This is a genomic window from Paraburkholderia sp. BR14320, assembly GCF_040948665.1.
Taxonomy (GTDB): Bacteria; Pseudomonadota; Gammaproteobacteria; order Burkholderiales; family Burkholderiaceae; genus Paraburkholderia; species Paraburkholderia youngii.
This window is the reverse complement of sequence record NZ_JBFPKG010000006.1, coordinates 57672-173014: the sequence shown is the minus strand read 5'-3', so window position 1 is coordinate 173014 and position 115343 is coordinate 57672. Positions and strand designations below refer to the sequence as shown.

The window sequence follows — 115343 nt, the reverse complement described above, 5'->3', positions numbered from 1 at the left end:
ATCGCGATCGGCGCGAGCCACGGCACCAGATGCGCGCCGAAACGGCGCAACGCGGCAGCGCGGGCGTTGGACGCGGGCTGCGGGGTTGCCCCCGTGGCCGCGCTCAAAGCAGTGTCACTCATGTTGGCTTTTCTCCTTGCCGGTCGATCAGCTCGCGCTCGCCGCCTTCGGCAGATCGCTGGTCCCGACGATTTCGCCGAACGGTCCCGACAGCGGCCCGTTGGCGACCTTGCTCAAGCGTTGCGGCAGCAGCGGAAACACGAGTTCGGCGAAGCGGTAGGTTTCCTCGAGATGCGGATAGCCGGACAGGATGAACGTCTCGATGCCGAGCGCCGCGTACTCCTTCATACGCGCGGCCACCTGCTCCGGACTACCGACCAGCGCGGTGCCCGCGCCGCCGCGCACGAGCCCGACGCCCGCCCACAGATTCGGATAGACCTCGAGCTGCTCGCGCCCGCCGCGCTTGCCGCCGTGCAGCGCGGCCATGCGGCGCTGCCCTTCGGAATCCATCTTCGCGAACGACGCCTGCGCACGCGCAACCGTGTCGTCGTCGAGCTTGCTGATCAGCTTGTCAGCGGCGGCCCACGCTTCTTCCTCGGTCTCGCGCACGATCACGTGCAGACGGATGCCGAAGCGGATCTGCCGGCCGCGTGCCGCGGCGCGTGCGCGAATGTCCGCGATCTTCTTCGCGACCGCTTCGGGCGGCTCGCCCCACGTCAGATAGGTATCGATGTGCTCGGCCGCGATCTCGTGCGCGGCCGCCGACGAGCCGCCGAACCACAGCGGCGGATGCGGGTTCTGCACCGGCGGATACAGCGCCTTGCCGCCCTTCGACTGCAGATGCTCGCCGTCGAAATCGATCGCTTCGTTGCTGTGCGAGGCCGTAAGCAGCTTGCGCCAGATATGCAGGAATTCGTCGGTGATTTCGTAGCGCGTGTCGTGATCGACGAACACGCCGTCGCCGGCCAGTTCGGCCGCGTCGCCGCCCGTCACCACGTTGATCAGCAGCCGCCCGTTCGACAGCCTGTCGAACGTCGCCGCCATGCGTGCGGCGAGTCCCGGCGACGACAGTCCCGGGCGAATCGCGACGAGGAACTTGAGCCGCTGCGTCGCGGGAATCAGGCTCGACGCGACGACCCAGGCGTCCTCGCACGAGCGGCCGGTCGGCAGCAGCACGCCCTCGTAGCCGAGCGTATCGGCGGCGACGGCGATCTGCCGGAAGTAGTCGTAATCGGCTGCGCGTGCGCCTTGGGACGTACCGAGATAGCGGCTGTCGCCGTGAGTCGGAATGAACCAGAACACATTCATGTTGTTGCTCCTGCCTGCTCTTGAAAGAAAACGGTGGGCGCGAGCGCCGGCCGCACGCATCGAGCCGGCAATCGGCAAGGCGCTGCGACGTGTTGAAGGATTGCGAAACGGACGGTGGACTCAGGCCACCGGCAAAAGCGCTGAAAGCCTATGCGCCGGGCGGACGACACCGCGGACACGACCACGCGCGGGCCCTGCTGCAACGAAGATTCGGCATGAGGCTCGACATGGCGACGGTTTTCCTCGACCAACGTGCGCGTGGTGCGCTCGATTCAACGGATGACGGCGACACCGGCGCCGTCTGCATGAGGAAACAGTCTATGGAGCGGTCCGCGGCTTTTGAACGATTTTTTTTAGCTTAGGAATTCCGCTTTCGTGATTAGCCCGGCGCTACCGCATACGGTTGTTGCGCTTTACACACGCGGCCCCGGCCGCCGCACCCCGATCGATATAATGGCGCTCGTTTCCAATCACCCGGTACAGGCCTTGCGATTCGCGTCGCCAGTACGTTGCCGGTGCAATGCATGCACAAAATAATTCTGCCGTTCGTCGCCGGTTTTCTGGCTTCCTTGTTCTTCCGCGAATCGACGCTGGCGCTGATGCACGCCGCCGGCATGATCGACCCCACAGGTTTTTCGACCGCGCCGTTTTTGCCGCTCGGCCTGCCTGAATTCATCGCGAACGCAATCTGGAGCTCGTTCTGGGCCGTGCTGATGGCGTGGCTGCTGCGCGTCGCGCCGCATCGGCACGCGCCGTGGGTACCGGCGTTCGTGTTCGGTGGCATCGTGCTGACGGCCGCGAGCGTGTTCGTCGTCGATCCGCTGCGCGGCATCTGGCCGAGCGGCAACATGCTGCCGCGCCTCGCAGTGGGCTTCGCGGCCAATGCGATGTGGGGCTGGGGCGCGCTCGTGTTCATGCGCGCGTTCATGGCGAGCGAGGCTGAGGAATAAGCGCGTAGCGCGTCAGTTCGCGCAACGCGTAGATTCGCGCGGGCGGGTTCGGGAGACGGCGCGCTCAGTGCACGTTCACCCGCGCAGCGCGGCTAGCGGGTGTCCGTCCGCCGGCCACGGACTGTCGAACATCTTCTCCACATCGGCCTGGTCGACGTCCTCGATGCGCGCGAAACGCCAGCGCGGCGCGTTGTCCTTGTCGATGATGCGCGCGCGAATGCCTTCCACCGTATCGCCGAGCAGGAAGCTCGAGCGAGTCAGATCGAGATCGACACGCAGCACATCGGCCATCGACCCTTCCGCGCGCGTGACCACTTCGAGCGAGACCGCCATCGACAGCGGCGAGCGCTCGCGCAGCACCGCGATCGTCCGCTCGGCCCACTCGGCCGAGTCGCCGCCGCGCTCGCGTTCCTGTTCGAGCGACGCGAGTATCCGCGCGACGTCGGGCAGCGCGAAATGCCGGTCGATCAACGGGCGCGCCTTCGCGAGCGCACTCTCCTCGGGCTGCGGCGAGACTTGATACGCGAGCGTCTCGCGCTCGACGCATGCAACCACATCCGCGCCGCGCTCGAACTCATCGCGGCTCAACATAGCGACGAGCGCGGGCAACGCCGCGTCGTCAATATAGACATCGGCGAGGCCCGCGTACAACGCGTCGGCCGCGCCGATCGTCTCGCCCGTCACCGCAAGATAGCGACCGATCGCGCCGGGCGTGCGCGCGAGAAACCAGCTCGCACCGACGTCCGGAAAAAGGCCGATACGCGTTTCGGGCATCGCCATCTTCGTCGATTGCGTGACGACGCGCAGGCCGCCGGTGCGATGCGCGCCCTGCGAAATGCCCATGCCGCCGCCCATCACGATGCCGTTCATCAACGCGATATACGGTTTCGGGTACACGAAGATCGCGTGATTGAGGCGGTATTCCTCGCTGAAGAACGTGTCGCGTGCCTGCTGGTCGCCGCGTTGCGCCGCCTCGTACATGAAGCGGATGTCGCCGCCCGCGCAGAACGCGCGCTCATGCCGGCTGCGCACGACGACGGCCAGCACCTCGGGGTCGTCGCGCCACTGGTCGAGCGCCGCATGGATCGCGCGGATCATGCCGGTCGACAGCGCGTTCAGCGCTTTCGGCCGCTCCAGTTCGATGAAACCGATGCGGTTGGTTACGTGGGTCGCGATTTCGTCGCTAGTGGCGGGCGAGGCGGACGTGGACATGGAGAACTGGGCGCGGCGGCGCGGGTTGACGTGGAACTGAACGTTATCACGTGCCTGCCGCTTTGCGTTTGGTGACGGGCTTCGGGGCCGTGTCCGGGGATTCGGCAGGTTCGGAGTGGCGCCGCGCGACGGTTTTCTTGCCGCGCACTGCGGCGCTCTTCGATGCGCCCGCTGCCACGGGCTGCGGCGCGCCGAGCCATGCGTCGAGCGTGACGCCGACGAGCGTCTCGAGCGGCGCACTCGGAAACACCGGACACGTGAGATTCAACGCGACGATGCCATGCAGACTCGCCCACAACGCTTCGGCCCACACGGCCGACTCCATCGATGCAACCGACGCCGACAGACGCCCCGCTGCTTGCAATTCGTCGAGCGCGTCGATCATGATGCGCAGCGCAGCGTCGCCGGGGTCGTCGTCGGCGTTGCCTCGGGACGCGGTTGAACCACCGGTCCCGCCGTTCGCGCTTGCATCTTCCGCGTTGCCGCCGTCTTTGCCAGCAGCCGCCGCGCCACCGAGCGCCGCGCCCGTATAGCTCGGATCCTCCATGAAAATCAGCCGGTACGTTTCCGGATGCTCGACGCCGAACGCGACGTACGCGCGCCCGAGCGCCTTCAGCCGTTCGGCGGGATCTGCGATGTGCACGAGCGGCACGAAGCTCGCGAGCAACTGCGCGTAGCCCTCCTCGCACAAGGCCCGCGCGATGTCGTCGCGACTCGCGAAATGCAGATACAACGTGGCGGGCGAATATTCGATTGCGTCGGCGATCTTGCGCATCGACAGCGCGGCAAAGCCTTCGCGCACGACGATGCGCCGCGCGGCATCGAGGATGCGTTCGCGCAGCGCCTGTTTCTGGCGGTGTTTTCGTTCAGCGATTCCCATGACCCGAATTTTCAGGTTGACAAACTGAAAAGTCAATTTAAACTGAACACCGTTTACTGAACGTCGTTTAGTAAATTTTCGTCAGTCAACGGAATAGCCACGAGCGCACGCGACGAGGTCGCGCCGCCATCTGAAGGAGTCGTCATGCAAGCCACGGGAAAGGTCGGTTTATTCGGTGCCGCGGGCGCGGCGGGTCAAAGCATTGCCGCGGCGCTTGGTGCGGCGGGCCGCGATTATCGGGTGGTCGGCCGCTCACGCGAGGCATTGCAACGGACCTTCGGTGACGACCCGCACGCGGAGATCGTCACCTGGAACCCCGACGACCCCGCCTCGATCCGCGCCGCTGCCGCCGGTCTGCAGACCGTGATCTACCTCGTCGGCGTGCCTTACGACCAGTTCGCGCAGCACCCGCCGTTGATGGAGAAAACGCTGGCTGGCGTGACGGCCGCCGGCGTCGAGCGCTTCATTCTGATCGGCACCGTCTATCCGTATGGCCGCGCGCGCGGCAATCCGATCCACGAAGATCATCCGCGCGAGCCGCATACGTTCAAGGGCCGCATGCGGCTCGAACAGGAAAAGCTCGTGCTGGCCGCGCATGGCCAGAAAGGTCTCGAAACGCTGGTATTGCGGCTGCCCGATTTCTACGGACCGGGGGTTGAGCGCAGCCTGTTGCACGGTGTCTTCGTTGGCGCCGCTACCGGTAAGCGCGCGCAGGTGCTCGGTCCCATCGACGTACCGCACGAATTCATCTTTCTGCCGGATGTCGGTCCCGTGGTCGAACGACTCACGCGCACGCCCGAGGCTTACGGCCGCTGGTGGCATCTCGGGGGCGCCGGCACGATCACGCAGCGGGAAGTGGCACGCGAGGCGTACGCGCTCGCGGGCCGCGAGCCGAAGCTGATGGTGGCCGGCAAGGGCATGCTGCGCGTGCTCGGGTTATTCAATCCGCTGATGCGCGAACTGGTCGAGATGAACTATCTGTTGACCGAGCCTGTCGTGCTCGATGATTCGGCGCTGGCCACGTTGATCGGGCCGCTCAACAAAACTTCGTATCAGGAAGGGATCAGGCGGTGCTTCGAAGCGGCGCGCGAGGCAGTGCCGGTGCACGGCGTGAATTAGCGGCAACGCGTTGGCGATGCGTTGGCGGAAGGACAGTTCCGCTCAGCCTGCCATCTGCCCGGGCGGAAAATGACCACTCTTGAGTAGCACGGGTGTGCCGTTGCTGATCTGCAAATGCTCGCGCGCAACGGCCTCGATGCGCGGCCGGCCCGCATCGAACGCACGCAGCCAGCCGTCGAGGTCCTCGCTGTAAGCGCCGAAATGATCCTCGAGCGCTTCCACCGAGATCGCGCACGGCACCGGCTGACCGTCCACCAGCGCGGAAAACACGACGGTCAGGTTGGAGTCGCGGTAAGCAGGCGCGTCTTCGGGAAAACGGATTTCCATGGTCGCCTCGTCAAAAGGTGGCGGCGGGAACGTAGCACGCGAGGAAGGCCGCTATGCGCCGCCGATCCTCGCGGGTCCCGCTATGGTACTCGCGCCGCCGGATCACGGTCCAGCGTGCGCGGGCGCCTGATTCAGGGCATCGCGCGCTACGGTGGCGAGTGCTTCGGCCGGCCCTTCGCGCGGCAATCGCCGACACGCTCACTGCCCATCCAGCAAGCGGTCGACGTACTCGCGGGCCGCCCGTTCGACGAACGCGAGCGCCTCTTCTTCGCTGCTGAAGCGTTGCCGGTCGCCGAGTTCGAGCAACGTTTCCATCCGATGCGGATCGTCCGGGCCGGCTTCGGCGAGGCTCACCGAGCCGACGTAAGTACCATCCGCTTTGGCGTGCGCTTCGCCCGACGCGTCCGACGTGCTGCCCCCTGGCACGAGGCGCGCGGCGGCGCTGATGTAATAGCCGCGATAAGGGCCACTGACCCGTTCAGCCATCTTCGTCCTCCTGTTGCGGTTGCGGAGCTGGCGCCAGTCGCGACGGCGCCGCCTTGATGCTTCAGCATGCGGCGCGCCGCTGCACTGGAGGTGTGCGGGCGGCCCGCCCCATTACGATAAGGCGCGTTGCAGCGCGATAAGTTCTGCCCGCGAGCCGCACTCGCCCCGTACCGGAGTCGCGCTGCACGTCAGCCACGCGCGCCGGTCGAACGGTGCAGATCGGCATGCTCCATGCTGTCGAAAAGTACCTATGACGACGCCATTTCGAGGCCAGCGAGCGCAATATGGGAAAATATTTTCTGCAGAATCACGAACTGCCCGAGCCGGATGCGGCGAACCGCTGGTTTGAGTACGCCGAAAGTCATGGCATCGACATCCCCAAAGCGATCAGCATCTGGGAAGACGCGGCCACCGAAGAAGGCGCGGAAGCCCGGCGGCTTGTCAGCGCGGCGGGCATCACCGTCGAAACGACCTGAGCCTCGGCGCGCGCCCCCGCGTTGCACACCGACCGCCTCCAGCCCGGCAGCAACCTCTATCTGAATGAAAGGACACAACACGATGCAATTCACGACGCAACCGCGGCGCGCCGGCCGATTCCACCGCCTCCGATCCAGCGCCGCGCTTGCCCTCGTGCGTCGCGCGTCGCTGTCGGCCGCATTGCCCGCCGCGCTGCTGCTCGCCGCGGGACTGGGCGGCTGCGCGTCGTCGAACACGACCACGCTGATCAATCTGCCGAACGGCCAGACCGGCTTCGCGGTCAACTGCAGCGGCGCCAACGCCGGCTCGAGCTGGGCCTCGTGCTACGTGCAAGCGGGTAAGGCCTGCGGCGCGACCGGCTACGACATCGTGTCGAAAGATAACGACGAAGGCGGCACCGCTGGAGGCAGCGTCACGAACGTGGCGTCGGCGAATGTGAAAGGCCGCTCGATGATCGTGCGCTGCAAATAGGCCGATTAAGTTCCGTGCGGCGAGCGAGCCGACTTGCGCGGGCGCTCAATGCGCCTGCATCTTCGAGAAGAGATTCAACACCGCGACGCCAGCGACGATCAATCCCAGCCCGATGATCGCCGGCACGTCGGGGACCTGCCGGTACAGCACCAGCGCGACCAGCGTGATCAGCACGATCCCGGCACCGGACCAGATCGCATAGACGATGCCGACCGGAATGCTCCTGAGCGTCAGCGACAGGCAATAAAACGCGATGCCGTAGCCGAGCACGACGACTATCGACGGCAGCAGGCGCGAGAAACCGTCAGAGGCCCGCATCGCGGAGGTCGCGATGACTTCGGCGACGATCGCGATCGCGAGCAGCGCATACGGGGGTACGCGCATCGCGTCAGCTTTTCGCGAGCGCGAGCTTGCCGTAATCGTGACCCAGATGCGCGCACAGCGCTTCGACCACCAGTTCATGATCGGCGCGCTGCGGCAGACCGGACACCGTGATCGAACCGATCACGCCCGCGCCTTCCACCGTCAGCGGGAACGCGCCGCCGTGCGACGCGTACTCGGTGGCCGGCAGACCGTGCTTGTCGGCGAGCGTCGCGCCCGCGAGCTGCATTTTCAGACCGATCGCATACGAGCTACGGCGAAATTGCGCGACGGTGTTGCCCTTGCGGCGCACCCAGTCGACGTTGTCGGGTGTCGCGCCGTCGAGCAGGCTGAAGAACAGCGGCTGGCCGAACGTGCGCACGTCGATCGCGGCGCCAATGCCGCGCGCTTTCGCGACCTCGTGCAGATACGCGCCGACTTGCCACGCACGATCGGCATCGAAACGGGGAAACACAAGGGTCTTTTCCTGAAGGGCGATGACCTGCAGATCGTGAGCGATATCCATGGAGTTCAGAACGGGTCGGAGAATCGGAGTCGATGAGGTCGCCGTCGTGAAGATCCGGCGAGCCTCGTGAAGAATCTGAATTCTAGCGCAGCGTCTGCGCGCGGCTTTCCAGAGCCTTTCCGATAGGTGCCGTAGCGGTGGCGGCGCGAAGCTCAATGAAGCCAATCCTTACATGGCTATTGCGCTGGCTGTCTGGCTGGTCTATAATCTTTTCTTCGACGGACGCGGGGTGGAGCAGTCTGGCAGCTCGTCGGGCTCATAACCCGAAGGTCGTAGGTTCAAATCCTACCCCCGCAACCAGAACGAAATCATTGAAGGGTTACAACGCATTGGCGTGTAACCCTTTTTTGTTTTTGTAGCCATGAGCTGACGATTCTCTTGACCGTCAAACCTCAGTCCAACCTCAGGCGAAAAAAAAAGCGCGTCAACTGAATGGCGCGCCAAACTACGAGGCAATGTACAAGAGAGAAAGATGACTGTGACGGACGCGGGAGCCTCCATCGCAACCATCACGACCGATGCTATCAGCGCATCCGAAAATCGACTGTCAAGCAACGTCAGACGCGGCGGCGCTCGCCGCATCGAACCTCCCATCGCGCAGTCCCTGCCGGCGCCTCAGTAATCGCCCGGCCGGGTGATAAACTCCTATCACCCTTTCTCGTTCCCTTTCCAATGAAATTCTGTTCTGTCTGCGGCCACGGCGTCAGCCTGAGCATTCCGCCGGGCGACAATCGCGAGCGCTTCGTATGCGGCAGTTGCGGCACCGTGCATTATCAGAATCCGCGTAACGTGGTCGGCACCGTTCCCGTGTGGGACGACAAGGTGCTGCTGTGCCGCCGCGCGATCGAGCCGCGCTACGGTTACTGGACGCTGCCCGCCGGCTTCATGGAAATGGGAGAAACGACGGCCGAAGCCGCCTCGCGCGAAACGCTCGAGGAAGCCGGCGCGCGCGTCGAGGTGCAGAACCTGTTTTCGCTGCTGAACGTGCCGCACGTGCATCAGGTGCATCTGTTCTACATGGCACGGCTGCTCGATCTCGACATCGCCGCCGGCGAGGAAAGCCTCGAAGTGAAGCTGTTCGAGGAGCACGAGATTCCGTGGGACGAGATCGCTTTTCCAACCGTCGGCCAGACGCTGCGCTTTTTTTTCGCCGACCGCGCGGCCGGCAGTTTCGGCCTGCATACCGGCGACATCTTCCGCTCCCTGCGCGAAGGTTGAGCGGCGCGCATGGTTCCCTGGCTCGGAGCTGACGATCCGTTTCCGCCCGTCGAGCGCGCACTCGGCGCCGCGAGCGGCGCGCCCGGTCTGCTCGCGGCAAGCGGCGATCTGCTGCCGTCGCGCCTGATCGACGCTTATCGGCGCGGCATTTTCCCGTGGTATTCGGACGGTCAGCCGGTGTTGTGGTGGAGCCCCGATCCGCGCATGATCCTGCGCCCCGTCGAATTCAAGCTGTCGCCGTCGCTGCGTAAGACGCTCAAGCGGATGTTGCGCGACGACGCGTGGGAAATCCGCGTCGATCAGGATTTCGCCGCCGTGATGCGCGCCTGCGCGCAGGCGCCGCGCCGCGGCCAGCGTGGCACGTGGATCACCGCCGACGTCGTCGAAGCCTATTCGTCGCTGCATCGCCTCGGCGACGCGCACAGCATCGAAACCTGGTTCGAGGGTAAGCGTGTAGCGGGCTTGTACGGCGTGTCGCTCGGCCGGATGTTCTTCGGCGAATCGATGTATACGGACGTCACCGACGGCTCGAAAATGGCGCTGGCCGCGCTGGTCGGCCACTTGCGACGTCACGAAATAGAAATGATAGACTGCCAGCAGAACACGTCGCATCTGGCGTCGCTCGGCGGCCGCGAGATAGCGCGCAAGGCGTTCGTCGCGCATGTTCGCGCGTCTGTCGGCGCACCGGCCATCCCTTGGCGCTTCGACAAGACCGCCCTGCTCGAAATCCTCGCGCGCGCGGCGTAGGAAAAATCAGGCCGAATCCGGGTCCGCCGCCCATCGAATCGCGGCATCAACCGCCAGGCGCGCCGGGTTTGCATTACCAGAGACGCTTCGAGAGCTGCCAACGTGACTCATCCCAACGAGCTGCCTCTTTCGCCGCTTTCCGCGCTGCAATTTTATGCAACGGCGCCCTATCCCTGCAGTTACCTGGACGGCCGCATCGCGCGCTCGCAGGTCGCCACACCCAGTCACCTGATCAATTCGGACGTCTACACGGATCTCGTCAAGGCCGGCTTCCGGCGCTCGGGCGTGTTCACCTACCGTCCGTATTGCGACGGCTGCCGCGCGTGCGTGCCGGTGCGCGTGCCGGTCGAGCGTTTTCAGCCGAACCGCACTCAGCGGCGGGTATGGAGAAAGCACGGCGACCTGATCGCGACCGTCGCACCGCTGCATTACGACGAGGAGCATTACGCGCTGTATATGCGCTACCAGTCGGCGCGCCACGCGGGCGGCGGCATGGATCGCGACAGCCGCGACCAGTACGAGCAGTTCCTGCTGCAAAGCCGGATCAACTCGCGGCTCGTCGAGTTTCGCGAGCCGGCGCCGCTGCGGCCCGATGGACGGCCTGATCCGCGCCCCGATGCCCAAGGCGCGCTGCGCATGATCAGCATGATCGATATCCTCGGCGACGGCTTGTCGTCGGTATACACGTTCTTCGAGCCGAGCCAGCCGCATGCGAGCTTCGGCACCTACAACATCTTCTGGCAGATCGAGCAGGCGCGCAGCCTGAACCTGCCGTATGTGTATCTCGGCTACTGGATTCGCGAGAGCCCGAAGATGGCGTACAAGGCGAATTTCCGCCCGCTCGAAGGCTTGATCGACGGCGAGTGGCGCGTGCTCGATCCGGCCAGCATCGACCTTCCGCCGGTCGATCTGCCGATGCATGGGCGACGCGGACCGCTCAGGCCGTAGCCGAAGCGCCGTCCGTCGAGTCGTCGCCAGGTCCTGCTCGCCGCCAGCAACGCCCTGCCAGTCTCATCGAAGCCCAAAGCCGGTAAAATAGCGGGTTCCCATTTTCCGGCCGTCCGGCTTCATCCCGTGTTCAGTTCCCTTTATCCGCTCGTTCGCGCCCAACTCTTTCGCATGGACGCGGAAGACGCTCACCATCTGACTTTGCGCATGCTCGGCGCCGCCGGCCGCACCGGCCTCGCGGGCGCGCTCGCCTCGCGCGTACCGGATTCGCCGCGCACCGTGATGGGCCTCACGTTCCGCAATCCGGTCGGACTCGCGGCGGGCCTCGACAAGGACGGCGCGTGCATCGACGGTCTGGCGGCGCTCGGCTTCGGCTTCATCGAAGTGGGCACCGTGACGCCGCGCGCGCAGCCGGGCAATCCGCGCCCGCGCATGTTCCGGCTGCCGCAGGCGAACGCGGTGATCAACCGGATGGGCTTCAACAACGCCGGCGTCGACCAGTTCGTGAAGAACGTCCAGGCCGCGCGCTATCGCGGCATCCTCGGTCTGAACATCGGCAAGAACGCCGACACGCCGATCGAGCGCGCCGCTGAAGACTACCTGTACTGCCTCGAGCGCGTGTACCCGTTCGCGAGCTACGTGACGGTCAACATCTCGTCGCCGAATACGAAGAACCTGCGCCAGCTGCAAGGCGCCGACGAGCTCGACGCGCTGCTCGCCGCGCTGAAGGACAAGCAGCAACGGCTCGCCGACATGCACGGCAAGCTCGTGCCGCTCGCGCTCAAGATCGCCCCGGACCTCGACGACGAGCAGATCAAGTCGATCGCCGACACCCTGCTGCGCCACCAATTCGAAGGCGTAATCGCGACCAACACGACGCTGTCGCGCGCTGCCGTCACCGGCATGCCCCATGCTGACGAAGCCGGCGGCCTGTCGGGCAAGCCGGTGTTCGATGCGTCGAACGAGGTGATCCGCAAGCTGCGCGCCGAAGTCGGCGAGGCGGTGCCGATCATCGGCGTCGGCGGGATCTTCTCGGGGGAAGACGCACGCGCGAAGCTCGCGGCCGGCGCGTCACTGGTGCAGCTTTATACCGGTTTCATCTACCGCGGTCCGGCGCTCGTCGCCGAATGCGCGCAGGCGCTGCGCTAAGTATCCGCACCGGCGGCGCATATAGACATAAACAAACGGTATTTAGATGGCGATAGTCTCGTTTGCTATGCTCTCGACCGTCAAAACGTCAGACGTACAAAGGAACACGATGAAATTTGGCCTGCTCAAGAAACTCCTCGCCACCGCGCTGATCGGCGCGTCGTTGACCGCCGTCGCCGCGCACGCGGAAGACCTGCTCGACCAGGTCAAGCAGCGCGGCACGCTGCGCGTCGGTCTCGAAGGCACCTTCCCGCCGTTCAATTCGAAAGCGCCGTCGGGCGAGCTGGTCGGCTATGACGTCGACATCGCCAAAGCCGTCGCGGCCAAGCTCGGCGTGAAGCCGGTGTTCGTCACGACCGAATGGAGCGGCATCATCGCCGGTCTGCAGGCGGGCAAGTTCGATGTGATCGTCAACCAGGTCGGCATCACCGACGCGCGCAAGCAGACCCTCGACTTCTCGCCGGCCTACACGTACTCGGCCGCGCAGCTGATCCAGCGCAAGGACGACACGCGCCAGTTCACGTCGCTCGAAGACCTGAAGGGCAAGAAGCTCGGCGTCGGTCTCGGCACCAACTACATGGACATGGCGAAGTCGGTGCCCGGCATCGACGTGAAGACCTATCCGGGCGCGCCCGAATACCTGCGCGATCTGGCCGCCGGCCGGCTCGACGCGGCGTTGAACGACCGGCTGATGCTCGCATACCTGCTGAAGAACTCGAACCTGCCGCTGCGCACCGGCGCGAACGTCGGCGCCGGCAACCCGTCGGGCATTCCGTTCAAAAAGGGCAACCCGAAGTTCGCGCAGGCGATCGACGAAGCGATGACCCAGCTCGAAGCGGACGGCACCTTCACGAAGATCTCGGACAAGTGGTTCGGCATCGACGTCAGCAAGCCGATCAAGTAACAACCGCGTAGTCAAACGAAGGGCGGCATCGATCACGATGCCGCCCTTCGCGTTTTTGCGGCCCGTGTGGGGCCTTGGACCCGAACCGCGCGTCGCGTATACCCCAAGCCGCATTGCGCGATCCGCGCCTGAACGCGCGCCAAAGTTTATGATGTGCGCTTTGTGCGTCAATAAGAACACTACCCATGTCCATCACATCCCTGCTGCTCCAATCGCTGCCGGTACTCGCACAAGGCGCCTTGCTGACGATCAAGTTCGCGCTCCTGTCGATGATCTTTGGCCTGATCGGCGGCGCCGTGCTCGCACTGATGGGAATCAGCCACAGCCGGCCGCTGAACTGGATCGCACGCGTCTATGTGAGCGTGATGCGCGGCACGCCGCTACTGGTGCAGATCTTCGTGATTTACTACGGCCTGCCGAGCTTCGGCATTTCGCTCGAACCGACGCCGGCCGGCGTGATCGCGCTGTCGGCGAACGTCGCCGCCTATCTGTCCGAGAGCATGCGCGGCGCGATTCTGGGCATCCACCAGGGCCAGTGGCTCGCGTCGTATAGCCTTGGGCTGTCGCGGCGCCAGACGCTGCGCTACGTGATCGCGCCGCAGGCGCTGCGCATCGCGGTGCCGAGTCTGTCGAACAGCCTGATCAGCCTGGTCAAGGACACCTCGCTCGTGTCCGTGATCACGGTGACCGAGTTGCTGCGCAGCGCGCAGGAAATGATCGCGTCGACCTATCAGCCGCTGCCGCTTTATCTGGCCGCTGCGGCCGTGTACTGGGTGCTGTGCCAGGTGCTCGAGTGGGCGCAGCGCTGGTACGAGCGGCGGCTGTCGCTGCCGACGCGGCACTGACCGAGCGCCGCGCACACCCTTTCTTCGCCCTGGCGGCTCATTCGCCAGCGAACTTGAGCCCCAACGCCGCGCGCGCCGCGTCGGCCATCGCGATCATCTGTCACGACTTGTCGTGCGGCATCAGCGGACTCTCCAGCACACCCGTGCGGATCAGCTCGCAAAAGTGCGCGGTCTCGTAATTCAAACCACCGCCTTCGAACAGCTCGTCGAGTTCGACGACGCGGCCGTCCGCGTAACGGATGGTCGCGCGCGACGGGTTCCACCACGGCTCGTGCAGCGTCACGTGACCGCCTTTGGCCATCAGCAGCGCATCGCCCTTGCCATGCAGATCGAGCCCGCAGAAGAGCTGCGCGATGCCGCCGCCCTCGTGCTGGCTGTTCAGACTCGCGAACGTATCGACGCCGGTCGTGCCGAGCCGGCCGAAGGTCTGCACGTCGCGCGGCGCGCCGAGCCAGTCCACTGCGAGAAACATCTCGTAGATGCCGATATCGAGCAGCGCGCCGCCCGCGTGCTCGAACGACAGCGACGGATGATCGGCCGGCACGCCAGGCACCGAGCAGCCCGCGCGCACAAGGCCGACCTCGCCGATCGGATCGGCCGCGAGGTGCTCGCGCAACCTTCTGTAGAGCGGATAGAACGGCGGCTTCATCGCTTCCATGAAGAGCCGTTGCGAAGCGCGCGCGGTCTCGAGCACGCGCTCGAGCTGGGCACGATTGATACACGCGGGTTTCTCGCACAGCACGTGCAGCCCGGCTTGCAACGCGGCGATCGCATAGTCGGCGTGGCTGTCCTGCAGCGTCGCGATATAGAGCGCGTCGATGCCGCTCGCGAGCAGCGTATCGAAACTGTCGTAGACGGTACCGCCGAATTCAACGGCGAACGCCTGGGCCGGTTCCGCGCGACGCGACCACAGCGCGGCGAGCCGCGCCCGCGGCACGAAGGCGAGACCTTGCGCGAAGCGGCGCGCAATCCGGCCGGTGCCGACGATCCCCCAACGGATCTCAGGTGATGAAGTGGTGTCCTGCGCTGCCCGATCGGTCGGTTGGGCGGTGGCTGCCTGCGGTGCCGCTGTCGTGTCTGTCATCGTGTGTGCAAGGGTCCATGCGGTTCAGAACAGCCGCTATTGTCGCCGATGCCGTTTGAGAATGCGGCGCCCGCGACCAATACGAACCATGCGGCATCACCGCCGCGCACCGACCTTCCACACCCGCGCCGCCGCTGTCACGGCCAGGCACTCACGCATCCAGGCTCACACCGAGGCTCAAACCCGCGCCGGCGGCTCCGCGGAAAACCGGCCGCCGACTTCCTCGGCCGAGTAATCGATCATCGCGAGCGAGGCGAGCTCGGCCTCCTTCGGATCGCGCCGCTCGATCGCTTCGACGACACGCTGATGCGACGCGATCGCGCCCTCCCACTCCCCGCTCCGGTCGTGCACGATCGGGGTAACGGTCGACAGCGCGCCGCGAATGATCGCCGCCATCTGCTTGAAGAACTGGTTGCCGCTCGCGATCACGATACGCGTATGGAACAGTTCGTCGGCTTCCTGATAGCCGGGCTCGCCCGGACGGATCACGCGAAACGCCTCGAAGGCCTCGCGAATCGCCGCGACGTCCGCGGCACTGCCGCGCGCGGCCGCCTGCGCCGAAGCGCGCGGTTCGATCAGGATGCGAAACTCGATCACGTCACGCAGAAACATCGGATCGGGCTTCGCGCGAAAACGCCAGTTGACGACGTCCTCGTCGATCATGCGCCAGTCGCTCATCGGCCGGATGCGCGTGCCGATCTTCGGGCGCACGTCGAGCATGTCGCGCGCGAGCAGCATCGATAGCGCCTCGCGCATCACGGTGCGGCTCACGTCGAATTCCTTCGACAGCACATCCTGCGGCGGCAAAATCGCGCCGTACTTTTCCTCGACGATGCCGCTGACGAGCCCGTCCATTACTTTGCTCACCAGCGAGCGATCCTTGTTTGCGTGTTCCATGACATATCCCCGAAGCGGTGTTGACCCCGCGTGGCCTGTTAATGAAGGGCCCGTACGTATCTGTTATGCAAATAGGATCGTTTTCCGATACGTTGCTAGCTTCGAAACGGTTGCGCCAGTTGGGACACTTCCTGACAGGGTTATCCCTCTGAAGATTTGTTTCGTTCGTGTAACGCAATCTGTTCCGCCAGGCTCAAAGCTCGCTCGTCAAAGCGTGCCTGCGTTACTGGGTTTAATTAGTGCGCATTCGCACGTTGGCGCGATGAAATTGTCTGATTTGCACGGACGTGGTCCGGCGATTGCGTGTTACGGCGAACAAACATGCGGTGGCAAGCCGATCAGGCCGAGTCTTCGTTCGACGCGCTCGCCGCCACCGACGCATAGCGGCCGCCAAAGAACAGCAGCGGCGCGTGCTCGTCGAGCGAGAACACCAGCACCTCGCCGACGAACAGCGTATGGTCGCCGCACGGATGGCGGTCCACCACGCGCGCCGCGAAGCGCGCGGCCGCGTGCTCGAGCAGCACGACGCCGGCAAGGCCGTCGACCGCCGCGAAGCGCGGTGCACAAGTGGGCGCGAAGCGGCTTTGCGCCTCGCCCGCGAAATGGCGGCTGTGCGACTCCTGCGCCTCCGACAGCACGCTGACGCCGAACAGCTCGGCATCCATCAGCCGTGCATGCATGCGCGCACGATGCCCGACCGACACGACGATCAGCGGCGGCTTCAGCGACCCCGACATGAACGCGTTGGCGGTCATCGCGTGAAGGCTGTCGCCGCTGCCGGTCGAGATCACCACCACGCCGGTTGCGAAGCGCCCGAGCGCGTGACGAAAGCGCCGCTCGTCGAATGACGGCGACCGCGCTTCATCGGCTGGCTTATCGGTTTGAGCTGCATTGACGCGCATGGGCGCTCCCCTGCTCGCGGCCGTGCCGCTCGTCGAAGCGCACGATGTCGTCTTCGCCGAGATAGCCGCCCGAATGCACTTCGATGAGTTCCAGCGGCGTCTTGCCGGGATTTTCGAGCCCATGCGTGACACCGAGCGGAATGAACGTCGACTGATTCTCCGACAGCGCGAAGCGCTCGATGCCGCGCGTGACGAGCGCGGTACCGCGCACCACGACCCAGTGCTCGGCGTGATCATGATGCCTCTGCAGCGGCAGCCGCCCGCCCGGCTTCACGACGAAGCGCTTCACCTGAAAGCGCTCTCCGTGTTCGAGCGAATCGTAAAAACCCCACGGCCGCGCGACCTTGCGATACCCGTCGGTCTCGCCGGCTTGCTGCGTCTTCAGCTGTGCGACGATCGCCTTCACGTCCTCTACGTGATCCTTCGCGGCGAGCAGCACGGCGTCGGCGGTCTCGACCACCACCACGCCGCTCACGCCGACACACGCGATTAGCCGGCCGTCCGAATGCGCGAAGCGGTCGCGCGAACCGTCGAACATCACGCGGCCGTGCGCAACGTTGCCATCGCTGTCCTTGTTCGACGCATCCCACACCGGATCCGCCGCGCCGACGTCCGGCCAGCCCGCGCCGAGCGGTACCGTCACGCCGACAAGACGCGCGTCGGTACCGATGCGCTCCATCACCGCATGGTCGACCGAGTCGGACGGACACGCGGCGAACGCGTCGTGCGCGAGATGGAGCGCACCGGCATCGTCGATGCTCGCGCCCGCGAATGCGTCCTTGCAGGCCGCCGCGATCAGCGGACGGCACAAGCCGATCGCGTCGAGCCACACCGACGCGCGCACCACGAACATGCCGCTGTTCCACCAGTACTCGCCCGCTGCGAAGTAGCGCTCGGCCAGCTCGGCATCGGGCTTCTCGACGAAGCGCTCGATCGTCCGCGCGCCCCGGTTGCCCAGGGGCGCGTCGGTGCGGATATAGCTATAGCCGATCGCCGCGCGCTGCGGCGGCACCCCGAACGCGACGATCGCGCCGCGCGAAGCATGCGCGAGCGCCTCGTTGAGCGCCGCGCCGAATGCAGCATGATCGGCGCTCGGATGATCGGCGGGCAGCGCGACCAGGATCGGATCGTCGCCAGCCACGGCCGACGCGCGCGCGGCGAGCGCCGCGACGGTCAGCGCCGGCGCAGTGTTGCGCGCCATCGGTTCGAGCAGTAAGCGCGCAGGCTTGCGGTACGGCTCGACTCGCTCTAGCGTCGGCAGCCGCAGATCCTCGCGGCAGACCACCAGCGGCGCGGCGCACGGCGTGGTACGGGCCGCGTCGTGCGCGGCCGAGTCGAATGCATTGCCGAGCCAACGCAGCGTCGCTTCGAGCCGCGAGCGGTCGTCCATCGGACCGGCCAGCTGCCTCGAATTGCGTTCGCGCGACGGCGGCCACGGCCTCCTACCGGAGCCGCCCACGAGAATCACCGGCTGCGCGGTCAGCTCGTGAAGCGCGGCGGCGGATCGGGCCCGCGGCGCGAGCGGATTACCTGGCTCTACTATTCGGTTCATTTGCGATCCTCTCGAATCCAACTCCTGTTCACCGGCCGTTATCACGCCAGCAAGTGCCTCGTGGTCGCAATCGTTTCTGGTCGTACGCGCGTGCCCCCTCTGTGCGCGCGTGCTCCCTATGCTTCTCCGAACGGACGCAACGCCCCCGCGCCGCGATGCTCATCGTGTTCCGGCTGCTGCCTGTGCAGCTCGCCGTCGAGCGCGGCGCTGTCGGGCTGACGCAGCTTCGTGAAACCGCCGCGATAGACGTTCTCGACGTAGGACATGATGTTTTCCTGCGCCACCGACGACAGGATCGCGTGATCGGTGTGCTTGCAGAACGCCACGTAAATGCGATTGAAGCGCGCGAGCCGCGTGCCGCGAGCACCGAAGTAGCGCTCGAGTTCCTCGACGCCTTCGTCGAGCACACCGAACACCAGGTGCGTGTCGACGCCCCGCGCATCGAGGTTGGCGAACATATGCCGCTCGTCCCGAGCGCCGAGTTCGAGGCCGCATAGCCGCTCGATCCGGTCGGCCAGCGTTTCGCCGGTCTTCGCGAGCTGGCGTACCACCAGCTCGCGCACGAGGCCCCAGCCGCCCGTCTCGCCCTTGAGCACGCGCAGCCATTTGCCCGGCTGCTTCATCGAGCGCATGTAGTTGCGCGTCGATCCGAACGCGGAGACGGGAATCATCGGCTTGCCGTGTTCATCGCAGACGTTATGCCATCTGAACTTCTGCACGTTGACGATCACCGCGCCCACCACCGCGGGTTCGCGCGTCGCTGCATGCAGGCCGGTGTAGGCGCCCGAGCAGATACCGACCGGCACCGCGCCCGCATGACCGCGCGCGACGAGCCAGCGCGATGCGCACGCAGCGTCGGCGGCGCCCGCTTGCGAGTACAGCGCGTCGAGGCTCAGCGTGTCGCACGACGGCATGCTGTCGCCGACACCGCCGACGTCGATGCGCAGCGAAGCGATCCCCTGGCGGGCAAGCCGCCGCGCGAAATGTACGCCGAAACGCCCGTTGCCGATTCGCGACACCGCGCCGGTATTGAGCAGCAGCACCGCCGGCGCGTGCGCCGCCGCGGCGCCGTCGGGCCGGCAGTAGATGCCGAACACCTTGCCGTCGTTCAGCCATACCGGCGTCTCGTGCAGCGTCGGCGCGACATAATGGCCGCCCGCCGGCTCTTCGCCTCGCTCGGGCACGCGCGCCACCGCCTGGCTTGTTCGCGTGCTGCCCGCGAGCAGCCAGTTCTCGATGGTCTCGAACGCGGCGTGCGGTATTTCGCTTTCGAGCGGCTCCATCATGAAGCGGCTGTATTCGTCGAACGGGTGACGTTCGAGCTCCACGCCATGTTCGCTGTAATGCGCGGCGAGCGCACCGGTGCGCACGGGGTTCAGTGAATCGAGCAGCAGCACGCGCGCGGCCGGCCGGCTCGTCGCGCGATACAGATCCGCCGTGTGCAGGCTTTCCAGCGTATCGCGGTACATGCGAAAGCCATACGCTTCAATGAACTCGTCGGTATCGGGTTCGACCACGCAATCCATCGCCGCCGGATCGTTCAGCCACTGCCGGTAATGCGCGCGCAATTCACGCTGGTAATTCTTGCCCGACAGCACCGGCGACATCAGCACGAGACCGTGCACGTCGCCGAGTTCCTGCGCGGCAAGCGCGGCCAGCATGCCGCCAAGACGCAGACCGCACAAGCTGACCCGCTCGACGCCGGTCGCCGCGCGCAGCTGCGCGACCGCCTGTTTGACGCTGTCGATCCACGCGCGCCACAGGCCGGCGTCGGTCGGATCGCCGGCCGAATCGCCGGTCGCCGGGTAATCGAAGCGCAGCACCGGCATGCCGCGGGCGGCGAGGCGCTCGGCGAGCCGGCGCATGCCGCGATAAGTGCACAGCGTGTCATAGCCAAACGGGGAACACATCACAACGCCATCCGGGCCGTGGGCTGAATGCAACCAGCCGAAGTTGCCGTCGAAGACGATGGGTCTCACAGTCCGCTCCTTACGTTTTCTTTCTTTTGATGTGATTACTACAAAGGTGCTGTCGCCCATATGTGCGTCCTGCCACATTGGTTTGGGCTCTGAATCGAGCAGGGCTCGCGTGTGTCGATGAGCAGGCTGTGCAGTGCAGCATGCCCCGCGCATGGACCGAAGTGCGGCTGATCGCGTCGTTCATGCGCTGTATTGAATGCCGGCGGCCAGGTTGCGCGTGCCGCGAGCATCAGGTGATGGAGAAGGTGCGCCGCGCTCGGACACGCGACACCAAGGCTCGTGGCCAATCACCACGCTACCCTATGACCATTGCCATTTAACTCCCCCCGATCGCGGCCATCTGTACGGCCACCCACACAGTTACGCGGCGCGTGGGGGCAAGATGCAAGACCTGCGACGGCGCCGACCGGGAAAGTCATACGATTGGCTCGCCCGTCACCCGCCGGACAAGGGACCATGGAACGAAGCATCGTCAGGAACATCTTCATCAACTTTGCCGGAGCCGTCGCGCCGACCTTCGTGTCCCTCGTGACCGTGCCGGCCTACATTCATCTGCTGGGCGCCGAGCGCTATGGGGTGATCAATCTGGTGTGGGCGCTGATCGGCTACTTCAGCGTCCTCGATCTGGGCACCAGCCTCGCGACGGAAAACCAGATCGCCAAGGCGCGCGCAACCAACGACGATTCGATCGAACCGATTTTCTGGAGTGCGTGGTTCATGAATCTCGGCACCGGCATCATCGGCGGGGCGCTGATTTATGGCGGCACCATCGTCTACATCACCTACGGCGTAAAAATCGAGCCGGCGTTCCAGCATGAAGTGATGGCGAGCCTGCCGTGGATCGCGGTCGCGGTGCCGATCACGAACGTCACGTGGGTCTTCGCGGGCGCGATTACCGGCGTCGAATGCTTCGCGAGCTACAACATCAACCAGATGCTCGGCACCGCGCTGTTCCAGCTGCTGCCGATCGCGGCGATCTTCTGCTTTTCGCCGTCGCTGGCGTTCGTGATTCCGGCCGCGGTGATCGCGCGCTTCATCGCCGGCCTGATGCTCGGCGTGGCCGCGATTCGCGCGCTCGGCATTCGCCGCATGCGGCTGCCGCAATGGCGCCTGATGATCGGGCTGTTCCGCTACGGCCGCTGGCTGCTGATGTTTTCCGGCGCCAACATGATTGCCTCGACGCTCGACCGCGTGTTCGTCGGCGGACTGCTCGGCGCGCGCTTCGTCACCTACTACGCGACCCCGCAAAATCTGATCAATCGTTTGAACATGCTGCCGCTCGCGATGGTGCGCACGCTGTTTCCGCGCCTGTCGGCGGCGTCGCGCGAGGATGCCGATGCGCTCGCGCACCACGCGCTCGCGTTTCTCAATGGCGCTTTTACGCCGTGCGTGATCGTCGCGCTGTTCGCCTTGAAGCCGTTTCTGCTGCTGTGGCTCGGCCCGCAGCTCGCCGCCTCGGCGCCGGTCGCGAGCGTGCTGATCGTCGGCGTGTGGCTGAGCGGCCAGTCGAGCATCCTCGGCAGCCTGTTGCAGGCGCAGACCCATCCCGCGGCGGTAGCGAGCGTCAGCTGGCTTCAGTTGCCGTTTTTCACCGGCGCGTTGTGGTGCGGCATCCACTGGTTCGGCATCATGGGCGCGGCGCTCGTCGTCGTGCTGAAGGCGCTCTTCGATTACGCGGTGCTGCTCGCGTTTTCACGGCTGCATGCGTGGACGATCGTGCGCAACATGCTCGCGCATCTGGCGTTTCTGCTCGTCGCGCTGGCGCTCGCGGATTCGATCAACGCTCTGCTGCTGGCGATCATCGCTGCGCTCGCGTTGAGCGCAGCGAACTTCGGCATGTCGCTGCGCGGGTCCAGCGAGTTGCGCGCCGCGCTTTACCGGCTCTGGCTGCGTTTGGTGCCGTCCTCCGGTCGAGCACAAGGCTGAAACCCCCATCACAACAGTTCGAACGTGTTGACGAACGATGCGCCGTCGCGCTCGCGCCGCCGCTGCCCGAAGCGTGCCTGAGCGCCGCGCACCTGACGCGTGAGCCCGATGTACGGCACACCGTGTTCGAGGTACGGGCCCTCGGTTTTGCGAAAGCCGAACTGCTCGTAGAACCCGCGCAAGCCAAGCGGCGCACTCACGCGCGTGGCGCGGCCCGGCCAGCGTTCGGCGACCGCTTCGAGCACACGCTCGATCAGCATCTCGGCGGTGCCGTCGCCGCGCCGCAGCGGACTCGTCAGCACCTTGTCGATCGTGACTTCCGGATCTTCCGAATCGCCGGGCTGCACCCGCGCATAGGCGAGCACCGGCATAGGACGTGCCATGTCGTCGACCGCGAACACATGCAAAGCGTGCTCGTCGCGACCGTCCGCGTCGAGGCACACATGCGACTGCTCGACGACGAATACCGCACTGCGCGCACGCAGCAGGACATACAACTCACGTGCAGATAGCTGATCGAACTCCAGCGTTTTCCAGTTCATCACGCCCCCGGCGGTCAAAATATTTGGCGAGACCGGCGATGGCTGCCGTGCGCGACGGCAGGCCGATCCATGACGGTCCCTCATCATCGACTACCCGGTAGCCTGCGCGAAAGACGTGCTTCCGTGCGCCATCGCACTGACGCTCGGGGTTGCCGATTCTTAAATACGAGCCAACGAAGCGCAGTCTCACCACGTGCCCCGGTATCGCAGATGGCTTCACACAGCCCGCCTGCATCACCGCACTGCACCATCGCGCACACACACTGCGGTCTTCGCACCGCAGGAACCTACCTACGAAAATCAGGCGCCCACGATCATTCGATCGCGGCACCCATCGGCAGACCTTTGACCATAAGGGGGAGCACTGCATGAAAACTGCATTGAGACGCATCCTTTCAGAATCCGCACGCCTGGATGTCCCGGTGGAAAACCTCGCCGACGACGCCGATCTCTATGCTGCCGGACTCTCATCGCTCGCGACCGTGCATCTGATGCTCGCCATGGAAGACGAATTCAACGTCGAAATTCCTGACCGAATGCTGACGCGCCGCCTGTTCTCGAGCATCGACTCGATGGCCGCCGCGATGACGGAGTTGCAGCAGGCCAAGGCGGCAGCATGAGTGCGCCGCTGCTGGATCAGGCCGCCGCAGCGGCCTGCGGGGCGGCCGCGAACTCGACTACCGATGCACAGACCGGCGCTGGCGAGAGCCCTGCCGCCGGGGCGCTGACCGCGCTCGACAGCGGTCCCGAATGGCGTGCTGCAGCGCATCGGTGCGCGGCGATCGCCGCGCAGTACGCGGACGCCGTCGACCGTGACGCGCGCTTTCCGGTCGAGGCGTTCGACGCGCTGAAGGCCGAGCGTTTGTTATCAGCGATGGTGCCGACCGCTTACGGTGGCGCGGGTCTGTCGCTTGCCGATATCGGCGCGATCTGCGAAACGCTTGCCCAGGGTTGCGCATCGACGGCGATGATCTATGCGATGCATCAGATCCAGGTCGCGTGCATCGACTCTCATCGCGGCAACTCGGCCTGGCAAGCGAGCCTGCTCTCGCAACTGGCCGAGCAGCAATGGCTGCTCGCGTCGGCGACCTCGGAAGAAACGATCGGCGGCAACATGCGCACGAGCGCGTGCTCGGTCGAGCTCGATGGCGCGCGTTTCCGGATCGAAAAGCTCGCACCGACGATCTCGTATGGCGCGCACGCCGACGGCATTCTCGTGACCGCGCGGCGCACCGCCGAAGCGGCCGCGTCCGACCAGGTGCTGATCGTCGCGCTGCGCGCCGAAACGCAGCTCGAGCGACGCGGCGGCTGGGACGCGATGGGCATGCGCGGCACCTGCAGCGAGGGCTTCCGGCTCATCGCGACGGGACTCGCAGAACAGATCCTCGCGACGCCGTTCGCCGACATCGCAGATCAGACCATGCTGCCCGTGTCGCACACGCTGTGGGCGTCGGTGTGGACCGGCATCGCGATCGACGCGGTCAATCGCGCGAAAGCGTTCTTCCGCGCACAGGCGCGCGCGAAGTCCGGCACCATGCCGCCGGGCGGTCTGCGGCTTGCCGAAGCGGTCGGGCTGCTGCAGATGATGCAGGCGCGTCTGTCGGTCGCGCTGGAAGCCGCGCGCGCCGCGCATCAGGCGCGCGAGGGCGCAATCCCGGCGGACGCCCCGCTCGCGGCGATGCTCGGGTTCGCGTCGGACATGAACACGCTGAAGACCAGCATCTCGACCACCGCGCTGCAGGTCGTACAGGAAGTGCTGATGATCTGCGGCATGGCGGGTTACAAAAACGGCACCCCGTATAGCGTCGGCCGCCATCTGCGCGACCTGCACTCGGCGCCCCTGATGATCAATAACGACCGTATCGCGCAGAACACCGCGAGTCTGCTGCTCGCGCAACGTCCTGCCGCGCCGGGGAGACCCTGAATGAAGCTGATGACCGATACCGCCGCTGCTGCCACTGCAGCGGCGGCCTGCGCCGCCGAAGTGGGGCCTTCGCTCACGCTGCGCGACGAGATGCTGGCCGCCGGCCTGCTGATCGACACCGGCGAGAACGGACTGTATGGCCGCAGCCAGATTTTCGAGGACGTGATCGATCGATTGAACGTGGCGATCACGCATCTCGGCAAAGATCAGCAACCCGAAGTGCTGCGCTTTCCGCCCGCGATGCGCCGCACCGACTTCGAGGACAGCGAGTATCTGAAGAGCTTTCCGAATCTCGCGGGCACCATCCATTCGTTCTGCGGCGACGACATGGGCCACCACCGTCTGCTGCGCGCGCTCGACGATGCGATGGCCGACAGCGACGACGACCGCGGCAACGCGTGGCTCGCGCAACAGAAACCGACGCGCGTCGTGCTGACGCCGGCCGCCTGCTATCCGATCTATCCGGTGATGGCGCGGCGCGGCCCCCTGCCCGCCGGCGGCCGCACTATCGACGTGCTGTCGTACTGCTTCCGCCATGAGCCGTCGCTCGATCCGGGCCGGATGCAAATGTTCCGTCAACGCGAATACGTGCGTCTCGGCAGCCCCGAGCAGGTGATGGCGTTCCGGCAGATGTGGATCGAGCGCGGCTCGTTGCTCGTGAAGCTGTTGGGCCTGCCCGTCGAAGTCGATCTCGCGAACGATCCGTTCTTCGGCCGCGGCGGCAAGATCGTCGCCGATAGCCAGCGCGCGCAGGCGCTCAAGTTCGAGTTGCTGATCGCGGTCGCCGATCCGCGCGGCAAGACGGCCTGCCTGTCGTTCAACTATCACATGGACCACTTCGGCGCGATCTGGAAGATTGCGTGCGACGACGGCACGACCGCGCATACCGGTTGCGTCGGCTTCGGCATGGAACGCATCACGCTCGCGCTGTTCCGTCATCATGGGCTCGACGTCGACGCGTGGCCCGACGACGTGCGCGCGCTCCTGTGGGGCGATACCGGGACCCGCGTCGCGGATGCGCTGCAGGCGGCGCAGTCTACGCAAACCGCAGCCGTCGCCGGGGAGCACGCATGAATCCATCGCCGACTTCCGCGCTTGCCGGCTCGCTCGCCGACTCGTCGCTGCCACAACGCGCAGGTGATCCGCCGACGCATCGGGAGACCCACGCGGCGCCCCGTGCCGGCAGGCAGCCGCGCGAGCATGTAGCGCACGCGCTGCATCAGGGCGAACGCGTGTGGCAGGAGACCAACTGCTACGTCGATCTGTGGATCGAGCTGCTGCACGGCTTCGGGCTCGATCCGCGCGCGGCGCTCGCGTTCACGGTCACGCAGGATTTCGAAGGCGATCAGTTCACTTTCTTCAAGTTTCCGCTCGACGATCTCGAACGGCTGTATGGCACCCAGGTGCAGGAGCTCGCGATCTACGACTCGCTCGAAGAACGCGTGCTCGCGCAAACATTGCGCGGCCACACCGTGCTCGTCGAAGTCGACGGCTACTACCTGCCCGATACGCGCGCGACCTCGTATCGCAGCGAGCATCCGAAGACCACGATCGGCATCGACTTCGTCGACACCGCCGCGCGCCGCCTCGGCTATTTTCACAATACCGGCTACCACCAGCTCGAAGGCGACGATTACGACGGCGTGTTTCGCAAGCTTCCGCATTTCACCGGCCAGCCCGATCTGCTGTTTCCGTACGTCGAGTTCGCCAAGCAGGCGCGGCCCGCGCTCGAAGGCACCGCGCTCGCGGAGGCGTCGGCGGAACTGCTGTGCGCGCATCTGGAGCGGCGTCCGTTGAGCAATCCGATTTCGCAATGGCGTGCGGCGTTTCCCGCGCATCTCGATACGCTGTTCGAGCGCGACGAGGCGTACTTCCATCTGTACTCGTTCAATCTGATGCGGCAACTCGGTGCGAATTTCGAGTTTCTGTCGAAGTATCTGCAATGGCTGTCCGCGCAAGGCTTCGAGACGCCGCCGACGATCCCGGCCGCCGCGCAACGCATTGCGTCGGAATCGATGGTGATGCAGTTCCGGCTGATTCGCGCGCTCGCGCGCGGTCGTCGCGAAAGCTGTGAAGACTGCTTCGATGTGCTTGAAAGGGCCTATGAACAAACGCTGCCGCCGCTAGCCGCTCTGGTGCGCTAATGCGTTGATCCGTTGATGCGCGTGCTTCGTGCCGCGCGGCTTTTCCGGGAATTGACCGTGGCTGTATCGACACTCGATCCGGCGGCTGACGCGAGCGGCGCCGGCCGTCCGCGCGCGGCCGGCGCGCTCTCTCTATGGCCGCAACGGCTCGACACCGGCTGGGCTTGTCTGAGCACCCCACCCAACGCCTATGCGTCACCAGTCGATCTGCCCGCGCAAGGTTGGCTCGCCGCGCCCGTACCCGGCACCATCGCGAGCGCGCGGCGCGCCGCCGGACTGCTCGATGTCGATCACCCGCCACCGCTCGCGTTCGACGATCACTGGTATCGCGTTACGCTGATCGGCACCGGTCGGCGCCGCTTGCGCTTTCATGGACTCGCGACGCTCGCGCAAGTGTGGCTCGACGATGTGAAGCGGCTCGATTGCGCATCGATGTTCATCGCCCATGATCTGGATATCGAACTGAATGGCCGTGCGACGCTCGTGCTGTGCTTTCGCTCGCTGACGCCGGCGCTGGCGGCCAAACGCTCGCGTGCGCGTTGGCGGCCACGGCTCGTCTCGCCGCCGACGCTTCGCAACGTGCGCACCACGCTGCTCGGCCATATGCCCGGCTGGTGTCCGTCCATCCAGGCGGTCGGGCCGTGGCGTCCGATCGAGATGCTCGGCGACGCGCCGCACGCATTCGACACCATTGATCTGACCAGCCGGCTCGAGCACGAGGATGGGGTTGTTTCGTTGACGTTACGTTTCGTACACCCCCACGACGTCGTCGCCTGCCGCGCGTCACTTGCGTGCGGCAACCATGTTTCGTCTTTGCAATGGCACGATGCATATACACTCACCGGCGACGTGCGGGTGCCTGACGCGAAACGCTGGTGGCCGCATACGCACGGAGAGCCCGCTTTATATCCTCTGACGTTGCAACTCGCCGATGGCGACGTGATCAGTGAGTCGCTGGGCTCGATCGGCTTTCGTCGTATCGAAGTGGATCACGGCGCCGATGCTGCGGGCTTTACCTTGCGCGTGAATGACGTGCCAGTGTTCTGTCGCGGTGCGTGCTGGACCAGCGCCGATCTCGTCACGCTGGCAGGCACCGAAACGCAGTTGCGCCATACGTTCGAGCTCGCGCGCGCCGCCGGCATGAACATGCTGCGCGTCGGCGGCACGATGCTCTATGAATCAGATCTGTTTTATGTCCTCGCCGATGAGTACGGCATGCTGATATGGCAGGACTTCGCGCTGGCGAATTTCGATTACCCGAACGATGCCGCATTCAGCGCACTGATCGAGCGCGAAGCGAGCCAGTTCCTGACCCGCACGCGTCGCTTCGCGTCGCTCGCGGTGCTGTGCGGCGGCAGCGAGGTCGACCAGCAGGCGGCGATGTTCGGACTGCCCGCGGCGCGACGCGCGCAACCGTTGTTTACCGAGCTGCTGCCCGCGCTCGTCGCGCGCGAACGCGCGGACGTGCCCTATGTCAGCAATTCGCCATCGGGCGGCGCGTGGCCGTTTTCGACTAACGAGGGCGTCACGCACTACTACGGCGTCGGCGCGTATCAACGGCCGCTCGCCGACGTGCGACGCGCGCAGGTGCGCTTCGCGGCCGAATGCCTGGCATTCGCCAACGTCCCCGACGACGCGACACTGCACGACTCGCTCGGCACGATCCACACGCACGATCCGCGCTGGAAAGCCGCCGTGCCGCGCGATGCCGGCGCAGGCTGGGATTTCGACGACGTGCGCGATCATTATCTGCAGGCGCTTTACGGCGTCGAGCCGGCGCGCTTGCGCTATGAAGACCCGGCGCGCTATCTGGATCTGTCGCGCGCGGTGGTTGCCGATCTGATCAGCGACGTGTTCGCCGAGTGGCGGCGCGCGGGCTCACCGTGCGGCGGCGGCCTCGTGTGGCAGTTGCAGGATCTGCGCGCGGGCGCGGGCTGGGGCTTGATCGACGCGACGGGACGGCCGAAAAGCGTGCTGCACGGCTTCGCGCAGACGCTTCAGCCATTGCAGGTCACGCTGACCGACGAAGGCCTCAACGGCCTCGATATCCATCTGATCAACGAGCGGGCGCAAACGTTTAGCGGCGAACTCGAACTGGTCTGTCTGCGCGACGGCAGCGTGAAGGTCACGTCCGCACGCAGCGCGCTGACGCTTGCCCCGCGCAGCCTGCAGCGCCTCAGCGCGGCCGCGCTGCTCGGCCAGTTCTTCGATCTGACGCACGCGTACCGCTTCGGCCCGCGCGCGCACGATGTCACGATTGCAACGCTATACGATGCCGCGAGCGGCGAGATCGTCTCCGAGGCGTTTCACCTGCCCGAGCGTAGCGTGCACGCGCATGATGACCTCGGTATGACCGTTGAGATCGAACGTCGTGGCAACGGCAACGGCTGGCAACTCGCGATCGAAACGAAGCGCTTCGCGCGCTTCGTTCATATCATTGACCGGCACTATCGCGCGGCGCGCGACTGGTTCCATCTCGCGCCGAACCGGCGCTGTATCGTGCCGCTTCATCCGCTCGAACCGCTGCTGCCGAGCGCGTTCGCCGCATCGCCGCAAGAAGTCGTTGCACCTGCATCGAACGCGGCCTTTAAAGTGGATGAAACAAGCGCGGCGCCCCAAGGGGAAGTCCGCGCGATCAATGCGCTTTCCGCCATCTTTTACGGCTAGTGGTGATTCCGAACTAGTCGCAGGCCCGCGAGGCGCGCCAGAGCCCGCTTCGCATCTCTCGAACTGTCTGCTCCGCGCACTCACTGTTGGCTCGAACGCGACTGTTAGCGGCTCTGAGAGGCTTTGCGTGCGACAGCGTACGCACTCCATTTAACACTTCTGAATCATTTCCGACACTTCAGGTCGAGCGCTTCAAAACGTGCATGCGGCGCCAGGTTCAAATCTGAGACAGCTTCGACAGCCCCCCTGTTTTTGGCCGTGAAGCCTTTGATATCAAGGGGTTCCCCGAAACCCGAAGCTTTCATCGGATGCATTGCCCATCCGGAGGGGGTGTGCAGAACTGAAACAAAAAGCCGCTTTTCCCCTCCCGACGCACTGCGGGTTTGTTCGCTGCGCCGCATCAGCACGCGTTTTCCCTAACGTTGGCACGGTCCTCGCTATTACCTTCACGCAACAGAGTGCCACCGCACACGAGCGCAACAACAGAGGCGGCGGCAGACAGGCCTAAAACGGGGCCGGTGCTGTTCATCCTAGCTGCTCGCCGGGCAGCCCTGTCCCGAGGATGCGGGCATCGGATCAAATAAACGGAGAGAGTCGCGCGAGGCGCGGCTGTCATGCGAGGACCGATCATGTTGACACTTCAATCCGATTTGCACGGTAACCATCTGCTGGGCGCATTGCCGTCGCACGAATGGCAAGCACTGGCCCCCCACCTCGAACTGGTTCATCTGCGCACCGAGCAACTGCTATGCGACTCGGGTCAACGGATCCATCATGTTTACTTCCCCACCACCGCGATCATCTCGATGCTCTCGACGATGGAAGACGGCAGCTCCGTCGAGATCGCCGCGGTCGGCCGCGAAGGCATGACCGGCGTACCGGTCCTGACGGGCGGCGAAACCATGCCCAACCGCGTGCAGGTGCAATGCGCGGGCTTCGCCTACCGGATGAGCGCACAGGCGCTCAAGCAGCAGTTCGCGCGGTCCGACTTTCTGCGCCGCCTGATGCTGCTGTACATGCACGCTCTTCTGACCCAGGTCGCGCAGACTGCCGCGTGCAATCGCCATCACGCGCTCAACAAGCAACTGTGCCGCTGGCTGCTGATCGAGGTGGATCGCGTCGCGTCGAACGACCTGACCGTCACGCAGCAGCTGATCGCCGACATGCTCGGCGTGCGCCGCGAAGGCATCACCGAAGCGGCCGGCAAGCTGCACGACGAAGGCCTGATCCATCATAGCCGCGGTCACATCAAGGTGCTCGACCGCAAGGGCCTCGAAGCCCGCGCGTGCGAATGCTACGGCCTCGTGAAACGCGAATTCGATCGTCTGCTGCCGCGCCTGCGCCAGGCGGAGACCGTCGAATAAGCGGGACGCCGCTCGATGACCGCGGTCGATTTGCCTATGTTTAGGGCTACTTCTCGATGTCTCGACGTTCTCTTCGTGATTGCAGGCGGTCTGCTAGCGCACTGGATGCGCTTTCCCGCGGCAATCGCGCTAGCCGATACCCAGCGCCTTCTGATTGCGTTCAACTGTGTGCTGGTTCTGCTGCTGTTTCCGGGCTTCGGTGCCTATGAGACGTGGCGCGGCAAGGCGCTCGCGCCAGTGCTCGCGAGAATCGCCGCCGCGTGGGTCGTGGTGGTCGCAACCTCGCTCGTGCTCGCGTTTACGCTGCATCGGACGGATGCGGTGTCGCGCCTATGGTTCGGATATTCGACGCTGATCTCCGGCGCGCTGATCATCGCGACCCGCTGCTTCATGCACGTGGTGCTGCGCTTCGTGCGCCGCCGCGGCATGAACGCGCGCACCGTCGCGATCGTCGGCGCACCTGGCTTTGCGCGCACGCTGCTCGCGCATCTCGAGCATGCGCCGCAAGCGGGCTTCAGACCGGTGTGCGTGTTCGACACCAGCGTGGAAGGCCCCGACGCGTATGGCGCGCGTCTGGCCCGCCTACCCGTGATGACCGATCTGGAAGCGTTCGCGACGAAGGTGCGCGAGGAACGCGTCAACGAAGTGTGGCTCGCGTTACCACTTTCAGAGGAACACACGATCTACCGCTTCACGCGCATCTTCAGACACGACTTCGTCAATCTGCGCTTCATTCCCGACGTGCGCGGTCTGTCGCTGTTCAATCATGCGATCGCCGATGTTGTCGGTTTGCCGACGCTCAATCTGAGCGGGACGCCGATCTCGCCGCCGCAGATGTGGCCCAAGCTGATATTCGACCGCCTGTTGGCCGCGCTCGCGCTGCTCGCGCTCGCGCCGGTGTTCGTCGTGCTCGCGATCGGCATCAAGCTCACGTCGCCGGGACCCGTGTTTTTCCGGCAGATCCGCAAGGGCGTCGATGGTCAGCCGTTCTGGATCTACAAGTTCCGCTCGATGAGCGTGCACCGGGAAGAGCACGGTCAGATCACGCAAGCGACCCGCAACGACTCGCGCGTGACGAAGCTCGGCAGCTTCATGCGCCGCACGAGTCTCGACGAACTGCCGCAGTTTCTGAACGTGCTGCTCGGTCAGATGTCGGTGGTGGGTCCGCGTCCGCATGCGATCGAACACGATGATCTGTACAAAGACCAGGTGTATGGCTACATGCACCGCTACCGCATCAAGCCCGGCATCACCGGCTGGGCCCAGGTCAACGGCTATCGCGGCGCGACCACCAAGGTCGAGAAGATGGAAGCGCGCGTCAAATTCGATCTCTTCTATATCCAGAACTGGTCGTTCTGGTTCGACATGAAGATCGTCTTCATCACGATTTTCAAGGGCTTCGTCGGCCGCAACGCGTTCTGATCAAGCCGTCGAGCGGATCGCATCCAGGAGTGCCGGTCATCGTGACGGCGCCGCGGCGCGCTGCAAATAGAAGCGCCAACTCCGGCGGCTCGATCGACAGCCGCCATCGTTGACGCAAGACAAAGAGCCGCGGCGGACCCCGTCATCGACGGGCCCGCCGCGCGACACCGCCGCTACAGGAACTGGCTGACGTCGGTCTGGAACCGTACCGCGAGCGCCTTGGCGACTTTCTTGCTGATCGCGCGGCGCCCCGCGAGAATATCGCTGACCACGGTCGGCGACGCGATGCCGGCCAGATCCTTCTGCTTGAGACCATGCGTGATCAGCAAATGGCGCAGCACCTCGCGCGGCTCCGCTTTTGGAATCGTCAGGTTGCGTGCTTGCCAGTGACCGACCAGCTCCTTCACGATCGCGTGCAGATCCGCGAGCGGATCGTTGTCCTCGCCACTTAGATGATCGGACAGCGAGTTTGCGATGCGCACCATCTGGTGATAATCCTCTTCGGTGCGAATCGGCGTGATCGGCAACTGGCTCTTCAGCGCAGCCCAGGTTGCGGCAATGTCGGGAAAGGGTCCCGGAAGGCGATCGGCATTCATGAGTTTAAATTCGTCCTCGTCCAAAAGCCGTCGGCGCGTTAATCGGTGACGCGCGATTGACGACTGCCTGTTGTAGTGAATCGCCGTGGCACGCCGAATTGCCAGCACTGCGAACTTCGCAGTGAGGTCATTCAGCGGTCACGATAGCGAACGTCTGCTTCAGGTCGTTATGGCCACGCGAGGCATGCTGCGCCAGCGAATATCTCGCCCGTAGCGCGTGGCGCGCACCCCGATGTCGTTTTTTTGAAGTCCAGTCCTGCCTGCTTGAGAATGGCCCGCCGCGGCTCGCCTTGCACGCGCGGTGCGTTTCGCGCGATACGCGATACGCACTGCCGACACAAAGCGCGAAGCGAACGCGCCCACACCAATAGCCGCCCGGACGCGTTGGTCAGAACGGCTCGTTACTGCCTGTTGCGAAATCACTGCATGACGACGAAAACCCTTTCCTCTCCTATCGAAAACTCCACGAGGCGAGTACAGCGAAAGACCCTCGCCTCATTGCCTCCACCTGCTTTTCGGCGCCGTGTCGCTGGCGATGCCGAGTTCGCGCGTCGCGAGATCGGACTCCGCCCACGTCACCTGATCTCCCAGTTCCGCCGCCGGCAGACCCTGAGCGACTGCCGCAATCGTGCGCGTAACCTCGGCCATGAACGCGCGCCGGAACACCTGAGCCGAAAACCGTTCGGCATTCGCGCGACAGGCCGCTGGCGTGATGTACGCGCTCAGCCGCTCGAAGCGGTTGATCGCGTCGAGCAGCGATACCGCCGTCTGACGCGCGAAGAAAACGCCGGTCGGATGCGGATCGCCGACCGGTACGACCGTTTCGAGCGCTCCGCCCTTGGCGAACGCAATGACCGGCGTGCCGCAGGCCTGCGCTTCGAGCGGCACGATGCCGAAATCTTCCTCGGCGGCGAACACGAAGGCTCGCGCACGCGCCAGATAATCCTTCAGTACGCCCAATGGCTGATCACCGAGGACCGTCACGTTCGGTCCGGCTTTCGCGCGAATCGACGCCATCTGCGGCCCATCGCCGATCACGATCAGCTTGCGCTGCGGCATGGCATTGAATGTCTCGACGATCAGATCGATGCGTTGATGCGGCACCATCCGCGACACGCTCAGATAGAAATCGTCTTTCTCGGCGCGCAGTTCGAATTCGTTCACGTCGACGGGCGGCGGAATCACCGCGGCATCGCGCCGATAGGTTTTCAGCATGCGCCGCGCGACCGATTGCGAATTCGCGATCAGACGATCGACGCCATTCGTCGATTGCGCGTCCCAGCCGCGCAGATAATGCAGCAACACCCGCGCGGCCCACGACTTCGGTCCGCGCAGCAGATTCGCGTCGCGCAGATACTGATGCTGCAGATCCCACGCATAGCGCATCAGCGAATGCACGTAGCTGATGTGCGTCTGATGTGGGCCGACCAGTACGCCCTTCGCGACCGCGCAAGAACTGCTAATGATCAGGTCGTAGCTCGACAGATCGAACCGTTCGACGGCAAGCGGCATCAACGGCAAATACGCGCGATACCGGGTGCGCGCAAACGGCAGGCGTTGTATGAACGACGTGGTGACCGGCTTACCGGCTAGCGGCGCGCGATCTTCGAGAAAATCGACGACGCTGAAAACATCGGCGTCGGGAAAGCACTCGATGATCTGCTCGAGCACTTTCTCGGCGCCGCCGGGAGCGACCAGCCAATCGTGCACGATCGCCACTTTCATATTCCGCCCTATCTGTCACGAAACGCCACCTGGCCTCAGAGAAGAGTGTATGTGCCACATTCCTGACTGTGCGTGCGCGTGCACACATTCGACGTGCGACAGTGCGCGAGTAATTCGCAGAGTCCGTTTGCGTCTGCGAAACCACGGCTTTATTGCTGAGCTTTCGTCTGTGCACACGGCTGATGTTTACGTCGTCACGTCTTCTCACTAGTCCAACTCACGCGTTGCGATCGGAGCGCTGCGCGAGCGAGCGGCACGTGACGTGGCGGGCATCGCGCGCGGCTAGCATCGACGGCGAATGGTCTGCGCGCGGAGCCAGGCATTTTCCGCCATGGGTGCGCGATTGCCGCCGCGACGGGCGAGCGCAATAAAAAACGCGTGCGAACCGCTGGAGCGGTTCGCACGCGTCAGAGCGAACAGAAATGCAGCCGCTTAATTCTGGCCGTACGTGATCGTTTGCACGCCGGTGTCGGTGCCGAGCAGGCACACATTCGCGCCGCGGCCCGCGAACAGGCCCACCGTGACGACGCCGGGCCATGCGTTGATATGCGCCTCGAGCGTGCGGGGGTCGCTGATGCTCAAGCCCTTCACGTCGATGATCTCGTTGCCGTTGTCGGTGATGAACGGCGCGCCCTCTTTCGTCACACGCACGACGGGCACGCCGCCGAGCGCCGTCACGCGGCGGCCGATCGCAGTGCGCGCCATCGGCAGGACTTCGATCGGCAGCGGGAACTTGCCGAGCGTCTCGACGACCTTGCTCGCATCCGCGATGCAGACGAATACCTCCGACACCGACGCGACGACCTTCTCGCGCGTCAGCGCGCCGCCGCCGCCCTTGATCATCGCACCGCTGCGATCGATTTCGTCGGCGCCGTCGACGTACACCGGCAGCGAGTCGATCTCGTTCAGGTCGAGCACCTTGAAGCCGTGCGATTGCAGACGCGCGGTGGTGGCGAGCGAACTCGACACGGCGCCGCGATAGCGGGATTTGGTGGCGGCCAGCGCGTCGATGAAACAATTCGCGGTGGAGCCCGTGCCGACGCCGACCACCGAGCCTTGCGGTACGTTGGCGTTCACGTAATCGGCGGCGGCCTGGCCAACCAGTTGCTTGAGTTCGTCTTGAGTCATGGGAGAGGCGGGAAAAGCGTGAAAAACCGACAGTTTACCGGAGTGGCGGGGGGAGGGTTCGGTTTGGGCGCGCGGTGGGGGCGCTTTGTGTCGTGCAGTCCGCTGATTTGCCGGACAGCTTTTCACGGGAATACGTCTTTTCTTGATGAGCCAAGGAGTCTCCTGCGGAGACAGCCTCATCCTCCACATCCAAAACAAAGCGCCCGAAACTACCACCGCGTTCCGGGCGCCAACAATCGTCCAACAACGAGTCCGACGACAGAAAACTACTTCTTCACCGCCCGCTGCCGCACCGCCTCGAACAGGCACACCCCGCTAGCCACGGACACATTCAAGCTCTCCACCGTCCCCGCCATCGGAATGTTCATGACGACATCGCAGGTTTCACGCGTCAGACGCCGCATGCCCTCGCCTTCCGCGCCCATCACGAGCGCCACCGGCCCGTCGAGTTCCGTTTCGTAGACGCTCTTCTGCGCGTCGCCGGCCGTGCCGACCACCCAGACGCCCGCGTCCTTCAGTTCGCGCAGCGCGCGCGCCAGATTGGTGACCGTGATGTACGGCACCGTGTCGGCCGCGCCGCTCGCGACCTTCGCGGCAGTCGCGTTCAGTCCCACCGCGCGATCGCGCGGCGCGATCACCGCATGCGCGCCAGCCGCGTCGGCGACGCGCAGGCAGGCGCCGAGATTGTGCGGATCGGTCACGCCGTCGAGCACGAGGATGAGCGGAGAGCCGCTGATGCCGTCGAGCAGTTCGGCGAGGTTCTGCGCGAGCGGCAGATCGCCCGCGCGCGCGACCACGCCCTGATGACGTTCTGTGCGCGCAAGGCCCCACAGACGCGTTTCGTCGGCGGCGATCAGACGCACGCCCGCGTCCTTCGCGGCCTGCAGGAATTCGGTCATACGACGGTCCTTGCGCGTCGCGTCGTAATAGACATCCTCGACCGTCGACGCATCGTGCCGGATACGCGCGGTCACTGCGTGGAAACCGTATAAAACCTTATGACGTGCCATGACTGAACAACCTTTGATTGGACGCGCATTCAACGCGCGCCACTGTGATGAAGATGAAACCAAAAGGCAGACCGCGCGCAACCGGCACGCGTTCACGTGCCCGCTGCGCGCGGTCCCGGCGCTGTGAAAGCCTCAGCGCTTCTTGCGTGCCTGCTTCGACGCCGCCTTGCTCGCGACGCCATGCTTCCTCGCCGCGCCACGCGCGGCGCGCGCTTCCTTGACCGCCACGCTCTGCGCGGGCGCGGCCTTTTTGCGCCGCTGACCCGGCACCGACGCGCCGCTTTCCGCCGACGGCAACACGCGCACGCGCGGGCCAGCGCCTTCGCCCTTGTCCGCCGCCATACCGCGTGGCGCGGGCGGCTTGATCGGCGTATCGCGCACGAGACGGAAGTCGATCTTGCGTGCGTCGAGATCGACGCGGCTCACCTGCACGCGCACACGATCCGACAGCCGGTAGCGAATGCCGGTGCGCTCGCCGCGCAGCTCGTTCCTGATCTCGTCGTACTGGAAGTAGTCCGAGCCGAGTTCGGTCACATGCACGAGACCTTCGATGAACAGCGAATCGAGCTGCACGAAGATGCCAAACGACGTGACGCCGTTGACCATGCCGCCATACTCTTCGCCGAGCTTGTCGCGCATGAAATAGCACTTGAGCCACGCTTCGACGTCGCGCGATGCTTCGTCCGCGCGGCGCTCGTTGGCCGAGCAGTGCAGCCCGAGCTCTTCCCAGATCGCTACGTTGTTCGTGCGAGCGCGGGCACCGCGCTTTTCCTCGTCGGCCTGCTGCATTGCGCGGGCGCGCGGCGACAGCGCGGTATTGAGCTCGACGCCGTGCGGCGGCTGCGGCTGATACTTGCGGCCCTGCAGGATCGCGTAGATCGCGCGATGCGTGAGCAGGTCCGGATAGCGACGAATCGGGCTCGTGAAGTGCGCGTAGGCCTCGTAGGCGAGACCGAAGTGGCCGATGTTGTCGGGGCTGTAGACCGCCTGCTGCATCGAGCGCAGCAGCATGGTCTGCAGCATCGACGCGTCGGGCCGGTCGCGGATCTGCGCCATCAGTGCGGCGTAGTCGCTCGCGTGCGGCGTGTCGCCGCCGCCGAGCGTCAGGCCCATGCCGCGCAGGAACGTGCGCAGGTTCTCGAGCTTTTCCGCGCTCGGGCCCGCATGCACGCGGAACAGGCCCGGATGCTTGTTGCGCTTCAGGAAATCCGCCGCGCACACGTTCGCGGCCAGCATGCATTCCTCGATCAGCTTGTGCGCGTCGTTGCGCGTGCGCGGCACGATCTGCTCGATCTTGCCCTGCGCGTTGCAGACGATGTACGTCTCCGTCGTATCGAAGTCGATCGCGCCGCGTTTCTGGCGCGCCGCAAACAGCGCCTTGTAGACGCCATACAGATTCTGCAGTTGCGGCAGCAACGCGGCACGGCGGGTTGCCTCGGGACCCTTGGTGTTCGTCAGCACCGCGGCAACTTCGGTGTAGGTGAGCCGCGCGGCCGAATGCATCACGCCCGGATAGAACTGATACGCCTTCACGTCGCCACGCGCGGTGACGATCATGTCGCACACGAGCACGCAGCGGTCAACCTGCGGATTCAGCGAGCACAGTCCGTTCGACAGCTTCTCCGGCAGCATCGGGATCACGCGGCGCGGGAAGTACACCGACGTGCTGCGCTCGATCGCGTCGGTGTCGAGCCCGCTTTGCGGCAGCACGTAATGAGACACGTCCGCGATCGCGACGATCAGGCGGAAGCCGTCGCCGCGGCCCACCTTGACCGGCTCGCAATAGACGGCGTCGTCGAAGTCGCGCGCGTCCTCGCCGTCGATCGTGACGAGCGGCACGTCGCGCAGATCGACGCGATGGCGGATGTCGGCCGGGCGGACTTCATCGGGGAGCTTGGCCGCTTCGCCTAGCGCGGCCTCGCTGAATTCGTGCGGCACGCCGTACTTGCGCACCGCGATTTCGATTTCCATGCCGGGGTCGTCGATATCGCCGAGCACTTCGACCACGCGGCCGAGCGGCTGCGAATGACGGCTCGGAAAATCGGTCAGCTCGACCACCACGACCTGGCCGACCTTCGCCTTGCGGGTGTTCTGCGTGATCAGAATGTCGTGGCCGATGCGCTTGTCTTCGGGCGCGACGATCAGCGCGCCGTTCTCGTTGAGCAGGCGTCCGATCACGCGCTTGTTCGCGCGGTCCGTGACCTCGACGATGTGCCCTTCAGGCCGCCCACGCCGGTCATAGCCGACGATGCGCGCGAGCACGCGGTCGTTATGCATGACCTTCTGCATCTCGCCGTTGGGCAGGAACAAGTCGTCCTGGCCGTCGTCGCGAATCAGGAAACCGTAGCCGTCGCGATGGCCCTGCACGCGGCCCGCGACGAAGTTCGACGGATGAGTCAGTTGATAGAGATTGCGCTGATCGAGCCGGATCTGGCCGTCGCGCTCCATCGCGCCGAGACGCTTGAAAAATCCTTCGCGCTCCTGGCGCTTGATCGACAGGGCTTCGGCGATGTCGTTCGCGGCAAGCGGCGTTTCACTCGTGCGCAGCACGCCGAGGATTTCTTCGCGGCTTGGAATCGGATACGGAAATTTGCTCAAGGGCTTGTCGATGATTTTTTCTCGTTGCATGGACGTCGGTCGGCGATGTGGTCCGGCCTGGAAGGCGTTTGCTTAATGCGCGCAGTTGCGCTCGGCTGGATCTGTCGGGCGGCTGCGCTGCCTCGGTCATTGCACCTGCTGCTTGCTGCTCTTCTGCTCTACTGCGATTGCACAGGAAACTGCCCGGGTTCGGCTCGTTCAACGCAAGGCCGGCGCGCCACTGGCTGATCGCATGTCGACACTCGCGTCGCGACACCGGATGTGCATCGTGCCAACGAACTACTGCGAGGCATTCTAACACCCGTGTCGGGCGCCACGCGGGCCTGCGCCGGTGGTTCGGACGCGTCGTGCGCCGGCTCGCAGCGAGGTTGAAACGCGCTCGGCAAATCGCTTGACAGGTCGAAATCGGTCGCTATAATGGCGGTCTTTGCAGTTCATCACCTGCCCAGGTGGCGAAATTGGTAGACGCACTAGGTTCAGGTCCTAGCGGTGGCAACACTGTGGAGGTTCGAGTCCTCTCTTGGGCACCAGATTCGAAAGTAGAGCCGCCTTCTGGCGGCTCTCTTTTTTGTGTAAGGCCTGGTAGTCGAAATCGCTGTTCGTGTTTCGATTGCCGGATGAGCAGGACGGTGGTTCGGTAGCGGTTGCATCACTTCGCTGCACGTTCAACCAGGCGGATGAGAAAAGCAAGTTTGTTTGAAGCAGAGATTGACAAACTTAATCATCTTGCTAAAATAGCGGTCTAGCTTGAAGACGTGCCCAGGTGGCGGAATTGGTAGACGCACTAGGTTCAGGTCCTAGCGGTGGCAACACCGTGGAGGTTCGAGTCCTCTCCTGGGCACCACAAGTTGTTCCGGCGTAAGCCGATGTAGTTCGAGAAACCCCGTAAGATCAAAGTCTTACGGGGTTTTTTGTTTTTCACGGCTGGTCTGCGCGGAGCGCGAGACCACACTCTCAGCCCTACCTGCGTTGCGGCACTTCTCGCCACGAAAGCCCGTCAACCTCAATCCTTCCGCATGCGAACAACCAACGCGAGCAAGCGGGTGCGCATTTCCTCGGCCGGCAAGTGCGTGGGCCAGCCGTGACCAGGAAGCAACCAGTCGAAGCGATACGCGGCTAGCTTGCCAAGCGATTCGGTGAGCTCAGACCATGAATACCAGCACGCGTCCCTGAACGCGACGAGGTCCCGCGCGCGCGGGCTCCATGCAAGCGAATCACCCGCGAACAACACACTGTCGTCGAGCAGGTACACGACGCTCCCGCGCGTGTGCCCGGGCACAGGAATCGCGCGCACGCCGGCGGCTATATCCGTCGCCGATGCATCGTCGAGCAAGTCCGTTGCGTAAGGCGCAGCCGACATGTCTTCCCGGTGAATCCAGACGCGCGCGCCGAAATGACGGGCGTATTTATCCGCGTCCGCGACGTCGTCACGATGCGACAGAAGGATATGCGCGATACCACCGTTGTCGTCGAACCATTTCACGAGTTCCGCCGCGTAGCGCGGTGAGTCGATCAGCAGATTGCCGTCCGGGCGCCTCGCAAAGTAAGAGTGCGCGCCAAACGACGACCGCGCGTTAAATCCGCAGCGCCACACCGCCGACGTGATCGGCTGTGGAAAGATCACGGCACCCGGACGAGGCTGCTTCGTTTCACTCCGTACCGAGGCCGTAGGACACACGAGCACCGCGCGCCAGGCGTCTACGTGCTCTTCGGGCGTAACCGGCTGCCGCAAGAAGACACTCTTGTCGTTTCGTTCGACAATCAGCCCCGGCGCGACGTGACGCGATGCACCGCAATTGATGCACGCTGTGTCGATGTACCACTCGCCTGGGACGGAATCGGCGTTGCGTGTCGGCTTCATTCGATGCTCCTGTCGTCCGGTCGGCAAATCAGGATCCACATACGTTTTCGCCCTGGCGCCCGCGTACGGGAGAAAGGGCGGCTCCATCACCGGTTGTGAGCAAGTTTGCTCCCACAAGCCTTTCCTTGCACACCGCCATCGCCAAACTCCGCCCTCGATTTTGCATAAGCCAAGGGATAGGCCACACCCGCGCGGTCTGATCCGCGGACGCGGTCACCACCCGCTCGCCATCCGGGCTGAAGGCGGCGGAGCTCACGGGTCCGTGATGCCCGGTGAGTTGCGCGATCACCTGGCCAGTCGCCGCGTCCCACACTCGCGCGGTCTCATCCGCGGACGCGGTCACTACCCGCTGGCCGTCCGGGCTGAAGGCGGCGTAACCCACCGCCCCCTGATGCCCGCTGAACTGGCCGATCTGTTTGCCCGTCGCCGCGTCCCACACCCGCGCGGTCCCATCCGCGGACGCGGTCAGCACGCGCCGGCCGTCCGGGCTGAAGACGGCGGAAAAAACCGTCCCGCGATGCCCGCTGAGCACCAGGATCTGTTTGCCCGTGGCCGCGTCCCACACCCGCGCGGTCCCATCCCAGGACGCAGTCACCACCCGCTGGCCGTCCGGACTATAGGCGACGGAATCTACCGGCTCCTGATGCCCGCTGAGCACCAGGATCTGTTTGCCCGTGGCCGCGTCCCACACCGGCGCGGTCCCATCCGCGGACGCGGTCACCACCCGCCGGCCGTCCGGGCTGAAGACGACGGAAAAAACTGCCCCGTGATGTCCACTGAGCTGGGCGATCTGTTTGCCCGCGGCCGCATCCCACATCCACGCGGTCTGATCCGCGGACGCGGTCACTATTCGCTGGCCGTCAGGGCTGAACGCAGCGGAGTCTACCCAACCCTGATGCCCGCTGAGCAGCGCAATCTGCTTGCCCGTGGCGACGTCCCACACCCGCGCGGTCCTATCACGGGACGCAGTCACCACACGCTGACCGTCCGGACTGAAGGCGGCGAAAACAACCGGCTCCTGATGCCCGCTGAGCAGCAAGATCCCCTTGCCCGCGTCCCACGCGCGCGCGGTCCTGTCACGCGATGCAGTCAACACCCGCTGACCGTCCTGGCTGAACACGGCGACGTTTACCGGCCCCTGGTGTCCGATCAGCTGCACAATCGTCTGTCCGGTCGCCGCATCCCACACCCGCGCGGTCTTGTCATCGGAGGCGGTCACCACGCGCAGGCCGTCCGGGCTGAAGACGGCGGAGCTTATCGGTCCCTGATGTCCGTTGAACTGCGTGATCGCGTGGCCGGTCGCCGCATCCCACACTCGCGCGGTTTTGTCATCGGACGCAGTCGCCACGCGCCGGCCGTCCGGGCTGAAGGCCGCGGAGAAAACCGGTCCCTGATGCCCTGTGAGCTGCGCGATCACGTGACCGGTCGCGGCATCCCATACCCGCGCGGTCTTGTCATCGGACGCGGTCACCACGCGCCGGCCATCCGGGCTGAAGGCCGCTGAGCTCACCAGGTCCCGATGCCCGCTGAGCTGCGCGATCACGTGACCGGTCGCTGCATCCCACACCCGCGCGGTCCTGTCCGCGGACGCGGTCACCACGCGCCGGCCGTCCGGGCTGAAGACCGCGGAGAAAACCGGCCCCTGATGCCCGTTGAGATGCACGATCTGTTTGCCCGTAGCTGCGTCCCAAACCCGCGCGGTCCTGTCCGCGGACGCGGTCACCACGCGCCGGCCGTCCGGGCCGAAGGCGGCGGAATAAACCAGGTCCCGATGCCCGCGGAGCTGCGCGATCTGTTTGCCCGTCGCCGCGTCCCAGACCCGCGCGGTCCTGTCCGCGGACGCGGTCACCACGCGCCGGCCGTCCGGGCCGAAGGCGGCGGAATAAATCAGACCCTGATGTCCGCTGAGTTGCACGATCTGTTTGCCGGTAGCCGCGTCCCACACCCGCGCGGTCCCATCCCAGGACGCGGTCACCACCCGCTTGCCTTCGGGGCTGAACGCGGCGGAATCGACCGCATCCTGATGCGCGCCGAACAACGCAATTTGCATTGACGCCTGCGCGCCGCGCATGAGCTCCAGCTCCGCGTCAACCGATCCCGGCGAAAGCCAACTCTTGCGCATCGCCAGTATCGCGAAGCGCATTGCGCGATCGTAAATTCCCGCGTCGTTCGCCATCGTCGCGGCCGACGCCAGCACAACAGAAGTCTGGCGCGCGACCGTCCGGGTCTGGTGAATGATCCACCCTGCTGTCGCAATCAGAATGAACGCGATTACGCCCATCAGTACCTGGATGACTCGCTGCGTAGACGCTGTCCGTGTGTGAGCGATCCGCTGCAACTGCGACTCGCGCTCCGCGCGTGCGCCCTCCTCGCGCCCGCGACAAGCCCGCAAATAGGAAAGGCCATCCGCGCCCAGCATTCGTTCGAAGTCCGACCGCTGCAGGATGGCTTCCGCGCTCGCCAGCCGCTCGCCGGCGTGGGCTAGCCAGGCCGTCCCCTGCCCGTTCTTTTGCCACTCCTGCGCCGCTCGCTGCACGGTGTCGACTGTCTTGAGCGCATCTGCGTCCGCGTCGAGCCAGGTGGTAAGGACAGGCCACTGCCGTAACAACGCCTCGTGCGCGATTTCAACGATGGTGATTTCCTCATCGCCAGCTTCGGCCTTGCGCCGGTCTTCCAATAGCAATCGATACTGGATGAGACGCTTCAGCACGGCATGGGCGGACTCGGGAAGCTCATCCCAGCGTGCCACACGGCGCTTGCGCTGTTGCGTCAGCGGTTCGACGTGCGCGAGCCATGGGATCAAGCCATCGCGCAGTAGACGCTCGCGCTCAGCCTTATCTGCTGGAACAGCAGGCGCCCGTCCGGGATCGGCAAATGCCGATTCGACCGCGGCCTCGATGGAACCGCGCATACTTCCTATCGCCTGATAGTCGGCCAGGCTGAAGCTTCCTGTGGCGCCATAGTCGGTAAATAGCCGCTCGAGCGAAAAGGCCAGCAAGGGCAATGCGTCTGTCCCTTCAGTATCGTGAAGAAGCCGCTCGATCAGCGCTGGCTGGATCGTCAGCTCACGCCCGGCGGCGGTAGCCCGCGCGGCAGGCCCCTCGATCACCGCCTTGAATTCCGCGCGCTCGAATGGAGGGAGGCTGAAGACGCGCGGCGGTATGCCGCGCAGCGTTGGCGCGCTCTGCAATGGCTCGTAAGCGTCTGTGCGGATCGCCACGACCGCAAGCGCACGCTGCCGTTTGCCGATCGCCTGAATCGCCCCGTTTTCCGCGGTCGCGAGCGTCCTCGCAAGCAAGGACAGGAAGTGCGAAGACTGCTCTTCGCCTTCTGCGCTGAACAATTCCTCGCCCTGGTCGATACAGATCAGAACGGTCGGCGCCACGGCATCTGATCCGAGCCGCGAGCAGTGCAGCGTTTGAAGCTGGCCAAGCAGTTTCTCAAATCCATCAGGAGTCTGAACTGCCTGGCGGATCTCGGCGCGCGTCCTAGGTGCAGCGAGTTCCTGAAAGGCGAGCTCGATACTGACGACTAGTCCCGTGGCACCGGTAAGAACAGCGCACTCTGGCCGGATCACAGGCAGCGGCAAAAAGTTTCGGTCATCGCACTTCAGACGCGGCCACAGGCCCGCCCGCAGGAAGGACGACTTGCCCGCTCCGGACGCGCCGAGGATCACCAACATCCGCTCGCCCCCCTGCTCACGGACGCTGCGTAGCGTATCGAGCCCGCGCAAGACCGCCGTGTCCCGGCCAAAGAACACGGCCGCATCCTCGGCCTCCAGCGCTCTCAGTCCTGGATAAGGGGGCCGCTTGGCATCGTTAGCCGGCGGCCACGGAAAGCCCGACGGGGAGGACCCGGCCTGTCGCAGCCCAAACTCGAGCCGGGCAAGCCCCGCTTTGGCGAAAGAGACTTCAGTTGCCGGAACAAGCGGCTCATGCGAGACCCGGAAGCTCTGGCGTTGAGTCCCAGTGGCGAGATCACAGAGCCGCCATCGCACCGTCAACTCTTTCGGCAAGGCGTCGAGCGGCATCGCCTCGACGAGCACACCGAAGATTGTCTTGCCCAGAAACCTGGCAAGGGTTAACTGGGCCAGGCACGAGCGAGAGTCGCACCACGCGGGCGAAATCAGAAACAGCACGGCCTCGCAGCGGTCGGCCGCAGACTTGAGCGCCTCCTGCCAGCGTTCGTCATGAACCAAATCCTCGACCGGCTCGAGGTCAACGAAGTAGTCATTCCAGCCGTTATCGGCAAGCCAGTGTCCGATCGCGAGCGCGAGCGCGTTATTCGCGCTGGCGTGGCTGATGAAGATCCTGGGCATCGCGCTGCGAACTTCAGTCTCTCAGTTGACTACACTCGGAAGGACACCATCCACCTCATTTGCTTGAGTCTGGCATCCCGCGCGCTGAATTGATTGCCTCAATGCTTTACAGTTCGCGCCTGGCGGACACGATGAGAGCGTCCAGCTTGTCCGCGGTCCTGCATTCATCAAGCGGCGTGTAGACGGTGAGCTTGCGATCGGAGCCGTCCAGCAGCGCGAAACTGGTGTATTCGAAGACCATCAGGCCTTTGCGCGGATGCCTGATGCGCTTGATGTTCGATAACGGATTGAGCACCTCATGCCTGCGCCACCACGCATTGAATTCGTCGCTCCTGTGTTGCAGCGTCGATATCAGCCGTTCAAAATCAGGATCACCCACAAAGCGTGCACTGTCGTTGCGGAACATCGCTAGCGACGCACGCGCCACGTCCTCCCAGTCAACGAGCAAACGGCGATGCCGCGCATTCGCGAATACCATGAACATCAGATTGCGCTCATCCACCGAAAGCTGACCGTAGTCACCGAACACCAAGGTGGCGGCCCGATTCCAGCCCAGGATATCCCAGCGACGGCCAGTGACGTAAGCGGGCTGGCCTGACAGACTGGCGAGCATCCGTTGCACCGGCTCTTCGAGCTTTTCTGGATTCGTCGACTGGAGTTCCGGCGACGGACGATCGCTCAGTACGAACAGATGCCGCCGCTCAACGGCGTCCAGCCGCAACGCATTCGCGATTGCGATCAGCACCTCTTCGGACGCGCGGACGTCGCGCCCCTGTTCGAGCCAGGTGTACCACGTGATGCCGACGTCCGCGAGCATCGCGACTTCTTCGCGGCGCAGCCCCGGCGTGCGTCGTCGAAACCCGTCAGGCAATCCGACCGCGGCTGGACTCAGGTGCTCGCGCCGCGACCTCAGAAATGCACCCAGCTCGCAACGGCGCCGTTCGGCGGCGACGGTTCTGACGTTCATCGTCATCGTGGTAGCTCCCTATACCAGTATCGATCCAGCACTGTTTGTCGCGCGGCAAAGCGCACAGGATGAAGACCAAACCAACTTTCAGTCTATTCAATCATGAACATGACGAACAAGCTTGTGCTGGTTACCGGCTCGACCGACGGACTCGGACGCTGCGTCGCGAAGCGACTCGCAGCCCAGGGCGCGCATGTGCTCATTCACGGGCGAAATATGGAAAGGGGCGAACACGTCGTTCGCGAGATAGCGGATGCGGGAGGCAAAGCTACTTTTTATCCGGCTGATTTGTCTACGTTCGCGGAAGTTAGATCGCTGGCGAGCGCGATCGGACGCGCGCACGATCGACTCGACCTGCTAATCAACAACGCCGGCATCGGCACCGGTCCGCGTGGCTCGACCAGGCAAGTCACGGCGGATGGAATCGAATTGCGGTTTGCCGTGAACTACCTCGCGGGCTTTGCCCTGACCAGGCTTCTGCTGCCTCTTTTGCTGAAGGGCTCGAGATCGCGGATTGTCAATGTCGCTTCCGTGGGACAACGCCCGATCGATTTCGACGACGTGATGTTGAGCCGCGGCTATAGCGGTACCGCGGCCTACTGCCAGAGCAAGCTCGCGCAAATCATGTTCACCTTCGATCTGGCCGACGAACTGGCGCAGACCAGCGTGACGGCAAATTGTCTGCATCCGGCCACATACATGGATACAACCATGGTGAGGAATGGCGGAATCACACCGCTCAGCACGGTCGCGGAAGGCGCCGACGCGGTTCTTCATCTTGCGGCGACAACCGCAATGGAAGGCTGTACCGGCCTCTATTTCGACGGCACGAGGCTCGCCAGAGCTCATCCCGACGCCTACGACCCCACGCTTCGCAAGCGACTGCGTCAGCTCAGCTTTCAGTTGACGGACCCGTCGCTGGCACATTGACACATCGAATTTCGATGTCGGCCCCGCCTGGGTTCCGGATACCCGGCATGTTTCAAAGAGCGGAAACTTCAACCATGTCACAACATGTCTTCATTGTCGGCGGCTCCTCCGGCATTGGCTTCGCGACAGCTAGCCGGCTATTGGATCGGAGATACACGGTTACGATTGCAGGGAGAGATTCCGCGAAACTGGCCAAAGCGAAGGCAGCATTGCACAGCACTGCAAATACGGTGAGATTCGATGCATCCGATGCATCGACCATCGCCGGCACGTTTGCCGAGATTGGCGCAATCGATCACCTGGTTCTCGCGCTCGGCAGTGGCAAGGGTGGCGGCCCGTTTTCAGCCGTCAGTCTCGATGCGGTGCGTATGGGATTCGATGAGAAAGTGTTTCCTCATTTCGCGTGTGCCCAGGCGGCGCTTGCGTCGATTGCGAAAACCGGAAGTATCACTTTTCTCTCTGCCGTGTCGGCACACTCGGCCATGCCCGGAACAGCGGGCCTCGGCGCAGCGAACGCGGCGATTGCCGCGATCGTGCCGATCCTGGCGGCAGAGCTACGCCCGTTGCGGATTAACGCGGTTTCGCCTGGCGTCATTGATACGCCGTGGTGGGACTTCCTGCCGGAGAAAGACAAGCAATCCGCTTTTGCCGGTTATGCGGCGAGAACGCCAGTAGGACGAATTGGCCAGCCAGACGACGTCGCCATGGCGATCGAATTTCTGATTTCGAACTCCTTCATGACTGGGCAAACCATCATATGCGACGGCGGAATTGGTCTGGATGCGACTGGCCAGACCGTACCGCTGACCGATCCTCGCTGACGATCTGCATCAGGCGTCACCGGTGGGAACGATTCCCGCCGCCTCGACCATCAGGATCACCGTTTTCTCAGGCGCTCGAGGGCGATGCAGCAGGCCTTTTTGCACGACAAACGCCTGTCCCTGGCCTAGATCGACGACCCGATCCTCGAGGTCTATCAGGAAACGTCCGCTAACAACATAAAAGAATTCGTCCTCCGCGTCATGTTTGTGCCAATGATATTCGCCCTGCACGACACCCAGCCGAACTACCGACTGGTTCACCTGACACAGCGTCTGGTTGTACCAGGGATGGCCGTTTGCCGCCACGAGGGCAGGCACGTCGATGACTTCGCCGAAGGAGTAGAGAACGTTAAGGCGGGTCAGATATGGAAAGGGATCGGTGCTCACATCAGTCTCCATGAACGTTAGTTCGTGTCGAAGATGCGAGCCACTGTAGGCCTTGCCAGTTCTGTTGGTCTTGTACCGGACCGTCAATCTTTGGTACAGGAGCGATCTTCGAGCAACTGCGCGCGGTACGCGCCCGGTGTCAGCCCCATCCTGCGCCGAAACACGCGCGTAAAGTGGCTTTGATCGGCGAAACCGGCGGCCTGAGCAATCGCTTTGAGCGAATGGCGTCCACTGGTCAATCGAGCGCACGCGAAATCGAGCCGAAGCTGGCGCACGTAGTCTCCGACGGTACGGCCATAGTGCTTGCGGAATTCCCGCGCGAGGTGGTCGGCGGAAACATGGCTATCCGAAGCGATTTCGTCCAACGTCAATGCCTCACGAAAACGATCGTGCAGTAGTGCTTCCACGCGAGCGAGCCATCGACGCGAGCCGCCAACCGTCGCCGTGCGCGGGGCGGCCCGCTCGCACGCTGCAAGAAGTTCGAGTACCAACCCTTCGACTGCTAGCGACGTAGCCGAATCCTGCTCATGGCACTCGCGGACCAGACGGCGCATGAACGACAGCGGAGCTCCGCTGGCAAAGTCATCCGGGCGATCGAGGACTTGGGTCCGACCACCAAGCCGCGCTAGCCACGAGGACGAGAATTCGACATGGAGCGCCTTGCCGCCGGCCCCGTACCAGCAATTTGCGTGCGGTACGCCTGCGGGGAAAAGCGTCAGTGACATCGGCCCATCTTCGCCACGGCGTGACGGCCAGGATCGTGTACCGCAGCCGTCCAGCACGAAACAGAAAAACGGATTCACATGTTCGTGCTGCGGAATGATGAGATCCGTTGCGAATTGGGTCTCCACGACCGAGATACCATCATCCCTGTATTGCAGGGCGGTAGTGCCGAAGTAGTCGCCCGGCTCAAGTACCCGAAGCATGGGACTGCTCCCAAAGAGACGTTCCAGTCCATATTACACACCTGGTGGGCCCTGCGAGTCACCTCTTGCCACGATGTTTACGACGAGCACTTTATTTCAGGAATATTTTTACGTTTAAATTACGATTACATATCGATCGAGAGATAATTTTTGTAAAAATTTATTCGGAATGCACATGGTTCAGACATGTCATTCCACTGACATTCGAAACTGACTAAATGTTGCGGTGCTGAAAGCTCCAGCGCGGCACCGTTTCAATGCTTCCCGCCTGGACGAATCGCTCGCACATATCCTCGACCAGAGGCAACCCACCTGACAAATGATTCCATTCCAATCCAATTTGGCTATTTTGTTTTGATTATCTGGAGAGAAACAAAATGCATCGAAATCTCATTCAATCTGGATTTGCATTAGGACTATTGACAAGCTGCATTGCATTTGCGGCGCCGCAGGGCGACATGGAGCTTCTGCCGACTGGGCAATTCATTTCTCCGCGAGCCATACCAGGTGCCGTGCAGCAGTTGCTCAACCCGCAGCTTTCGGCCAAGCCGACCCAGATCGTCAGCGGTGCGATCAAGTCGCAACTCAGCCCGGACGGCAACACACTGGCCGTGATTACGGCCGGCTATAACACCGTCTACACGGGTGCCAGCAACAGCACGCTGGACAAGACTGACTCGACCCAGTACATCTTCATCTACGACGTGTCGGGCGCCAACAAGGCCACCCCGAAGCTCGTGCAGGCCATCCACCAGAACAATGCGTTCGATGGCCTCGCATGGAATGGCAACCAGACCCTGTACGGTACCGGTGGCGCGGACGACGCGGTTTATGTCTATAGCCGCCCGTCGGCTCTTCCGTCGGCCCAATGGTCACAAACCGCAGCCATCGCCCTGAACCACAGCAAGGGTGTCGGGTCGGGCGTGAAGCCGAACGCCGGGGGTCTCGCTCTCTCCGGCAATGGCAGGATTCTCGTCGTTGCCAACAACTACAACGACTCGATCACCATCATCGACACGACATCGAACACCGTCATGTCGGAATACGATCTGCGCCCGTTCAATACGTCGGGCACGCAGGGCGTTGCCGGCGGCGAATACCCGTGGGCCGTTGCGCTGAAATCCGACGACACGGCGTTCATCTCGTCGGTGCGCGACCGTGAAGTCGTGGTGCTCAACCTGTCGAACCCGGCCGCGCCGCAATTCATCACTCGCATTCCGGTGAAAGGCAATGCGTACGGAATGACCCTCTCGCCGGATCAGTCCAAGCTCTACGTCGCCGTGGCGAATACCGACCAGGTCGCGGTCATCGATACGGCCAGCCACCGGGTCGAGAAGACGATCGACATCGCTAGCCAGTCCGGCGACGGCAATGATGAGGGCAGCGGCAGCAACAGGAAGTACAGCGGCCGCGACACGGTCAACGTAACCGTATCGCGCGACGGGCGAACCCTGTATGCGGTCAACAACGGCGACAACTCGATCGCCGTGATCTCGCTCGATGGCAACGAGGGCTACCACGTCACCGGCCTGATCCCGACCGCGTATGCGCCCAAGGACGTCACGCTGAGCGCCGACGGCTCGCAGATGTACATCATCAACGGCAAGTCGAACACCGGCCCGAACCCGCTCTACACGTCGGGCACAACGGCCCAGTACCAGTTCGGTCTCGAACAGAGCAGCCTCGTGAGCGCACCGGTCCCGAGGGGCGACGTGCTTGCGCGGCTGACCAGCCAGGTCGACGAGAACAACCACTATTCGGTCAGAGAGTCGCAAAGCGATCGCCAGACGATGAATTTCCTGCACGATCACATCAAGCACGTGATCTATGTCGTCAAGGAAAACCGGACGTTCGACCAGATTCTCGGCGACCTCGGCAACGGCTCGAACGGGGATCCGTCGCTGACGATGTATGGCAAGGCCACCACGCCGAACTTCCACAATATCGCTAGCAATTTCGTCACGATCGACAACTTCGCCGATCCGGGCGACGGCTCGATGGATGGCTGGTCGTGGGTGCAGCACGCGCACGTCACGCCGACCGAGGAAGTGTCGCAGCAGGAAAACTACGCTGGCGTGAGCCGCGGCATGTCGTATGAATCCGAAGGCGCCAATCGCGGTCTGCCGGTTGGCCTCGCCACCACCGCGATGCGCGACGGTGCCTCCGGCGGGGCCTACAGCACGGTTACGTCGTCGCTGCCGGGCGGCACTGCCAACGCGCTGCCGGGTATCGCCGATATTTCGGTCCCGGATGCGCCGTTCGGCTACCAGAAGGCGAGCATCTATGACGCGGTGCTGCAAGCGGGCGGTACGGTCCGCAACTACGGCGGCATGGTCAACAACAGCGGCTCGATCGGCACGATCGCGAGCCCCCTCCTCAACCCGTTTGCTGCCGGCAACATTCAGGCGTACCCGCTCAAGCCGTCGCTCGTCACGCTGACGGACCCGTACTACCGCGGCTTCGACCAGGCCTATCCGGACACCTTCCGCGAACTCGAATGGAACCGCGAGTTCCAGCAGTACGTCGCGAACGGCCGTCTGCCGTCGTTTGAGTTCGTCCGCATGGGTTCCGATCACACCGGCAGCTATGCGCAGAACGTCGGTCAGATGGGCACGGCTGAACAGGAGCAAGCGGACAACGATTTCGCGGTGGGCAAGCTGATCGAGACGGTCGCACACAGCCCGTACGCGAAAAGCACACTGATCGTGATGGTCGAGGACGACTCGCAGGCCGGTTCGGATCACGTCGACTCGCACCGCGCGCCGGCCTACGTCGTTGGCGCATACGTGAAGAAGAACGCCGTTGTCAGCACCGCGTACAGCCAGGTGAACGCGATCCGTACCATGGAAGACGTGCTCGGCACCCAGCACATCAATCTGAACACCGCGTATGCGCAACCGATGGCCGACGTCTTCGACACTGGCTCGGACGGTTCGTGGACCTACACTGCCGTCGCGTCGACGATCCTGAGGGGTACGAACGTGGGCAACGTTGCCACCGGCCCGACATCCGCCGGCAATGACGGCAATCAGTACGCGCAGGGTCCGGACATTCATCCGCTGCATGACGCGACTTACTGGGCAAGCGTGACGAAGGGCTTCGATTTCTCCAAGGAGGATCGCGTTCCGCCGGAACTCTTCAACCGCGTGCTGTGGACCGGCGTGATGGGCGACAAGCCGTATCCGGCGCCGCATTCGATCTACACGAAGATGTCTGCTGAAGGGACGAAGACGGTCGCCGCTGCCGACGACGATGACGATTGATCGAGGGTTCGCATCGCCCGTCGCGCTGCTCACGCAGTAGCTGCCATCGCCGGGCGGCTGTCCAGATGGACAGCCGCCCGCTGTCGTCCACGATCAGAAGTCCGCGTGCAGGCGAACGTACGCGGCTAACGGCGAGCCGAGATAGGCACCGACCACATTGGTGGCGATGAAGTAGCGCTGGTTGGTGACGTTGTCGATGTTCAGATCGGCTCCCCAGTGACGCTCCGCGTAACCGAACTGCAGGTTCGCGATCACGGAGGCCGGTGCCCAGTCGTAGCCGTTGGCAAAGCCGTTCGTCACCCGGCTCATGTAGTCGATGCCGGCACCCGCATGAAAACCTGTCTTGCCGAAGAGGCTGAAGCGGTATGTCGTCCACAGGTTCGCCATAAAGGCCGGCACGCCCTGCGGGGCGGTCCCGACCGCACCGGGAGTGTCCGGACTATAGGTGATGTGCGCCTGCTGTCCGGTAAAGTTCGCGTACACGTGCCAGTTCGACGTGAGATCCGCGTCGAACGAAGCCTCGCCGCCGCGCGTGCGCTGCGAATCGAACGCGAGTTGGTCTTCACCGAACGGGGTCGCCACGTGTTCCCGCTTTACGTCGAACAGCGCGGTGTTGAGCACGTAGCGCCCGTCGTAGAACGACCACTTTATGCCCAGCTCGTATTGCAGCGCTGATTCCGGTGGGCCGATGGAAAAAGCCGTGTTTTCGGAGTTGAAGTTCGCGAGATAGCTGCGCGATACGCCGAAGTACGGCGTCATCCACGGCGTCAGCTTGTACAACATCCCGGCGCTCCAACTGGTCGGGGCATCGTTGCGCGTATACGTGTTGCCGGGAACCAGCGCGATGCCGTCGTTGGCCGTACGATTCGGCTCGCCGGGGACCGGGTTCAGGGTCAGCGACGTACCGAACCAGTCCTTGCGCACGCCTGCGCGGATTTTGAACCTGTCCGTCACGTCCACCTGATCGGTCGCATAAAGGCTGTAGAAGTTCGCGCTCACATGATCGTTCTGGCACGAGTGAGACGGCGCGCACTGGAAGTGCAGGCTTGCGATGGATGTTTCCAGCGGCACCGGCGCGAAGATGTCGCTTATGTCCGGAAGGTCTGCTGTCGTCTTCGCGCTGTTGAGATCCTGGTTCAGGTATTCGAAGCCTGTCAGCAGCGTATGGCGGATGCTGCCGGTCGAGAATTTCCAGACTGGTTCGAACTGGTAGTCGACCGTGTTGAGCGAATCGTTCTGATCGCGCAACTGGCGGCCGACGAATGCGTTGCCCTTGACCTTCGCGTGCGTGCTGTCGCCATTGCTGTAGAAGTCCAGTGTGTGGTGCATGTATGACAGGCGATTATTGATCGTCAGGTAATCGCTGATGCGCCACTCGTCCGTCAGCGTGGCACGGACGTAGTTGCCGTGCGCGTTCGCGAAGGGCGTCGAATATTTGGCGTTGAACGGGACATTGCGAATCGGCGCACCCTTGTAGTAGATGATCCCGTATGAGTCGGGCGTTGCCATGTACTCCTGCGCGTCGATCGAGAATTCAACCTTGTGGTCGCCGATTTTCCATTGCAGATCGGGCCGGATTTCCCTGTTCCACGATGCCAGGTCGCGGTAGCCGTCCGAGCGGCCGGCGCTGGCGTCGACACGATAGTTCAGTCCGTCGATGCCGGTTGGACCGGTGACGTAGCCACTCGCGTTGACCGTACCGAAAGAGCCGGCCTGGATATCGCCGCCCCAATGGAACTGCGCGGACGGCGTGTAGTGGATCAGGTTGATCGAGCCGCCCGGAGGACCGCTGCCGAGCAGCGCCGAGCCCGGACCTTTGAGCACCTCGATGCGCTCGACGCCCAGCAGCGAATGCATTGGGCCGTTGACCTGGTCGCCGTCCGAAAAACCGTCGTCATAGGTCTGCGCCTGCAGGCCTCGGATCATGAAGTGGTCGGTGAAGCCCTTCGAATCGGTACCGCCGTAGTTCACTCCGGACACGTTGCCTTTGCGGATCGCATCCTGCAACGACATGGCGCCTTGTTCATCGAGAATGCCGCGCGGAACGACCTCCACGCTCATCGGCAGGTCGCCGAGCGGAGTGCCGGTCTTGCTGACGCCCACGATCTGTTCGGGGTCGTCCACGTTATCGGGAGCGGCCGCTGGTCTCGTCGCATTGACAACGATGGGTCCCAGAGTGACCGGTGCCTCGGTCTGCTGAGTGGCCGCGGGTTCAGTCTGTTGCGCATTCGCCCCGGTGGCGAGCGACAACGTTGCAGCGGAGACGGCGATGGCGATTCGGGATGGCGATGTTCTCATTGACTCCATTCCAATGCAGCGCATTGCATCGGCTTCATGCCGTGGCAAATGAATTCCGAGTGTTCCTGCCCTTCGACCCGCGAAATTTATCGTTTGCGCGTGTCACAGACATGAACGGTCACACGGACAACGAATGCGGAATCGTTGTCGTGTCATCGCGACGCTATCGCTTTCTATCGAGGGGTCACCTACGCGACCTCGCATGGGAAAGCTGCCCATGCAGCTATGCGGATCGCTTATGCAAACAGATCCAGTCCGTTCACCAGTCGTTTGGCCAGACGCGGTTGACGCAATTGCTCCAACCACCATTGAAGCGCTCGGCCTTCGTGGTCGCCGCGCCAGGCAACGTAGAGCACGTTGGGTTCACGGGGATCGGCCGTGCCTTTCTCGACGAGTTCGCCTCGCTTGAGCAGCGCCGCAATCCTGCGTCTCGGCAGCCAGCCGACCCCGAGCCCGTCACGCTGAGCCAGAATCTTCGCGCGCATGCTGGGAACGGCCAGCGAAGCCTGGCCGCCAACCACGCCATAGGCGCGGCCCGGCATCATTCTCGACGAATCGGCCACGACGACGGCACGATGGGCCGCGATATCTTCGCGCCTGAGCGGACCTTTGGCTGCCGCCAGCGGATGACGCGGCGCGACCGCGAACACCCACTCCATCACACCCAGCTCGAACCACCGTAGGCCGGGGATCGCCGGGGGTTCGTTCGTCGCCCCGACAACCAGGTCGCCTCGACCTTCGCGCAGCGCCTCCCAGGTGCCGCCGAGCACTTCATTGGTGACCCGGAGTTTTACCCCCGACTGCAACGCGTCGAATGCGCGGACGACTGGCATCACAAGCTCGAACTCGATGATCTCGTCGGTCACGATCCATAACCGGTCCTCCCAGCCGCTCGCGATCTGCCGAACCCGCTGAGTCATGCGAGCCACGTCCTGCATGAGCCGGCCCGCCTCCTCCGCCAGCGCATGCCCAGCCGGAGTAAGCTGCAACCGATAGCGCCGGCGATCGAACAACAATGCATCGAAGCGGCTCTCGAGCTGGCGCGCGGCATGCGACACAGTTGACGGCGCCTTGCCCAGTTGCGCGGCCGCGCGCGACAGGCTCCCGGTTTCCCGAATCGCTTCCAGCAATGCAAGCTCTTCCGCCGACAACATGTTCCACTCCGTCGAACGTGTTCATCGGGACGATCGTACGGCAATACCATCCTGATGGTCCATCATGCTGTAACCAACCTGAACGTCTCGCGAACAAGGAGCAACGACATGGGCCTGCTGGTCAATGGTGAATGGCAAGACCGCTGGTACGACACGGCGTCGACGGGCGGTCGCTTTGTCCGTAAGGACGCCGCGTTTCGCAACTGGCTGAGCGCCGACGGCTCGCCGGGGCCCAGCGGGCGTGGCGGCTTTCGCGCTGAAGCTGGCAGATACCACCTGTACGTGAGCCTCGCCTGCCCGTGGGCACATCGCGCGCTGATCGTGCGGGCGCTCAAGGGCTTGAACGAGATGGTCAGTGTGTCGGTGGTCCACTGGCTGATGCTCGAGCGCGGATGGACCTTTGCCGAGGGGCCCGGCACCGTGCCCGATACCGTCAACGGCGCAAGCTTGCTGCATCAGGTCTACACCGCCGCCGACCCGCACTACACCGGACGCGTCACCGTGCCCGTGCTGTGGGACAAACAGCAGAAGACGATCGTCAATAACGAATCGTCGGAAATCATTCGTATGTTGAACTCGGCCTTCGACGCTCTGGGCGCCACGCCTGGCGATTACTATCCGGCGCCATTGCGACGCGAGATCGACGAAATCAACGGCCGTGTGTACGACACGTTGAACAACGGCGTCTACAAGTCCGGCTTCGCAACAACGCAAAGCGCGTACGAGGAAGCCGTCAAGCCGCTGTTCGAAACGCTAGCGTGGCTCGAGGAGCGGCTCTCGACACAACGCTTTCTGACTGGCGACACCTTCACCGAAGCGGACATCCGTCTCTTCACGACGTTGATACGCTTCGACGCCGTTTATGTCGGTCACTTCAAATGCAACCTGCATCGGATCGCCGACTACCCCAACCTTTCCGCCTATACGCGCGATATCTATCAGATGCCGGGCGTCGCGGAAACGGTCAATTTCGAGCACATCAAACGGCACTATTACGAAAGCCATCGTGGGATCAACCCCACGGGCATCGTGCCGCTTGGACCGGTGCTCGACTTCTCCACCCCGCACGATCGCGCGCGCTTCGCGCGTGCAAAGTAGGAGACCTAGGTCATGTACAAGGCTCATCTGATGCTGCCTCCGGTTCGCGGTCTGCGACTCAATAACGTCGCGCTCGCCGTGAGCAACCTGAGCGCGATGGTCGCGTGGTACGAATCCCGGCTCGGTTTCGTCGTGAGCGGGCGCGGCCGTTTCGACGCGGAAGGCGCGGACTACGCAATCCTCGAGGCTGCCGGTTTGCGCATTGAACTGGTGGCACGCGCAAGCGCGGTGCAACGTCCGGTGGACCGCACGACCCCGCCGGATCATCTTGCGGTGCTTGGCCTCAAGGCGATGGTGTTCGAAACCGACGACCTGGAGGCGACCACGGCCTTGCTGGAGGAGCATCGGGTGGACATGGTGTGGGCAGACCAGCCGTTGAGCGCCGAGCGGCGCTCAACCATGCTGCGCGATCCGGAGGGAAACCTGATTCACATCTTCGGCCCGCTGTTGGACCGCACTTGAGAGCGCATCAGATTCGATCGCGTCGTTTAAAGCTGACTCATCCCGCCATCAGCGATGATCTCCGTGCCGACGATAAACGCCGATTCGGGTGACGACAGATGCAACACGGTGGCGGCGATTTCCTCAGGCGTGCCGAAGCGTCCCAGCGGAATCTGATTGAGAATTTGAGCGGCAGTCGCTTTCAGGGTCTCGGCATCCAAGCCGAGCTTGCCGTACAGCGGCGTTTGCACTGGCCCGGGGCTCACCACATTCACGCGCACGCCACGCGGCAATAGCTCCGAGGACAAGGTCCTGGCGAGCGAAATCACGGCAGCCTTGCTGGCCGCATAAACGGATGAACCGGGCATGCCGATGTGCGCGTTGATCGAGCCATTGATCACCACCGAAGCACCCTTGTTCAAATGCGGCAGCAGCGACTGGATCTGAAAATAGGCGCCCTTGACGTTGATATTGAAGTTCGCGTCCCAGAGCGCTTCGTCCACGTCAGTGAAGGGCGCGAACTTTGCAGCGCCCGCGTTGATGAAGACCGCATCGAGCTTGATGCCTGCATCGCCGATCGCGATGGCGAGCTCGCGCGCGGCCGCAACCGATCCTGTGTCGTTGCGAACCGCCACCGCGTCGGCGCCAAGCCCTCGTTTCGCCTCTTCGAGCGCCGCGCTGTCACGGCCCGTGATGACGACCCGTGCGCCTTCCGCGGCGAACGCCTTTGCCGCGGCGAGACCGATTCCGCTGCTACCGCCAGTGATCAATACAGATTTGCCATGAAATCGCGTCATAACTTTCTCCAATGAGTCAGGTGAGTTACTGCGATTCAATGATGCGCCGTTTCGATGGACATGCCGTACGATCCGGGCGCTGAAATCGTTCGAGATGATCGAACATCTTTCTCGATCGAATCTGCGTGGGACGCGCACAAGTCCTGGGGCTGGTCAATCCAGCCAGCCGCGCAGCCGCGCATGATCGAGAAAGCGGTAGACGTCGGGCGCAAGTTCGGACGTGCCGAAAAGCCGTTCGAGTTCGCCGATGATGTCGTCGAGCTCGTGTTCTCCGTCGCAACGCGCGAGGATCGCGCCGGCGCTAGCGTTGAGCTTCACCATCCCTTCGGGATAGAGCAGCACGTAGGCGTCCTGCGCCGCTTCCCACTGCAGGCGGAAGACGCTGCTCAGACGGGGGCGCAGCGGCACGCCGCTATTCGAATCACGCTTGTTCATCGCGATCCCAGTGTGTTCATGGTCGTTCGTTGCGTGCGCCGCCCGCGGCGCACTACGTGCAGCGCGGGCGGCACGCCGCGGCCCGCTCAGCGATTGGCGATGTACATCGTGATCTCAAAGCCGAAACGCACTTCGGCATACGACGGGGTGATCCATTGCATGGCATGTCTCCTTGTTTGCGATTGGATGAAAAACCGCACTCGATGCGCGGCCGCTCCCTTCAAAGCAAAGGATATGCCGGTGTCGTCACGCGAGGCGGGGGGCATTCGGGAGGCGGGCAGTGTTGATTTTTGGAGCACCACCGTTGCGGGATGCAACAGCGGTGCGACAGCACGTGAGCGAAACAGAAGTGCCGATGCAAGCGGCGCGATGGGCTCAAAAGTCGTCCACCGCACGACCCGGCTCGACCGCGGGCATCTTCCGGTAGATCATGTTGCGCGACACGCCGAGCTCGCGCGCCGCCGCCGACACATTACCGCCATGCCGCGCGAGCGCCGCGGCAATCACCGACACGGTCACGTCCTGGAGGCGCGCGCACTCCGGCACGGACGCACCGCCCGCGCCTCGCGTATCCGCCGCGCCGCTCGACGCAACGTCACAGCGCAGGTCATCGAAGAAGTCATCGGGCAAATGCTCGCGCCGGATCTCGCCGTCCGCGTCGACCATGGCCGCCGCGGTGCGCAGCAGATTGCCAAGCTGCCTGAAGTTGCCCGGCCATGGACAGCGCTCGAACATCGCCATCACGTCGGGCGCGACGTGAAGCGGGTGCCCGTTCGCGCTGGCGAGCGATTCGCGCAGCAACATCTTCTGGATCACGACCGCGAGATCGGTCCGCTCGCGCAGCCGCGGCAGACGCACCACGAGGCCATTGAGCCGGTAGTAGAGATCCTCGCGGAAGCGGTTTTGCGCGATCATCACGCGCAGGTCCCGGTGCGTCGCGCAGATGATCGCGACGTCCACCGCAATGCTGCGCGTCGAGCCGAGCGGGTTGACGACGCGTTCCTGCAACACGCGCAGCAGCCGCACTTGCAGCGAATACGGCATGTCGCCGATCTCATCGAGAAACAGCGTGCCGCCGTTCGCCTGCAGCAGCTTGCCGATTGCGCCTTTGCGGCGCGCTCCGGTGAATGCGCCTTCCTCGTAGCCGAACAGCTCGGATTCGATCAGCGTCTCGGGAATCGAAGCGCAGTTGACGGCGACGAACGGCCCCGCGTGACGCGGCGAATCGTTGTGAATCGCCTGCGCGAGCAGTTCCTTGCCCGTGCCGGTCTCGCCATTGATCAGGATCGGAATGTCCTTGCCGATCACCCTTTTGACCTTCGCAATGACCGCGGCGACCTGCGGGTCGCCCGTGTCGAGATAGCTCAGACGTGAAAGCCCGGCAGCGGTGGGCGGCGGCTCTTCGCGCGCCGCCGCCCGCGCGCCCTCGTGCACGGCGACCGGGCGGCTGCCTTCGGCCAGCGACGCCCGCCTGAACTGCACGCGCGCGCAGACCACCGCGCCGCTGCTCAGGTTGAGCAGCAGGTGCGGGTCGAGGCTCGCGCGCGCACGATCGATCAGTTGCGCGCTGGTGGTCTGGAACAACGATGACAACGTATGCGCGCGCAGCCCGGCGAGCGGCATGCCGAGCTGGAACTGCGCACTGCGGTTGGCCGACAGAAAGCGCCCGTCGCTCGTGAACGCGACGATGCCTTCCATCAGCGTGCCGAGAAACTCCGGACGACTATGGAAGGACACTTGCAGCGTTTCGTGAAAGGTGGTCGTGAACAGATGATTCTCGATCATCTGCACCGACATTTTGGCGAGCGCCATCGTGTGCTGATGATAGCTGCGGTAATCGCCCGTCACGTCGAGTACGCCGATCGCGTCGCCATACGGATCGAGAATCGGCACGCTCGAGCAGGTCAGGAAGCGGTTGGCCGCGAGGTAGTGCTGGTCGCCGTGCACGACCATCGCGCAGCGCTCGGCCAGCGCCGTACCGATCGCATTGGTGCCCTGGCGGTCCTCGGCCCAGTTCGCGCCGGGCCGCAGCGCGACTTTCTCCGCGCGCGCGAGGAAGTCGTCGTCGCCGATCGAATGCAGGATCAGCCCTTCGGCATTGGTCAGCACGATCATGCTTTGCGTGTTGGCGATCTGCTCGCGCAGCGTCTCCATCACCGGCATCGCGTGCGCGCACAGCACCCGGTTCTGCTCGCGTTTGAGCACGAGTCCCGCGTTCGAAAGAACCTCGTAATCCGGTCGCGCCGACGCGCACAGACCAAACGTCTCGGACCGTTCGTGTGCTTTCTGAATCGCCGGTGCGGGAAAGTCATTGGACCGGACGGCCGTCTGAGTCACGGCCGGATGAACGTCATCGCGCATTGTCTCCCTCCAGCAGAGCCTGGTACCTTGCCAGACTTTTCTCCGTTCCCTTAAGCAAGCTCCAGGCCATTCATTTCATCGACGGTCGCGAAGCGAAGAGGCTGTATTACCGCAAATCCCTACGCGTTGCGATATGCGGAGTCACCCCGAGTGGCGCTTGATCCGCGCTGCTGGCGTCGCCCCCGCCCCGAGCGATGCGCGCGAGCGCCGCGATTGTGCTGTTTCTCAACACTCCATCGTCCGGCGTTGTACCGGGACGCAACAGATGGAGCGCCATGCGGGCGAGATGTCCCGCAGCGCGTTTCAGGCGCGCCGCCCTTTCGGACTCGTTCACAAAAATGGCATGCCACTTGCAGTAACGGCATCGCAACCGGATCGCACGGAACGAAGGGGCGACGCCTCTCCCGGCACTGCATCGACAAACACTCAGGAGACGACCATGAAGAACCGTTCGCCCGCCGCTGGCCGGCTGGCTGTCCTTGGAGCGAGCATCGCGATCGCGATGGCACTGAACGTGGCTCCGGTGGGCGCCGCCCCGGACTATCCCGCGGTGACCTACGAGCGCCTCGCTCAAGCGCAAAGCGACCCGGGCTGGCTGACCTATTACCGCAGCTATAGCGGCCAGTCGCATTCCCCTCTGAAGCAGATCGATGCATCGAACGTCGCCGGACTCAAGCAGGCCTGGAGCTATCGCTTCCCCGCGGAACTCAAGCAGGGCTTCGAAGCAACCCCGATCGTCAACGGCGGATACCTTTTTGTCAGTACGCCAAAGGACAACGTCTATGCGTTCGATGTCAAAACCGGCACGCAGCTGTGGAAATACGAGCCGAAGCTCGGCGCGGAATCGTTCAAGACCGCCTGTTGCGACGTCGTGAATCGCGGCGTCGCGCTGTATGGCAAGAACGTCTACGTGGCGATGCTGAGCGGCGAGGTGGCCGCGATCGACGCGCAGAGCGGCAACCTCGTGTGGAAGAAGCAGATGTTCGAGCCGGGTCTCGGCTACGCGTTCTCGCTTGCGCCGCTCGCGCTCGACGGCGCGATCGTCGTCGGCACGTCGGGCGGCGAATATGGGATTCGCGGCTATATCGCCGCGCTCAATCCCGACGACGGCTCGATCATCTGGAAGCGCTATACGATCCCGAGTGCCGGTGAGAAAGGCAGCGACACATGGCCCGACGGCATGCAGGAACATGGCGGCGGCGCGGCGTGGCTGACCGGCACCTACGACGCAGCCACGCAGACGCTGTACTGGGGTGTCGGCAATCCGGGGCCGTGGCTCGCCGCGCTGCGTCCCGGCGACAACCTGTACTCCGATTCACTGCTCGCGCTCAATCCGAAGAACGGCGAGCTGAAGTGGCACTACCAATACACGAACAACGACACGTGGGACTACGACGGCGTCAACACGCCGGTCCTTGCGAACATCAGCTACAAGGGCAAGCCGTATGACGCGATCATCCATGCCGACCGCAACGGCTTCTTCCACGCGATCGACCGCAAGACCGGCAAGCTGATTTACGCGGAGCCGTTCGTCAAGGCGCTGTCGGTGACCGGCTACACCGCCGACGGCAAACCGGTTCAGGACGCCAGCCGGTTTCCGAAGGCCGGCACGACGATCAACACCTGCCCGAGCTTTCTCGGCGGCAAGAACTGGTGGTCGACCTCCTACGATCCCGAGCGGCACATCGCGGTGGTGCCGTCGCTGCATGCGTGCATGAGCCTGTCCGGCAAGTCGGTCAGCTACATGGAGGGCCTGCCCTACCTCGGCGAAGGCTTCGAGATCCAGCCTGAACCGGGCAGCCAGGGTTATGGCGAGCTTCAGGCCATCGACGTCAATACCGGCAAGAAGCTGTGGGGTCACTGGACCAAAATGCCCTGGAACGGCGGCGTCGCCACGACGGCCAGCGGCCTCGCCTTCAGCGGCTCGCTCGACGGCCATCTGTACGCGTTCGACGTGACCACGGGCAAGGTGCTGTGGGAAAGCCCGCAACTCGCGAGCGGCATCGTCGCGCAACCTTCGGTGTTCGAAGTCGACGGCAAGGAATACGTGGCCGTGCTGGCGGGCTACGGTGGTGCGAATCCGATCTGGGGCGGCCCGATGGCCGACGTCGCGAAGGACGTCCCGCGCGGCGGCACGCTGTATGTGTTCGCGCTCGATCGCAGCTGAACGCAGCCACTGCACCCTCATCGTTCTGCACCTCGTACTCTCGCAGCTGCATCTCTCCGCGCCCGCACGCAGTTCAGGCGGGCGCGGTGTTCCCGCCATCACAGGAACGCACCATCATGAACATTCGACTCACTCAGGTTGCTCTCGCCGGCGCGCTCGTCGCCGGCGCCGCGCAGGTTGCCGTCCACGCGGCCACGCAGACGTCGTCCAGCGTGCGCGTATGCACGATGCCAGGCAGCCCTTCGTCCGAACTGGACAAGTCCGTTGCACGTGCGGTGTTGAACGCCGCGGGCATCGCCGCGACCTTCGCGTCGCGCGGCATCGATGACGACGGCGGCGACGACGGCATCTCCGCTCGCGAGCTGTCCAAATCGCTGCAGCGCGACTGCGATGTGATCGCGGGCTTTCCGCGTTCGAACGTGGCCGACGGCTCCGACTCGCAGCTGCTATTTTCCGAGGGCTATCTGCACTCCGGCTATGTCAGCGTCACGCTGCGCGGCACCCATGCGGCCAACCCCAGCGTCGCGGCGCCGGACGGCAAGATCACGATTGCGGCCACCTGGTCGAGCCCGTCGCAACTGATCGCGGTCCAGCAGAAGAACGCGCGCTTCGATCTGGAAACCACCTCCAGGCTGACCGTCGACGCCGTCGCGAAAGGACGCGCGCAACGCGCGATCGTCTGGTACCCGGCCGTGGTCGCATATCGGCGTGCGCACCCGCAGCAGCACTTCGACGTCGCCGCCGCCGAATCGCCTTATGCCGACTGGAAACTCGTGTTCGCATCGGGACCCGGCACGCAGCAGTTGCAAAAGCGCATCGATGAAGCGCTCGTGCGCTTGCGCAGCGATGGCCGGCTCGCGGCGCTGACGCGCAACTGGGCATTACCAGCCACGATCGCGACCGATTCGGCGACCCCTCACGCGAGCCTCGTGCGCAGTGCCGCGCGCTATCTCGACGGCCCGACGCAGCCGTCGCCGCGTGCGGACGTATGGCGCGCGAGCGGCATGCCGGCCGCCGGCGGCTTCATCAAGGTCGCGGCGACGACCGAGGCACCGTCGTTCGATCACGATCAGGTCGCCCACGGCGAACATCTGTATGCCGATTCGTGCGCGAAATGCCACGGCGAGAAGCTCGAAGGCAACACCGCGCCTTCGTTGAGCGGACCGGCCTTCGCGCCAGCGGCGAACTCGCATCTGACGATCGGCGGCATCTATCAGTACATGTCGACCAACATGCCCGCGGATCATCCCGGCAAGATGAGCGACGAGGAGTACGCCGATCTGATGGCCTTCCTGCTCTATACGAATGGCTACGACACCGGCAACGTGAAGCTGACCGCGCAGGCCGCGCAATCCTCAACCACACCGCTGAATGCGGGACCGCGCCACTGACACGTTGCATCGCACTGCATTGCAACGCCACGCCGCTTCGATCGAATGGAATGCGGCGTGGACGACCCATTTCTTTTCTCAGGACACCATCATGGTCTCTCACAATCGCAGACACTTCATTCTTCAGGCCGCGGGCGTGTGCGCCGCGCTCGCCAGCGCCGACCTCGCGCTCGCCGCGCCGCCGCCCGTCGACGAAAACGACGCCACCGCCAGCTCGCTCGGCTATCGTGCGAAAGCGAGCAGCGTCGACACCGCGAAGTTCCCCAAGTACCACGCGGGCCAGACCTGCGCGAACTGTCGCTTCTATACCGGCGCAGCGGGCGAGGCCGCCGGACCGTGCCCGATGTTCCCCGGCAAATCGGTTGCGGCGGACGGCTGGTGTAATGTCTATGCGCCAAGAACCTGAGCGCTGGTAATCTACCGTCCGCCGCGCGTATTCTTAGGCTCTCCAACCAAACAGTGCAAACAGCGCAAACAGCGAGAGCATTTGAACCGGAGAAGATCGATGTCGAGTCCCTGGACGGGCCGGTGCCTATGCGGCGCGGTGCAATACGAAGCTCACGGTGATTCACTCGCGCAACTGATCTGCCATTGCCGCGATTGTCAGCGCGCTTCCGGTTCCGCAGGGTTGCCGGTCGTCGTAGTGACAGCCGCCGGCTTTTCGTTCAAAGGCGACATCAGGCCTTATACGAAGACCGGCGGCAGCGGCATGCCGACGACGCGCAACTTCTGCGCTCATTGCGGCAGCCTGCTGTTCGGCACGCCGCATCATGCACCGGACATAGTGACCCTCTACGCCGGCACGCTCGATGATCCTGCGCGGTTCGAGCCCGAGTTCACTCAGTTCGTGTGCGAACGCCATCAACTTGACGCTCACCTGCCTGACATTCCCCACCATCCGCGAAGAGCGCCCTGACCCGCGCGATCAAAGATGCCTTGTTTGCTCGGGCGGATTGCCCCAGTCGTTGTGCAAGCCATCGCGATAGGTCACGGGCGCGTTCAACGCTGCATCGAGATCGAGTTCATCGAGACACATGATGTTGACGTTGATATACGGATACCCCGTGCCGTTCGGCATATCGATGCGGTCGAATACGTGAACCCCGCAGCGCTGGCAGAACGGGTGATGCGCGACCGCATTTTTCCCCTGATATTCGCTGAGCGTGGCTTCATCCGAAAGCAGACGAAAGTCCTCCCGACGAATCTGCACGTGCCAGAACCGCAGCCTGCTGCAATAACTGCAATTGCATTTCGACGTGCCCTTGTCGAAATCGATGCGAGCCTCGAACTTCACGGATTGGCAGTGGCAACTTCCGAGGTACGTGCGCAGCATGGGGTTCTCCGAGGTTGAGGGCAGCTGCAATTATGGACGGCACGACTTCGCGCTGCCAACGCACGAGCCGTCGCAACCCTCGCAGTAATGGCGGTCGCGTACCGCGCGATCCACGCGCCAGACGTTAGCGTCGGCCGGCCGCGCCGTTCCCACCGAGCGGCCGTTTTCCCGCGCATGAAAGTTCGGCTCGCCCGCCTTGCCGCGGCGAATCGCTTCATCGATGCCCGCCTCGCCGAACACCGCCTTCAGTTCGGCCACGAACGCCGCGATCTCGGGCATCGGATGCCCGGCCGGCTTGCGCACTCGCATGTCCATTCATCCGCTCCCGAAAAAGTGCCTATTCGCCATATCTTAAAAACGATGTAGGATACTGTATATCCATACAGGTATTTTCGCAAATGACAACCGCCCTGCCAGCACCGGAAGCCATTCACCCGTCCTTGTGGCGGGCGTCCCAGCTTGGCGCTGGCCGCGGCCGCAGCGTCGATACCGGTTATCCGGCCCTGTCGGCGGAATTGCCCGGCGGCGGCTGGCCGCTCGGCGCGCTGGTCGATCTGCTGGTGCAGCAGGCCGGCGTCGGCGAACTGCGGCTGTTGCAGCCGGCGCTCAGCGCCGTCGGCGAGCGTCCGGTCGCCTTCGTGCAGCCGCCGCATACGCCGGACGGCCTCGGGCTGAACTACATCGGCCTGTCGCTGCAGCAGGTGCTGCGCATCAATGCGCCGAAAACCGCCGACGCGCTGTGGTCCGCCGAGCAGATCCTGCGCGCCGGCAGTTGCGGCGCGCTGATCTTCTGGGCGCAGTACGCGCAGGCGTCGTCGCTGCGCCGTCTGCATCTGGCCGCGCAGTCGTCGGAGACGCTGTTCATCATGGTGCGGCCGCTCGCCACCGCGCAGGACGCGTCGCCCGCGCTGCTGCGGCTCGCGCTCAGGCCATCGGCCGAAGGTCTGACCATCGACATCGTGAAACGACGAGGGCCCGCTCGCGCAGAGCCCCTGTCGATTCCCCTTCAACCCACACCCGTTCTGCTTTCCCGACATGCGCGTCTTTCTCGCCGTTCATCTGCCAAAGTTGCCGCTCGAGGTCTTCAGACCGAAGTGGTCGCCTGAGCCCGCGCATGGCTGCGCGGTGCTGGAGAAAGACAAGGTGGTCATGGCCGACCCCGCCGCGCGCTCGGCGGGCGTGCGTGCGGGCATGAAGCGTGGCGGCGTGCTGACGCTGTCGCCGGAAACCGAGATGTACGAGCGCGACAGCGGCCGCGAAGCGGCGGCCCATCGCGAGGTGGGGATCGCGCTGATGCGCTTCTCACCCGAAGTCGCGCTGCTCGATGAGGCGACGGTGATCGTCGAGATCGGCGCGAGTCTGCGGCTCTTCGGCGGCCTGCTCGCGCTGTGCCGCGACGCGAAGGCCATTCTCAATGCGCTCGGCTTCACCGCGCGCATCAGTGCCGCGCCGACCGGCCAGGGCGCGTGGCTGCTCGCGAAGTTCGGCAACCGCCGCGTGCTGAAGCTCGCGTCGCTCGAACAGCGCCTCTGCGCGCTGCCGATGCTCGCCGTGCCCGAAGTCCGCCCGTTCGCCGACTGGTTCACGGGCCTCGGCTGCGAGCGCATCGCCGATCTGCGCCGCCTGCCCCGCGCCGGCTTGCAGCGCCGCTGCGGCGAACATCTGCTCGACTCGCTCGACCGCGCGTTCGGGACCGCGCCCGAACTGTTCGACTGGCTCGAACTGCCGCCCACGTTCTCGGCGCGCATCGAGATGCCGGACCGGCTCGAACACGCGGATGGCGCGGTGTTCGGCGCGCAGCGGCTCGTCGTGCAGCTGTGCGGATGGCTGTGCGCGAAGCAGCTCGCGGTCAGCGGCATCCGCCTGTCGCTCGAACACGAGCGCGGACGCAATGCGATCGAGCCGACCACGATCGACATCGCGCTCGGCGAGCCGACCTGGCGCGAAGAACATCTGATGCGGCTGCTAAAGGAACGGCTGCATCGCATCGAGCTCGCCGCGCCCGTGATTGCGTTGCGGCTCGACGCATCGAACGTCGAATCGGCCGCGCCCGCGTCCGCGACGCTCTTTCCCGAACCGGGCGGCTCGCAGGAAGACCACGAGCGCCTGCTCGAACTGCTGGTCGCGCGGCTCGGCGAAGAGAACGTGCTGAAGCCCGCGCCGAGCGCCGATCATCGCCCGGAGATCGCGAACCGCTGGCTGCCGGTGTCGCAGCCGGTCAAGCTCGGACCGCTGCCGCAGAATCTGCCACGCCCGACGTGGATGCTCGACACGCCCGTTCGTCTGTTGATGCGCCAGCACCGCCCGTTCTATGGCTCGCCGTTGCGCATGGTGTCGCCGGGCGAGCGCATCGAGAGCGGCTGGTTCGACGGCGAACTCGTCACGCGCGACTACTTCGTCGCGCAGGCGGACGACCAGAGCTGCTACTGGATCTACCGCGAGCGCGTGAGCAGCCGCGACGCGGAAGAAGAGCAACGCTGGTTCCTTCATGGCCTGTTCGGCTGACAGGCGCGGCTGATATGCGCGGATGAACGGCCATGGACACCACCTTCACGATGCTGCCGGCATATGCCGAGCTGTTCTGCTTTTCCAACTTCACGTTTTTGCGCGGCGCGTCGCACGCCGAGGAACTGGCCGAGCGTGCAGCGCAACTCGGCTACTCCGCGCTCGCGATCACCGACGAATGCTCGCTCGCGGGAGTCGTGCGCGCGCATGTCGCGGCGAAGGAAGCGAAGCTGCCGTTCATCGTCGGTTCGTATTTCCGGCTCGTCAATGCCGATGGTTCGCCGGCCTTCGGCCTGATCCTGCTCGCCCGCAACCGCAACGGCTACGGCAATCTGTCGGAGCTGATCACGCTCGCGCGCATGCGCGCGCCCAAGGGCGAATACCGGCTCACGCCGCAGGATCTGTCGCGGCCGGAGAAGGAATATCGCCACCTGCTCGGCATGCCCGACTGCCTCGCGATTCTGGTGCCGGATTTCCCGGCCAGCGAAGACGCGCTCGACGCACAGGTCGAATGGCTCGACGAAACCTTCACCGGCCGCGCATGGGTCGGCCTCGTGCTGCATCAACGCGCGATGGACGACATGCATCGCGGCGCGGTCGAATTCGTCGCGAAGAGCCGCGACGTGCCCGTCGTCGCACTCGGCGAAGTCGTGATGCACGTGCGCTCGCGCAAGCCGCTGCAAGACACGATGACCGCGATCCGGGTCGGCAAGCCGGTCCATGAGTGCGGCTACGATCTCGCGCCGAACGCCGAGCAGCATCTGCGCTCGCGGTTGCGGCTCGCCAACCTGTACCCGGAAGACGCGCTCGCCGCGACGGTCGACATCACGAGCCGCTGCACGTTTTCGCTCGACGAGCTGCGCTACGAGTATCCCGACGAGCTGGTGCCGGCCGGCCATACGCCGGCCTCGTATCTTCGCCAGGAGACCTATATCGGCGCGCAGCGGCGTTTTCCGGCGGGGATTCCGCATCCCGTGCAGCAGCAGATCGAGCACGAACTCGAACTGATCGCGGACTTGCAGTACGAGCCGTATTTCCTGACCGTCTACGACATCGTCCGCTTCGCGCGCAGTCAGCACATTCTGTGTCAGGGGCGCGGCTCGGCCGCGAACTCGGCGGTCTGCTACTGCCTCGGCGTGACCGAAGTGGACCCCGCGCGCGGCAACATGCTGTTCGAGCGCTTCATCAGCAAGGAGCGCGGCGAGCCGCCCGATATCGACGTCGACTTCGAGCACCAGCGGCGCGAAGAAGTGATCCAGTACATCTATCGCAAGTACGGCCGCGACCGGGCGGCGATCGCGGCGGCGGTGTCGACCTATCGTCCGCGTGGCGCGCTGCGGGAAACGGGCAAGGCGCTCGGCGTCGATCCGCAGATCGTCGATGCGGTCGCGAAGTCGCATCACTGGTTCGATGGCCGCCAGGATCTGCTCGCGCGCTTCGCGGAATCCGGCCTCGATCCGGACAAGCCGCTGATTCAGGCCTGGGCGAAGCTCGCCTCGCAGCTGCTGAATTTTCCGCGCCATCTGTCGCAGCATTCGGGCGGCTTCGTGATCAGCCGCGGCAAGCTCACGCGGCTCGTGCCGGTGGAAAACGCGGCGATGGCCGAGCGCTCGGTGATCGAGTGGGACAAGGACGACCTCGAATCATTGGGCTTGCTGAAGGTCGACGTGCTCGCGCTCGGCATGCTGTCCGCGATCCGGCGCACGCTCGACCTCGTGTCGGAACAGCGCGGCGAACGCTTCGAAATGCAGGACATTCCGTCTGAAGATCCGGCGACCTACGCGATGATTTCAGCCGCCGATACGGTCGGCGTATTCCAGATCGAATCGCGCGCGCAGATGAGCATGCTGCCGCGCATGCGGCCGAAGACGTTCTACGACCTCGTCATCGAAGTCGCGATCGTGCGGCCGGGTCCGATTCAGGGCGGCGCCGTGCATCCGTACCTGCAGCGCCGCCAGGGCTTCGAGCCCGTCACCTATCCGAGCGACGCGTTGAAAACAGCGCTGGGCCGCACGCTCGGCGTGCCGATCTTCCAGGAGCAGGTGATGCAGGTGGCGATTCTCGCGGCCGGCTTCACCGCCGGCGAAGCCGATCAGCTGCGGCGCGCGATGGCCGCGTGGAAACGCAAAGGCGGGCTCGAAAAATACTATGACCGCATCGTGCTCGGCATGCAGGAGCGCGGCTACGATGAGGCCTTTGCCGAGGCGATCTTCGAGCAGATCAAGGGCTTCGGTGAATATGGCTTCCCCGAAAGTCACGCGGCCAGTTTCGCACTGCTCGTCTATGCGAGCAGCTGGCTCAAGTGTCACGAACCCGAAGCCTTTCTCGCCGCGATGCTGAACAGCCAGCCAATGGGCTTCTATTCGCCATCGCAACTGGTGCAGGATGCGCAGCGGCACGGCGTCACGGTATTGCCGGTCGACGTGACGGTGAGCGGCTGGGATTCGTCGCTCGAACACCGTGCGGGGGCGGCGCGCCCTGCCGTGCGGCTCGGTCTTTCGCTGCTGCGCGGCATGAAGGACGGCGCCGCCGAACGGATCGAGAACGCGCGCGCGGTTCGTCCGTTCGCGAGCGTCAACGATCTCGCGCGCCGCGCGCAGCTCGACCGCAAAGACCTGCATGCGCTCGCGGATGCGAATGCGTTGGCAGCGCTCGCGGGAAACCGCCGCGAAGCGCTGTGGCAGTCGGTCGCCGCGGTGCCGGACAAGGATATGCTCGCGGCCGCCGCGACTCAGGACGAAACGCCCGAACTGGGCACACCGAGCGAAGCGCACGACATCGTCGCCGACTACCGCTCGCTCGGCCTGACGCTGAACCGCCATCCGCTGGAGCTGCTCAGGCCGCAATTGCTCGCGAACCGGCTGATGCCGGCCTCGACGCTGCGGACCTATCGCGACGGCCGCCTCGCGCGCGCCTGTGGACTGGTGACGGTGCGTCAGCGACCTGGCACGGCCAAGGGCGTCGTATTCGTCACGCTCGAAGACGAGACGGGCAACGTCAACGTGATCATCTGGCCGGGCCTGCTCGAAAAACAGCGCAAGGAAGCGTTGGGCGCCACGCTGCTCGCCGTGTACGGCACGTGGCAGTGTCAGGGAGAAGTCCGGCACCTCGTCGCGCAGCGGCTCGTCGATATGTCCCATCTGCTGGGCAAGTTGCAAACGACGAGCAGAAACTTCTGCTGACGCAAGCGCGCGAATGCGTATCATCGGAACAGCAAACGGAGGGCATCCATGTGCTATTCGGCTCAAATTCTGGCGGACTACCGGCGCTACGTCCGCATGTTCGGCGCGCAGATGAGCATCGAGGAATTCGCGCGGCTTTTCTTCGAACGCGCTGAGGACAATCAGGCCAGGATTCCCAAAGCGATGGAAGACGCCTTCTCGGAACCGCAGTCCGACGCGGAACGGGAAGTCTGGGCGCTGATCGAACGCTTCCGGTCGCAGCAGACCGCAAAGCTCGAACAGGAACTGTTCAAACAGCGCACCCGCTTCGCCGATGCCGAGCGCTCCTTGCAGACCAAAGTCACCAAAGCGGCGACCGAGAGCCAACGGATCGCCAAAGACAAGATCGACCGCACGCTCGAACGCCTCGACGACCTCCGCCGGGTCGATCCCAAAGCAGCCGACTCGCGCATCTTTCCAGGCTACTACGCGCCGGTACTGGTGATGGAAAACGGCCAGCGCGTCGTCAAACCGATGCGCTATCAGTGCCGCCTCGCCGGCAAGCCCGCATCGTACGACACCCGCTATCCGGGCACCTACAACGCTCGTCGGGACAGTCTCGAAGGTTTCTGGAAAACACTATTCGGCTACTCGCACGGACTCGTGCTGGCCAGTTCGTTCTATGAGAACGTATCGCGCGCGCGGATGGAAGGCCGTGAACTGGCGCCCGGCGACAAAGATGAAAACGTCCGGCTGGAGTTCAGTCCCAATCCGCCCCACGACATGCTGGTCGCATGCCTATGGTCACGCTGGAGCGGCAAAGGCGAGCCCGATCTATTGTCCTTCGCCGCCATCACCGATGATCCGCCGCCCGAGGTTGCCGCCGCCGGCCATGATCGCTGCATCATTCCGATCAAGCCCGAGCATATCGACGCGTGGTTGAATCCCGATCCGCACGATCTGGCAGCGCTGTACGCGATTCTCGACGATCGGGACCGGCCGTTCTACGAACATCGGATCGCGGCCTGAATACAACATGCGGTTTTCCAGGCCGCGCAATACGGTGCCGGATCATCCTTGCAATCTTCGCGCAGTAACATATTCTGCGTTATGAATCTTCGTCGGCTGGCAAAAAATGCCCGGACGTAGAAGTTCGCTTACAGGTGCGATCCGGACTTCGTCAATCATCGAAGCGCCTGCGCAGCGCGCCCGACACGCCTGCACCATGCGCATCCCACGCCACGGACCGCGCCGGGGTCGCCGACTGGGTCCGGCCCTTCTGAACCTCACGCGCAGCACGCACCGGGGAAAGCTCCATGGACGATGCTCCCACCACGACCACGCCGCAAAGCACGGATGCGGCGCGCACCGGCCTGAGCGCCGCCGCGCTGCAGCGCGGCGTGCTCGACAATCTGCTGTGTCTGCTCGGCCGCTATCCCGCCATCGCTTCGCCGCACGACTGGTACATGGCGCTCGCCTACAGTGTGCGCGACCGCATGCTGGCGCGCTGGGCCGCCTCCGTCCAGACCTACGCCGTCAACGATGCGCGCGTAGCCTGCTACCTTTCCGCCGAATTCCTGATCGGCCCGCAACTCGGCAACAACCTCGCCAACCTCGACATCGAGGCCAACGCGCGTGAAGCGCTGGCCTCGCTCGGCGTCGACCTGGATACGCTGCTCGAGATCGAGGAGGAGCCGGGGCTCGGCAATGGCGGGCTGGGCCGGCTCGCGGCCTGCTATCTGGATTCGCTCGCGACGCTGGAAATCCCGGCCATCGGCTATGGCATCCGCTACGAGTTCGGCATCTTCGACCAGCAGATTCGCGACGGCTGGCAGGTCGAAACCACCGACAAGTGGCTGCAAAGAGGCAATCCGTGGGAGATCGTGCGCGCCGAGGTGGCGTACTACGTCGGTTTCGGCGGCAGCACGCACAACGAGACCGATGCACGCGGGCATCTGCGTGTGCGCTGGACCCCCACGCGGCAAGTCAAAGGCGTAGCGTGCGACATCCCGATGCCCGGCTATCGCGTGAACACCTGCAACACCTTGCGGCTGTGGAAAAGCGAGGCGGTCGAGTCGTTCGACCTGCAGGACTTCAACGCCGGCGACTATTACGAGGCCGTCAACGAAAAGGTGATCTCCGAGACGCTATCGAAGGTGCTGTATCCGAACGACGAGCCCGAGATCGGCAAGCGCCTGCGTCTCGCGCAGCAATATTTCTTCGTGTCGTGCTCGCTGCAGGACATGCTGCGGCTGCTCGAAATCAAGGGCGAACCGCTCGGACACTTCGCGGATCTGTTCAACGTGCAGCTGAACGATACGCATCCGTCGATCGCGGTCGCCGAGCTGATGCGTCTGCTGGTGGACGACAAGGAGCTGCCGTGGGACGAGGCCTGGGACATCACGCGGCGCGCGCTCGCGTACACCAATCACACGCTGCTGCCCGAAGCGCTCGAAACCTGGGGGCTGCCGCTGATGCGCAACCTGCTGCCGCGCCTGCTCGAAATCATCTACGAGATCAACCGGCGTTTCCTCGACGAAGTCCGGCAACGCTTTCCGGGCGATGAAGCGCGCATCGCACGCATGTCGCTGATCGACGAGCGCGGAGACAAGCTCGTGCGCATGGCGCATCTCGCGACGGTCGGCGCCCACGCGATCAACGGCGTGGCCGAACTGCATTCCGGGCTGCTCAAGCAGACCGTGCTGCGGGACTTCGCCGAATTGTGGCCCGAGCGCTTTCACAACGTCACCAACGGCGTCACGCCGCGCCGCTTCCTGCTGCTTTGCAATCCGGGGCTCGCGCGGCTGCTCGACGAGACCATCGGCGCTGGCTGGGTCACGGATCTTTCGCGTTTGCGCAAGCTCGAAGCCTATGCCGACGACGCCGCGTTCCAGCAGCGTTGGCGCAGCGTGAAGCAGTCGAACAAGGAGGTGCTCGCCGAGCATATCCGCCGCGTCACCGGCATCGGCGTCGACACGGCCGCGCTGTTCGACGTGCAGGTCAAGCGCATCCACGAATACAAGCGGCAACATCTGAACGCGTTGCTGATCGTCACACTGTACCGGCGCCTGCTGCGCGATCCGCAACTCGCGCTGACGCCGCGCTGCTTCGTCTTCGGCGGCAAGGCCGCGCCCGGCTATGTGATGGCCAAGCTGATCATCCGTTTGATCAACGGCATCGCCGAAGTCGTGAATAACGACCCGGTCGTGAACGGCCGGCTGAAGGTCGTGTTCTATCCGGACTTCAACGTGAAGAATGCCCACTTCATCTACCCCGCCGCCGATCTGTCCGAGCAGATTTCGACGGCCGGCAAGGAGGCGTCTGGTACCGGCAACATGAAGTTCATGATGAACGGCGCGCTCACGATCGGCACGCTCGACGGCGCCAACGTCGAAATCCGCGAAGAAGTCGGCGACGAAAACTTCTTCCTGTTCGGCCTGACCGCCGACGAAGTGGCAGGCGTGAAGCGCGCGGGTTATCACCCCGCGGACTACGTGAAGGACAACGCGGAACTGGGCGAAGTGCTGCAACTGATCGCCGACGGTCATTTCTCGCGCGGCGACCGCGAGATGTTCCGCCCGCTCGTCGACAATCTGCTGCACTCGGACCCGTTTCTCGTGCTCGCCGATTACGCCGCCTACGTGGCGCGTCAGGACGACGTCAGCGCCGCCTGGCAGGACACGCAGCGCTGGACCCGCATGTCGATCCTGAACACCGCGCGCTCGGGCAAGTTCTCCTCCGACCGGGCCATCGGCGAATACTGCAAGAAGATCTGGAGGATCTGCCCGATAAGGATCACCCTTGACCAATGACCCTGAAACGGCATTGCTGCGTGCTCATGCGGTTCGCCCCGGCTCGCGGTTTCCGACGGGTGTCAGCGTGGTGCCCGGGGGCATCAATTTCTGCATCTTCTGCCGCTACGCGACGCGCGTCGAGCTATTGCTGTACGAGGCCGCCGACAGCCCGGAGCCGTTTCAGATCGTCCCTCTCTGTACCGATGAGAATCGAACCTTCTTCTTCTGGCATGTGATGGTGGAAGGGCTGCCGTTCGGCACGCACTACACGTGGCGAGTGGATGGTCCGCGCGATACGCAGTCCGGCGGCTCCGCGTTCGATCCCGAGCGCGAGCTCCTCGATCCGTATGCCCGCGCGGTCAGCGACGTTCTGTGGACACGGCGTCCGGCCGGCGACCCGAACCCCAACGCGCACGCCACGCACCGCGCGATCGTGACGGAACCGCTGCGCGCGCCCCCCAACCGGATCTCGCGCGGACTCGACAACGCGATCATCTACGAGCTGCACGTGGGCGGCTTCACGCGACATCCGTCGAGCGGCGTCCAGCATCCCGGCACCTTCGCCGGCCTGATCGAGAAGATTCCGTATCTCGCGCAACTCGGCGTGACCCACGTCGAGCTGCTGCCGGTGATGGCCTTCGACGAGCAGGACGTTCCGCCCGGGGCGGCAGCCCTCGGCCTGATCAACTACTGGGGCTACAGCACGCATAGCTTCTACAGCCCGCATCCTCGCTACTGCCTGGACCCCGCGCGCGCGCCGCAGGAATTTCGCGCGCTCACCGACGCGATGCACGCCGCGGGCATCGGGGTGCTGCTCGACGTCGTGTTCAACCATACGGCGGAAGCGGGCGAGACGGGACCCGTCATCAACTTCAAGGGCCTCGTCAACGATATCTTCTACCACCTCGACGAGGCCGACCGGCGTCGCTATCGGGATTACACCGGCTGCGGGAACACGGTCAATTGCAACCACCCGCTGGTGACGGCGTTCATCGTTCACTGCCTCGAATACTGGGTGGAGGAGCTGGGCGTCGACGGTTTCCGGTTCGATCTGGCGAGTGTGTTCGCGCGCGACCAGCACGGCGAGCTGATGGCCGATCCACCGCTGCCCTGGGCGATGGAGTCTTCGCGTGTGCTCGCGCGCGTGCCGTTGATCGCGGAAGCGTGGGACGCCGCCGGCATGTACCAGGTCGGCGCCTTTCCCGGCATGGCGTGGGCCGAGTGGAACGGCCGCTATCGGGACGTGATTCGCCGTTTCGTGCGCGGTGACCCGGGCCTCATCGGGGAAGTCGCCACCTGCATCGCGGGCAGCTCGGACCTGTATGCGGACGACGGCAGGCTGCCCGACAACAGCATCAACTTCGTCACCTGCCACGACGGTTTCACGCTGATCGATCTGGTGAGCTACGAGACGAAACTCAACGAGGTCAATGGCGACGCGAATCGCGACGGCAACTCCAATAACCTGTCGTGGAACTGCGGGGCCGAAGGCGAGACCTCCGACCCGACGATTCTCGCACTGCGGCTGCGCCAGGCGCGCAACCTGATGGCCATCCTGTTCCTGAGCCAGGGCGTGCCGATGATGCTCGCCGGCGACGAGGTGCTGCGCAGCCAGCGCGGCAACAACAACGCCTATTGTCAGGACAACGCGCTCAGCTGGTTCGACTGGACACCCAATGAAGCCGGCTCGGCCATGTCGCGCTTCGTGCGTGAATTGATTGCGCTGCACATGCGCCACGCAAATTTGCGCCGGCAAAATTTCCTGACCGGCCGGCCATCGCCCGGGCAAACCCGGCCGGATGTCGCATGGCATGGCGAGCGCCTGAACGAGCCCGGCTGGCACGATGCCGGCGCGCGGCTTCTCGCCGTCACGCTGGGCGGCGAAAAACCGGGCGAGCCGGCACTGCACATGGTGTTCAACATGAGCGATCGCGCGCGCACGGTCGAGTTGCCCGCGCCAGACGCGCGGCACTGGCGGCGTATCGTCGATACCGCGCGCGATAGTCCCGATGACATCGTGGAAGCTGCGCAGCAGGGCGCCATCGAAAGCGAGCAATGTCGCGTGGAAGCGCGCAGTGTCGTAGTCCTGGAAGAAGCGAGCTGAAGTTATCCAAATTACCCGGTCGGTTGTCCTCTAATGTCGATGCTGTGGCGGATATGCGGCGCGCGATTTCGATCTACTGGCGGAACAACCCACCGGCCACCCATCGCGAAGGGCATCATGAAAATCAGCGTATATGGGCCGTCCGTCATCCTCGCGACGGTCGCGGTCGTGGTGCACGGCAGCGCATTCGCGAGGTCCGAAGCGTGCCATCCCGCGTCGGAGAAGCAGATTTCCGCACTGTTCGATCGCTGGAACGACTCGCTGAAGACCGGCGACCCGCAGAAGGTCGTGGCGAACTACGCGCCGAACTCGATCCTGTTGCCGACCGTCTCGAACAAGCCGCGTTTGACCGCCGACGAAAAGCTCGACTATTTCAAACACTTCCTCGAAAACAAACCGGTCGGCACGATCGACTTCCGCGACATCATGATCGAATGCAATACGGCGATCGACTCGGGGCTCTATACGTTCAAGTTCGCGGACGGTTCCGTCGTCAAGGCGCGCTATACGTTCACCTACGTGTGGAATGGGCACAAGTGGCTGATTACCAGCCATCATTCGTCGAAAATGCCGGAAGGCAATTAGGCGATGTGGTTGAGAAAAAATCAGGCTGGGACTTGAACCTCACTCACGAACGACCTGAATACGTCCCGCCTTGACTGCCGCTTTCAGAACCGTCCAGTCCGCCTCATTCTGTTCGGCATAAGCGAGCGCGAATTGCACGACGGCTTCGTCGAATGCGTCCGACTTGCCGACATATCCGCTGAGCAATGCGGGGTCGCCTGCTTTCGCCATCGAATGCGCCAGCGCGTGAGCGCAGGACACCGCGTATTCGCCCAGATCTTCGACGTCGAACGTGGTGAAATCGAACGCGCCCTTCATGTCGCGCAATTGCCGCACATAGAAGTCGTTGCCGGTGTGATGCATCTTCGACCAGCCGAGGAAAATGTCGCTGGCCGACTGCAGCAGACGCTGCCCGTTCACCACGCGCTGGCCGTGATTGGCATAGCGGCTGGGCCCCAGATACTCCTCCAGCACGGAAGCCCGTGCCTCCTTCAGTTGCAGGAACAGCGGGCATTCTCCGTCGGCCATGAAGAGCGTCTCGTAGCAACGCGTTCCCACCGAGCCGATGCCCACCACGCGAATGGCGATATCCACCAGTTCATAGCGATCGAATAGTGCGCGCCTGTCATCGGGAAGCGTCAGCCGATAGTCGGCGAAGAAGCGCCGTACCAGCGTTTGGTACTGTTTCTGGTCGTGCTTGCTCTCGAGCGGCACGTGGTACACGAGCGGGGGCGAGTCCTTGATGCGCAGCTTGCCGTTGACAAGCTCGGTCGCGTGAGTCAGCACCGAACGTGATGACTGCTGCCTCGCCTTTTCGATGACCGCCAGTTCTTTCCGCCTTTCCTCCACCGAATCGGCAATCGCCAGCATGCTCGCTGCCTTGAACTGGCAATACCAGACGTCGAGCGTGTCCATGCTGCTCAATCCGGCGAGCCGTTGCCGGAAGGTCTCGCAGAGCCGGCGTACCACCGCGCGCTGGTCGCGCATCGCAAAGCCGCGTTCGCGCGCGGCAATCACGAACGAAGCGGCGAGCCTGCGCACGTCCCAGTCGAACGGACCCGGCAGGGTTTCGTCGAAGTCGTTGGGGCCGAAAAGAATGCGCCGTTCCGGGCTCGCGAAAAGCCCGAAATTTGCGAGATGCGCGTCGCCGCCCAATTGCACGGTCACGTTGGAATGCGGGAGCTTCGACAGGTCGTGCGCCATCAGCGGCGCGGCACCCCGATAGAACGCGAACGGACTCGCGACCATCCGACCGTAGCGGATCGGTATCAGCTCCGGCACCCGGCCCACATTGGACGCATCGAGCAGAGCGATCGGATCGCGATCGACGATCTTGCAGATTCCCAGCTGCGCGCGCGGCGCCTTCTTGCGCGCCGCCTTGCCCTGCTCCATGCGCGCGGCCAGCGAGCCACGCCCGGCGAACAGCATGGACGGATCTTCCTGCGCCGCCAGCGTCTTCGGATCGGCGTGATCCATGGCGGGTTGGATGGACTTCTCAGCAGCGGAATCGGACACGCGTCACTCCTTTTTCGGATCGGGGATCAAGCGGCCTTGTCATCTCACTTCCTTCACTCGCCTTCGCTCGCTTTGCTTCATCGCGGCTTGTCGGCGTCCGGTGCAGCCGCCCACGCGGGCGGCGACAGATCGCGCAGTGCGTCGATCGCCGCATCGACCGTCTCGAAGATCTCGCGATGCGCGCCGCTCACCCGCAGCGCCTTGTACCGCTCGAGTTCGTGCCGCACGCCAGCCGGCACCGCGACCACGGCGATACCCAGGCCGCGCTGGTCGAGTTCCGCACCTAGCTGGAGCAAGGTCTTGCCTGCCGTGTAGTCGATATTGCTGATCTCGGTTGCGTCGATCACGACCCAGCGCAACGGAACGCTCGCCTCGTTGACGAGTTTCAGCACTTCCTCGGTGAAGCGCCCCGTGTTCGCATAGAACAGATCCGCTTCGAACCGGTAGATGACGATGCCGGGTGCCGCGAGCAGGTTCGGCTCGACGTGATGGGGAATCCAGTGGCCGGTGGGGCCGCGCGTCAACACACGCGTGCGCAGCCGATAGCTATGCCGCGCATGCGCGATCAGCGACAACACGACGGCAGCGAGAATGCCGTGCATCACGTCGACGAACACGACCACGCCCGCCGCGAGCAACGCAACGACGAATTCGTCCTTCTGCATGCGAAACAGTTCGGCCATCCCCTTCACGTCGATCAGCTTCACACCGATCATGAAGACGATTGCCGACAGCACGGCGGCCGGCATCAGGCTGAGCGGCCTCGTGAGGAACAGCAGCACCAGCAGCACGATCACGGCTGTAGTCAGATGGGCGAGCTGGGTGCGTCCTCCCGCGTCGTCGATGATCTCGGTCTTGGTCGGACTACCGTTCACGACGAAGGTGCCGGTGAACGCGGCGGCCGCGTTCGCCGCCGCGAGTCCGATGATGTCGGCGTTATCGTCGCCCTTCTCGTTGTTGCGGGTCGCGTAGGCACGCGCGGTCGCCGCGCTCTGCGCGATGATGACGATGAAGCACGAGGCGGCCGTCGCCAGCACCTGGTTGATCTCGCTCATGTGCAACGGCGGCACGAACAGCGACGGCAGTCCGCCGGGCACTTCGCCCGTCACCGCGATGCCATGCCCGGCGAAATTGAAGACCCCGCTCGCCACGATGGAGCCGATCACGGCGATCAGCGCGCCGGGCGCATGCGGCGCGAGACGCTTGCAGCCGATGATCACCGCGAGCACGACAAGCGAAAGGAGCGTGGTCGGATAGTTCGCCTCGGCCACACGTTGCACCACGCTCACCAGTTGCATGACGGGGCCATGCCCGTGCTTCGCGAGCCCGAGCAGCCCGGCGAGTTCCCCCGCCGCGACCTGCACGCCTACCCCCGTCAGAAAGCCGATCAACGCGCTACGTGAAAGAAAGTCGGCCAGAAAGCCGAGCCGGAAGATACGCGCGATCACCAGCATCACGGCGACCGTCAGGGCCACCGTGCTCGTCAGGCCGATGTATTCCTTGCTGCCCAATGCAGCGACGCTCGTCAGCGTACCGGCGAGGATCGCGGCCGTCGCGGAGTCCGCCGCGACTACCAGTTGACGCGAAGCACCCAGAACCGCGAACGCCACCAGCGGCAACAGGATCGTATAAAGACCCGTGACGGTGGGCGTGCCGGATATCTTCGTGTATCCCATCACCTCGGGTATGCCGAGTGCCGCCAGCGTGAGCCCGGCGATGATGTCGCGCGGCAGTTGAGAGGAATTGAAGGGCAAAAGCCCTTGCAGAAACGGCGAGTGATGCAGATGAGAGCGCGTGGAAGCCGCTGGTTTCATGTGTCCACCTCCACTCAGGTCGTGACCTTGCCGACGGAGGTATTGGACCGGTTAAGGATGGCCGGCCCTAAACGCAAGATCCACATGGTCACCTCGGATAGTCGAACTGATCGAGACAACAGCGAACCTGAACCAAACAGACAAGCTCCCCCTTTTCGCGCCGGTAGTCAATAGCCGAGAGCCCCCAGCGAGGAGGCTCTGTAAGCGTTTCGATCGCCTTCTACGACGATGCCCCCCCTGCTTCGGAGACCGGCTCGAACGCCACCCGCTGCTCCTGCGAATCGTAGCGGCAAACCACCCGCATCCCTTCACCGATTTCGCCATTGATCAGCGCCTTCGCTAACGGATTCTCGACGCGCTGCTGGATCTGCCGGCGCAGTTCGCGCGCGCCGAACTCGGGCCGGTAGCCCTCGGTCGCGAGATGGTCGATGAGCGAGTCGTCGAAGCTCAGCTCGATGTCCTGACTGCTGGCAATGCGCCGCACCTGCTCCAGCAGAATCCGCACGATCTGACGCGTCTCGTCGCGGCCCAGCGACTTGAACACGATGATGTCGTCGATCCGGTTCAGGAACTCCGGCCTGAAATGCTGCCGCAGCACGTTCATCACGCCGCTTTCCACGCTGACGGAACCCGCCTGGCTGAAAAATCCCGGCCCCGTGCGGTTCTGTCCGGTGATCACGTCGGACGCGAGATTGCTCGTCGCGATGATCAGCGTATTGCTGAAATCGACGACGCGACCTTTGCCGTCCGTCAGGCGTCCATCGTCGAAAACCTGCAGCAGTACGTTGTACACGTCCGGATGCGCCTTTTCGATTTCGTCGAGCAGGATCACACTGTACGGTCTGCGCCGCACGCGTTCGGTCAGCTGCCCGCCCTCTTCGTAGCCGACGTAGCCGGGCGGCGAACCGATCAGACGCGCGACGGTATGACGCTCCATGTATTCGCTCATGTCGAAGCGCAGCATCGCATCCTCGTCGCCGAACACGACTTCGGCGAGCGCTTTCGCCAGCTCGGTCTTGCCGACACCGGTCGGCCCCAGAAACAGAAACACGGCCGTGGGCCGGTGCCGCGCCTGCAAGCCGGCACGCGCGCGCCGCACTGCATCGCTGACGGCCACGACGGCTTCATCCTGGCCGATCACGCGCTGATGCAAGCGCTGCTCCATATTCAGAAGCCGCTCCTTTTCCTCGGCCGTCAACTGCGCGACGGGAATGCCGGTGAGCCGCGCGACGATTTCGGCGACCTGCCCGATACTCACATGCGATGTGTGGGTGCCGATGCTCTTCTTCCACGCGTCGGTCGACTCGCGCAGCTGCTCTTCCTTCGCGGTGATCTCGCTGCCGAGCGCATGCGCGCGATCGAATTGCTTGCGCGATGCCGCATAGTCCTGCTCGCGGCGCAACTGACCGATTTCCGCTTCGAGTTCGAGCACGGCGGCGGGACGCGACGTCGACGACAGATTGACACGCGCCGCGGCCTGATCGATCAGGTCGATTGCCTTGTCGGGCAAAAAGCGCCCGGAGATATAGCGATCCGACAACTCCGCCGCGCCGACGATCGCATCGTCCTGGATCGTCACCTTGTGATGCGCCTCGAGCCGGTCGCGCAGTCCGCGCAGAATGTTGATGGTCTGCACGACGGACGGCTCGGCGATCAGCACCGGCTGAAAGCGCCGCTCGAGCGCCGCATCCTTTTCGATGTACTTCTGATATTCGGCGAGCGTCGTTGCGCCGATCAGATTGAGTTCGCCGCGCGCCATCGGCGGCTTGAACACGTTGGCGATGTCGAGACCGCCTTCGCCGCCGCCCTGCCCCGCGCCGACGATCGTATGCACTTCATCGACGAACAGCACCAGCGATTCCTGGTTTTCCAGCACTTCGTCGATCACCTGCTTCACGCGCTCCTCGAATTCACCCCGGTACTTCGCGCCCGCGACGATCGAATTCACGTTGAGCTCGACGAGCCGCTTGTTGCGCAGCGACTCCGGCACGTCACCGTTGACCATCCGCTGTGCCAGCCCTTCGACGACCGCCGTTTTGCCGACGCCGGGCTCGCCGATCAGCACCGGGTTGTTCTTGCGCCGGCGCGCGAGCACTTCGACCATCGTTTCGATTTCGCTGGACCTTCCGATCACGGGGTCGAGCCGGCCTTCGCGCGCCAGTACCGTCAGGTCCCGGCTGTGCTTGTCGAGCTGCGGCGTGCGCGACGGCTGGCGCGGCGCCGCTGGCTTCTGCACGCCGGCCGCGCGCAGCGTCTGCTGACGCAGCGCCGGCGCCTGAACCCCGAGCCGGCCCAGCAGTTGCCCCGCAAAGCTCTCCGGCACTTCGGCCAGACCGATCAGCAGATGTTCGGCGCCGACCGAGCTGTGGCCCAGTTGGCGGGACGCCAGGAACGCGCGATCGAGCGCGCTCTTCAGCCGCGGCGAGACGCCCATCGGCTCGCGCGGGCTCGGTGCGGCGGGCTCGCGCTTCTCCGCGTTCGCATCGATATACGCGCGCAAATCGCTCCCCTTCACACCGAGCGAAGCGAGGATCGCTTCGACGGCCGCATGGTCGGCGAGCACGTACAGCAGGTGTTCGGTATCGACCTCGCGACGGCCGAACTGTGCCGCGGTTTCAGCGGCGCGCTGCAGCATCTCCATCGCGACATCGCTGAAATGCCGCTCGATGCTGAACGCCTCGCCGCCTTCGACGGGCTGCTGCGCGGCATACGGATCGGCAGCGGACGGCTCCTGGGCCGATGCCTGCGCGCGAAACAGCGCTTCCAGCGGCGAAATAGAGCGTTGATGGCGGGTCAGTTGCGCGTAGTGAAAATCACAGACGTCGAGCACCTGACGCTGGTTGTTCTGAAGTACCGCAAGCCGCACCGTCGCCGGCCGGACACCGCAGATATCGCAAAGCAAGCGTGCCATTGTGTGTCGTCTCCATTGCGTCAAGACTTCGAGGGAAGCATTCCGCGCGCCAGCCCGTCTTCCCGGCGACGGCGACCTCGACATCGCACGGCCGGACTCCGCCCGCACGCGATACCTTACCTCGCTATCCGATCCTTTGCGCCCGATGCGCAGCCTCCTGCACCCCGCGCACAGCGGCGGCCACGATCAAGCCGGTGAAGACCACGCCGATCAGCCCGAGGCATGCGGCGTCGATCCGGCCAAACGACGAAGTGGGCACCACGTCGCCGTACCCGATAGTAAGCGCCGTGATCGCACAGAAGTACACGGTTTCGCCCAGCGGCGACGGTGTGCGGTTCGCGGTCTCGACAGGCGCGCCCCAGTAGTACATGCCGATGGTCAGCAGCACGAATAGCAGAAGCAGGCCGATCAGAATCGCTCGCAGATACCACACGGTGATCGCCATTTCCTTCAGGATCTCGCCGGCCCGGGGTCGGCCCGCGCCTTCGCCTGTCGCATTTCCCATTGCACGCTCCTGTTGCGATCACCGGGCCGGCTTTGCGGCATGACGCACCGCCTCACTGCACACGGCGGTGTTGCTCGAAAAGCAGAAGCATCAAACATGCGTAGACCGTGACGGCCAGAAAGAGCCCCATTCGCACGGCAAACGCGGTGTAGACATCCTTGCCCGCCACGCTGTCCTGCACCGATTGCCCGAGCAGAATGATCATCGTCACGAGACTGTTCAGCCAGAATCCCGGCGAGCAACGCGTCGGTTGCAGGCCGTAGAGTTTGCGCCCCACCAGCAGACCGAACAGCAGCATCCACAGAAAAAACATCCACAGATGCACGAACAGCCTCAGCGCAAACCAGAAGGCGATGGCAAGCAGACCGCCGAGCAACGTAGAGCCGATCAGATCGCGTGCGGCGCCGCGAGCCGAGGTCGTGCAGGTTTGTCTGCCGAGGCTGACGGACTTCATGATGATCGGCATGTAATTCGCCGGATCGGTCATCGCGAGCAGATAGGCCGGCATCACGACGAGCGCGGCACGCAGCGCGATATAGGCCGCCTTGTCCTGCGCCATCGCTGCCGCGGCGGGCTGTTCTCGTGCATCCATGCGCTCGGGAAACAGGCTGTGCGTGAGCGTCGACACCAGCACGGCCAGCAGCAGCCCCTTCGCCAGCGCGCCGACGACCGTCAATGCCAGCTCGAAGTCGGCCGTGCCCGCGGCGGAAATCATCGTCAGTCCCGCGACCAGAAAAGTGGCGACGAGATTGTTGCCGCCGCGCAAGCCATAACGAAACGCGAAGAACAACATCAGGCCGACGATCATCACGCCGGCCAGCGCGTAGTGACGCAGCAACGGAACCAGCAGCAAGCCGCTGCCGGTGGTCGATGCGACGACCAGCGACAGAATCACGCCAGCCTTCAACGACAGCGGCCGATTCTGCGTGGCCAGCAAAAAGACCGTGAATACCGGCGCGACGACCGGGATCGGGAAATCGAGTCCAAAGCTGACCGCAACAGCGATCGCCGTTCCCAGCGCAACACGTATCGCGCGATAACCGAGGCGCTGGGTCACGAGCTGCATGGGCTTCTCAATAGACATAAGAAAGCCAGCTCATCAGCCGGATGAACGCGTGTCCCAGCGGATTGAGCGGATTGCCCTGGGTCGGAAACGCCATCACTTCGGCCTGCCCGCCCACCCGCAGATCGCGCAGGCGCGCGCGCTCGCTGTCGTCGAATTCGACGATCACCGGAAAGCGTTGCGCGGGACGCAGCCAGTCGCGGCTATTCTGCACGGTGGGCAGGCTGCCGGCCGGCGTGGTCTGTCCCACGCTCACGCCGTAGCCGACACTGCGAACCCGCCCGTCGAACACTTCACCGGGCAGCACGTCCAATGCGATCTCGACACGCGTGCCGGGTTTCAGATGACCCAGATTGTTCTCCGTCATGTCGGCGCTAACCCACACGTCGCGGATCGCGATCAGCGTCATCACCGGATTGCCCGCCGCCGCGAACTGACCGACTTCCGTGCGCAGATCGGTTACGACGCCGCTCGAACGGGCCCTGACCCGCGCATTCGCGAGATCGAGTTCGGCCTTCTCCAATGCGCTGGCGGCGCTGCGCAACTGAGCGTTTTCCGCCTCGTGTCCGCCCTGCTGCTCCCGCGCGCGCTCGACCTCGGCACGCGCTCCGTCGACCTGGCTTAGCGCCTGTGCATGCGTCGCCCGCGCGACCTCGAGACGTCGCAGCGAAACGGTGCCCTCGTCTTCACGATAGAGCCGCTCGAGACGGTCGCTGTCCTGGCGCGCCTTGACCTCGTTCGCGATGGCGGCCCGCAACGCCGCGAGAGCCGACTCGATACCGGCCGTGCTGGCCCCGACCTGACGGCGCGTGGACTCCAGATCGGCGCGCGCGCGGTCGGCGGCAATGCGGTAGGGCTCGCTATCGACTTCGAACAGCACGTCCCCCGCGTTGACATCCTGGTTGTTGTGGACGAACACCCGGGTCACGCGCCCCGACACCTCTGCGGCGACGGGCACGACATAGGCCTGAATCCGCGCCTGCTGCGTATACGGCGTGAAACGGTCGGCGAGCAGATACCAGATCAGGCTCAGCACGATCAGACAGACGACCACCTTGACCGCCCTACGCGAAGGGTCCGCGGCAGGCGTCGGCGACTTCGGCGAAGCGGCGGTTTGCGGCTCGCGGGTATCCTGGGTATCGCTCATCGTGACGCCCCTTCGGCCTGCGCCGGCGTACCGGAAGTCCGCGCCGTTTCGTCGAGCAGGTCGCCCCAATCCGTGCGTTGCCGCATCTGCGCGCGCGTCGCCGCATCGACGAGCGGCTGTTCGGTCTCCCAGCCGCCTCCGAGCGCCTTGTAAAGCGCGATCACACTGCCGAGCGCATTGCTGCGATTGACCACGTACGCGTCCTGCTGCGCGAACAGCGCGCGCTGCGCATCGAGCACCCGCTGGAAGTCCGAATACCCTTCCCGATAGATCGTATTGGCGAGGGTCAGCGAGCGCCGCGCCGCGCGTTGCGCGTCATTCAGAATGGTGTCGCGCTGCAACGCGGCGATCAGCGCGGTCGCGGCATCGTCGGCCTCGCGCGCCGCCTCGCGCACCGTGTTCTGATAAGCGACCGTCAACTCTTGCAGCCGCGCGTCCTGGACACGCACGTTGTTCGTGATCCTGCCGTAATCGAACACGTTCCACGTGACGCTCGGGCCCGCGGCAAAGAGCAGTGTGCTCGGTGCGCCCGCGAGCGAACTGGCGGTCCACGTGAGCGTGCCGAGCAACGATATCGACGGGTACAGATCCGCTTTGGCCACGCCGATCAGCGCCGACTGCGAAGCCATCTGATACTCGGCCGCGCGAACGTCCGGGCGGCGCAACAGCAGATCGGCCGGCACGTCCTGCAACACCGCATGATCCACCAGCGGCACTACGCCTTCCTTGCCCGCCTGCACGTCGAGTTCCGGCAGCGGACCCGGCGCTCGTCCGATCAGCACCGACAGCGCATGACGCGCCAGCACGATCTGGCTTTCGAGGTCGGGGATGCTGCTCAGTGTCCCGAGGTACTGCGTCTTTGCCTGCTGGAAGTCGAGCTCATCGGATTCGCCGGCCTTGAAGAGCTTTTGAGCGATGTCATAGCTGCGCTTTTGCAACTGGGCGTTCTCGCGCGCGATCCGTAGCCGCGCCTGTGCGACCCGCAGCGTGAAATAGGTATCCGCGACCTGGGCGTGCAATAGAACCAGCGCATCGTCGCGGGTCGCTTGCGCGGCGAAGAACGCGGCGTCGGCCGATTCGATCGCGCGGCTGAAACGCCCCCAGAAATCCAGCTCCCAGCCGATCGCGAAACCCGCGCCGTACTGCACGAAGAGACCCGAGCGCGGATTGGAGCCCCCCGAGCGCTTGCGCGCCGACGCGAGTACATCGGCACTCGCCTGCTGCACCTGCGGATAGCGTCCCGCGAGCGCGATGCCGAGCTGCGCGCGCGCCTCGAGCACGCGCAGTCCGGCGATCTTCAGGTCGCCGTTGTTCGCGTCGGCTTCCGCAATCAGACGTTCGAGATTCTGGTCGCCGAAAATCAGCCACCATTGGCGCACGTCGGGCTGTGCGCTTTGCTGCGTGACCTGCGTGATCGACGCACTACTCCAGTGCTCGCTCCACGCTTCATGCTGCGGCTTGAAGTCCGGACCCACCCGCATGCATCCGCCCAGGCCGAGCGCCCCCAAGAGCGCTGCGATCCCGTACGGACGCGTGAACGGTGACACGGAGCCATCCTCGCGCTTCAGGTCTGCTTCTGTTCGTGGATCTGCGCGGCTTGCGCGGGTTGCGGCTGGTCACGGACCCAGCGCCAGAACAGCTGATAACCGACGGCCAGCATCACGGGCCCGACGAATAGCCCGATCACGCCGCCCGTCACCATGCCGCCGAGCGCTCCGATCAGCACGACGGGCATCGGCACCGCAACGCCGCGGCCCAGCATCAAGGGTTTGAGCACGTTGTCGGCGAGGCCCGCGACGAACACGTAGACCGCGAAGATGATGTTTGCGGTGCTCACACCGTCCGTGACGATCACGAAGGCGATCACCGGAATGGTGATCAGCGTGGCTGGCAGTTGCATGATGCCGAGCAGCAGCACGGCCAGCGCGAGCAGCCCCGCGCCGGGTATGCCCTTCACGATGAAGCCGATGCCGATCAGCAGCATCTGGATGAACGCGATACCCACCACGCCCTGAGCCACCGCGCGAATCGTCGCCGTGCACAGATCGGCGATCTGAACCCCGTTCTCGGGTCCCGAGATGCGCGAGGCGATCTGCACCGCGCTGTGATAGCCCTTCTCACCGTGGGCCATCAGGATTCCAGCGATGATCAGCGCGACAAAAAATATCACCAGCCCGGCGCCGAGGCCCGTCACCGTTGCCAGCACGGCAAGGCCGGCCTCCTTCAGCTGCGGGGCGAACTTATGCGCAAGGCCGGTCAGGTCCGTCGATGCCTGTAGCCAGAAGTCGTACACGCGCTGGCCGACTATCGGCCAACTCGCCACCGACTCGGCCGGAGGCGGAATCTGGAAGCTGCCGCTCTTCGCAATGGCTATCGATTTCTCGATCGAATCGGCGACCGCGAGACCCAATGCATACGTGGGCACCAGAATCACGGCAAACGCGACGAGGATGATCAGCGTGGCGATCAGACCATCCTTGCCGCCGAGCGTATGGCGCAGACGGACCTGCAGCGGATACAGCGTGATCGCCAGAATCACCGACCAGGCCATCAGGTTAAGAAACGGCGCGAAGATCCGAAAGCAGAACACGGCCAGGATCGCAATGAGTCCTGCGCGGATCAGCACGTCGAGCATCTCTCGCGCAGGCGTGCGTTGGGAAAGCGGTGTGAGCAGCATAGGTTCCTCTCCGGCGAGGTCGCGGCGCGGTGGCGCGGCGACACCGTGATTTGCCAGCAATCGCGAAAACTCGAACCCACTGGAACGTTTTTGACGCCAATACCAAGGCCTGCCTGCAATTCCGGCATCTTCAGGAAGAGAATCGCGCCGGCCTTGTCGTCGACAGAACGCGGCGTTTCACTACTATTGAACCCGCACCTCAAAGATTCAATTGGACTTTGGTCTCATAGGAGAACGCCGTGAAATGGATGGCGATCGTCGCCGTTCTGCTGGCCTTGATGCCCGGCGCGCCGGCCGGCGCCGCCGGGGTCGGCTTTCAGAAGGTCGACATACCGAACGGCGCCGAGCCGCCGCTTACTGCCGGAATCTGGTATCCGACCGACGTGCCGGCCACACCGCACGCGCTCGGCGGCGCTACCCAGACCGTCGCCTCCGACGCTCCGATCGCGGGCGATCACCTGCCGCTGGTGGTGTTGTCGCACGGCGGCGGCGGCTGGTACGGCGCTCATTACGACACGGCTGTCGCGCTGGCTCGCGCGGGCTTCGTCGCGGCGGCGGTCAGCCACGCCGGCGATACCTTCGATGACCAGAGCCGCGTGCTGCAACTCTGGCGCCGCCCCGCGCAGCTTCATCGGCTGGTGGACTACATGCTCGACGACTGGCCGGGGCGCGAGCGGCTCGATGCAGACCGCATCGGCGCATTCGGCTTTTCAAACGGTGGCTTCACCGTGCTCGTGGCCGCGGGCGGCATGCCGGATCTGTCGAAGATCGCCCCGTTTTGCGAAGTCCACGCGGACCATGACTTGTGCGAAGCATTGCGGCATGCGGGCGTCGACGTCGATTTCGCCGCGCATGTTCCAGCCGGTGTCTGGGTCCACGATGCGCGCATCAAGGCAGTCGTGATCGCCGCGCCTTCGTTCGGCTTCGCGTTCGGCCGCACGGGCTTGAGCGGCGTGCGCGCTGCGCTCCAGCTGTGGAGCGCCGCCGACGATCGTCATCAGCCGCATCCGTGGTACGACGAGCCGGTGCGGGACGACCTGCCCCGCGCTGCCGACTATCGCGTGGTGGCCAACGCAGGCCACTACGACTTTCTGCCGCCCTGCGATGCGCGTCTTGCGCGGCTGCGCCCGCAGATTTGCGACAGCGCGCCGGGCTTCGACCGGGCGGCGTTCCATCAACGATTCAATGCCGAGGTGGTTCGGTCTTTCGAGGCGATGCTGCGATAGGAAAGTACCGACTAGTGTGCAGGATCAGCTGCGTGCCTGCGTCGATGGTCGTGCAGGAAACCTACGCAAATCATACGGGTGCCCACAGGCGCAAGTTTTGCAGTCCGCGTGGTCCTCTATTACGCGAAAAATTCGCCGTCAATCGCAAAGCCGTCAATCGCGGATAGGAGAACTTCACATTTTCTTGATTCGTCGTAAAAGTGTTATTACCCTCTACGAGGTGGGCTTTCGGGCGCCAGCTTCATGCCCCCCGAGCGTGGAAGGGTTAGCCGACCAACAACACCAAAGGAGCGAGTCGATGCATAGCATCCTCGACCGATTGGATTACGTTGCCTTTTCCCGGCCGTCATTCGCCGCGGGCCGCGGCGCATTGAGCGGCGAACACCGCAAGCGCACGAACGGCTACCACCCACGGCGGCTGCGCAACACGATTCCCCGCTCCACCCATCATCGGTGGCTGCCTGTTGCCCATCGTCTACGGCATTGCACCCAACGCTTTGCTGATCCGCGCGGCCTCCTCCAGGTTCCCGCACGGCGTGGTCCGTGTGTCACCGTTCATCGCCGGCCTTTCCGGATTGCAACGCGCGCCGTCGATGAAACCTGCGGGCGGATGAAGCAGCGCCGCCTTCGTTAGATCGTCCGTGATCCGGCTTTGGAGAGATAGAACCTATGCGTGCCTCTCTTTACCCGTCAAAGCTGCTGGCAACCGCCGCCCTCACAGCGGTAGCCGCCTCGTCGCAGGCCCAGACCACCGCCACCGGCACCTTCCAGGTCAGGATCACAATCCAGGGCACCTGCCTGATCGCCTCCACCACCGACATCGACTTCGGCTCACAGCTCTCGGCCGCGACCACGTATACGCAGACCGGCACCATTCAGGTTCAGTGCACCAATGGCCTGCCCTTCACGCTGGGACTCGATGGCGGCACCGTCACGGGCGACGTCAACGCACGCGCGATGCAAGCCACGGCGGGCACCACCCAGATTCCCTACACGTTGCGGCGCGACTCGCCGACAGGAACGAACTGGGGGAACACCGCACCGTCGTGGTACACCGGCACCGGGATCGGCATCGGCTCCGACTACACGATCTCGCTGACGGTCTACGCAGCGGCAACCGTGGGCGGTACGGAACCAGCGGGCCAGTACCTCGATACGGTCACCGCAACGATCACCTACTGATGGGGGACGTCCATGCACGCCATGCGATCACTGGTTCAGCCACCCATGCTTCGTGCCGTCTGCAGCGCCGCGGCCATGGTCGCCGCGGTCGGCGGCGCGGCGCCGGCACAAGCCGCCGCGATCCTGCAGGTCGCACCGGTCCGGATGGAATTCGAACCCACGCAGCAAGGCCAGACGGTCCAGATAGCCAACAAGGGGCAAGACGCCGTCGAGGCACAGGTGCGCATCATGCGCTGGACCCAGCAAGATGGTCAGGATCAACTGAGCCCGGCGGCATCGAGCGAACTCGTGGCCAGCCCGCCCATCATGCGCATCGCGCCCGGCGGCCAGCAGACGGTGCGGGTGATCCGCCTCCACCCGACGACGCCCGCGAGCGAACTCAGCTACCGCCTGCTGATCGACGAGTTGCCTCAGCAAGGCATGCCGCACGGAACCGGCTTGAGGTTGTTGATGCGCTATTCGATTCCGGTCTTCGTGAACATCACGCACACGACGCCGGTGCCAAGACCACAGCACGGCACCACCCCCATCAGGACCGACCTCAGCCGCGTCCACGCCCAGGTCGCTGCCGGCAACGACGGCAAGGCCGAATTGAGCGTCAGTAATGACGGCACCCACGCCATCCGCATCAGCGCCTTGAGCACTGCGGCATCCGGCGGCCAGACGCAGTTCGTGGATAGCGGTCTGGTCGGTTATGTCCTGTCCGGCCAACGCATGAGCTGGCCTCTGAACGTTCCTTATCCTTTGCCCCCAGGTATGACGCTCAAGGCCCGATTCGATGACGACACTGAAGTGCAGGCGGTGCCATTGGACGGTGCTGGCCGTTAGCCTGAGCCTTTTCGCCGCTGCACTATCACCTGCCCGGTCCGCGGCCCCTGCGGCAGACATCGACGCCTCGCGTGGACAAGGCCTCTATCTCGAAGTGGCGGTCAATCATGTGGAACTCCGGCGGATCGAACATTTCGTCGTGCGCGACGGACACATCTATGCCGATGTCAACACGCTGCTAGGGCTCGGCTTGACCTGGCCCGGCGCACAGACTGCGAGCGGCCTGATTGACCTGAATGATCTGCCGAACCTGCAAACCCGATACGACGTAGCCAACCAGCGTCTGGAGATTTTTGCGCCCATCGAATTGTTGGGAGGTCCGCCCTCGGAGGTGGGCTACAGGACGCCGCCCGTGCCGTACCTGGACCCCGCGACGCGGGCGCCCGGCCTGTTGTTGAACTACGACTTCTACACGCAAACGGACAGCAATTCGACCAGCGCCAGTGGCTGGACCGAACTGCGCATGTTCGGGGTCGGGCCTGGCGTCTGGCGCACCAGTAACCTGACGCAATTGTCCAGAGGCTATGGCAGCGACAGCGAACGCAACATCCGCCTCGACACGTCCTGGCAGCTGGATTTTCCGGGCTCCATGGTGACGGTGACGCTGGGCGACGCCTTCAATGGCGCATTGTCCTGGACACGCACGATGCGCTTCGGCGGCCTGCGTATCTCCCGCAACTTCGACTTGCAGCCTTACCGCGTCACGGTCCCGCTCGCGTCTTTCGTCGGCGAAACGGCGGTTCCATCGCTCGTCGACCTGTACATCAACGGCGTGCGGCAGGCGCAGGGGCCCGTGGCGCCGGGTCAGTTCCAGGTCGTCGGCGCGCCGGTCGTCACCGGGGCGGGCACCGCGCAGATAGTCGTCACCGACATCACCGGCCAGCGGCGCGTCGTGAGCATCCCGTTTTACAACAGCGCAAACCTGCTACAGAAGGGTCTCAGCGACTGGTCGTTCGAGGTCGGCGCATTGCGCCTCGATTACGGCATTCGCTCGTTCTCCTACGCGGACAACGCGATGTTCAGCGGCAGCGGCCGCTATGGCGTGACCGATTATCTGACGCTCGAAGCGCATGGCGAGACCTCTCATGGCCTGACCATGGGCGGTGTCGGCGCGGCCGTCCGGCTCGGCCAGGCCGGCGTGGTGAGCGCGTCCTTCGCCGCCAGCAACTATGGTCACCAGCGCGGGCAGCAATACGGCGCCGGCTATCAATGGCAAGGCTACGGGTTCAGCATCAATCTCGCGACCTTGCGCCGCAACGACGCGTTCGTCGATATCGGCACGCTCGAGGGCTCGACCTTGCCTCTGAGCAGTTCCCAGGCGTTCGTCGGCTGGAACGTGGGACGGGGTCAATTGGGCGCCAGCTTTGTACGTCAGTCATATCAGGACCTCCCGAGCGCGAGCTATGCGGGCCTGAGCTGGTCGCAGTCGTTCGGGCGCTTCGGCTATTTCAGCGTGGGCGCGAACCGTGACCTCGAAGGCCATGGCGGAACCTCGGCCTTTGCCTACTGGTCGCTGCCCCTCGGCAACCGGGTTCAAACCTGGGCCAGCGCCGTGCACCAGAGTCGAGGCAACACCGCGACGGTCGGCGCCGCGCGCGATGTGCCCGGCGACGCCGATGGCTGGGGCTGGCGCGTGCAGGGCAGCGCGGGAGAAGATGCGGGCGGCCAGGCCGAGATCAGCCAGCTCACCCGCTTTGGGGAATGGCGGGTCGGCGGCCAGTACGTGGCGAACCAGAGCGCGGGCAATAGTACCGCGTATGCCGACGTCACCGGCGGGCTGCTGCTGATGCAAGGTCATCTGTTCCCCATGCGCAGGGTCTACGATGCCTTCGCGCTGGTATCGACCGATGGCATAGCCGGTGTCCCGGTCAAACTGGAAAACCGGCTGGTCGGCAGCACCGACGATCACGGCCTGCTGCTGGTCACACCACTGAACGCATGGCAGAACAACGATCTGTCCATAGATCCGCGAGCGCTTCCGGCCGATGTCAGCGTGGAGCGCGTGCGTATGCAGGCGGTACCCTCGACAGGAAGCGGCATGCTGGCGCGCTTCGAGATCCAGACCATGCTGATGCTGGACTTCTCCGTGCACAGCGTCGCCGGCGAGGCGATTCCGGCGGGCACGCAAGCCGTGCTCGACCCCGGCAACGTCCCTGTGACGATCGGCTATGACGGCCGCGTGTTCCTCGAGAATCCGCCCGCGGACGCACGGCTTTCCGTGCCCTTGAGCACCGGTCAGTGTGTCGTGACCCTGCCGGCCCAACTGCGCCAACACGGCCGGATCGACCTCGGAGATCAGCCATGCCGATAGCCCGCGCTTCGCCGCGCAAGCCGACCGCACTGATGATCTGGCTCGTGGCCGTCGTGGCTCTCGCGCTTCATGCACCGCTGGCTCACTCGCAGTCCTGCTATGTCAGCGGCGCGTTCGGGATGAGCTTCGGCACCGTCAGCAGCAGCGGCCGCGCGGCCACGTCCGCGATAACCGTGAACTGCCAGCCAGACTATTCGGGCGGCCAGACCTACTACTACCAGGTCTGCCTCTATCTGAACCCGGGTGACTGGAGTGTCGGGCAGCCGACACGGCGCATGAGCAACTACAACAACGCTTATCTCAACTACGACCTGTTTTCCGATGCCGCCCATACCCAACACATCGGCGCACCGGGCACCACGCCCGTCTATCAGGTGCATATTGCGACGCCACCCGCAACGCCACAGACCGTCAATGCTTCCGTCTACGGCTGGGTGTACCCGGGGCAGGCGGTTCCCGCGACCTACCCGTTCCAGGAGACCGGCATAACGGGCGTTCTGGGTTACCGGTACAGCACCACGGGCTTTCCCGCTTCGGCGGACTGCAGCGCCGGCGGAACCGGCGGCGGTTCCATCACGTTCAGCTCGTCGGGTGTCAACGCGACCTTCGAATACGGCTGCTGGGTCGCCGCCACCGACATCGACTTCGGGGCGGTGGCGCCGCCTCAAAGCCAGTTGCGCGAGAACGGCAACATCCGTGTCCAATGTGCTCCGGGCACGTCCTGGCGCGTGGGCCTCGACAATGGTCTGAATTTCGATGGCTCCATGCGCCGCATGTCCGGACCGGGCGGATTCGTCCGCTACCAGCTGTATCAGGACGCCAGCACTACGCAGGTGTGGGGTAACGATGATGCAAGCATGGTGGCGGGAACGACCGATGTTGCCGGCAACACGGCGTCGCTGACCGTTTATGGCCTCGTGCCAGCGCAACCCAATCTCGCGGTCGGCGATTACATCGATACGATCGTCGTCACGCTGTACTACTAGGAGAGAAAAAATCCTTCTCATAGGGCATGACGAGCAGGCGGTTGCGCCACTCGCAAGACCGCGCCGGTTTACCCGAATTCGTCGTGTTGCGGCAGTTGATCAGTGATCGAATACCACGGCGCCTTGGAACCCACGAAAATGTGGGCAGTGGGAGAGATGGTAGGCGAGTCCGTGAGGGTTCCCAGTGTGACGTGAACGTATTCACCGTTTCGAACCACCGAGAACATCAGGCTTCCGCATATTTTGCAGCGCACATCGTGCGACGCGCGCTGATCGCCGAAAATCAGCAGGCTGTGTTCGCCCTCAGTGATACGCAGCTTGCCGCGCTCGATTCCCGCGAAGGGTTTGAACGCCGAGCCGGTTGCGCGCCGACAGTTTGAACAGTGGCAGTTCAACGCATAGACGAATTCGTCCTTTACCGAGTAATGGACGGCACCGCAAAGGCATTGGCCGGCAAGCAATGGTTTCATGGCTGCTGTCAGACAGAAGGTACGTCGCTAATGGGAAAGTCGCGCAGCCATGATTATTCGCGAGTCGAAGCGCGCTGTCGAACCGCCAAACCGCTAGCGCCTGAAAATCACCTGCGCCGTGCCGGCCTCGATCGGGGAAGAGGTGTGCTGGTGAACAATCTTCCATCCGTCGGGCTGCTGCCTCAGCGTCATGGTCAGGCGATTGTCCATCGCACGCAGTTCCGCGCCGCCGGCGTCGACGGCTTTGTATGTCGCGAAGGCGTGAATGACGGCAAGGTCCGCGGCGACCATCGTTTGCGCCTCGCTGAAATCCACGATCACGCGATCCGCACCCAGCGAACCGAACCAGCCCCCCACCATCGCACGCCACGATGCGATGCCGTTGTACGACCATGTACCCCACATGTCGAAGATCACCGCATCGCGGTCGTAGAGCGCGACGAACGCGTCCACGTCTTTGGCCCATACCGCGGCTGTGTAGCCTTCCAGAACCTGCAGGATTGGATTGTCGAGTCTGTTCACAGTGTGTGCTCCTGAGTCGGATTACGAGGGGTTCTGACCGAATGCCTTACCAGCTAACGACGATCGACGCACCACCCGATCGACATCCAGGCGAAAAAAATCTTCAACGCGTTATGGCGTTGCATTGATCAGACGCCGCGCTCGTCACTGGGCGGTCTGCTGACGTTGATACTCGTTGTGTTTCATCTGCATATAGTCGGCGCGGCTGACCTCGTGCAATTGCCGCGGATACTGCTCGGTCGCATCGAACCAGTCGGTCAGACGTTTGTCGAGCCGGGCGTTGGGCGGGCTGGAAAGCGCGCCAAGATAGGCATCGATGGCGAGGAAATAGCGCATCGTATTGCGTTCGACCAGGCCGCGCACGCCGCCGATGTATTGCGGCTCGCTCGTCGACGAATCGGGCGTCAACGAAAAGCCGACCTTGTCGCTGCCGATCGTCGCCAGATAGGTTTTCATCGCGATCCTTCCCGCGGTGCCGTATCCGTATGCGTAGGTCAGGTGAATAAAGGTACGGTTATCGCCGACCGGGATCGCTTCAAGCACGATACGGTAGTCTTTCGTGCTCAGCGGACCCGTGGCCGCGGAGAGCTCGACGCGAAAATAATCAGCGGTGCTCGCTACCGGGCTAAAGTTGAATTGCACGCGGTACGACGACGAAAGAGTTTCCTCTGTCTTCTTGCCGATGTTCACGGTGAGGACCGTACCGCTATCGCTGATCGACGCGTGGCAGTATTTGGTGTTCAGATGCAGGATCAGCACGTCGCACCAGTTGGCCGGGCCCTGAGCAGGGTCGCTGAGCGCGCCGCTGACCACCGCGAAAGGATAGTTGAGCACACCGTAGATATCGCCCTTGAGCGCCGACGGCAGCTCCTGCGATTCGAGGTACAGCGGCCGATGAAACGGGTTGTGCGCGAGTTGCTGCGTCAGACTTTGATATTTCTCGCGCAGGCGAGCCGCGCTGTCGTCCGCTTGCGCGACGACGCTGTGGCACAGGAAACAGAACACCGTGGCGATCAAGACCATCCACCACGGTCGCGTCCGCCGATTCTTTGCCAGCGATGTGGCAAGCCTGCTCATGGCCCTTCTCCTATTTCGAATCAGGTTGTGGCGCAACCGGCGTAGATCCGATCCTGCGAACACTCATCGCTGGCCCGGCTCCCATTCCGGACTATAACCTCCGAGCGCCGGGTGATACATCTCGTCGCCCGAGTGCTGCGTGAATTCGACGTTGAGTCGGTCTTCGCGCAGGCCCAGAATCTCGATGCAGAGCGAGCAAAGGGCTTTGGCCAACTCCATGCGCAACTCCGGCGGCCGCCCTCTTCTGATATCGAGCATCATCAAGGCAACGGGCACCGGCTCCCCGCTCTCCTCGGCAATGCGCCACACGCCGCCCGGACCGAGCTCTCGTATGGCTACGCTGATTCGCCTGACATCGACCGACATCATCCGGGCATAGGTCTCACTCATTTTCGCCGCGAGCAGTCTTTTACTCTCGACAGAGTAGTGATCGTTTACATCAAGTTGCAGATAAGGCATCGCGTCGATCTCCGGGAAAAGTGTTTCGCACGCGCCAACTATATGCCGCACCATCAAATCGATCAAAACCATCGCCATCACTTATTACGTTACTGACGTGCCGCGTGGCCGAGGTGGACTTTGTTTTGGCCACTCAGCTTTGCATGATGGTCTTCACTATTTACACGAGTTCGCTCTCATGAGCTCGCGCCCGCATTCAACAGCAATGAGTCGTTTATTTCATTGGCTGTCCTACTGTTTGCGCACCCTCTCGCCTACAGCGTGCCTGCTGTCAAATCGATCGTCAGGAGAATCGTCATGCGTAAGATGCTTACCCTCGCTGTCGCAGCGTTTTGCATTGCGTCGTTTTCGCACGAAAGTCGCGCGACTGGCGATGATGACGTCCCACAAGCCCGATGCACGCTACCGCAAGGTACGGTCGCATTGGTGGAAAGACAGTTGCGTACGGTCGTGAACCTGCCAGATGGCAACGGCGGGATCTTCACACCCAATCGGATGTGGGCGGCCATCGTCGATCGGCAGGGACATCTCTGTTCGGTGATCGTGACCGGGGACGCCTGGCCTGGCAGTCGGGCCATCGCGATCGCAAAGGCTTATACCGCGAACGGCTTTAGCAACGATGCGCTCGCGCTATCCACGGCGAACCTCTACGCGGCCACGCAACCCGGCGGCTCCCTTTATGGACTGAATAATTCGAATCCTTTTGACGCGCGCTTCCTCGAACAGGGCAGCGGCATCGGACACACGCTTGGCGGCGTGATTACCTTCGGCGGCGGCGTCGCGCTTTATGCGGGAGGGAAAGTCATCGGAGGATTAGGCGTGAGCGGCGATAGCGCCTGCGCCGATCATGCGATCGCGTATCGCATGCGCAAGCTCGCGGGGCTCGGCAGTGTGCCCGCCGGTCAAGGTCCGAACAACACGGATAACATCGTCTACTCGACGAGCGGATCTCCGACGGGCTTCGAACATCCGCATTGCTTCCCGAGCGACCTGAGCGCCGCCAAGATCGAGCAGATACCTTCGCATTGACGGCAATCGTCACCCATGGAATCGGGCTTCCGGACAACGGACTGGAAGCCCGCACGCTGATTGCGTGAGAATCGTCAACGCATCTGCCCGTCGATTTGCTTGCGCAGACGGTTTTCCTCTTCCTGAAGCTCGGGCGTAAAGGCTTCGCCAAAGTCCGCCGGTTCAAAGAACGGGCGAATCTCGATTTCCGAATCACTCATCATCGGATTCGGGCAGCGCTTGACCCATTCGATCGCTTCGTCCATCGATTGAACCTGCCACAGCCAGTAGCCGGCAATCAATTCCTTGGTTTCCGCAAACGGGCCGTCGATGACGGTGCGGTCCTTCCCTGAGAACCGCACGCGAGCGCCGGCAGAACTGGGCTTCAGCCCGTCGCCGCCTTGCATGATGCCGGCCTTGACCAATTGCTCGTTGTACTGCCCCATCGCCGTGAGGAGTTCCGTAGTCGGCATTTGCCCCGCTTCGGATTCGGGGGTTGCCTTGATGATGACCATGACGCGCATTTGGGTTTTTCCTTTGAAGACGAAAATATCTGAAGGCAAGGCTGCCTCCAGTGACTACGACGAATCATCACGGGAGAAATCGACATGCGCAACACACGACTGCACGAATTTACAAAACGCTTCGGCATCAAGGTAGAGGCGTCCGGCTGCCTCGAGCATCGACATCGGCGCCCTGAACCCGCAGCACCGGCTCCGCATCGCCAGGCACGAGCTGGAGTTGCGATGAAAACCGCACCTGCAAAAGCGCGGCGAACGCACGCTCGAAGGCGTTGGCATCGTCGTCGGCCGGCATGATCGCCTCGAGCGCCTTTGCGAAGCCGGATGCGCCTTCGATGTCCGCACGGCTGAAAGCGCTGCCGCCGCGCGAAAAGACGCGTTGCACGTCTTCTTTCAACTGCTGAAGGGCCGCGACGACCTGTTCATAGGCGTGAGCAGGCGCGCTCGTGTGATCCGGAGGTTCGGCTGCGCACAGCGCCGGCATGAACGCGAGCACGTTCCTGTCGATATCGACGCGCGCAGCAAGGGTCTTGATGTGTGACGCCTCCACCGATGGACCGGCGTCGCGCCGGCGACACCACGCTTGCGCCCGCGCCGCACCCAGCATCGCCGCCGCGAAACACCGGAAATCATCGAAGCGCAGATGCCTCGCAGCACAGTCGAGCACGGCGTCAGGCGTCAATTCCAGCTCGTGCGCCACCGCGAGACTGGTCTTCATCACGATCAGGACGAGCTCGCCCCACTCGTCCTGACGACTCCCTTTCATCGAGTTCGGGTACATCGTCGGTCCCTGTATGCACGCCCCGGATACACGTCGCATAAGCCTGCTTCGGCAGCGACTCGCAATAGCCTCGCCTGCGGCGACATGACCGCGCGGGACAGCTCAGGCTAGCCATCGCGGCAACACGAAGCGCAGTTCGGCTCACGGCACCGCGAGCACTTTGCGCACCGGCTTTTCGCCCGTCTCGGCGGGCCATTGTGAGCGGATCTTCGTCACGACCAGGTCAGGCAACGGGACGTAGTCCAGTGCGCTGACCGTCGGTCCGCCGTGGCTCAACGCCCATTCGAAAAACCTCAGCGTGGCTTCGTCGTGGCCCGGCTGGTTCGGCGTCGTGGGCAGCAACACATAGGTCGCGCCCATGACCGGCCACGCATCCCTGCCCGGCTGGTTGGTCAGCAACTGCGACAGGGAACCCGACCAGTCGGCGCTCGCCGCCGCTGCGTTGAAGGTCGCGGCGCTGGGCTGCACGACCTTGCCCGCCGCATTCGTCATGGCCACGTACTTCAAGCGGTTCTGTTTCGTGAAATCCCAGGCGACATAGCCTATCGCGCCGGGCAGATAGCCGACGTACGTGGCAATGCCCTCGTTGCCTTTGCCGCCGATGCCGAGCGGCCATCGCACGCTAGTGCCTTCGCCGACCCTGCGCTTCGATTCGGGACTGACCTGCGCGAGGTAGTGAGTCCAGATCAGCGTCGTGCCCGAACCATCCTGGCGACGCACCACGGCGATCGGGTAATTCGGCATCTTGAGCTTCGGGTTCAACCGCACGATTAACGGGTCGTCCCAGAACTGGATCTTGCCGAGAAAGATATCGGCGATGACCGGCCCCGTCAGCATCACCTCGCCGGCTTTGAGCCCCGGAAGGTTCACGACGGGCACCACGCCGCCGATCACGGTTGGAAATTGCCGCAAGCCGTTGCGGGCCAGTTGATCGTCGGTCAGCGGCGCGTCCGAGCCCGCAAAGTCGACTTTCCGCGCGATCACCTGCTTGAGCCCATCGGACGAACCCGTGCCCTGATAGATCACCCTGCTTCCACCCGACTTCTGGTAGTCGGCGGCCCAGCGGGTGTAGAGAGGAGCGGCGAACGTGCTGCCGGCTCCTTTGATGTCGGCGGCGTAGGCCGCGGCCGCGCATGAACAGCAAATCAGACCAGCGCCGATGGCGCCCAGTGTTCTCACGAATGTCTCCCGTCGGTTCTTGTTCCGGGACATCGCTGATCCGACCTGCAGTGCGTGAGCTTGTTGGAGGGCGACCGTGCCGGCGATTCAATGTGCAGCTTTCATCCGGGGTGCAGCTCTCCTGCATTACGCGCCATATCGCACATTAAAGAACGGTGCCTGGCCGAATTCCAGTTGAATCATGCTATCGAACGCGCCATGGCCGGCGGCCGCTGCCGCTATTGCAGGCATCCCGTTTCGGGAGTTGCCGGCACACATTCCTTCACGTCTTGTCCCACGGCGGCACGCCCGAGAACGCATCGACCAGAAAATCGATCGCCGCACGAACTTTTGCGCTCACGTGGCGACGGCTCGGATACAGCGCGAGCACATCGATATCCGGCAAGCGGTATTCAGGCAATACCCGCAGCAGCCGGCCCGCGCGGAGGTCCTCGCCGATCAGAAACGTCGGCTGCCAGATCACGCCGTGCCCCGCGAGCGCCGCCGCGCGCGCGGTGTCGCCGTTATTGGTGTGCATCTGGCAGTTCACCTCGACAGCATGCGTTTTGCCGTCTTTGTCGATCAGTTGCCACACGTCCGCTGTGGCCGCATACGTATAGCCGATACATCGATGTCCGAGCAGCTCCAGCGGCGTTTGCGGATGTCCCGAACGCTTCAGATAAGCGGGCGATGCACACAGGATGTTGGTCGACGTCGCCAGTTTGCGGGCCGCGTGATCGACCGTGCCGGCGCGCGAGATGCGGATGGCGAGATCGTAGCCCTCCTCGACGATATCGACGACACGGTCTATCAGCGTGATGTCGAGCTCGACGTCGGGATATTGCTGCATGAACCGTGGCCACAGCGGCGCGAGATGCTGGATGCCGAAGCTGACCGGCGCATTGATACGCAGCCGTCCGCGCGGTTCGATCGACGTCGTCGACACGAGTCCTTCCGTTTCGGCAACGTCTTCGAGAATGGCCTGGCTGCGCAAATAAAGCGTTTCGCCGGCCTCGGTAAGAGACAATCTGCGTGAGGTGCGATTCAGCAGCCGCGCGCCGAGGTGCGCCTCAAGGTCATTCACATAGCGGGTCACGTTCGCGGGCGAGGTTTCGAGCGCATCGGCCGCGCGCGCAAAAGCTGCCCCGGGTGACGACCGTTACGAAAACCTCAAACGCGCGCAGCCGGTCCATATTGGCGCTCCGATCATTCATAAAAGCTGAATGATACCGCCATGTTTTTGGTCTTTCTGTCTCAAGAACGGAATCTTATAGTGCTTCTCAACGAGCCGACGCAGTGGGCGTCGGCCGATGATCAAACCGGAGATTCAACATGCAACGCTTGACAGGAAAAGTCGCTATCGTCACCGGCGCCAGCGCGGGCATTGGTCGCGCCGCCGCAAAGTTGTTCGCCGCGGAAGACGCGAAGGTTGTGGTGGCCGCACGCCGCGAAGCCGAACTCGAGACGCTGGTCAGCGAGATTGCTCGCGACGGCGGTACGGCTGTCTCGCTGGCGGGGGACGTGCAATCCGAAGAATTCGCGAAAGCGCTGGTCGCACTCGCCGTCAGCCGTTTCGGCCGTCTCGACATCGCGTACAACAATGCGGGGACACTCGGTGAGATGGGACCGTCGACCGGCGTGTCGGAAGCAGGCTGGTCGGCGACGCTGGCGACCAACCTGACCAGCGCGTTTATCGGCGCCAAGCACCAGATTCCTGAAATGATCAAGCACGGCGGCGGATCGATCATCTTCACGTCGACCTTCGTCGGCTACTCGTTCGCGTTCCCGGGAACGGCCGCCTACGCCGCGAGCAAAGCCGGGCTGATCGGACTCACGCAAGCGCTCGCGGCCGAATACGGCCCGCAAGGCGTGCGCGTCAACGCGATCCTGCCGGGCGCGGTGGACACGGAGATGTATCGCGGCATGAACGATACCGCTGAATCGCAGACCTTCGTGACCGGGCTGCACGCGCTCAAGCGGGTCGCGAAGCCGGAAGAGATTGCCCGCTCGGCGCTCTACCTCGCTTCCGACGATTCGTCCTTCGTGACGGGTACGGCTTCGCTGGTCGACGGCGGGGCTTCGATTACGCGCACGTAAGCTGTTCAACGGCGGCATCCATTGATGTCGGCTCGCGTCCGCAAGCCTGGAAGGCTGGCGTCGGATGCGCGGCCGGCATCTGCGCATTCGGGCGCGAACGTCGATCAGCGTCGGCTGATCGACGAGCCGATACCATAAAAAATAAGCGAACACTGTATGGTTCCTCACCTAATCTTTGATCAGCTGACCGCGAAAAGCGAAGCGCGAGTCAGCCGGAGCAATTAACAAGGAGGTGGGCCATCATGAAGACGTTAGTCCACACAGTTTGCGCGGTCGCTGTCATGGCTTTGCCAATTGCATCGGTGGCACAGACCGAAAGCACGCTGACGCACGCGCAAGTCCAGGCAGAGATCGCGCAACTCGAGCAGGCCGGCTTCAATCCGGCCAACGCGAATACCGTCGACTTTCCTACCTATATGCCGACCACCACCGCCCCTGCCGCAGGTCAGAGCAGCGGCTATGGTCCTGCGACCAGCGGTACGCAGCAGATGGGCCATCCGGCCGGCACGACTGGGATGAAGCCGGTGTTCTTTGGCGGATCTTAAGCGTGCTCGTCTGACCGGCTCGACGATGGAGAACATGCCGTCCCTGCCAGGGACGGCATGGAGGGTCGTGCTATGCGAAAACACGAACTCGCTCGAGCCTTTGGAGTAGTTGCCGAATTTCGCGCACACCCGCACGCGCGCCATATTGCATGGCGCCTGCTGAACTACTGATTCTTTCGCTGAGCGCCTGAGCGCGAACAGCTAACACATCATCAGCGTTTGTTCACGTCGACGGTCAGGATTTCGTATCCGGGGTCGGCGTTCTCGGCCGCGACTTTATTCGCTTCCTCGTACGAGCGAAACGACGTGGCCTCCTTGATCTCCGGCGCCATGCCGATGTCGCCGTCCTCCGCGGTGCAGAGGAACTTCTCGCCGGTCTTTACGACGTAGACGGTCGTCATATCTCCCTCCGTGGCTTGCAGGGCAATTTCCAGTCTAGCAGGCTGGAAGAGTTGCGCAGGCTCCGCCGGTCACCGCCCCCCGCCAACCAGCCCCTCCGAATTCGCCAGCACGTCCCGCAGTTTTTCCAGCGACAACGGCTTGCTCAGATGATGATCGAAGCCCGCGGCAAGCGTCTGGCTGCGGTCCGTGTCCGACGAATAGCCGGTCAGCGCGACGAGGATCGTGCCGTTCAGCCCGGGGTTCGCGCGAATTCTGCGTGCGACCTCGAAGCCGTCCATGACGGGCATCGCGACGTCGACGATGGCAAGTTCCGGCCTGGTTCGCGTGATCAGGTCGATGGCCGCGCGACCGTTGTCGACCGCGGACACGCGATAACCCTCCAGGTCGAGCAGCACGCACAAAACATGCAACGCGTCGACGTTGTCGTCCACCAGAACGATGCGCAGCGCCCGGAAGTCCCTGCCCTTGTCCGAGGCGTCGGCAGGCGGCGCTAGCGGCTGCGTTCGCAGGATCGGCAAACGCAGTGTGACGCGGGTGCCGCAGCCCGGTCCATCGCTATGGATGTCGATTTCGCCGTCGTGCAGCTCGACCAGCCGTTTGGCGACGGCCAGACCGATGCCGAGCCCGCCTTCCGAGCGCGCGCTGCCGCTCGAGCACTGCGCGAACAGGTCGAACACATGCGGCGCGATCGACGAATCGATGCCGATGCCGTTATCGCTGACTTCGATCACGAGCATCCGCGCGTCGGACGGATCTCCAGCGCGAACCGTCAGCTCGATCAGTCCGCCCGCCGGCGTGTACTTCGCCGCGTTCGACAGCAGATTGCCGAGCACCTGACTGAGCCGCACATGGTCGGCGCGCACCGGAATCGCGCTGTCCAGACCGGTCAGTTTCAGCGTATGGCCGCGCGAGCGCACGTCGTGGTCGATCGCGGCGACCGCGTCGGAAACGATCTCGGCCAGCAGCGTATCGCTGCGCCGGATCGTCAGCTTTCCGTGTTTCAGACGCGCGGCGTCGAGCAGATCGTCGACAAGGGTGCGCAGATGCTTCATCTGCCGTTGCGCGATGGTCAGCACCGCGTCCGCCTTGTCGTTGTCGACCACCAGACGCTTGGCCGCGGCGATCGCGCCATCGATAGGCGCCATCGGGTTGCGCAGCTCGTGCGCGAGCATCGCGATGAACTCGTTGTGGCGGCGGTCGTTGTCCGCGCCGTCGTCGCGAACGTTGACCATCGTCACGGCCGCGCCCGCGACCATCGCGAGATCCGACAGCACCCGTGCGTCTTCGCTGTCGAAGCGGCACCCGGTGTGGTGCGACATCACCCATATCGCGCCGAGGTGGCCGTTATCGCACGGAATGGGTACGACGATCCCCTCGGGCACCTCGACGCCCGGAAAGTTCAGACTGGGAAACCGCTGTTGCGGATCGACGAACAGGCGCGCCGCGCCCCCTTCGAGCGTGACGCCGCAAGGACATTCGTCCCACGCGGTCGTGCGTCCCTGCAGACCGGCGCACAGGCCCGCCACCGCGAGCCAGCGAAAGCGCCGGCTGTCGGGTGGCCCCTCGACCAGACTGATGCCCGCACTGCCCGCGCAGCACAACGCCATGGCCTCGCTGGCAATTGCGTTCAGCAGGTGTTCACGCGAGCCGGTTTGCGCGCGCGCGAGCCGCAGCAGCGACTGGTTCTCTCGGGCGTAATCAGCCTTTTTGGCTGGACGGCTCGCTAATTCGTCAGCACTGGCAGCCATGATGTTCCACCGACGTTGACTGGCACCCGCGCGCAAGGCGGGCGTAAGGGCCGATACGGCGCCGATACCGCTGCCGACGAGTGTAGGTCAGCTGGGTCGCGCGGTCTCGGCTTCTCTCATTTGCACAGCGCTTTTTACTTCTATTTGTCCGCAACGTTCTGCTCCGCTCAGCGTCGACATGGCGTCCCATGAACAGCGGACGACGCAGTATAGGAACCCGGCGCGATGCCGCCGCTGTCCGTAATTCGTGGACATCGGACAGCTGCGTCAGCGTTGATGCGAGCACGCTCGCAGTCAACTGGACGGCAGGTACCGATCGCGAAGTCGCGAAAAGCGTTGTGGCTTGCCGCATATGACGATCACTGCGATCGATAGCTAAATCCGTCGGTTAGCGCGATGAGATCGGGTTGTTACGATGGCTCGATTCTCCCGTTTTCACCGCTCGACAGGACGCCCACGTCATGACGCAAATAACACGGCGCGCATTCACCCGCTTCGCAGTGGCATCACTACTGGCCGCCAGCGCTCCGCGCGGCTTCTCGCAGAGCGCGCCTGTCGCGCTGCGCATCGGCTATCAGAAGTCTTCTACCCTCATTACGTTGCTGAAGGCGCGCGGATCGCTGGAAAAAGCGCTCGCGCCGCTCAACGTGCGCATCTCCTGGAACGAGTTTCCGAGCGGACTGCCGCTGACGGAAGCGCTCAACGTCGATGCCGTCGACTTCAGCGCCGATGTCGCCGATACCGTGCCGATCTTCGCCCAGGCCGCGCATGCGCGCTTCGTCTACGTCGCGCAGGAAGCGCCATCGCCGGGCGCGCAGGCGATCATCGTGAAGAAGGACGGCCCGCTTCACACGCTGGCCGATCTGAAGGGCCGCCGCATCGCGGTGACGAAGGCGGCGCGCAGCCACTATCTGCTGCTTGCGGCGCTCGCGCGCGCGGGGCTCAAGCCCGCCGACGTCGGCGTCAACTACCTGAGCCCGGCCGATGGCCGCGCCGCGTTCGAGCGCGGCAGCGTCGACGTCTGGATCACCTGGGATCCGTATGTAGCGTCGGTCGAGCGCGACGGCGACGTGCGCATACTGAGCGACGGCGCGGGCCTCGCGTCCTATCAGCGCTACTACCTCGCGTCGCGCACGTACGCCGACGCGCATCCGCAAATCATCGAGACCGTGTTCGAGCAGTTGCAGACGGCCGGCGACTGGTTGCGCGCGAATCCGCTCGGCGCGGCCAACACGCTCGCGCCGGTGTGGGGACTCGACGCGCCGACGATCGAACGCGCCAACACCCGGCGCAGCTATCTGGTGCGAGCGCTCGCGCCGCCGAATTTCAGCGAGCAGCAGACGATCGCCGACGCGTTCTATCGCGCGGGACTGCTGCCCGCACCGGTCGAGACGAAGCAGGCGCTGTACTGGGACTTCGCGGCGAAACAGGCGAAGCCTGTCGGCGCGTGAACGATCACTGCGCGATGGAGCGCCGCACATTGCGGGCAATCCACGCCGCAGCACCGGAGCGGCCCGCGATCGACAGCGCGCGGCGCGGCCCCAGCACGATGCCGCCGACCACCAAAGCGAGCAGCAACGCGACATGCGGCGCCTCGGCGAGCGACCCGAGCACAGTGCTCACCTGGGAGCGCGACGCCGCCCGCGGCGCCGGCAACGCGGCAGTCTGGTTCGCCACCACCAGGGCGGTTCGCGATGCCTCCATGCGTTCCAGAATGGTGAGCCGGGCAAGCTCGTTTGCGTGACGTAGCTGACTCATTTGAGCGACTCCCTGAGAGCGTCGAGATCGGAGTGAATTTCGGCCTTGAGCACGTGAATCGATTGCGCCGGTTTCTGCGCCCGCCAGACGAGAAAAGACGCGATGCACACGATCAGCCATGCGGCGGCCACGCCCCAGGCCACCGCAAGAAAGTAAGCCGTCTGCCACGCGGTGGCGATGATCGCGATGCAAATGAAGGACAGCGTGAACAGCCCAGCGACCGCCAACGCCACGAGTGCGCTCAACTCGCGCACCAGGCGTTTTCGCGTCTCTTCGACTTCCAGCGCGAACAGTTCGCTATAGTCGGTGACGCGTTCGACGCAGAATCGCCCGACGTTGCGCCACCTCGTGACCTTCGCATGGATTGACATTCCGTCCTCCTCACGATTCATTTGCGCCGGCCGCGGTAAGCAAAGACTTCGCTCCTCGGCCGACAGAGCGAAGTGACACCAGCGTTGAACGCAGCGCAAGAGCCGGGCCCGCGCTGACCGATCGCACGCCGCGTGCCCGTAGCCGGATGGATGCCTGCACGCGTTCGCGCTGGCGGCACAGAGCTTGCTCGAATCAGGCAGATCATTCGCTCGTCGAGGACAGCATGACCCCGCTCCCCCCAACCGATCCCACTGACAAGACCGCCGGCGCCAGCATCGGCGAGACCGGCTCCGATATGACTACCGAGGACGGACGCGCGATGCCGGCCGCGCGCGACGAGCGCGGCTCCCAGCACGCGATGCATGGCGCGCACCGCGGCGCGTTGATCACGGTGACCGCGCATCGGAACTCGCGAGGCGCCTGGATCGCCGACGTGTCGATTTCCCGCGACGGCCGGCCGATGGAAATACCGGCCAATCTGGCCAACGTGGAACCCGTCACGCCGGAATGGCTCACCGAGGAGGAAGCGTTGCGCGCCGGCATCGAACAGGGTCGCTATCTGATCGACCGGACCCTGGGCGAGCACGCCGCCCCCCTGTCGGCGTCGCAGCGGCGCCTCGACGACGAGCGATAAGCACGGCCCGATTCGGAGGAAACTCACATGCTACTGAGCGATGAAGAACTGGCGCGGCTGGAAGGCGTCGAGCCGTTTCTGCGGGAGGAAGCCAGAAGCGCTCTTCCCGCCGACGCCGATTACGAAGTTCTCGCCGAACTGCGCGAGCATCTGCAGCCCGGATTGCGCATTCGCGTGCCGGCCGGTCCGGACATCGCGATGGAACCGCAAGTGCCGCCCTACCCGCTCGATCTGTTCGTCGGCTTGCCGCTCGACGAGCTGCGCGACGTCGCCAACGATGAAGGCGCCGCACGCGAAGCGGCGCTCGCCCGCTTCGCCACGACATTCGCGCCAAGGCTGCAGCGCGCGATCGCCACGCTGACACCGCACCAGATCGATCTCGCGGCGGGGATGCAAAGCGAGCGAGGAACGCTCACGGTGATGCTGGAGCCGGTGCGCTGACGCGTGAGCCGCAAAGCGCACGTCGCAACCGCGTTACTCGTCGCTATCGAGCCCGCCTGGCGGCGGCCCGATCGTGATGCCCGCGCCCGACCCCTTGCGGGTCCCCGGCGGATAAGCATCGGTTGCGGTCTCGGGCGGAACGTCCGCGACGCAGCGGCTCGCATTGCCGCCTCGCAGACATTCCACGAAACGGTCCGCCTCCTGCGGCGAGCGAAATTCGTAGATCTTGCTGGCAACCTGCACCTGCGTGTCCGACAGTCGCTTCGACAGTGTTTCCATCAGCCACTCCTTTTTGCTCGAAGATCTATCCCACGAGCAACGCGCGCGCCACCGCTTCATCAGAGGCCTAGCGCGCCGCGCTCAACCGTCTTGCGTCCGCGATGCCGACCGCGGCCCGCAAGTCGTCCGGATGAACCATTAGTTCCCGAACCTCGCGCAGCGTCGCGTACTGGTCGAGCACCGTCCGCCATCGCGGCGATTCGAGCAACTGATGCCACACCGGTTCGAGATCCGCGCAGTCGGCGTCGCGTCCGTCCGCCAGCGCGCCCGCGAAATCGAGGCTGGCCTGGGCCGACAGCAGTTGCATCCGGCTCGCGGGACTCAGCACGCGCGGCGCCGCTTCGACGGGAACGTCACAGCAATAGAGCACGGTACTGCGAAGACCGGTTGCGTCGCCCGTCAGCGCGGCAAGCGACGCGCCGCTCAAATGCACCGTCCCCTGCTGCGTGCGAAACGAGTAGACGGTGTGCGGTTCCGCGTGCGCCAGCAGCGTCAGTCCGCGCACGAGCCGCGGCAGATCGGTGGTGGCCGCGTCGACCGATGCCTTCGCTTCGACGAGCAGGCATACGTCCCACGCCGCGGCGTCGGCCGGGGGCTGGGCCTGGCGCAGCAGCACCACATCCCATTCGGTTTTGGCGCGCTCGTGGCTCGCGGGTATCGCGGCCGGCACGCGCATCGAGTTCACGACACGGTAGGTGGCGACCGCTCCCTGGGCGTCATTGAGGCGCTGCGCGAGCGCGTCGAGTGCATCGGCGGCCAACGCTTCGACCGCGGCGCCGCGCTGCTTCGAATTCAAGCCTCGCGCGACCGCGGTCGAGCTTCCCGGGCGCGGCCCCTGGCGATCCCACAGCGTCTGGTAGTGGCGCACGCGCTCGTCGGACGTCAGCGCGTCAAGGCGCCGTAAGCGCTGCAACGCAGCACTCTGCAGCAATTGCGCGAGGCCGCGTTGCAGCGCCGCGTCGTGCGCGATTTGCGGCGTATCGATGCAAGTTTGCACGGCGTCGGCCAGTTCGGGCCACGCTTCGGCGGCCGCGAGCGCGTGCAGACGCGCCAGCGCGTCGCGTTGCGGACCGGGGAGCAGCCGCTGCTGTTTGGCCGGATGTGCGATCGCATTGACGGCCGCGTAGATCAGCCGGCGATCGACGCTCGCGTGCGCGGCCAGCGACGCGTACTCGCGCACCACCGCGCTGCGATGCCGTAGCAGCATCGCCTGGAACACCGGGTCGCCGGCGTCCTCGCGCAGCGCCTCGCGGATCATGCGCGCCAGCGCCTCGACGAAGAAGCGCTGGTTCGCCGCATCCGGCGCTTCGCCGCGCGCGCTCGCCTCGCGAGCCTGCTCGATCGCGAGCGCGAGCACGGTGGCGGGACTCGCTTGCGGCGTCGGCGCGCAGACGGCCGCGAGCGCCGGCAGGCGATAGCGGCGCACGACGGCGTCGAGCATCTCGTCGAGCAACGAAGGCGATGGCGTCACGGACATAGCGATATGTCGATAAGTTGGCGAAATAACTTTACATGAAGGTTCGGCGCGGCGCGCGGGCCGCTCGCGGCTGGCGCGCGTCGTGCTGCATCAGCGCTCGACGCAGCCACTTTATCGTCGCGGCAGCGCGAGGCGAGCGTTCGCGCGCTGCCGCAAGCCGAGGACAGCATGTCAGCACCGCAACCGAAAACCGCAGCGCGACCCGCTCGCTGGCGCCACACGTTCAACGTCGCGAGCGACGCCGCAGGCCGTTTCCTGTCGGACCGATGCGCGATGCTCGGCGCGAGCATCGCGTTCTATTCGGCGTTCTCGCTGGCGCCCACGCTGCTGCTCGTGCTCGCGGTCATCGGCTGGATCTTCGGCCGCGATGCCGCGCAGGGACGGCTTTTCGAGCAGGCGCGGCAGTTGGTGGGCAACGACGCGGCGCACGCGATGCAGGATATCGTCGCCCATGCGCACTATGCGGGCGGCAGCGGCGTCGCCGCGGCGTTTTCGATCGCGCTGCTGCTGGTCGGCGCGTCGGCCACGTTCTCATCGTTGAATACCGCGCTCGACATCGTCTTTGCCGCCCACCCGCGCAAGGGCATCGCCGGGCTGGCGCTGCTGGTGCGCGCGCGGCTCGTGTCGATCGGTCTGCTGATCGGGCTCAGCTTTCTGCTGGTCGTGTCGCTCGTCGTCGACGCGGCGATTCAGACCCTCGGCGGTGCGCTGTTCGGCAATTCGGCGCTGGGCATCGTTGCCGATGTGCTGCAATCGTTACTCGGTTTCGTCATTCTGGCCGTCGGGCTCGGCGCGCTGATCAAGTGGCTGCCCGACGCGGCGGTGCCGTTGCGGCCCGCGCTCGTGGGCGGCACCGTCGCGAGCCTGCTGTTCACGGCCGGCCGGCATCTGTTCAGCTTCTACCTCGTGCATGCGGGCACGGCAGGCGTGTTCGGCGCGGCCGGCTCGCTCGCGGTGCTGATGATGTGGTTGTACTTCTGCGCGGCGGTGTTTCTGTTCGGCGCGGAAGTCGCCGCGTCGTTGTGCCGGGTTGCAGCCTCTCGCGCTCATCCCGGGCTTCGGCAAGCAGGAGACCGTTCCGCGCACAAAACGCCATTGCCATAAACTCGATAAAAAACGGCGCCCGGAAAATCCCGATAGATATTACAAAAACGCGCCCGGATAAACCGACAATTACATTTACCCGACATTAAACATGCATGACGAATTCAGCACGAAAATTGCTGTGCGCATTAACACGGAGAAAAACGGCTTCAACCACGCAAACGCTTAATGCCCGGCGTACACTCGCCGGCAAGCGCTTGCCATGAGGCGCAAGGGCTGCGTTTCCGGCCGCGATCAAACGCGGATTTGCGAATACTCAGGAGGACAATCAATGAGCTGGACTCGGGAACAGAGAAACGTCACGATCGCCGCCTATCTAGGCTGGACGCTCGACGCATTCGATTTCTTTCTGATGGTGTTCGTATTGAAAGATATCGCGCAGGAATTCAATACGGACATTCCGTCGGTCGCGGTCGCGATCATGCTGACCCTGATGATGCGCCCGCTCGGCGCATTGATTTTCGGCTGGCTTGCCGACAAATACGGCCGCCGTCCGACGCTGATGATCAACATCGGGTGCTTCTCGTTGCTCGAACTGCTGTCCGGTCTGTCGCCCAACCTGATGACGCTGCTCGTGCTGCGCGCGCTGTTCGGTATCGCGATGGGCGGCGAATGGGGTGTCGGCGGCGCGCTGACCATGGAAACCGTGCCGCCGAAATCGCGCGGCATCGTCTCGGGTCTGCTGCAGGCCGGTTATCCGAGCGGCTATCTGCTCGCGTCGATCGTGTTCGGCGTGTTCTTTCAATACATCGGCTGGCGCGGCATGTTCTTCGTCGGCGTGCTGCCGGCGCTGCTCGTGCTGTACATTCGCGCGCACGTGCCGGAGTCGCCCGCGTTCCAGACGCTCGAAAAGAAGGTGCGTCCGGGCCTCGTCGCGACGCTCAAGCAGAACATCGGCCTGTCGATCTACGCGATCGTCCTGATGACCGCGTTCAACTTCTTCTCGCACGGCTCGCAGGATCTGTATCCGACTTTCCTGCGCGTCCAGCTCAAGTTCGATCCGCACACGGTGTCGTGGATCACGATCGTCCTGAACATCGGCGCGATCTGCGGGGGCCTGTTCTTCGGCTGGGCATCGGAGAAGATCGGCCGCAAGCGCGCGATCTTCATCGCCGCGCTGATCGCGCTGCCGGTGCTGCCGGTGTGGGCGTTCTCCACCACGCCGTTTCTGCTTGCGCTCGGCGCGTTCCTGATGCAGATCTCGGTGCAAGGCGCGTGGGGCGTGATTCCGGTGCACCTGAACGAAATCTCGCCCGATGAAATCCGCGCGACCTTCCCCGGGCTCGTGTACCAGCTGGGCAATCTGATCGCCTCCGTCAACGGTCCGATGCAATCGAAGATCGCCGAGATGCACGACAACAACTACGCGCTCGTGATGGCGGTCGTAATCGGCATCGTCGCGATCGTGATCTGCGCGCTGATTCCGTTCAGCCGCGAGCGCCGCGGCATCGACATGACGCAGTCCGCGCGTGAGATCGTCGGCGCGGGATCGGCGGGCGGCGCGGTACGAGGACAGCGCATTTAACCGCTTCGGGCGTTCGCATCAACGCCAGGCGCGCATCAAGTCGCAACGCAAGACGAGGCCGTTCCGGTTCGCCCGGAACGGCCTTTTCATTTCCGGCGCGGCCGGTATCACGAGTCGCGCTTCGCAAGCACGACTTTCGTCAGCTCTTCTAGAGGAGTTAGTCGAGCCCGCTCCTTGCTCGCACCGTCCCTCCTTTTTTATCCTGCAAAAAACGATTGTTTCAAATACCGATTTGAATCGCGTGTTTGCGAGCCGGCAGCACCGGCAACTGGGAGACGCAGCATGGCAGTTCGCACCACGGGCCGGCATGTCGGCGATACGAAGTCACGCATTCTCG

The 115343-nt window shown here is 64.1% G+C and carries 103 protein-coding genes, 3 tRNA genes and 2 pseudogenes (2 of these 108 cut by a window edge); 53 read left to right on the top strand and 55 right to left on the bottom strand.

The annotated features are described in order from the left end of the window. Together ssuC and ssuD are read right to left on the bottom strand one after the other, a co-directional pair. Positions 1-122, bottom strand: the start of a protein-coding gene (gene ssuC, locus AB3X89_RS08840; RefSeq protein WP_368582827.1) for an aliphatic sulfonate ABC transporter permease SsuC. 727 nt of this gene lie to the left of the window's left edge; 122 of the gene's 849 nt are visible here — the first part of the coding sequence; its start codon is at positions 120-122; the stop codon falls past the left edge of the window. Between the two features lie 25 nt (positions 123-147). Beyond that, positions 148-1308 carry an FMNH2-dependent alkanesulfonate monooxygenase gene (ssuD, locus tag AB3X89_RS08835; RefSeq protein ID WP_368582826.1) on the bottom strand — a complete coding sequence of 387 codons (1161 nt, stop codon included), beginning with the start codon at positions 1306-1308 and terminating at the stop codon, positions 148-150. An 89-nt stretch (positions 1309-1397) separates the two neighbouring features. Between ssuD and AB3X89_RS08830 the strand changes: the two genes are divergently transcribed. Then, positions 1398-1670, top strand: a complete 273-nt coding sequence (locus AB3X89_RS08830) for a hypothetical protein (protein WP_368582825.1) — start codon at positions 1398-1400, stop codon at positions 1668-1670. A 162-nt stretch (positions 1671-1832) separates the two neighbouring features. Next, entirely contained in the window at positions 1833-2258 is a 426-nt protein-coding gene (locus tag AB3X89_RS08825; protein ID WP_368582824.1) for a hypothetical protein, read from the top strand. 75 nt (positions 2259-2333) lie between these two features. On the opposite strand, the gene AB3X89_RS08820 is transcribed toward AB3X89_RS08825, so the two are convergent. Together AB3X89_RS08820 and AB3X89_RS08815 are read right to left on the bottom strand one after the other, a co-directional pair. Beyond that, positions 2334-3470 (bottom strand): enoyl-CoA hydratase/isomerase family protein, encoded by a 1137-nt coding sequence (locus AB3X89_RS08820; RefSeq protein ID WP_368582823.1) that lies wholly within the window; start codon positions 3468-3470, stop codon positions 2334-2336. A gap of 46 nt (positions 3471-3516) precedes the next feature. Continuing rightward, on the bottom strand, positions 3517-4350 hold the full coding sequence (locus AB3X89_RS08815) for a TetR/AcrR family transcriptional regulator (protein WP_368582822.1): 834 nt from the start codon (positions 4348-4350) through the stop codon (positions 3517-3519). 144 nt (positions 4351-4494) lie between these two features. Here AB3X89_RS08815 and AB3X89_RS08810 point away from each other — a divergent pair, with 144 nt between their 5' ends. Continuing rightward, positions 4495-5469 (top strand): NAD-dependent epimerase/dehydratase family protein, encoded by a 975-nt coding sequence (locus AB3X89_RS08810; protein WP_368582821.1) that lies wholly within the window; start codon positions 4495-4497, stop codon positions 5467-5469. A 42-nt stretch (positions 5470-5511) separates the two neighbouring features. Here the strand turns inward: AB3X89_RS08810 and AB3X89_RS08805 are convergent, their stop codons facing one another. Together AB3X89_RS08805 and AB3X89_RS08800 are read right to left on the bottom strand one after the other, a co-directional pair. Then, positions 5512-5796, bottom strand: coding sequence for a DUF1488 domain-containing protein (locus AB3X89_RS08805; protein ID WP_368582819.1), 285 nt, complete (start codon positions 5794-5796; stop codon positions 5512-5514). 198 nt (positions 5797-5994) lie between these two features. Further along, positions 5995-6282 (bottom strand): hypothetical protein, encoded by a 288-nt coding sequence (locus AB3X89_RS08800; protein WP_368582818.1) that lies wholly within the window; start codon positions 6280-6282, stop codon positions 5995-5997. A 284-nt stretch (positions 6283-6566) separates the two neighbouring features. Between AB3X89_RS08800 and AB3X89_RS08795 the strand changes: the two genes are divergently transcribed. Beyond that, complete coding sequence (locus tag AB3X89_RS08795) at positions 6567-6758, top strand: hypothetical protein (RefSeq protein ID WP_368582817.1); 192 nt, start codon at positions 6567-6569, stop codon at positions 6756-6758. Between the two features lie 82 nt (positions 6759-6840). Further along, a complete protein-coding gene (locus AB3X89_RS08790; protein WP_368582816.1) occupies positions 6841-7230 on the top strand; it encodes a hypothetical protein in 390 nt (129 codons plus the stop codon). 45 nt (positions 7231-7275) lie between these two features. Here AB3X89_RS08790 and AB3X89_RS08785 read toward each other — a convergent pair whose 3' ends face one another. Together AB3X89_RS08785 and AB3X89_RS08780 are read right to left on the bottom strand one after the other, a co-directional pair. Further along, the gene (locus tag AB3X89_RS08785) at positions 7276-7614 is read right to left on the bottom strand and encodes a multidrug efflux SMR transporter (RefSeq protein ID WP_368582815.1); all 339 of its coding nucleotides are present in this window, start codon (positions 7612-7614) and stop codon (positions 7276-7278) included. A 4-nt stretch (positions 7615-7618) separates the two neighbouring features. Then, entirely contained in the window at positions 7619-8116 is a 498-nt protein-coding gene (locus tag AB3X89_RS08780) for a heme-degrading domain-containing protein (RefSeq protein ID WP_368582814.1), read from the bottom strand. Between the two features lie 223 nt (positions 8117-8339). Here AB3X89_RS08780 and AB3X89_RS08775 point away from each other — a divergent pair. The 7 genes from AB3X89_RS08775 (at position 8340) to AB3X89_RS08745 (ending at position 13927) form a co-directional block, all read left to right on the top strand. After that, positions 8340-8416 (top strand) — tRNA-Met (locus AB3X89_RS08775). A 372-nt stretch (positions 8417-8788) separates the two neighbouring features. Further along, entirely contained in the window at positions 8789-9334 is a 546-nt protein-coding gene (locus AB3X89_RS08770) for an NUDIX hydrolase (RefSeq protein ID WP_074284429.1), read from the top strand. 9 nt (positions 9335-9343) lie between these two features. Then, positions 9344-10081, top strand: coding sequence for a leucyl/phenylalanyl-tRNA--protein transferase (gene aat, locus AB3X89_RS08765; protein WP_368582813.1), 738 nt, complete (start codon positions 9344-9346; stop codon positions 10079-10081). Positions 10082-10183: 102 nt separating this feature from the next. Next, positions 10184-11029 carry an arginyltransferase gene (locus AB3X89_RS08760; RefSeq protein WP_368582812.1) on the top strand — a complete coding sequence of 282 codons (846 nt, stop codon included), beginning with the start codon at positions 10184-10186 and terminating at the stop codon, positions 11027-11029. 126 nt (positions 11030-11155) lie between these two features. Next, complete coding sequence (locus tag AB3X89_RS08755; protein WP_368582811.1) at positions 11156-12178, top strand: quinone-dependent dihydroorotate dehydrogenase; 1023 nt, start codon at positions 11156-11158, stop codon at positions 12176-12178. A 109-nt stretch (positions 12179-12287) separates the two neighbouring features. Then, complete coding sequence (locus AB3X89_RS08750; protein WP_368582810.1) at positions 12288-13082, top strand: cystine ABC transporter substrate-binding protein; 795 nt, start codon at positions 12288-12290, stop codon at positions 13080-13082. A gap of 185 nt (positions 13083-13267) precedes the next feature. After that, a complete protein-coding gene (locus AB3X89_RS08745; RefSeq protein WP_368582809.1) occupies positions 13268-13927 on the top strand; it encodes an amino acid ABC transporter permease in 660 nt (219 codons plus the stop codon). Positions 13928-13964: 37 nt separating this feature from the next. On the opposite strand, the pseudogene AB3X89_RS08740 reads toward AB3X89_RS08745, so the two are convergent. The 5 genes and pseudogenes from AB3X89_RS08740 to AB3X89_RS08720 form a co-directional block, all read right to left on the bottom strand. Continuing rightward, positions 13965-15011, bottom strand: a pseudogene (locus AB3X89_RS08740) (Gfo/Idh/MocA family protein). A gap of 177 nt (positions 15012-15188) precedes the next feature. Then, positions 15189-15908, bottom strand: a complete 720-nt coding sequence (locus AB3X89_RS08735; RefSeq protein WP_368582808.1) for a FadR/GntR family transcriptional regulator — start codon at positions 15906-15908, stop codon at positions 15189-15191. Positions 15909-16246: 338 nt separating this feature from the next. Then, the gene (locus AB3X89_RS08730) at positions 16247-16810 is read right to left on the bottom strand and encodes a flavin reductase family protein (protein WP_368582807.1); all 564 of its coding nucleotides are present in this window, start codon (positions 16808-16810) and stop codon (positions 16247-16249) included. Continuing rightward, positions 16782-18362 (bottom strand): mannose-1-phosphate guanylyltransferase/mannose-6-phosphate isomerase, encoded by a 1581-nt coding sequence (locus AB3X89_RS08725; RefSeq protein WP_368582806.1) that lies wholly within the window; start codon positions 18360-18362, stop codon positions 16782-16784. Before AB3X89_RS08725 ends, AB3X89_RS08730 begins: the two co-directional genes overlap by 29 nt. Positions 18363-18478: 116 nt before the next feature. Next, the gene (locus AB3X89_RS08720; RefSeq protein WP_368582805.1) at positions 18479-20341 is read right to left on the bottom strand and encodes an alpha/beta fold hydrolase; all 1863 of its coding nucleotides are present in this window, start codon (positions 20339-20341) and stop codon (positions 18479-18481) included. A gap of 456 nt (positions 20342-20797) precedes the next feature. Between AB3X89_RS08720 and AB3X89_RS08715 the strand changes: the two genes are divergently transcribed. Further along, positions 20798-22267, top strand: coding sequence for an oligosaccharide flippase family protein (locus tag AB3X89_RS08715; RefSeq protein ID WP_368582803.1), 1470 nt, complete (start codon positions 20798-20800; stop codon positions 22265-22267). An 8-nt stretch (positions 22268-22275) separates the two neighbouring features. Here the strand turns inward: AB3X89_RS08715 and AB3X89_RS08710 are convergent, their stop codons facing one another. Continuing rightward, positions 22276-22809, bottom strand: a complete 534-nt coding sequence (locus AB3X89_RS08710) for a GNAT family N-acetyltransferase (RefSeq protein ID WP_368582802.1) — start codon at positions 22807-22809, stop codon at positions 22276-22278. A 368-nt stretch (positions 22810-23177) separates the two neighbouring features. On the opposite strand from AB3X89_RS08710, the gene AB3X89_RS08705 reads away from it, so the two are divergent. Genes AB3X89_RS08705 through AB3X89_RS08685 form a run of 5 tightly spaced genes read left to right on the top strand, consistent with a single transcriptional unit; the run spans position 23178 to position 29544 of the window. After that, entirely contained in the window at positions 23178-23429 is a 252-nt protein-coding gene (locus AB3X89_RS08705; RefSeq protein ID WP_368582801.1) for an acyl carrier protein, read from the top strand. After that, entirely contained in the window at positions 23426-24733 is a 1308-nt protein-coding gene (locus tag AB3X89_RS08700; RefSeq protein WP_368582800.1) for an acyl-CoA dehydrogenase family protein, read from the top strand. The genes AB3X89_RS08705 and AB3X89_RS08700 overlap by 4 nt, the downstream gene beginning before the upstream one ends. Continuing rightward, a complete protein-coding gene (locus AB3X89_RS08695) occupies positions 24734-25807 on the top strand; it encodes an amino acid--[acyl-carrier-protein] ligase (RefSeq protein WP_368582799.1) in 1074 nt (357 codons plus the stop codon). Beyond that, on the top strand, positions 25804-26877 hold the full coding sequence (locus AB3X89_RS08690) for a DUF1839 family protein (RefSeq protein ID WP_368582798.1): 1074 nt from the start codon (positions 25804-25806) through the stop codon (positions 26875-26877). The genes AB3X89_RS08695 and AB3X89_RS08690 overlap by 4 nt, the downstream gene beginning before the upstream one ends. A 15-nt stretch (positions 26878-26892) precedes the next feature. Next, positions 26893-29544 (top strand): glycoside hydrolase family 2 protein, encoded by a 2652-nt coding sequence (locus AB3X89_RS08685; protein ID WP_368582797.1) that lies wholly within the window; start codon positions 26893-26895, stop codon positions 29542-29544. A 164-nt stretch (positions 29545-29708) separates the two neighbouring features. Here AB3X89_RS08685 and AB3X89_RS08680 read toward each other — a convergent pair whose 3' ends face one another. Beyond that, complete coding sequence (locus tag AB3X89_RS08680) at positions 29709-29951, bottom strand: hypothetical protein (RefSeq protein WP_368582796.1); 243 nt, start codon at positions 29949-29951, stop codon at positions 29709-29711. 222 nt (positions 29952-30173) lie between these two features. On the opposite strand from AB3X89_RS08680, the gene AB3X89_RS08675 reads away from it, so the two are divergent. Further along, complete coding sequence (locus AB3X89_RS08675; protein ID WP_006048767.1) at positions 30174-30908, top strand: Crp/Fnr family transcriptional regulator; 735 nt, start codon at positions 30174-30176, stop codon at positions 30906-30908. A 36-nt stretch (positions 30909-30944) separates the two neighbouring features. Continuing rightward, entirely contained in the window at positions 30945-32330 is a 1386-nt protein-coding gene (locus AB3X89_RS08670) for an undecaprenyl-phosphate glucose phosphotransferase (protein ID WP_368582794.1), read from the top strand. Positions 32331-32503: 173 nt separating this feature from the next. Here the strand turns inward: AB3X89_RS08670 and AB3X89_RS08665 are convergent, their stop codons facing one another. The 5 genes from AB3X89_RS08665 to rnr all read right to left on the bottom strand — a co-directional run bounded on the left by AB3X89_RS08665 (position 32504) and on the right by rnr (position 39417). Next, positions 32504-32926, bottom strand: a complete 423-nt coding sequence (locus AB3X89_RS08665) for a type II toxin-antitoxin system HigA family antitoxin (protein WP_368582793.1) — start codon at positions 32924-32926, stop codon at positions 32504-32506. A gap of 495 nt (positions 32927-33421) precedes the next feature. Then, entirely contained in the window at positions 33422-34651 is a 1230-nt protein-coding gene (locus AB3X89_RS08660) for a glycosyltransferase (RefSeq protein ID WP_368582792.1), read from the bottom strand. A 432-nt stretch (positions 34652-35083) separates the two neighbouring features. Beyond that, positions 35084-35779, bottom strand: a complete 696-nt coding sequence (gene rpiA, locus AB3X89_RS08655) for a ribose-5-phosphate isomerase RpiA (RefSeq protein ID WP_368582791.1) — start codon at positions 35777-35779, stop codon at positions 35084-35086. 266 nt (positions 35780-36045) lie between these two features. Continuing rightward, positions 36046-36789 (bottom strand): 23S rRNA (guanosine(2251)-2'-O)-methyltransferase RlmB, encoded by a 744-nt coding sequence (gene rlmB, locus AB3X89_RS08650; protein WP_013089240.1) that lies wholly within the window; start codon positions 36787-36789, stop codon positions 36046-36048. Between the two features lie 132 nt (positions 36790-36921). Next, positions 36922-39417, bottom strand: coding sequence for a ribonuclease R (gene rnr, locus AB3X89_RS08645; protein ID WP_368582790.1), 2496 nt, complete (start codon positions 39415-39417; stop codon positions 36922-36924). Positions 39418-39830: 413 nt separating this feature from the next. On the opposite strand from rnr, the gene AB3X89_RS08640 reads away from it, so the two are divergent. After that, positions 39831-39917 (top strand) — tRNA-Leu (locus AB3X89_RS08640). Positions 39918-40144: 227 nt separating this feature from the next. Beyond that, a tRNA-Leu gene (locus tag AB3X89_RS08635) sits at positions 40145-40231 on the top strand. Positions 40232-40390: 159 nt separating this feature from the next. Here AB3X89_RS08635 and AB3X89_RS08630 read toward each other — a convergent pair. The 3 genes from AB3X89_RS08630 to AB3X89_RS08620 all read right to left on the bottom strand — a co-directional run bounded on the left by AB3X89_RS08630 (position 40391) and on the right by AB3X89_RS08620 (position 46533). Then, positions 40391-41248 (bottom strand): MBL fold metallo-hydrolase, encoded by an 858-nt coding sequence (locus AB3X89_RS08630; protein WP_368582789.1) that lies wholly within the window; start codon positions 41246-41248, stop codon positions 40391-40393. A gap of 28 nt (positions 41249-41276) precedes the next feature. Then, entirely contained in the window at positions 41277-45566 is a 4290-nt protein-coding gene (locus AB3X89_RS08625) for a PQQ-binding-like beta-propeller repeat protein (RefSeq protein ID WP_368582788.1), read from the bottom strand. Between the two features lie 106 nt (positions 45567-45672). Then, complete coding sequence (locus tag AB3X89_RS08620; protein WP_368582786.1) at positions 45673-46533, bottom strand: helix-turn-helix transcriptional regulator; 861 nt, start codon at positions 46531-46533, stop codon at positions 45673-45675. A gap of 102 nt (positions 46534-46635) precedes the next feature. Between AB3X89_RS08620 and AB3X89_RS08615 the strand changes: the two genes are divergently transcribed. Together AB3X89_RS08615 and AB3X89_RS08610 are read left to right on the top strand one after the other, a co-directional pair. After that, positions 46636-47463 carry an SDR family NAD(P)-dependent oxidoreductase gene (locus AB3X89_RS08615; RefSeq protein WP_368582785.1) on the top strand — a complete coding sequence of 276 codons (828 nt, stop codon included), beginning with the start codon at positions 46636-46638 and terminating at the stop codon, positions 47461-47463. 47 nt (positions 47464-47510) lie between these two features. Beyond that, a complete protein-coding gene (locus AB3X89_RS08610) occupies positions 47511-48284 on the top strand; it encodes an SDR family oxidoreductase (RefSeq protein ID WP_368582784.1) in 774 nt (257 codons plus the stop codon). A gap of 9 nt (positions 48285-48293) precedes the next feature. Here the strand turns inward: AB3X89_RS08610 and AB3X89_RS08605 are convergent, their stop codons facing one another. Both AB3X89_RS08605 and AB3X89_RS08600 read right to left on the bottom strand, forming a co-directional pair. Then, on the bottom strand, positions 48294-48671 hold the full coding sequence (locus tag AB3X89_RS08605) for a cupin domain-containing protein (protein WP_368582783.1): 378 nt from the start codon (positions 48669-48671) through the stop codon (positions 48294-48296). Positions 48672-48754: 83 nt separating this feature from the next. Beyond that, a complete protein-coding gene (locus AB3X89_RS08600; protein ID WP_368582781.1) occupies positions 48755-49597 on the bottom strand; it encodes a helix-turn-helix domain-containing protein in 843 nt (280 codons plus the stop codon). Between the two features lie 458 nt (positions 49598-50055). On the opposite strand from AB3X89_RS08600, the gene AB3X89_RS08595 reads away from it, so the two are divergent. After that, a complete protein-coding gene (locus tag AB3X89_RS08595; RefSeq protein WP_368582780.1) occupies positions 50056-52860 on the top strand; it encodes a bifunctional YncE family protein/alkaline phosphatase family protein in 2805 nt (934 codons plus the stop codon). Between the two features lie 93 nt (positions 52861-52953). Here AB3X89_RS08595 and AB3X89_RS08590 read toward each other — a convergent pair whose 3' ends face one another. After that, positions 52954-55158, bottom strand: coding sequence for a TonB-dependent receptor (locus tag AB3X89_RS08590; protein WP_368582779.1), 2205 nt, complete (start codon positions 55156-55158; stop codon positions 52954-52956). Between the two features lie 236 nt (positions 55159-55394). Then, complete coding sequence (locus AB3X89_RS08585; RefSeq protein WP_368582778.1) at positions 55395-56312, bottom strand: LysR family transcriptional regulator; 918 nt, start codon at positions 56310-56312, stop codon at positions 55395-55397. Between the two features lie 108 nt (positions 56313-56420). Between AB3X89_RS08585 and AB3X89_RS08580 the strand changes: the two genes are divergently transcribed. Both AB3X89_RS08580 and AB3X89_RS08575 read left to right on the top strand, forming a co-directional pair. Then, positions 56421-57410, top strand: a complete 990-nt coding sequence (locus AB3X89_RS08580; RefSeq protein WP_368582777.1) for a glutathione S-transferase family protein — start codon at positions 56421-56423, stop codon at positions 57408-57410. A 12-nt stretch (positions 57411-57422) separates the two neighbouring features. Beyond that, a complete protein-coding gene (locus AB3X89_RS08575; RefSeq protein ID WP_368582776.1) occupies positions 57423-57872 on the top strand; it encodes a VOC family protein in 450 nt (149 codons plus the stop codon). A 26-nt stretch (positions 57873-57898) separates the two neighbouring features. Here AB3X89_RS08575 and AB3X89_RS08570 read toward each other — a convergent pair whose 3' ends face one another. From AB3X89_RS08570 to AB3X89_RS08555, 4 genes are all read right to left on the bottom strand, one after another. Beyond that, positions 57899-58648, bottom strand: a complete 750-nt coding sequence (locus AB3X89_RS08570; protein WP_368582911.1) for an SDR family oxidoreductase — start codon at positions 58646-58648, stop codon at positions 57899-57901. Between the two features lie 153 nt (positions 58649-58801). Continuing rightward, positions 58802-59083, bottom strand: coding sequence for a pyrroloquinoline quinone biosynthesis peptide chaperone PqqD (gene pqqD / locus AB3X89_RS08565; RefSeq protein ID WP_368582775.1), 282 nt, complete (start codon positions 59081-59083; stop codon positions 58802-58804). 86 nt (positions 59084-59169) lie between these two features. Next, complete coding sequence (gene pqqA, locus AB3X89_RS08560; protein ID WP_368582774.1) at positions 59170-59478, bottom strand: pyrroloquinoline quinone precursor peptide PqqA; 309 nt, start codon at positions 59476-59478, stop codon at positions 59170-59172. Next, a complete protein-coding gene (locus AB3X89_RS08555; protein WP_368582773.1) occupies positions 59459-61444 on the bottom strand; it encodes a sigma-54-dependent Fis family transcriptional regulator in 1986 nt (661 codons plus the stop codon). The genes pqqA and AB3X89_RS08555 overlap by 20 nt, the downstream gene beginning before the upstream one ends. Before the next feature lie 439 nt (positions 61445-61883). Here AB3X89_RS08555 and AB3X89_RS08550 point away from each other — a divergent pair, with 439 nt between their 5' ends. From AB3X89_RS08550 to AB3X89_RS08535, 4 genes are all read left to right on the top strand, one after another. Next, positions 61884-63611: a methanol/ethanol family PQQ-dependent dehydrogenase gene (locus AB3X89_RS08550; protein ID WP_176119980.1), complete on the top strand. Its 1728-nt coding sequence runs from the start codon at positions 61884-61886 to the stop codon at positions 63609-63611. Positions 63612-63727: 116 nt separating this feature from the next. Further along, positions 63728-65002, top strand: coding sequence for a c-type cytochrome (locus AB3X89_RS08545; protein ID WP_368582772.1), 1275 nt, complete (start codon positions 63728-63730; stop codon positions 65000-65002). Positions 65003-65093: 91 nt separating this feature from the next. Continuing rightward, positions 65094-65408 carry a high-potential iron-sulfur protein gene (locus tag AB3X89_RS08540; RefSeq protein WP_368582771.1) on the top strand — a complete coding sequence of 105 codons (315 nt, stop codon included), beginning with the start codon at positions 65094-65096 and terminating at the stop codon, positions 65406-65408. Positions 65409-65507: 99 nt separating this feature from the next. Beyond that, entirely contained in the window at positions 65508-65918 is a 411-nt protein-coding gene (locus AB3X89_RS08535; RefSeq protein WP_368582769.1) for a GFA family protein, read from the top strand. A 9-nt stretch (positions 65919-65927) separates the two neighbouring features. Here AB3X89_RS08535 and AB3X89_RS08530 read toward each other — a convergent pair whose 3' ends face one another. After that, complete coding sequence (locus tag AB3X89_RS08530; protein WP_368582768.1) at positions 65928-66335, bottom strand: GFA family protein; 408 nt, start codon at positions 66333-66335, stop codon at positions 65928-65930. A 30-nt stretch (positions 66336-66365) separates the two neighbouring features. Beyond that, a complete protein-coding gene (locus tag AB3X89_RS08525; protein ID WP_368582767.1) occupies positions 66366-66650 on the bottom strand; it encodes a hypothetical protein in 285 nt (94 codons plus the stop codon). A gap of 83 nt (positions 66651-66733) precedes the next feature. On the opposite strand from AB3X89_RS08525, the gene imuA reads away from it, so the two are divergent. The 7 genes from imuA (at position 66734) to AB3X89_RS08490 (ending at position 78484) form a co-directional block, all read left to right on the top strand. Continuing rightward, entirely contained in the window at positions 66734-67441 is a 708-nt protein-coding gene (imuA, locus tag AB3X89_RS08520) for a translesion DNA synthesis-associated protein ImuA (RefSeq protein WP_026228047.1), read from the top strand. After that, positions 67371-68840 (top strand): DNA polymerase Y family protein, encoded by a 1470-nt coding sequence (locus tag AB3X89_RS08515; RefSeq protein ID WP_368582765.1) that lies wholly within the window; start codon positions 67371-67373, stop codon positions 68838-68840. Before imuA ends, AB3X89_RS08515 begins: the two co-directional genes overlap by 71 nt. Positions 68841-68872: 32 nt before the next feature. Then, positions 68873-72022 carry an error-prone DNA polymerase gene (locus AB3X89_RS08510; protein WP_368582764.1) on the top strand — a complete coding sequence of 1050 codons (3150 nt, stop codon included), beginning with the start codon at positions 68873-68875 and terminating at the stop codon, positions 72020-72022. Between the two features lie 48 nt (positions 72023-72070). Beyond that, positions 72071-73030, top strand: coding sequence for an SOS response-associated peptidase family protein (locus tag AB3X89_RS08505; protein ID WP_368582763.1), 960 nt, complete (start codon positions 72071-72073; stop codon positions 73028-73030). Positions 73031-73317: 287 nt separating this feature from the next. Next, positions 73318-75813, top strand: coding sequence for a glycogen/starch/alpha-glucan phosphorylase (locus tag AB3X89_RS08500; protein ID WP_368582762.1), 2496 nt, complete (start codon positions 73318-73320; stop codon positions 75811-75813). After that, positions 75803-77899 carry a glycogen debranching protein GlgX gene (gene glgX / locus AB3X89_RS08495; protein ID WP_368582761.1) on the top strand — a complete coding sequence of 699 codons (2097 nt, stop codon included), beginning with the start codon at positions 75803-75805 and terminating at the stop codon, positions 77897-77899. Before AB3X89_RS08500 ends, glgX begins: the two co-directional genes overlap by 11 nt. Positions 77900-78016: 117 nt before the next feature. Beyond that, the gene (locus tag AB3X89_RS08490; RefSeq protein ID WP_368582759.1) at positions 78017-78484 is read left to right on the top strand and encodes an SgcJ/EcaC family oxidoreductase; all 468 of its coding nucleotides are present in this window, start codon (positions 78017-78019) and stop codon (positions 78482-78484) included. Between the two features lie 39 nt (positions 78485-78523). On the opposite strand, the gene AB3X89_RS08485 is transcribed toward AB3X89_RS08490, so the two are convergent. The 8 genes from AB3X89_RS08485 to AB3X89_RS08450 all read right to left on the bottom strand — a co-directional run bounded on the left by AB3X89_RS08485 (position 78524) and on the right by AB3X89_RS08450 (position 90095). Then, positions 78524-79978 (bottom strand): DUF2252 domain-containing protein, encoded by a 1455-nt coding sequence (locus AB3X89_RS08485; protein ID WP_368582758.1) that lies wholly within the window; start codon positions 79976-79978, stop codon positions 78524-78526. A gap of 77 nt (positions 79979-80055) precedes the next feature. Beyond that, on the bottom strand, positions 80056-81792 hold the full coding sequence (locus tag AB3X89_RS08480) for a SulP family inorganic anion transporter (protein WP_368582757.1): 1737 nt from the start codon (positions 81790-81792) through the stop codon (positions 80056-80058). 220 nt (positions 81793-82012) lie between these two features. Continuing rightward, on the bottom strand, positions 82013-84703 hold the full coding sequence (locus AB3X89_RS08475) for an AAA family ATPase (protein ID WP_368582756.1): 2691 nt from the start codon (positions 84701-84703) through the stop codon (positions 82013-82015). A gap of 124 nt (positions 84704-84827) precedes the next feature. Continuing rightward, positions 84828-85208 (bottom strand): potassium channel family protein, encoded by a 381-nt coding sequence (locus AB3X89_RS08470; RefSeq protein ID WP_368582755.1) that lies wholly within the window; start codon positions 85206-85208, stop codon positions 84828-84830. A 52-nt stretch (positions 85209-85260) separates the two neighbouring features. After that, positions 85261-86274, bottom strand: coding sequence for a DUF2955 domain-containing protein (locus AB3X89_RS08465; RefSeq protein ID WP_368582754.1), 1014 nt, complete (start codon positions 86272-86274; stop codon positions 85261-85263). Positions 86275-86281: 7 nt separating this feature from the next. After that, positions 86282-87418 (bottom strand): HlyD family secretion protein, encoded by a 1137-nt coding sequence (locus tag AB3X89_RS08460; protein WP_368582753.1) that lies wholly within the window; start codon positions 87416-87418, stop codon positions 86282-86284. Continuing rightward, the gene (locus AB3X89_RS08455) at positions 87415-88965 is read right to left on the bottom strand and encodes a TolC family protein (protein WP_368582752.1); all 1551 of its coding nucleotides are present in this window, start codon (positions 88963-88965) and stop codon (positions 87415-87417) included. Before AB3X89_RS08455 ends, AB3X89_RS08460 begins: the two co-directional genes overlap by 4 nt. 17 nt (positions 88966-88982) lie before the next feature. Then, positions 88983-90095, bottom strand: a complete 1113-nt coding sequence (locus AB3X89_RS08450) for an AI-2E family transporter (protein WP_368582751.1) — start codon at positions 90093-90095, stop codon at positions 88983-88985. Between the two features lie 248 nt (positions 90096-90343). On the opposite strand from AB3X89_RS08450, the gene AB3X89_RS08445 reads away from it, so the two are divergent. The 6 genes from AB3X89_RS08445 to AB3X89_RS08420 all read left to right on the top strand — a co-directional run bounded on the left by AB3X89_RS08445 (position 90344) and on the right by AB3X89_RS08420 (position 96628). Further along, entirely contained in the window at positions 90344-91321 is a 978-nt protein-coding gene (locus AB3X89_RS08445; RefSeq protein WP_368582909.1) for an alpha/beta hydrolase family protein, read from the top strand. A 298-nt stretch (positions 91322-91619) separates the two neighbouring features. After that, positions 91620-91955, top strand: coding sequence for a hypothetical protein (locus AB3X89_RS08440; RefSeq protein ID WP_368582750.1), 336 nt, complete (start codon positions 91620-91622; stop codon positions 91953-91955). 35 nt (positions 91956-91990) lie between these two features. Further along, entirely contained in the window at positions 91991-92503 is a 513-nt protein-coding gene (locus AB3X89_RS08435) for a spore coat U domain-containing protein (protein ID WP_368582749.1), read from the top strand. A gap of 45 nt (positions 92504-92548) precedes the next feature. After that, positions 92549-93331, top strand: a complete 783-nt coding sequence (locus AB3X89_RS08430; protein WP_368582748.1) for a molecular chaperone — start codon at positions 92549-92551, stop codon at positions 93329-93331. Continuing rightward, the gene (locus AB3X89_RS08425; RefSeq protein ID WP_368582747.1) at positions 93282-95642 is read left to right on the top strand and encodes a fimbria/pilus outer membrane usher protein; all 2361 of its coding nucleotides are present in this window, start codon (positions 93282-93284) and stop codon (positions 95640-95642) included. Before AB3X89_RS08430 ends, AB3X89_RS08425 begins: the two co-directional genes overlap by 50 nt. Further along, complete coding sequence (locus AB3X89_RS08420; RefSeq protein WP_368582746.1) at positions 95633-96628, top strand: spore coat protein U domain-containing protein; 996 nt, start codon at positions 95633-95635, stop codon at positions 96626-96628. Before AB3X89_RS08425 ends, AB3X89_RS08420 begins: the two co-directional genes overlap by 10 nt. Before the next feature lie 68 nt (positions 96629-96696). Here the strand turns inward: AB3X89_RS08420 and AB3X89_RS08415 are convergent, their stop codons facing one another. The 4 genes from AB3X89_RS08415 to AB3X89_RS08400 form a co-directional block, all read right to left on the bottom strand. After that, positions 96697-97098, bottom strand: coding sequence for a GFA family protein (locus tag AB3X89_RS08415; RefSeq protein WP_152852128.1), 402 nt, complete (start codon positions 97096-97098; stop codon positions 96697-96699). A gap of 93 nt (positions 97099-97191) precedes the next feature. Beyond that, positions 97192-97620 (bottom strand): nuclear transport factor 2 family protein, encoded by a 429-nt coding sequence (locus AB3X89_RS08410; RefSeq protein WP_368582745.1) that lies wholly within the window; start codon positions 97618-97620, stop codon positions 97192-97194. Between the two features lie 144 nt (positions 97621-97764). Beyond that, the gene (locus tag AB3X89_RS08405; protein ID WP_368582744.1) at positions 97765-98697 is read right to left on the bottom strand and encodes a hypothetical protein; all 933 of its coding nucleotides are present in this window, start codon (positions 98695-98697) and stop codon (positions 97765-97767) included. A 63-nt stretch (positions 98698-98760) separates the two neighbouring features. Next, on the bottom strand, positions 98761-99156 hold the full coding sequence (locus AB3X89_RS08400; protein WP_368582908.1) for a 4-oxalocrotonate tautomerase family protein: 396 nt from the start codon (positions 99154-99156) through the stop codon (positions 98761-98763). Between the two features lie 438 nt (positions 99157-99594). Between AB3X89_RS08400 and AB3X89_RS08395 the strand changes: the two genes are divergently transcribed. After that, positions 99595-100185, top strand: coding sequence for a heme-binding protein (locus tag AB3X89_RS08395; RefSeq protein ID WP_368582743.1), 591 nt, complete (start codon positions 99595-99597; stop codon positions 100183-100185). A 74-nt stretch (positions 100186-100259) separates the two neighbouring features. Here the strand turns inward: AB3X89_RS08395 and AB3X89_RS08390 are convergent, their stop codons facing one another. From AB3X89_RS08390 to AB3X89_RS08375, 4 genes and pseudogenes are all read right to left on the bottom strand, one after another. Beyond that, entirely contained in the window at positions 100260-100688 is a 429-nt protein-coding gene (locus tag AB3X89_RS08390) for a YciI family protein (protein ID WP_368582907.1), read from the bottom strand. Positions 100689-100815: 127 nt separating this feature from the next. Continuing rightward, the gene (locus AB3X89_RS08385; RefSeq protein WP_368582742.1) at positions 100816-101466 is read right to left on the bottom strand and encodes a hypothetical protein; all 651 of its coding nucleotides are present in this window, start codon (positions 101464-101466) and stop codon (positions 100816-100818) included. 141 nt (positions 101467-101607) lie between these two features. Continuing rightward, entirely contained in the window at positions 101608-102678 is a 1071-nt protein-coding gene (gene pstS / locus AB3X89_RS08380; protein ID WP_368582741.1) for a phosphate ABC transporter substrate-binding protein PstS, read from the bottom strand. 229 nt (positions 102679-102907) lie between these two features. Then, positions 102908-103817: pseudogene (locus tag AB3X89_RS08375) on the bottom strand (LysR family transcriptional regulator). A gap of 139 nt (positions 103818-103956) precedes the next feature. Here AB3X89_RS08375 and AB3X89_RS08370 point away from each other — a divergent pair. After that, positions 103957-104721, top strand: coding sequence for an SDR family oxidoreductase (locus AB3X89_RS08370; protein ID WP_368582740.1), 765 nt, complete (start codon positions 103957-103959; stop codon positions 104719-104721). Between the two features lie 242 nt (positions 104722-104963). Further along, entirely contained in the window at positions 104964-105266 is a 303-nt protein-coding gene (locus AB3X89_RS08365; RefSeq protein ID WP_368582739.1) for a DUF4148 domain-containing protein, read from the top strand. 212 nt (positions 105267-105478) lie between these two features. Here the strand turns inward: AB3X89_RS08365 and AB3X89_RS08360 are convergent, their stop codons facing one another. Both AB3X89_RS08360 and AB3X89_RS08355 read right to left on the bottom strand, forming a co-directional pair. Beyond that, positions 105479-105667 (bottom strand): hypothetical protein, encoded by a 189-nt coding sequence (locus tag AB3X89_RS08360; RefSeq protein WP_368582738.1) that lies wholly within the window; start codon positions 105665-105667, stop codon positions 105479-105481. A 69-nt stretch (positions 105668-105736) separates the two neighbouring features. Continuing rightward, complete coding sequence (locus AB3X89_RS08355; protein ID WP_368582737.1) at positions 105737-107416, bottom strand: ATP-binding protein; 1680 nt, start codon at positions 107414-107416, stop codon at positions 105737-105739. Positions 107417-107877: 461 nt separating this feature from the next. Here AB3X89_RS08355 and AB3X89_RS08350 point away from each other — a divergent pair, with 461 nt between their 5' ends. Next, entirely contained in the window at positions 107878-108867 is a 990-nt protein-coding gene (locus AB3X89_RS08350; protein ID WP_368582736.1) for an aliphatic sulfonate ABC transporter substrate-binding protein, read from the top strand. Positions 108868-108871: 4 nt separating this feature from the next. Here AB3X89_RS08350 and AB3X89_RS08345 read toward each other — a convergent pair whose 3' ends face one another. Together AB3X89_RS08345 and AB3X89_RS08340 are read right to left on the bottom strand one after the other, a co-directional pair. Continuing rightward, positions 108872-109174 carry a hypothetical protein gene (locus AB3X89_RS08345; protein ID WP_368582735.1) on the bottom strand — a complete coding sequence of 101 codons (303 nt, stop codon included), beginning with the start codon at positions 109172-109174 and terminating at the stop codon, positions 108872-108874. Continuing rightward, positions 109171-109545: a phage holin family protein gene (locus AB3X89_RS08340; protein ID WP_368582734.1), complete on the bottom strand. Its 375-nt coding sequence runs from the start codon at positions 109543-109545 to the stop codon at positions 109171-109173. The genes AB3X89_RS08345 and AB3X89_RS08340 overlap by 4 nt, the downstream gene beginning before the upstream one ends. Before the next feature lie 224 nt (positions 109546-109769). Here AB3X89_RS08340 and AB3X89_RS08335 point away from each other — a divergent pair, with 224 nt between their 5' ends. Both AB3X89_RS08335 and AB3X89_RS08330 read left to right on the top strand, forming a co-directional pair. Beyond that, on the top strand, positions 109770-110180 hold the full coding sequence (locus AB3X89_RS08335; RefSeq protein WP_368582733.1) for a DUF6566 family protein: 411 nt from the start codon (positions 109770-109772) through the stop codon (positions 110178-110180). Positions 110181-110207: 27 nt separating this feature from the next. Next, a complete protein-coding gene (locus AB3X89_RS08330; protein ID WP_368582732.1) occupies positions 110208-110621 on the top strand; it encodes a hypothetical protein in 414 nt (137 codons plus the stop codon). 33 nt (positions 110622-110654) lie between these two features. Here the strand turns inward: AB3X89_RS08330 and AB3X89_RS08325 are convergent, their stop codons facing one another. Together AB3X89_RS08325 and AB3X89_RS08320 are read right to left on the bottom strand one after the other, a co-directional pair. Then, positions 110655-110900 carry a hypothetical protein gene (locus tag AB3X89_RS08325; RefSeq protein ID WP_368582731.1) on the bottom strand — a complete coding sequence of 82 codons (246 nt, stop codon included), beginning with the start codon at positions 110898-110900 and terminating at the stop codon, positions 110655-110657. 67 nt (positions 110901-110967) lie between these two features. Then, positions 110968-112377 (bottom strand): 3-deoxy-D-arabino-heptulosonate 7-phosphate synthase, encoded by a 1410-nt coding sequence (locus AB3X89_RS08320; RefSeq protein WP_368582730.1) that lies wholly within the window; start codon positions 112375-112377, stop codon positions 110968-110970. Positions 112378-112545: 168 nt separating this feature from the next. On the opposite strand from AB3X89_RS08320, the gene AB3X89_RS08315 reads away from it, so the two are divergent. The 3 genes from AB3X89_RS08315 to AB3X89_RS08305 form a co-directional block, all read left to right on the top strand. Continuing rightward, positions 112546-113481, top strand: a complete 936-nt coding sequence (locus AB3X89_RS08315) for a YihY/virulence factor BrkB family protein (RefSeq protein WP_368582729.1) — start codon at positions 112546-112548, stop codon at positions 113479-113481. 271 nt (positions 113482-113752) lie between these two features. After that, on the top strand, positions 113753-115006 hold the full coding sequence (locus AB3X89_RS08310) for an MFS transporter (protein ID WP_368582728.1): 1254 nt from the start codon (positions 113753-113755) through the stop codon (positions 115004-115006). Positions 115007-115288: 282 nt separating this feature from the next. After that, a protein-coding gene (locus AB3X89_RS08305) for a TetR/AcrR family transcriptional regulator (RefSeq protein WP_368582727.1) crosses the window boundary here: on the top strand, positions 115289-115343 show its beginning. It continues 737 nt past the right edge of the window; only the first 55 of its 792 coding nucleotides appear in the window; the start codon lies at positions 115289-115291; its stop codon lies off the right edge, out of view.

Bases quoted from the DNA above. Each gene is read 5' to 3' on its own strand.
- AB3X89_RS08620 (WP_368582786.1), bottom strand. From the start codon at position 46,533: ATGAACGTCAGAACCGTCGCCGCCGAACGGCGCCGTTGCGAGCTGGGT.
- AB3X89_RS08555 (WP_368582773.1), bottom strand. From the start codon at position 61,444: ATGCGCGATGACGTTCATCCGGCCGTGACTCAGACGGCCGTCCGGTCC.
- AB3X89_RS08685 (WP_368582797.1), top strand. From the start codon at position 26,893: ATGCGCGTGCTTCGTGCCGCGCGGCTTTTCCGGGAATTGACCGTGGCT.
- AB3X89_RS08665 (WP_368582793.1), bottom strand. From the start codon at position 32,926: ATGAATGCCGATCGCCTTCCGGGACCCTTTCCCGACATTGCCGCAACC.
- AB3X89_RS08315 (WP_368582729.1), top strand. From the start codon at position 112,546: ATGTCAGCACCGCAACCGAAAACCGCAGCGCGACCCGCTCGCTGGCGC.
- AB3X89_RS08595 (WP_368582780.1), top strand. From the start codon at position 50,056: ATGGAGCTTCTGCCGACTGGGCAATTCATTTCTCCGCGAGCCATACCA.
- AB3X89_RS08365 (WP_368582739.1), top strand. From the start codon at position 104,964: ATGAAGACGTTAGTCCACACAGTTTGCGCGGTCGCTGTCATGGCTTTG.
- AB3X89_RS08385 (WP_368582742.1), bottom strand. From the start codon at position 101,466: ATGTACCCGAACTCGATGAAAGGGAGTCGTCAGGACGAGTGGGGCGAG.
- rpiA (WP_368582791.1), bottom strand. From the start codon at position 35,779: ATGACTCAAGACGAACTCAAGCAACTGGTTGGCCAGGCCGCCGCCGAT.
- AB3X89_RS08540 (WP_368582771.1), top strand. From the start codon at position 65,094: ATGGTCTCTCACAATCGCAGACACTTCATTCTTCAGGCCGCGGGCGTG.
- AB3X89_RS08630 (WP_368582789.1), bottom strand. From the start codon at position 41,248: ATGAAGCCGACACGCAACGCCGATTCCGTCCCAGGCGAGTGGTACATC.
- AB3X89_RS08550 (WP_176119980.1), top strand. From the start codon at position 61,884: ATGAAGAACCGTTCGCCCGCCGCTGGCCGGCTGGCTGTCCTTGGAGCG.
- AB3X89_RS08670 (WP_368582794.1), top strand. From the start codon at position 30,945: ATGTTTAGGGCTACTTCTCGATGTCTCGACGTTCTCTTCGTGATTGCA.
- AB3X89_RS08585 (WP_368582778.1), bottom strand. From the start codon at position 56,312: ATGTTGTCGGCGGAAGAGCTTGCATTGCTGGAAGCGATTCGGGAAACC.
- AB3X89_RS08625 (WP_368582788.1), bottom strand. From the start codon at position 45,566: ATGCCCAGGATCTTCATCAGCCACGCCAGCGCGAATAACGCGCTCGCG.
- AB3X89_RS08700 (WP_368582800.1), top strand. From the start codon at position 23,426: ATGAGTGCGCCGCTGCTGGATCAGGCCGCCGCAGCGGCCTGCGGGGCG.
- AB3X89_RS08450 (WP_368582751.1), bottom strand. From the start codon at position 90,095: ATGCTGCTCACACCGCTTTCCCAACGCACGCCTGCGCGAGAGATGCTC.
- AB3X89_RS08370 (WP_368582740.1), top strand. From the start codon at position 103,957: ATGCAACGCTTGACAGGAAAAGTCGCTATCGTCACCGGCGCCAGCGCG.
- AB3X89_RS08825 (WP_368582824.1), top strand. From the start codon at position 1,833: ATGCACAAAATAATTCTGCCGTTCGTCGCCGGTTTTCTGGCTTCCTTG.
- AB3X89_RS08350 (WP_368582736.1), top strand. From the start codon at position 107,878: ATGACGCAAATAACACGGCGCGCATTCACCCGCTTCGCAGTGGCATCA.
- AB3X89_RS08795 (WP_368582817.1), top strand. From the start codon at position 6,567: ATGGGAAAATATTTTCTGCAGAATCACGAACTGCCCGAGCCGGATGCG.
- AB3X89_RS08360 (WP_368582738.1), bottom strand. From the start codon at position 105,667: ATGACGACCGTCTACGTCGTAAAGACCGGCGAGAAGTTCCTCTGCACC.
- AB3X89_RS08545 (WP_368582772.1), top strand. From the start codon at position 63,728: ATGAACATTCGACTCACTCAGGTTGCTCTCGCCGGCGCGCTCGTCGCC.
- AB3X89_RS08805 (WP_368582819.1), bottom strand. From the start codon at position 5,796: ATGGAAATCCGTTTTCCCGAAGACGCGCCTGCTTACCGCGACTCCAAC.
- AB3X89_RS08735 (WP_368582808.1), bottom strand. From the start codon at position 15,908: ATGGAACACGCAAACAAGGATCGCTCGCTGGTGAGCAAAGTAATGGAC.
- AB3X89_RS08420 (WP_368582746.1), top strand. From the start codon at position 95,633: ATGCCGATAGCCCGCGCTTCGCCGCGCAAGCCGACCGCACTGATGATC.
- AB3X89_RS08705 (WP_368582801.1), top strand. From the start codon at position 23,178: ATGAAAACTGCATTGAGACGCATCCTTTCAGAATCCGCACGCCTGGAT.
- rnr (WP_368582790.1), bottom strand. From the start codon at position 39,417: ATGCAACGAGAAAAAATCATCGACAAGCCCTTGAGCAAATTTCCGTAT.
- AB3X89_RS08330 (WP_368582732.1), top strand. From the start codon at position 110,208: ATGCTACTGAGCGATGAAGAACTGGCGCGGCTGGAAGGCGTCGAGCCG.
- AB3X89_RS08790 (WP_368582816.1), top strand. From the start codon at position 6,841: ATGCAATTCACGACGCAACCGCGGCGCGCCGGCCGATTCCACCGCCTC.
- AB3X89_RS08500 (WP_368582762.1), top strand. From the start codon at position 73,318: ATGGACGATGCTCCCACCACGACCACGCCGCAAAGCACGGATGCGGCG.
- AB3X89_RS08695 (WP_368582799.1), top strand. From the start codon at position 24,734: ATGAAGCTGATGACCGATACCGCCGCTGCTGCCACTGCAGCGGCGGCC.
- AB3X89_RS08475 (WP_368582756.1), bottom strand. From the start codon at position 84,703: ATGGCACGCTTGCTTTGCGATATCTGCGGTGTCCGGCCGGCGACGGTG.
- AB3X89_RS08580 (WP_368582777.1), top strand. From the start codon at position 56,421: ATGGGCCTGCTGGTCAATGGTGAATGGCAAGACCGCTGGTACGACACG.
- AB3X89_RS08600 (WP_368582781.1), bottom strand. From the start codon at position 49,597: ATGCTTCGGGTACTTGAGCCGGGCGACTACTTCGGCACTACCGCCCTG.
- AB3X89_RS08730 (WP_368582807.1), bottom strand. From the start codon at position 16,810: ATGCGCGTCAATGCAGCTCAAACCGATAAGCCAGCCGATGAAGCGCGG.
- AB3X89_RS08465 (WP_368582754.1), bottom strand. From the start codon at position 86,274: ATGCAGCTCGTGACCCAGCGCCTCGGTTATCGCGCGATACGTGTTGCG.
- AB3X89_RS08390 (WP_368582907.1), bottom strand. From the start codon at position 100,688: ATGCGCGTCATGGTCATCATCAAGGCAACCCCCGAATCCGAAGCGGGG.
- AB3X89_RS08405 (WP_368582744.1), bottom strand. From the start codon at position 98,697: ATGAGCAGGCTTGCCACATCGCTGGCAAAGAATCGGCGGACGCGACCG.
- AB3X89_RS08515 (WP_368582765.1), top strand. From the start codon at position 67,371: ATGCGCGTCTTTCTCGCCGTTCATCTGCCAAAGTTGCCGCTCGAGGTC.
- pstS (WP_368582741.1), bottom strand. From the start codon at position 102,678: ATGTCCCGGAACAAGAACCGACGGGAGACATTCGTGAGAACACTGGGC.
- pqqD (WP_368582775.1), bottom strand. From the start codon at position 59,083: ATGAACAAGCGTGATTCGAATAGCGGCGTGCCGCTGCGCCCCCGTCTG.
- AB3X89_RS08590 (WP_368582779.1), bottom strand. From the start codon at position 55,158: ATGAGAACATCGCCATCCCGAATCGCCATCGCCGTCTCCGCTGCAACG.
- AB3X89_RS08780 (WP_368582814.1), bottom strand. From the start codon at position 8,116: ATGGATATCGCTCACGATCTGCAGGTCATCGCCCTTCAGGAAAAGACC.
- AB3X89_RS08810 (WP_368582821.1), top strand. From the start codon at position 4,495: ATGCAAGCCACGGGAAAGGTCGGTTTATTCGGTGCCGCGGGCGCGGCG.
- AB3X89_RS08440 (WP_368582750.1), top strand. From the start codon at position 91,620: ATGCATAGCATCCTCGACCGATTGGATTACGTTGCCTTTTCCCGGCCG.
- AB3X89_RS08745 (WP_368582809.1), top strand. From the start codon at position 13,268: ATGTCCATCACATCCCTGCTGCTCCAATCGCTGCCGGTACTCGCACAA.
- AB3X89_RS08310 (WP_368582728.1), top strand. From the start codon at position 113,753: ATGAGCTGGACTCGGGAACAGAGAAACGTCACGATCGCCGCCTATCTA.
- AB3X89_RS08800 (WP_368582818.1), bottom strand. From the start codon at position 6,282: ATGGCTGAACGGGTCAGTGGCCCTTATCGCGGCTATTACATCAGCGCC.
- AB3X89_RS08430 (WP_368582748.1), top strand. From the start codon at position 92,549: ATGCTTCGTGCCGTCTGCAGCGCCGCGGCCATGGTCGCCGCGGTCGGC.
- AB3X89_RS08690 (WP_368582798.1), top strand. From the start codon at position 25,804: ATGAATCCATCGCCGACTTCCGCGCTTGCCGGCTCGCTCGCCGACTCG.
- AB3X89_RS08575 (WP_368582776.1), top strand. From the start codon at position 57,423: ATGTACAAGGCTCATCTGATGCTGCCTCCGGTTCGCGGTCTGCGACTC.
- AB3X89_RS08610 (WP_368582784.1), top strand. From the start codon at position 47,511: ATGTTTCAAAGAGCGGAAACTTCAACCATGTCACAACATGTCTTCATT.
- AB3X89_RS08530 (WP_368582768.1), bottom strand. From the start codon at position 66,335: ATGCTGCGCACGTACCTCGGAAGTTGCCACTGCCAATCCGTGAAGTTC.
- AB3X89_RS08325 (WP_368582731.1), bottom strand. From the start codon at position 110,900: ATGGAAACACTGTCGAAGCGACTGTCGGACACGCAGGTGCAGGTTGCC.
- AB3X89_RS08615 (WP_368582785.1), top strand. From the start codon at position 46,636: ATGAACATGACGAACAAGCTTGTGCTGGTTACCGGCTCGACCGACGGA.
- AB3X89_RS08460 (WP_368582753.1), bottom strand. From the start codon at position 87,418: ATGAGCGATACCCAGGATACCCGCGAGCCGCAAACCGCCGCTTCGCCG.
- AB3X89_RS08510 (WP_368582764.1), top strand. From the start codon at position 68,873: ATGGACACCACCTTCACGATGCTGCCGGCATATGCCGAGCTGTTCTGC.
- AB3X89_RS08815 (WP_368582822.1), bottom strand. From the start codon at position 4,350: ATGGGAATCGCTGAACGAAAACACCGCCAGAAACAGGCGCTGCGCGAA.
- AB3X89_RS08715 (WP_368582803.1), top strand. From the start codon at position 20,798: ATGGAACGAAGCATCGTCAGGAACATCTTCATCAACTTTGCCGGAGCC.
- AB3X89_RS08525 (WP_368582767.1), bottom strand. From the start codon at position 66,650: ATGGACATGCGAGTGCGCAAGCCGGCCGGGCATCCGATGCCCGAGATC.
- AB3X89_RS08570 (WP_368582911.1), bottom strand. From the start codon at position 58,648: ATGACGCGATTTCATGGCAAATCTGTATTGATCACTGGCGGTAGCAGC.
- AB3X89_RS08480 (WP_368582757.1), bottom strand. From the start codon at position 81,792: ATGAAACCAGCGGCTTCCACGCGCTCTCATCTGCATCACTCGCCGTTT.
- AB3X89_RS08770 (WP_074284429.1), top strand. From the start codon at position 8,789: ATGAAATTCTGTTCTGTCTGCGGCCACGGCGTCAGCCTGAGCATTCCG.
- AB3X89_RS08435 (WP_368582749.1), top strand. From the start codon at position 91,991: ATGCGTGCCTCTCTTTACCCGTCAAAGCTGCTGGCAACCGCCGCCCTC.
- AB3X89_RS08320 (WP_368582730.1), bottom strand. From the start codon at position 112,377: ATGTCCGTGACGCCATCGCCTTCGTTGCTCGACGAGATGCTCGACGCC.
- AB3X89_RS08345 (WP_368582735.1), bottom strand. From the start codon at position 109,174: ATGAGTCAGCTACGTCACGCAAACGAGCTTGCCCGGCTCACCATTCTG.
- AB3X89_RS08750 (WP_368582810.1), top strand. From the start codon at position 12,288: ATGAAATTTGGCCTGCTCAAGAAACTCCTCGCCACCGCGCTGATCGGC.
- rlmB (WP_013089240.1), bottom strand. From the start codon at position 36,789: ATGGCACGTCATAAGGTTTTATACGGTTTCCACGCAGTGACCGCGCGT.
- AB3X89_RS08785 (WP_368582815.1), bottom strand. From the start codon at position 7,614: ATGCGCGTACCCCCGTATGCGCTGCTCGCGATCGCGATCGTCGCCGAA.
- AB3X89_RS08470 (WP_368582755.1), bottom strand. From the start codon at position 85,208: ATGGGAAATGCGACAGGCGAAGGCGCGGGCCGACCCCGGGCCGGCGAG.
- aat (WP_368582813.1), top strand. From the start codon at position 9,344: ATGGTTCCCTGGCTCGGAGCTGACGATCCGTTTCCGCCCGTCGAGCGC.
- AB3X89_RS08660 (WP_368582792.1), bottom strand. From the start codon at position 34,651: ATGAAAGTGGCGATCGTGCACGATTGGCTGGTCGCTCCCGGCGGCGCC.
- AB3X89_RS08445 (WP_368582909.1), top strand. From the start codon at position 90,344: ATGGCGATCGTCGCCGTTCTGCTGGCCTTGATGCCCGGCGCGCCGGCC.
- ssuD (WP_368582826.1), bottom strand. From the start codon at position 1,308: ATGAATGTGTTCTGGTTCATTCCGACTCACGGCGACAGCCGCTATCTC.
- AB3X89_RS08725 (WP_368582806.1), bottom strand. From the start codon at position 18,362: ATGAACCGAATAGTAGAGCCAGGTAATCCGCTCGCGCCGCGGGCCCGA.
- AB3X89_RS08340 (WP_368582734.1), bottom strand. From the start codon at position 109,545: ATGTCAATCCATGCGAAGGTCACGAGGTGGCGCAACGTCGGGCGATTC.
- AB3X89_RS08820 (WP_368582823.1), bottom strand. From the start codon at position 3,470: ATGTCCACGTCCGCCTCGCCCGCCACTAGCGACGAAATCGCGACCCAC.
- AB3X89_RS08490 (WP_368582759.1), top strand. From the start codon at position 78,017: ATGAAAATCAGCGTATATGGGCCGTCCGTCATCCTCGCGACGGTCGCG.
- AB3X89_RS08425 (WP_368582747.1), top strand. From the start codon at position 93,282: ATGACGACACTGAAGTGCAGGCGGTGCCATTGGACGGTGCTGGCCGTT.
- AB3X89_RS08710 (WP_368582802.1), bottom strand. From the start codon at position 22,809: ATGAACTGGAAAACGCTGGAGTTCGATCAGCTATCTGCACGTGAGTTG.
- AB3X89_RS08415 (WP_152852128.1), bottom strand. From the start codon at position 97,098: ATGAAACCATTGCTTGCCGGCCAATGCCTTTGCGGTGCCGTCCATTAC.
- AB3X89_RS08675 (WP_006048767.1), top strand. From the start codon at position 30,174: ATGTTGACACTTCAATCCGATTTGCACGGTAACCATCTGCTGGGCGCA.
- AB3X89_RS08505 (WP_368582763.1), top strand. From the start codon at position 72,071: ATGTGCTATTCGGCTCAAATTCTGGCGGACTACCGGCGCTACGTCCGC.
- AB3X89_RS08355 (WP_368582737.1), bottom strand. From the start codon at position 107,416: ATGGCTGCCAGTGCTGACGAATTAGCGAGCCGTCCAGCCAAAAAGGCT.
- AB3X89_RS08335 (WP_368582733.1), top strand. From the start codon at position 109,770: ATGACCCCGCTCCCCCCAACCGATCCCACTGACAAGACCGCCGGCGCC.
- AB3X89_RS08535 (WP_368582769.1), top strand. From the start codon at position 65,508: ATGTCGAGTCCCTGGACGGGCCGGTGCCTATGCGGCGCGGTGCAATAC.
- AB3X89_RS08400 (WP_368582908.1), bottom strand. From the start codon at position 99,156: ATGCCTTATCTGCAACTTGATGTAAACGATCACTACTCTGTCGAGAGT.
- imuA (WP_026228047.1), top strand. From the start codon at position 66,734: ATGACAACCGCCCTGCCAGCACCGGAAGCCATTCACCCGTCCTTGTGG.